The sequence below is a fragment of the Pseudomonadota bacterium genome (assembly GCA_011049115.1).
Lineage (GTDB): Bacteria > Desulfobacterota > Anaeroferrophillalia > Anaeroferrophillales > Tharpellaceae > DSCM01.
The window spans coordinates 1-91,919 of the sequence record DSCM01000096.1; the positions used below are offsets into that span (position 1 = coordinate 1).

The 91,919-nt window shown below is 52.0% G+C and carries 81 protein-coding genes, 2 tRNA genes, 1 other RNA gene, 1 pseudogene and 1 riboswitch; of the genes and pseudogenes, 19 read left to right on the forward strand and 66 right to left on the reverse strand.

Going from position 1 to position 91,919, the window contains the following annotated elements; all coding sequences use genetic code 11:
- Nucleotides 1–241 precede the first annotated feature (241 nt).
- The 6 genes from ENN66_08205 to ENN66_08230 all read right to left on the reverse strand — a co-directional run bounded on the left by ENN66_08205 (nt 242) and on the right by ENN66_08230 (nt 7,953).
- Nucleotides 242–1,690: a hypothetical protein gene (locus ENN66_08205; GenBank protein HDS16569.1), complete on the reverse strand. Its 1,449-nt coding sequence runs from the start codon at nt 1,688–1,690 to the stop codon at nt 242–244.
- Between the two features lie 309 nt (nt 1,691–1,999).
- Nucleotides 2,000–2,749, reverse strand: a complete 750-nt coding sequence (locus ENN66_08210) for an ABC transporter ATP-binding protein (protein ID HDS16570.1) — start codon at nt 2,747–2,749, stop codon at nt 2,000–2,002.
- Nucleotides 2,750–2,758: 9 nt separating this feature from the next.
- Complete coding sequence (locus ENN66_08215; GenBank protein ID HDS16571.1) at nt 2,759–3,865, reverse strand: iron ABC transporter permease; 1,107 nt, start codon at nt 3,863–3,865, stop codon at nt 2,759–2,761.
- Nucleotides 3,820–4,920 (reverse strand): iron ABC transporter substrate-binding protein, encoded by a 1,101-nt coding sequence (locus ENN66_08220; protein HDS16572.1) that lies wholly within the window; start codon nt 4,918–4,920, stop codon nt 3,820–3,822. The genes ENN66_08215 and ENN66_08220 overlap by 46 nt, the downstream gene beginning before the upstream one ends.
- Before the next feature lie 36 nt (nt 4,921–4,956).
- The gene (locus ENN66_08225; protein ID HDS16573.1) at nt 4,957–7,083 is read right to left on the reverse strand and encodes a TonB-dependent receptor; all 2,127 of its coding nucleotides are present in this window, start codon (nt 7,081–7,083) and stop codon (nt 4,957–4,959) included.
- 150 nt (nt 7,084–7,233) lie between these two features.
- A riboswitch (cobalamin riboswitch) is annotated at nt 7,234–7,421 on the reverse strand.
- Between the two features lie 208 nt (nt 7,422–7,629).
- Nucleotides 7,630–7,953, reverse strand: coding sequence for a cupin domain-containing protein (locus ENN66_08230; GenBank protein ID HDS16574.1), 324 nt, complete (start codon nt 7,951–7,953; stop codon nt 7,630–7,632).
- Nucleotides 7,954–8,057: 104 nt separating this feature from the next.
- Here ENN66_08230 and ENN66_08235 point away from each other — a divergent pair, with 104 nt between their 5' ends.
- The 3 genes and pseudogenes from ENN66_08235 to arsB all read left to right on the forward strand — a co-directional run bounded on the left by ENN66_08235 (nt 8,058) and on the right by arsB (nt 10,238).
- On the forward strand, nt 8,058–8,432 hold the full coding sequence (locus ENN66_08235) for an ArsR family transcriptional regulator (GenBank protein ID HDS16575.1): 375 nt from the start codon (nt 8,058–8,060) through the stop codon (nt 8,430–8,432).
- 73 nt (nt 8,433–8,505) lie between these two features.
- Nucleotides 8,506–8,952, forward strand: coding sequence for an arsenate reductase ArsC (locus ENN66_08240; GenBank protein HDS16576.1), 447 nt, complete (start codon nt 8,506–8,508; stop codon nt 8,950–8,952).
- Nucleotides 8,953–9,065: 113 nt separating this feature from the next.
- A pseudogene (arsB, locus tag ENN66_08245) lies at nt 9,066–10,238 on the forward strand (ACR3 family arsenite efflux transporter).
- Nucleotides 10,239–10,418: 180 nt separating this feature from the next.
- On the opposite strand, the gene ENN66_08250 reads toward arsB, so the two are convergent.
- The 20 genes from ENN66_08250 to ENN66_08345 form a co-directional block, all read right to left on the reverse strand.
- Nucleotides 10,419–10,916 (reverse strand): hypothetical protein, encoded by a 498-nt coding sequence (locus ENN66_08250; protein ID HDS16577.1) that lies wholly within the window; start codon nt 10,914–10,916, stop codon nt 10,419–10,421.
- A gap of 367 nt (nt 10,917–11,283) precedes the next feature.
- Nucleotides 11,284–12,156, reverse strand: a complete 873-nt coding sequence (sucD, locus tag ENN66_08255) for a succinate--CoA ligase subunit alpha (GenBank protein ID HDS16578.1) — start codon at nt 12,154–12,156, stop codon at nt 11,284–11,286.
- A gap of 89 nt (nt 12,157–12,245) precedes the next feature.
- Nucleotides 12,246–13,409: an ADP-forming succinate--CoA ligase subunit beta gene (locus tag ENN66_08260; protein HDS16579.1), complete on the reverse strand. Its 1,164-nt coding sequence runs from the start codon at nt 13,407–13,409 to the stop codon at nt 12,246–12,248.
- 97 nt (nt 13,410–13,506) lie between these two features.
- On the reverse strand, nt 13,507–15,186 hold the full coding sequence (locus ENN66_08265; protein ID HDS16580.1) for an FAD-binding protein: 1,680 nt from the start codon (nt 15,184–15,186) through the stop codon (nt 13,507–13,509).
- A 191-nt stretch (nt 15,187–15,377) separates the two neighbouring features.
- On the reverse strand, nt 15,378–16,154 hold the full coding sequence (locus ENN66_08270; protein HDS16581.1) for a 4Fe-4S dicluster domain-containing protein: 777 nt from the start codon (nt 16,152–16,154) through the stop codon (nt 15,378–15,380).
- A 61-nt stretch (nt 16,155–16,215) separates the two neighbouring features.
- Nucleotides 16,216–17,364, reverse strand: a complete 1,149-nt coding sequence (locus tag ENN66_08275) for a formate dehydrogenase (GenBank protein HDS16582.1) — start codon at nt 17,362–17,364, stop codon at nt 16,216–16,218.
- A gap of 112 nt (nt 17,365–17,476) precedes the next feature.
- Nucleotides 17,477–17,905 carry a hydrogenase iron-sulfur subunit gene (locus ENN66_08280; GenBank protein ID HDS16583.1) on the reverse strand — a complete coding sequence of 143 codons (429 nt, stop codon included), beginning with the start codon at nt 17,903–17,905 and terminating at the stop codon, nt 17,477–17,479.
- A 92-nt stretch (nt 17,906–17,997) separates the two neighbouring features.
- On the reverse strand, nt 17,998–21,048 hold the full coding sequence (locus tag ENN66_08285; protein HDS16584.1) for a CoB--CoM heterodisulfide reductase iron-sulfur subunit A family protein: 3,051 nt from the start codon (nt 21,046–21,048) through the stop codon (nt 17,998–18,000).
- Between the two features lie 46 nt (nt 21,049–21,094).
- Entirely contained in the window at nt 21,095–21,925 is an 831-nt protein-coding gene (locus ENN66_08290; protein ID HDS16585.1) for a heterodisulfide reductase subunit B, read from the reverse strand.
- A 106-nt stretch (nt 21,926–22,031) separates the two neighbouring features.
- Complete coding sequence (locus ENN66_08295; protein ID HDS16586.1) at nt 22,032–22,556, reverse strand: heterodisulfide reductase; 525 nt, start codon at nt 22,554–22,556, stop codon at nt 22,032–22,034.
- A 4-nt stretch (nt 22,557–22,560) separates the two neighbouring features.
- On the reverse strand, nt 22,561–24,543 hold the full coding sequence (locus ENN66_08300) for a CoB--CoM heterodisulfide reductase iron-sulfur subunit A family protein (protein ID HDS16587.1): 1,983 nt from the start codon (nt 24,541–24,543) through the stop codon (nt 22,561–22,563).
- The gene (locus ENN66_08305; GenBank protein HDS16588.1) at nt 24,543–25,961 is read right to left on the reverse strand and encodes a CoB--CoM heterodisulfide reductase iron-sulfur subunit A family protein; all 1,419 of its coding nucleotides are present in this window, start codon (nt 25,959–25,961) and stop codon (nt 24,543–24,545) included. Before ENN66_08305 ends, ENN66_08300 begins: the two co-directional genes overlap by 1 nt.
- A gap of 15 nt (nt 25,962–25,976) precedes the next feature.
- Nucleotides 25,977–26,852 carry a disulfide reductase gene (locus ENN66_08310; protein HDS16589.1) on the reverse strand — a complete coding sequence of 292 codons (876 nt, stop codon included), beginning with the start codon at nt 26,850–26,852 and terminating at the stop codon, nt 25,977–25,979.
- Nucleotides 26,853–26,869: 17 nt separating this feature from the next.
- Nucleotides 26,870–27,286 carry a 4Fe-4S dicluster domain-containing protein gene (locus ENN66_08315; GenBank protein HDS16590.1) on the reverse strand — a complete coding sequence of 139 codons (417 nt, stop codon included), beginning with the start codon at nt 27,284–27,286 and terminating at the stop codon, nt 26,870–26,872.
- A gap of 13 nt (nt 27,287–27,299) precedes the next feature.
- Nucleotides 27,300–27,857: a Fe-S-containing hydro-lyase gene (locus ENN66_08320; GenBank protein ID HDS16591.1), complete on the reverse strand. Its 558-nt coding sequence runs from the start codon at nt 27,855–27,857 to the stop codon at nt 27,300–27,302.
- Nucleotides 27,854–28,693, reverse strand: a complete 840-nt coding sequence (locus ENN66_08325; GenBank protein HDS16592.1) for a fumarate hydratase — start codon at nt 28,691–28,693, stop codon at nt 27,854–27,856. The genes ENN66_08320 and ENN66_08325 overlap by 4 nt, the downstream gene beginning before the upstream one ends.
- A gap of 357 nt (nt 28,694–29,050) precedes the next feature.
- Nucleotides 29,051–30,226 carry a pyruvate carboxyltransferase gene (locus tag ENN66_08330; protein ID HDS16593.1) on the reverse strand — a complete coding sequence of 392 codons (1,176 nt, stop codon included), beginning with the start codon at nt 30,224–30,226 and terminating at the stop codon, nt 29,051–29,053.
- A gap of 199 nt (nt 30,227–30,425) precedes the next feature.
- The gene (locus ENN66_08335) at nt 30,426–31,196 is read right to left on the reverse strand and encodes an enoyl-CoA hydratase (protein HDS16594.1); all 771 of its coding nucleotides are present in this window, start codon (nt 31,194–31,196) and stop codon (nt 30,426–30,428) included.
- Between the two features lie 113 nt (nt 31,197–31,309).
- Complete coding sequence (locus ENN66_08340; protein ID HDS16595.1) at nt 31,310–32,227, reverse strand: hydroxymethylglutaryl-CoA lyase; 918 nt, start codon at nt 32,225–32,227, stop codon at nt 31,310–31,312.
- A gap of 148 nt (nt 32,228–32,375) precedes the next feature.
- Complete coding sequence (locus ENN66_08345) at nt 32,376–33,527, reverse strand: acyl-CoA dehydrogenase (GenBank protein ID HDS16596.1); 1,152 nt, start codon at nt 33,525–33,527, stop codon at nt 32,376–32,378.
- A gap of 261 nt (nt 33,528–33,788) precedes the next feature.
- Between ENN66_08345 and ENN66_08350 the strand changes: the two genes are divergently transcribed.
- The 4 genes from ENN66_08350 (at nt 33,789) to ENN66_08365 (ending at nt 37,126) form a co-directional block, all read left to right on the forward strand.
- A tRNA-Met gene (locus ENN66_08350) sits at nt 33,789–33,865 on the forward strand.
- A 205-nt stretch (nt 33,866–34,070) separates the two neighbouring features.
- Nucleotides 34,071–35,378, forward strand: a complete 1,308-nt coding sequence (locus ENN66_08355; protein ID HDS16597.1) for a response regulator — start codon at nt 34,071–34,073, stop codon at nt 35,376–35,378.
- A gap of 310 nt (nt 35,379–35,688) precedes the next feature.
- Nucleotides 35,689–36,681, forward strand: coding sequence for a hypothetical protein (locus tag ENN66_08360; GenBank protein HDS16598.1), 993 nt, complete (start codon nt 35,689–35,691; stop codon nt 36,679–36,681).
- A gap of 19 nt (nt 36,682–36,700) precedes the next feature.
- On the forward strand, nt 36,701–37,126 hold the full coding sequence (locus tag ENN66_08365) for a thioesterase (GenBank protein HDS16599.1): 426 nt from the start codon (nt 36,701–36,703) through the stop codon (nt 37,124–37,126).
- Between the two features lie 7 nt (nt 37,127–37,133).
- On the opposite strand, the gene selB is transcribed toward ENN66_08365, so the two are convergent.
- From selB to ENN66_08465, 20 genes are all read right to left on the reverse strand, one after another.
- Nucleotides 37,134–39,074: a selenocysteine-specific translation elongation factor gene (gene selB / locus ENN66_08370; protein HDS16600.1), complete on the reverse strand. Its 1,941-nt coding sequence runs from the start codon at nt 39,072–39,074 to the stop codon at nt 37,134–37,136.
- Nucleotides 39,075–39,087: 13 nt separating this feature from the next.
- Entirely contained in the window at nt 39,088–39,822 is a 735-nt protein-coding gene (locus tag ENN66_08375; GenBank protein HDS16601.1) for a TlyA family RNA methyltransferase, read from the reverse strand.
- Nucleotides 39,823–39,832: 10 nt separating this feature from the next.
- Nucleotides 39,833–40,030: a DUF1858 domain-containing protein gene (locus ENN66_08380; protein HDS16602.1), complete on the reverse strand. Its 198-nt coding sequence runs from the start codon at nt 40,028–40,030 to the stop codon at nt 39,833–39,835.
- Between the two features lie 103 nt (nt 40,031–40,133).
- The gene (locus ENN66_08385; protein ID HDS16603.1) at nt 40,134–41,660 is read right to left on the reverse strand and encodes an Rne/Rng family ribonuclease; all 1,527 of its coding nucleotides are present in this window, start codon (nt 41,658–41,660) and stop codon (nt 40,134–40,136) included.
- A gap of 5 nt (nt 41,661–41,665) precedes the next feature.
- Nucleotides 41,666–44,227, reverse strand: coding sequence for a TIGR03960 family B12-binding radical SAM protein (locus ENN66_08390; GenBank protein HDS16604.1), 2,562 nt, complete (start codon nt 44,225–44,227; stop codon nt 41,666–41,668).
- 86 nt (nt 44,228–44,313) lie between these two features.
- The gene (locus tag ENN66_08395; GenBank protein ID HDS16605.1) at nt 44,314–45,102 is read right to left on the reverse strand and encodes a sugar phosphate isomerase/epimerase; all 789 of its coding nucleotides are present in this window, start codon (nt 45,100–45,102) and stop codon (nt 44,314–44,316) included.
- Nucleotides 45,103–45,278: 176 nt separating this feature from the next.
- Complete coding sequence (locus ENN66_08400; protein ID HDS16606.1) at nt 45,279–45,836, reverse strand: hypothetical protein; 558 nt, start codon at nt 45,834–45,836, stop codon at nt 45,279–45,281.
- Nucleotides 45,837–45,869: 33 nt separating this feature from the next.
- A complete protein-coding gene (locus ENN66_08405) occupies nt 45,870–46,550 on the reverse strand; it encodes a hypothetical protein (GenBank protein ID HDS16607.1) in 681 nt (226 codons plus the stop codon).
- A 41-nt stretch (nt 46,551–46,591) separates the two neighbouring features.
- Entirely contained in the window at nt 46,592–47,515 is a 924-nt protein-coding gene (rfbD, locus tag ENN66_08410; GenBank protein HDS16608.1) for a dTDP-4-dehydrorhamnose reductase, read from the reverse strand.
- 124 nt (nt 47,516–47,639) lie between these two features.
- Entirely contained in the window at nt 47,640–48,038 is a 399-nt protein-coding gene (locus ENN66_08415; GenBank protein ID HDS16609.1) for a YjbQ family protein, read from the reverse strand.
- 18 nt (nt 48,039–48,056) lie between these two features.
- The gene (locus ENN66_08420; GenBank protein ID HDS16610.1) at nt 48,057–48,488 is read right to left on the reverse strand and encodes a flavodoxin family protein; all 432 of its coding nucleotides are present in this window, start codon (nt 48,486–48,488) and stop codon (nt 48,057–48,059) included.
- A gap of 123 nt (nt 48,489–48,611) precedes the next feature.
- Nucleotides 48,612–48,773 (reverse strand): rubredoxin, encoded by a 162-nt coding sequence (locus tag ENN66_08425; GenBank protein HDS16611.1) that lies wholly within the window; start codon nt 48,771–48,773, stop codon nt 48,612–48,614.
- 132 nt (nt 48,774–48,905) lie between these two features.
- Nucleotides 48,906–49,214, reverse strand: a complete 309-nt coding sequence (locus ENN66_08430) for a hypothetical protein (GenBank protein ID HDS16612.1) — start codon at nt 49,212–49,214, stop codon at nt 48,906–48,908.
- Nucleotides 49,202–49,687, reverse strand: a complete 486-nt coding sequence (locus tag ENN66_08435) for a hypothetical protein (protein HDS16613.1) — start codon at nt 49,685–49,687, stop codon at nt 49,202–49,204. Before ENN66_08435 ends, ENN66_08430 begins: the two co-directional genes overlap by 13 nt.
- A 179-nt stretch (nt 49,688–49,866) precedes the next feature.
- Nucleotides 49,867–50,715 carry a DUF3786 domain-containing protein gene (locus tag ENN66_08440; protein HDS16614.1) on the reverse strand — a complete coding sequence of 283 codons (849 nt, stop codon included), beginning with the start codon at nt 50,713–50,715 and terminating at the stop codon, nt 49,867–49,869.
- On the reverse strand, nt 50,708–51,466 hold the full coding sequence (gene tsaB / locus ENN66_08445; GenBank protein HDS16615.1) for a tRNA (adenosine(37)-N6)-threonylcarbamoyltransferase complex dimerization subunit type 1 TsaB: 759 nt from the start codon (nt 51,464–51,466) through the stop codon (nt 50,708–50,710). The genes ENN66_08440 and tsaB overlap by 8 nt, the downstream gene beginning before the upstream one ends.
- Nucleotides 51,467–51,468: 2 nt before the next feature.
- Nucleotides 51,469–52,539, reverse strand: coding sequence for an RIP metalloprotease RseP (gene rseP, locus ENN66_08450; protein HDS16616.1), 1,071 nt, complete (start codon nt 52,537–52,539; stop codon nt 51,469–51,471).
- A gap of 10 nt (nt 52,540–52,549) precedes the next feature.
- Complete coding sequence (locus ENN66_08455; protein HDS16617.1) at nt 52,550–53,737, reverse strand: 1-deoxy-D-xylulose-5-phosphate reductoisomerase; 1,188 nt, start codon at nt 53,735–53,737, stop codon at nt 52,550–52,552.
- Nucleotides 53,738–53,739: 2 nt separating this feature from the next.
- The gene (locus tag ENN66_08460) at nt 53,740–54,648 is read right to left on the reverse strand and encodes a hypothetical protein (protein HDS16618.1); all 909 of its coding nucleotides are present in this window, start codon (nt 54,646–54,648) and stop codon (nt 53,740–53,742) included.
- Nucleotides 54,596–55,327 carry an isoprenyl transferase gene (locus tag ENN66_08465; protein HDS16619.1) on the reverse strand — a complete coding sequence of 244 codons (732 nt, stop codon included), beginning with the start codon at nt 55,325–55,327 and terminating at the stop codon, nt 54,596–54,598. The genes ENN66_08460 and ENN66_08465 overlap by 53 nt, the downstream gene beginning before the upstream one ends.
- 339 nt (nt 55,328–55,666) lie before the next feature.
- Here ENN66_08465 and dusB point away from each other — a divergent pair, with 339 nt between their 5' ends.
- On the forward strand, nt 55,667–56,605 hold the full coding sequence (gene dusB / locus ENN66_08470) for a tRNA dihydrouridine synthase DusB (protein HDS16620.1): 939 nt from the start codon (nt 55,667–55,669) through the stop codon (nt 56,603–56,605).
- 47 nt (nt 56,606–56,652) lie between these two features.
- Nucleotides 56,653–58,107, forward strand: a complete 1,455-nt coding sequence (locus ENN66_08475) for a hypothetical protein (protein HDS16621.1) — start codon at nt 56,653–56,655, stop codon at nt 58,105–58,107.
- Here ENN66_08475 and ENN66_08480 read toward each other — a convergent pair.
- The 8 genes from ENN66_08480 to aspS all read right to left on the reverse strand — a co-directional run bounded on the left by ENN66_08480 (nt 58,094) and on the right by aspS (nt 68,510).
- Nucleotides 58,094–58,771 (reverse strand): gamma-glutamylcyclotransferase, encoded by a 678-nt coding sequence (locus tag ENN66_08480; protein ID HDS16622.1) that lies wholly within the window; start codon nt 58,769–58,771, stop codon nt 58,094–58,096. The genes ENN66_08475 and ENN66_08480 overlap by 14 nt on opposite strands.
- Nucleotides 58,772–58,844: 73 nt before the next feature.
- Nucleotides 58,845–59,972 (reverse strand): glycosyltransferase, encoded by a 1,128-nt coding sequence (locus ENN66_08485; GenBank protein ID HDS16623.1) that lies wholly within the window; start codon nt 59,970–59,972, stop codon nt 58,845–58,847.
- 135 nt (nt 59,973–60,107) lie between these two features.
- Nucleotides 60,108–61,079: a class I SAM-dependent methyltransferase gene (locus ENN66_08490; GenBank protein HDS16624.1), complete on the reverse strand. Its 972-nt coding sequence runs from the start codon at nt 61,077–61,079 to the stop codon at nt 60,108–60,110.
- Between the two features lie 2 nt (nt 61,080–61,081).
- On the reverse strand, nt 61,082–62,086 hold the full coding sequence (locus ENN66_08495) for a glycosyltransferase (GenBank protein ID HDS16625.1): 1,005 nt from the start codon (nt 62,084–62,086) through the stop codon (nt 61,082–61,084).
- 36 nt (nt 62,087–62,122) lie between these two features.
- The gene (locus ENN66_08500) at nt 62,123–63,739 is read right to left on the reverse strand and encodes a hypothetical protein (GenBank protein ID HDS16626.1); all 1,617 of its coding nucleotides are present in this window, start codon (nt 63,737–63,739) and stop codon (nt 62,123–62,125) included.
- Nucleotides 63,696–65,420, reverse strand: a complete 1,725-nt coding sequence (gene msbA, locus ENN66_08505) for a lipid A export permease/ATP-binding protein MsbA (GenBank protein ID HDS16627.1) — start codon at nt 65,418–65,420, stop codon at nt 63,696–63,698. Before msbA ends, ENN66_08500 begins: the two co-directional genes overlap by 44 nt.
- Before the next feature lie 46 nt (nt 65,421–65,466).
- Nucleotides 65,467–66,702, reverse strand: a complete 1,236-nt coding sequence (icd, locus tag ENN66_08510; protein ID HDS16628.1) for an isocitrate dehydrogenase (NADP(+)) — start codon at nt 66,700–66,702, stop codon at nt 65,467–65,469.
- 20 nt (nt 66,703–66,722) lie between these two features.
- Nucleotides 66,723–68,510, reverse strand: a complete 1,788-nt coding sequence (gene aspS / locus ENN66_08515) for an aspartate--tRNA ligase (GenBank protein ID HDS16629.1) — start codon at nt 68,508–68,510, stop codon at nt 66,723–66,725.
- Nucleotides 68,511–68,698: 188 nt separating this feature from the next.
- On the opposite strand from aspS, the gene ENN66_08520 reads away from it, so the two are divergent.
- Nucleotides 68,699–68,775 (forward strand) — tRNA-Pro (locus ENN66_08520).
- A gap of 71 nt (nt 68,776–68,846) precedes the next feature.
- Here the strand turns inward: ENN66_08520 and ENN66_08525 are convergent.
- The 10 genes from ENN66_08525 to ENN66_08570 all read right to left on the reverse strand — a co-directional run bounded on the left by ENN66_08525 (nt 68,847) and on the right by ENN66_08570 (nt 81,165).
- Nucleotides 68,847–70,271: an adenosylhomocysteinase gene (locus ENN66_08525; protein HDS16630.1), complete on the reverse strand. Its 1,425-nt coding sequence runs from the start codon at nt 70,269–70,271 to the stop codon at nt 68,847–68,849.
- A gap of 128 nt (nt 70,272–70,399) precedes the next feature.
- Complete coding sequence (locus tag ENN66_08530) at nt 70,400–71,056, reverse strand: response regulator transcription factor (GenBank protein HDS16631.1); 657 nt, start codon at nt 71,054–71,056, stop codon at nt 70,400–70,402.
- Between the two features lie 272 nt (nt 71,057–71,328).
- Nucleotides 71,329–72,966, reverse strand: coding sequence for a sensor histidine kinase (locus ENN66_08535; GenBank protein HDS16632.1), 1,638 nt, complete (start codon nt 72,964–72,966; stop codon nt 71,329–71,331).
- Between the two features lie 66 nt (nt 72,967–73,032).
- Nucleotides 73,033–75,660 (reverse strand): helicase, encoded by a 2,628-nt coding sequence (locus ENN66_08540; GenBank protein ID HDS16633.1) that lies wholly within the window; start codon nt 75,658–75,660, stop codon nt 73,033–73,035.
- 154 nt (nt 75,661–75,814) lie between these two features.
- Nucleotides 75,815–76,111 (reverse strand): acylphosphatase, encoded by a 297-nt coding sequence (locus ENN66_08545; GenBank protein HDS16634.1) that lies wholly within the window; start codon nt 76,109–76,111, stop codon nt 75,815–75,817.
- Between the two features lie 238 nt (nt 76,112–76,349).
- Nucleotides 76,350–76,949 (reverse strand): 2,3-bisphosphoglycerate-dependent phosphoglycerate mutase, encoded by a 600-nt coding sequence (locus ENN66_08550; GenBank protein HDS16635.1) that lies wholly within the window; start codon nt 76,947–76,949, stop codon nt 76,350–76,352.
- 156 nt (nt 76,950–77,105) lie between these two features.
- Nucleotides 77,106–77,819, reverse strand: coding sequence for a hypothetical protein (locus tag ENN66_08555; GenBank protein ID HDS16636.1), 714 nt, complete (start codon nt 77,817–77,819; stop codon nt 77,106–77,108).
- Nucleotides 77,819–79,759 carry an NADH-quinone oxidoreductase subunit F gene (locus tag ENN66_08560; protein ID HDS16637.1) on the reverse strand — a complete coding sequence of 647 codons (1,941 nt, stop codon included), beginning with the start codon at nt 79,757–79,759 and terminating at the stop codon, nt 77,819–77,821. Before ENN66_08560 ends, ENN66_08555 begins: the two co-directional genes overlap by 1 nt.
- A complete protein-coding gene (nuoE, locus tag ENN66_08565; protein ID HDS16638.1) occupies nt 79,752–80,294 on the reverse strand; it encodes an NADH-quinone oxidoreductase subunit NuoE in 543 nt (180 codons plus the stop codon). Before nuoE ends, ENN66_08560 begins: the two co-directional genes overlap by 8 nt.
- Before the next feature lie 127 nt (nt 80,295–80,421).
- Complete coding sequence (locus tag ENN66_08570) at nt 80,422–81,165, reverse strand: hypothetical protein (protein ID HDS16639.1); 744 nt, start codon at nt 81,163–81,165, stop codon at nt 80,422–80,424.
- Nucleotides 81,166–81,413: 248 nt separating this feature from the next.
- On the opposite strand from ENN66_08570, the gene ENN66_08575 reads away from it, so the two are divergent.
- The 6 genes from ENN66_08575 (at nt 81,414) to ENN66_08600 (ending at nt 86,194) form a co-directional block, all read left to right on the forward strand.
- Nucleotides 81,414–82,058, forward strand: coding sequence for an XRE family transcriptional regulator (locus ENN66_08575; protein ID HDS16640.1), 645 nt, complete (start codon nt 81,414–81,416; stop codon nt 82,056–82,058).
- A gap of 93 nt (nt 82,059–82,151) precedes the next feature.
- Complete coding sequence (locus ENN66_08580) at nt 82,152–83,036, forward strand: hypothetical protein (GenBank protein ID HDS16641.1); 885 nt, start codon at nt 82,152–82,154, stop codon at nt 83,034–83,036.
- A 101-nt stretch (nt 83,037–83,137) separates the two neighbouring features.
- Nucleotides 83,138–83,530 carry an acyl-CoA thioesterase gene (locus tag ENN66_08585; GenBank protein HDS16642.1) on the forward strand — a complete coding sequence of 131 codons (393 nt, stop codon included), beginning with the start codon at nt 83,138–83,140 and terminating at the stop codon, nt 83,528–83,530.
- Nucleotides 83,531–83,628: 98 nt separating this feature from the next.
- Nucleotides 83,629–84,300: a hypothetical protein gene (locus ENN66_08590; GenBank protein HDS16643.1), complete on the forward strand. Its 672-nt coding sequence runs from the start codon at nt 83,629–83,631 to the stop codon at nt 84,298–84,300.
- Nucleotides 84,301–84,434: 134 nt separating this feature from the next.
- Entirely contained in the window at nt 84,435–85,397 is a 963-nt protein-coding gene (locus ENN66_08595) for a hypothetical protein (GenBank protein ID HDS16644.1), read from the forward strand.
- A 122-nt stretch (nt 85,398–85,519) separates the two neighbouring features.
- Nucleotides 85,520–86,194 (forward strand): hypothetical protein, encoded by a 675-nt coding sequence (locus ENN66_08600; GenBank protein ID HDS16645.1) that lies wholly within the window; start codon nt 85,520–85,522, stop codon nt 86,192–86,194.
- A 10-nt stretch (nt 86,195–86,204) separates the two neighbouring features.
- Here the strand turns inward: ENN66_08600 and ENN66_08605 are convergent, their stop codons facing one another.
- Both ENN66_08605 and ENN66_08610 read right to left on the reverse strand, forming a co-directional pair.
- The gene (locus ENN66_08605; GenBank protein HDS16646.1) at nt 86,205–87,098 is read right to left on the reverse strand and encodes a hypothetical protein; all 894 of its coding nucleotides are present in this window, start codon (nt 87,096–87,098) and stop codon (nt 86,205–86,207) included.
- A 346-nt stretch (nt 87,099–87,444) separates the two neighbouring features.
- Nucleotides 87,445–89,403, reverse strand: a complete 1,959-nt coding sequence (locus ENN66_08610) for a hypothetical protein (GenBank protein ID HDS16647.1) — start codon at nt 89,401–89,403, stop codon at nt 87,445–87,447.
- 305 nt (nt 89,404–89,708) lie between these two features.
- On the opposite strand from ENN66_08610, the gene ENN66_08615 reads away from it, so the two are divergent.
- The 3 genes from ENN66_08615 to ssrA all read left to right on the forward strand — a co-directional run bounded on the left by ENN66_08615 (nt 89,709) and on the right by ssrA (nt 91,915).
- Entirely contained in the window at nt 89,709–90,884 is a 1,176-nt protein-coding gene (locus ENN66_08615) for a TraB/GumN family protein (GenBank protein ID HDS16648.1), read from the forward strand.
- 27 nt (nt 90,885–90,911) lie between these two features.
- Nucleotides 90,912–91,361: an SsrA-binding protein SmpB gene (gene smpB / locus ENN66_08620; protein ID HDS16649.1), complete on the forward strand. Its 450-nt coding sequence runs from the start codon at nt 90,912–90,914 to the stop codon at nt 91,359–91,361.
- Nucleotides 91,362–91,565: 204 nt separating this feature from the next.
- Nucleotides 91,566–91,915: a transfer-messenger RNA gene (ssrA, locus tag ENN66_08625) on the forward strand.
- The last annotated feature ends 4 nt before the right edge of the window (nt 91,916–91,919 follow it).

Here is a 91,919-nt window from a genome sequence, read left to right on the forward strand (position 1 = left end):
ATGAGCCTTCCTCCTTTAAAAAAATTTCTGTTGCGGGTCGGACCGCACCCCGCACCCCCAATAACTTTACGCTCCGCACCTTAAAGGGACTTGGTCGGAAATAAAAACTCGCGTCAGGTTTTTCCCAGCCTTACAAATAAAAAACCACCTATGAAATACAAATCATTACACCCCCGGCGACCCGATGGGCAATTAGTTTGTCGATCAAGCGAAAGCTACCGGCTTCGACCTCGGTCAAGCGCTACAGGCCAGGGGGCGTCGTCATCCACGAGCCGCTTCCCAGATATTCGGTAAGTTCGCGATTGAGATAAAACAGCGCGATCCGCTCGACAGCTTCGATCGCATCGGTCGCCGTCAGCAGATGGGGATACGCTCTGAAACCCACCAGGCTCGAAGTCAATCGCGGCGGCCGCAGAAAGCAGATTACCCGCCCCCGCGGATCCCGTGCTTTTGCCAGATAACGGGCCAGATCGCCGCTCTCGGTAAAAATCAGGACCGGGAAATCTGCGCCGGACGGAAATTCTTCTTCCGGGGTTTGCCAGCAGGGTCGACCGCCGAAATTTTCGATCTGTTCGCTTAAGGCGGCCTGGTTCAACGAGCGGCCGCGACAAAGAACCGCCTTGCCGCTTAACGGCTGGGCCAAGGGAAAAAGAAAAGCCTCAGCCGCCCCTTCTCCCAGCATAACCAGGGCCGGACGACCGCTCAGGGCCTCATGATCAAGTTTACCTTCAATATCATGCAGACAGCCGCAGATCACGCTTTCCCGCCAGGAACCGGCATCGAAGACCAAGGCGATCGGCCAATCGGCGGCAAAACCGTCGGCCCGGTACAAAGCGACCAATTCACTCACCTGGGTGGCGGCCATATAATAAATGGTCGGCAGATTTCGCTTTTCAACAGCGCTCAAAGGGGTGAAGGCATGACTGCCGGCCCGGCGCGGGGTTGCCACGGTGAAGCCCCGATTGAGCTCCCGGCGGGTCGGCAATAGACCGGTAGACGCAGCCGCCACATTGAAAGCGCTGACCCCGGGCAACACCCGAAAAGCCAGGCGGTCACGGCTTAAAGCGGAGATTTCTTCGGCCAGACGGCCGAAGATCGCCGGGTCACCACCTTTTAGCCGCACCACGCGCCGCCCGGAACGGGCCTGCTCGCACAGCAATTCATTGATCCGGGGCTGGGACATGGCATGACAGCCATTGCGCTTGCCGACAAAAAGCCGTTCGCAGTCGGCCGTCAGCAGTTCCAGGACTCCGACCGGAATCAGCGAATCATAGACACAGACCTCGCAGTCCGCCAGGGTACGGGCCGCCGCCCGGGTGAGATTGTCGACGCCGCCGATACCGCTGCCGACAAAAAGCAGAGGCGGCAGCAGGAAATTGCGAATGCGACGGACAATTTCGTCACGCTCCCGAAAAACCAGAAAAATGCGGTCGGCAATTTCATCAGTCAGCGCCTGGACATAAAGCGGCGGCAGATAAAAATAATCGAGTCCCGTTATCAAAGCGGACAGCTTACCCGCCCCGAGATAAATGTCGATTTCCCCCAGTTCCAATGCCGTCTCGGCCGCCAGCCGGGACAGAGGTTCTGAACTCAGCCGCCAGGACAGGGCCGGAAAAGCTCCAACCAGCATTTCATGGAGTTTTGCCGCTCGGCCCAAGTTGCCGCCGGCGGCGATGGTCATGGTTCGCATGATAAATTTCCTTTCAGCAGCGACAGCATGCGATTACAAAAAACTTTGGCGCCGTAACAGTTATATTCTCTGCCTGTCCGTCGCCGACACCGTGGAGTTTTCCGACTGCAAAGTTCACTAATGCGGTCCTTTATTCCGCACCCCATAGTTGTTTTAGGCCCCTGCCCGTCCATAAAAAACAGCAGCAAAAAACAGCTTCGGCTCAGGGTTTCGCGCTGGGGACAGAATTGATTTCAGCCCCACCCTTAAACAAAACGATACTTAAACATCCGATCTATTACGATCGGCGCCGCAGCGATGAACCTGCAATCACACAACTACCGAGAGGTTACCCTCGACATCCTTAAAAACCCTGATGTTTACCTCGTAAAGACGACTGAGATTGTCATCAGTCAGCACCGATCGATCACCTTGAGCCAGAAAACGCTGGTCCTTGAGCAGAAAAAAATGGTCGCCGAAACGTAAGGCCAGGTTGAGATCATGCAGCGTAATGATGGTTACCAGGGAACGTTCCCGGGTCTCCCGCCGAATAATGTCCATCATCGCCAGCTGGTTTTTCAGATCGAGATTACTGGTGGCTTCATCCAGCAGCAGAATCTTCGGCTGCTGGACCAGAGCCCGAGCAATCGCGCATTTCTGCAATTCACCGCCGCTTAAACGCGAAAGTGGACGCAGGGCCAGAGGTTCCAGGGCCAATTCCCGCAGGACCATGAAAACCACCTCTCGATCGGCGGCGCCGACCCGCCAACCGAGATAGGGTTTGCGCCCGAGCAGCAGATAATCGATTACCGTCAATTCGGTCAGCGGTTGGCGCTGGGTTACCAGCGCCAACCGCCGGGCCAGAATTTCCACCGGTAAAGTATGTAGAATATTTTCCGACAGACGGACACAACCCCGGGCCGGTTTCAGACGCCCGGCCAGCAAACCGATCAAAGTCGTCTTGCCGACGCCGTTACCACCCAGCACGACATGCAGGCGGCCCGGGGTGAAAACGGCAGTAAGACCGCTCAGCACCGGCTGTTGCGGATAAGCGAAACTTAAATTATCCAATCTGATCATCGCCGCCCCTCAACCCCGGTCGCCGCCGAACAGCAGCAGCAGAAAAACCGGTGTTCCCAGAAAAGCGGTTACGACCCCGGCTGGCAGTGCTACCGGATCGAGCACTAGGGAACCGAACAGATCAGCCCCCAGCAAAACCAGGCTGCCCATCACCATGGACAGCGGCAGCAGCAGACTGTTGTCGGCTCCGACCAGACGCCGGCTCATGTGCGGCGCCACCAGACCGACAAAACCCAGAATCCCGAAAAAAGCGACAATCATCGCCGTGACCAGAGCGGCCGCCAGCATGCTGATAAGTCGCAGTCTGGTGACATTGACGCCGAGGCTGAAAGCCACCTCGTCGCCGGCCGCCAGGGCGTTGTAACTGAAACGACAACTAAAAAAATAAAGCGCCGCCGGAACAATAACTAACGCCAGGCGAATAAGCTCGGGCCATGAACCCCGACTCAGGTCGCCGAAGGTCCAGTGGACGATCATCGCCAAGCGGGTGTCGTCGGCAAAATACTGGAGAAAGGTAGTGCCCGCCAGGAACAGTGAACTTAACGCGACGCCGGCCAGGATGATAGTTTCCGGCCCCGCGCGCCTGAGGCGGCCCAGAAACACGATCACCAAGGTGGTAAGCAGGGAAAAGACAAAGGCTGAGCCGGCAATCAGATTGGCGTGCCCCCCTAATGCGACCAGGAAACCGGTAAGGGTGTTTAAATCTTCTTCGGCCCTGCCGGCCAGGGTAATCGCCAGGGCGGCGCCAAAGGCGGCCCCCTGGGCAATGCCTAAAGTCGTCGGTGCCGCCAGCGGGTTTTTCAGCACCACCTGGAGAACCAAACCGGCCAGACCCAGCCCACCACCGGCCAACAGGGCTCCGAGCAGTCGCGGCATTCTGATCTGCCAGACGATCAGATGGGGCAGAGCGTCGTTTATCTGCAACTGCCGCCAGAACAAATCCGGATTATCACCGACCAATCCGGAAAAGAGAATCAGGGCGGCCAGCAGCGGCAACAAGGTCAAAAGCAACCAGAGTCGACGGAGCCGGCTGCGGCGATAGCGTTGATAGGCTACGGCAAGCACGTCGGCTACTCCTGTCGGTCGGCTGGGCGGAAGACTGTAAAACCACCGAATAAATCCGCCATTTCCTGATACAGGGGCCGGCCGACGAAAAACCCATAGAGCTGATCGGCCTTGGCGGCGATGTCGATATCATGAAATAACTCCGGATAAAGCACCTTGCCGACATACCAGGCCTCACTCAACACCGTGGCCGGATCGGCGCCGTAGTAATGGGGTAAAAGCAAATGCAGCGGCTGACCTTGTAAAGGGTGGGCCTGTCGATACACAGGTTTACGCAAATCCTCGTTGACCAGATCGAGGCCGCCGCCACAGATGAAAACCACCTCCGGCTCCAGACCGACAAATGTTTCCAGCTTCAGGGAAAAACGTCCGCGCACCAGCTGCCGGTCTACCGGCAGGGCATCAACCACATTGAGCGCGCCTGCCATCTGAAAAGGTGGATAATCACGGCTGGTGCCGAGAATCCCGTGCGCTACTTTGAACTGCAGGCCGCCGATGTAAACCTTTTTGCGGGCCGTCGGCGCGATGGCGGCCACCCGGCCGGCCAACGCGGCCGTTTCCCGGTCGATGCGGTCGATGACGGCCCGGGCCCGGTCTTCCGTCCCGGTCAAACGGCCGAAAAGACGCAGACTCTGATAAAAAAGCTCGCGCTCGCCGCCGAGATCGCCGCTGCCGACCAGCACCACCGGAATCCGGGTCTGACGTTCTAAAGTCTCCGCTTCATGCCGATTGCCGCTGCCGAGCACGATCAGATCGGGCGCGACCGCTAGGATTTTCTCGGGCTGAAGTTGCTGCCGCGAGGCCACCACCGGCAGACCCCCCAGTTCCGGATGGGCCATCCGGTAGGTCCGGCCGCGGGAACCGACCCATCGACTGTCTGCGGTTTCCTGAGATTCGACCCCGACCACCCGATCGCTCAGTTCCAGATAGACGGCCAGGCTCAAAGCGCCGCGCAGGGCCACCAGGCGCACAACCTGGTCCGGCGCCCATACTTGGCGGCCACTGATATCAACCACCTCGAGGGCTAATGATCTGTCCGGCAATGAAAACAGCAGGAGAAAAAAAATCGCGAGGTAAACAGCTTGTGCAGGAATATTTGTGTTCATCTGTGGTTCTTCAGCGAATGATCAAGAGAGTTATTTTCAAAACGAAAATTCCAAACCGGCAATCACATTTAACCCGGGATCGTCATAAAAATCGGCGGCGTTGAGATGATCGCGGTATTTCTTGTCGAAAAGGTTTTCGATGTTCAAGGTCAGGGCGATGTCTTTGAGCGCCGCCAGGTCGAATCTGACGCCCCCGCGCAGATTGAAGAAAGTGTAGCCCGGGGTTTCGCGTTCTCCTGGGGCCGGGTCGTCCTGGCGGTCGAAGAAGTTGCCGCTGCACTCAAGCCAGCAATCGTATCCGCCCGCCATTCGATCCCGCCAGCGCAGACCGGCGATGCCGTTGAGCGGCGGAATATCGTTAAGCCGCTCGTGATTTTTACGGTCGCGGCCCAGGACCCAGGCGAGGTTGCCGAACAGGCAGATTTTTCCCGTCAGGTCGATTTCCAGAGAACCATCGGCTCCGTAGAGCTCGGCGTCATCGACATTGACGTATTCGCGGGTTTCGAGACCGGCGAAAAGTTTACCGTTATTGACCAGATCGATATAATCGGTCACCCGGGTGTAGTAGGTGGCGGCGGTCAGGCGAAAACGGCGATAATTGAGTTTGCAGCCGACTTCGCCATTCCAGGAATATTCGGGTTTAAGCTCGGGATCGCCGATAATAATGTAGCTGCCGCCCCGGGTGGAAAAACGCTCAAAGATATCCGGCGCCCGGAAACCTGAAGCCAGGTTAGCGGTCAGGTGGATCTGTTCGTTAACGGCGTAGAGCAGGCCGAGATTAAAGGTCAGAGCGTCATCGCTGACCGCTTTGAACTTACTGGTTTCACTGGTCGTTTTATTGATCGCGGTGCCGGTCGCATTGTAGGCGTCGGTGGTAAAAGTCGAGTCCTTGGCATCAGCGGTAAAATAATCATAGCGCAGGCCGCAGAATAGACTCAAATCCGGCCGCAGGAAGAATTCGTCCTGGAGATAGACGCCGAAATGGTCGCGGTCGGCATCGGGTACCGGTTCAAAACGAAGAACTTTGGCAATGAGATTGCTGCCGTCTTTTTTCTTGATCTGTCTTTCCTCGCCTTCGCATGCTTCATGCACGACCTCACAGCCGGCCACCAGCTGATGGCGATGGCCAAAAGCGAATTTCGTCTGCAGCGAAGCCCCGAGCGCTGAACTGTCGATGGTATTTTCTTTTAGGGTATACATGGGCTGGGAGTCACTGTGGATATTACCCTCGAATTTCCGGGTCTGATCGACATACCAGGTGCGCAGTTCAAGATCGTCGAACCCGCCCATTTTTTCGGCATGCCAAGCAAGCTTCCAGGAATCGGTGTCGAAACGGGTAAAATGGGAATAGGCCGAGAGCGCCTTCTGCGGTACGCCCATATCACTGATCCGGTTACTGCGGAGGTCAAGGCTTAGGTCCTGATTGTCGGTAAAGAAGTAACGCCCTCGGAAATTCAGACTGGCGCCTTCATACTGGCTGTTGGCGACCTCATTGCCCCCTCCGGCCTCGAAATTATCGGCGTCGCGGGCGCTGACCGTCAACCCGAAATCGAAGCCGTGGCCGCCGCCGCTTAAGCTCGCCCCGCCGGACCACCCCTGATCGACGCTGGCGTAGCGTCCTCCGAGCCGTCCGACCAGAGTCCAGGCCTCGGCTTCGGCATAATCGGGCCGAGAGGTAAGAATATTGACTACCCCGCCCAGGGCGTCGCTGCCGTAGAGCACCGAGGCCGGGCCTTTGACCACCTCAATCCGGCTGACATCAAAAGCATCAAGAAAAGGCGTCAGGGGAGCACGGCCGGCCCAGAGATTGCTCTCGCGGTCACCGTCGATCAGAACCAAGACGCGATTGCCGCCCAGACCCCGGATTACCGGACTGATTTTCCAATAGCCGTCCCGGGCCAGGGAAACTCCAGGCAGTTCCGCTAAAGACTGACCCGCGGTCGGCGAGTTTAGCCGCTGCAGTTGCTCCTGATTGACGACCTCAACCGAGGCCGGCAGGTCGAAACCGGCGGTCGCGGTCCGGGTCGCGGTCACCACCAGATCGTCGATTTCGACCACGGCGGCCGTCGGAGAAACCAGTACAAACCATGAAAAAAGCAGGAAAAACGTGATCAGGGTGGCGGCGCTCAGCCGCTGGGGGTGGGGGTGAAACGTGTCGTTCATAGACTGCTCCTCGTCAGCAAATGACTCCCGAGAGGCAGACAGGCAGAGAGCCGAATAAATAAAAAACCCGGGCCGAAACAAAAAGTTTCGACCCGGGTTTCCCTGATTCAACCTGAAGGATCGCTGTCAGCCGGCCTCTTTCCGCGAGAGTCGACTAAAATTCATTCAGGCAGGTCTTCTGACTTCCGGATCGTCCTACTCGCCGAACCTTCCCGGCCTGTTGGCAGCCAGTGGTTTGTTTCGGCTTTCGTTCCCGGTTACAGCGGCGGGCCCGTCCCCGATTTGCACGGGGTTCCCTGTTCGGCTCGTAAATGAGCACCTGAATGTTATGTCGTTTACAGGCCACTACTTTAAATCATTTTCCCACCCTTGTCAAGCAAAAGGATATCAACTTGCGCCATTCATCTTCTTATCAAAAAATAAAGTAAAATGCACAGCCGAGAAAAAACTCGTATGTGGAAGACATGCAACGGACAAGCCTGTATCCGGCGCGCCCGTCCACCAAACACAAAAAGCCGGCAACCCTCATGCAAAGCTTGCCGTCATTCAGTAATAAATCACCAGCCAGATGGTAACCGCATCAGGCTCAGTCCACTCCACCCGGTGCTTAACGTGCGCGGCCAGGTTGATGTAATCACCGGGTTCAAGCCGAAGCGGTTCTTTTCGTCCTTCTATCCGCAGCAAGGCCCGCCCCTGAATCAGCACGACAAATTCATTATCATCCTGGTCGAACCAGAAACCTTCCGGAGAGGCCTGCCCCCAGGATAAGATTCGCTCGATGCGCAGATTATCACCACGGCAAATGGTCTCGAAAACTTCCTGCGGTAAATAATGCGGGATATTAGTCAGCAAAGAGCTTTGCTCGCTCATGTCTCCTCCAGAAAAGTTATGGTTGCGCGCTATGCTCCCTTGATATCGCTTAGTCGTTTAGCTAAATATGCAATCATACGAAAGGGATAAGAAGTGAGGGGAAAATGAATACTTTGCTGCCGATCTTTAAAGCTCTGGCTGACCGCAACCGACTTCGCATCTTCGGCGCGCTGCTGTTTTTTAGTGAACTCTGCGCCTGCCAGATCACCGAATTATTACAGATCAGCGGCGCCACCGCCTCCCGGCATCTGGGAATCATGATCAATGCCGGATTGATTGAAAGTCGGAAAGACGGACGCTGGATCTATTACAAACTTCACGACACACCTCAGTCCTTTGCCCCCGTGCGCGCCTGGATCAAAACTGAATTTACTACAGCCGCCGAAATTCAAGCCGACAAAAAACAACTTGAGAAAATTCTTTCCTGCGGCCAGGAAGAGATCTTCCGCCGGCAGCGAGATAAAAAACCCCTGCTCTAAAAGGATAAAAGACAAGTAAACTATTCAGCGCCGAATAGTTACCAAGATACCATTTAAAATCAAAGGCTTAAAAATGAACCTCAAACTTAAGATTCTGTTTCTATGCACCGGCAATTCCTGCCGCAGCCAGATGGCCGAAGGCTGGGCTCGTCATCTCAAAAACAAAGAGTTTGAGGCTTTCTCGGCCGGAGTCGAAAACCATGGCTTAAATCCAAATGCCGTTAAAGTCATGGCGGAAGCCGGCGTCGACATCTCCGCTCAGAGATCCAAACTGCTTGATGAATTCAAAGACAGCCCGCTGGATGCCGTCGTGACCGTTTGCGGACACGCCCATGAGACCTGCCCGTTTCTCCCGGGAAACCATAAACTTCTTCATGTCGGCTTCGATGACCCACCTCAACTGGCCCGGGAACTGGCGGCTCAAGGGGCTTCAACGGAAGCTCAGCTCGATATTTATCGCCGGGTACGAGATGAAATCAGGGCCTTCATCGCAACCCTTCCTGCAGCCTTGCAACAGTAAAGGTCGCAACCGGACAAAACAGGTCGCAAAAAGGTTAAATCGGGAATAACCATGGAACACCAGACCACCATGATAAGCAACCCTCTTTGATGACATCTGCTTGGAGTGACAGAATGAGCAAACCTACCGGTTGCGCTGATGAGCGCAAAATGAACAGTCTTTTCGAACGATATCTGACCGTCTGGGTCGGCCTCTGTATTTTTGCCGGAATCATTGTGGGCAAAATCGCACCCGGTCTGACCGCGTCCCTGGACGGCATGGCCATCAAGATCAACGGCGCTCCAGTGGTTTCCATTCCGATCGCCATCTGCCTGTTTTTCATGATGTATCAGATCATGGTAAAGATTGATTTCGCCAGCGTCATCAAGGCCGGGAAAAGCGGCAAACCGGTTTTTCTGACCCTGTTTATCAACTGGGCAATCAAACCCTTTACCATGTATGGCATTGCTCTCCTGTTTCTCGGATTTCTGTTCAGGGGATAGATCGGAACCGAGGCTCTGGATCTGGTCAAAATGCCGTTCGGGCTTGATCTGCCGCTCGGTACCCGACATGGGGCCGGCACGGTGGTTCTGCATGAAGGATTGAAGATGCTGGAGATTCCCCTCTGGCGCAGTTATTTTTGCCGGCTGCATTCTGCTGGGCATCGCTCCCTGTACGGCCATGGTCCTGGTTTGGGGCTATCTTGCCCGGGGTAACGACGGCCTGACCTTGGTTATGGTGGCGATCAATTCTTTGACCATGCTGGTCCTGTACGGGGTTCTCGGCGGTTTTTTACTGGGCGTCGGCAAACTACCGATTCCCTGGTAGGCTTTGCTGCTGTCGGTCGCCATCTATGTGGTCCTGCCTCTCATCGCGGGTTATGGCACCCGTAAATGGATTATCGGACACAAAGGTGAAGACAGTTTCTAAACAGATTTCTTCCGGTTCTGACCCCCATCACGATTAGTGCCCTGCTTTTGACCCTGATCCTGCTTTTCAGTTTCAAGGGCGAAGTCATTCTCGCCAGGTCACTCACTATTCTCTGGATCTCGGTTCCACTTTTTTTGCAGACGATTCTGATTTTTACTCTGGGTTACGGTCTGGCAAGATTACCCAAACTGAAATACGAAGACGCCGCTTCCGCCGCCATGATCTGCGCCTCCAACCACTTTGAAGTCGCAATCGCCACTGCGGTCATGCTCTTCGGGCTGTCCTCCGGAGCCGCTCTGGCCACAGTGGTCGGCGTGCTTATCGAAGTTCCGGTCATGCTCTTGCTGGTCAGCCTCTGTAAACGAACCCAGGACTGATTTTAAAACCAAGCTTCAAGGCTTAAAGAAGTCACCTGAGTGAATCTTTTAAGCCATTGATATTAAAATAAAAATTGTGACATTCTTCAACAAGAATAAGCTTTTTGCCTGATCACCAAACTGACAATACCTGGAGCCAACCCGTATTGACGGCCCGCTGCTCGCCGGCTTGAGGCCGCATCATTTTTGGTGTTCGGGCAGGGAACCGCGTTTTTCAAGGATGCGACCCTTGTTGTAAATGTAATGCACAATGGTCATGACTAAGATAGTGCCGACACTCAGACCGATTTCCAGGGCATAGGCATGGTGGTCGTAGTGACCGATCGACATTTCGGCCTCCACAATCAGAATCCGACGAATGCTGGAAATGATACAGACATAGATGAAGGGGTTCAAGGTGAACGGGTCTTTCTTGAGAAAGGAGAGCACTGGCCAGAGCAACTCCATGACAATCAACACCAGCAATACCATGTTAACCGCTTTAAGCAGGCCGTGGACATTCCTGAAATACAAAAAATAGCTGGCGGTGTGGCCGAGCAGCAGCAGGGCAATGATTACCAGAGTGAGGGCGACCAGAATATGAACCAGTTCGTCGAGGTGAAAAAGCTGGCGGATGACCCGGCAGAAAAATTTTTCCGCTTGGGGAAACGGGCGGTCACAATGCTTGGGTTCGGACATGCTGATCTCCTGAAGTGGTCAAACATTTATAATTTACCAAACATAATGATTTTAGTTCTAAAAAGCAAGTTGATTTTTTTGATCAACCTCCAGAAAAAAGCGCAGATTCTTGACCCTACCGAGATTCTTGTTTCAGTAAGCAACCGAACGGTTTTCAAAACGGTATTCAAATAGAGCTGCTCATGAGTGTCATGGGCTTACAGGCAGTTTGCCCCCACGATAATATTTAAAAGTTCGACTTTTCTCGGGAAGCCTTATCAACAGCAAGCTTTCTTGCCGGACAGCAAGTGCGCTCAAATAAAAAACCCGGCTTAAAAGCCGGGTTTTTTATTTGAGCCATGACATAAATAATTTAAGGACGCAACTTTCAGCGGCCCAGGGCCTTGAGGATGGTGGCACCGATATCCGCCGGACTATTGACGACATGAATTCCGGCTTTGGTCATGGCAGCCATCTTTTCAGCCGCGGTACCCTTGCCGCCGGCGATAATGGCTCCGGCATGCCCCATGCGCCGGCCCGGAGGAGCGGTCTGGCCGGCAATGAAACCGATTACCGGTTTGGTCATGTTGTCGCTGACGAACCGGGCCGCTTCCTCTTCCGCGCTGCCGCCGATCTCACCGATCATGACAACCGCTTCCGTCTCGGGATCGTCCTCAAAAAGAGCGAGAAGATCAATAAATTGACTGCCGATAATCGGATCACCGCCGATACCGATACAGGTTGACTGTCCCAGACCCCGTTCAGTCAGTTGTTTTACCGCTTCGTAGGTCAGGGTACCGCTGCGGGAAATAACCCCGATACTGCCCTGCCGGTGAATGAATCCCGGCATAATTCCGACCTTGGCCTGATCCGGGGTAATGATGCCCGGGCAGTTGGGACCGATCATCCGGGTCTTCTTACCTTTCATAAAGGCTTTAACCTCAAGCATGTCGAGTGTCGGGATACCCTCAGTGATACAAACCACCAGAGCGACTCCGGCATCGGTGGCTTCCATGATCGCATCGGCGGCAAACGCCGGCGGCACAAAGATCAGCGAAACATCGGCGCCGGTCGCCTTGACGGCTTCATCGACGGTATTGAAAACCGGAATTTCATCCATTTTCTGACCGCCCTTGCCCGGAGTCACGCCGGCAACCACTTGCGTACCGTAGACAACGCACTGACGGGCATGAAACATTCCCTCATTGCCGGTGATCCCCTGGACCACTATTTTACTTTGCTTATTAACTAAGATGGACATGACAATCTATCTCCTTAAAATTGCGGCTCAAAAAAACCCGGGCAGGCCCGCCTCCAAAGCTTCTCTGAGGCCACGCGCATCAGCTCAAATTATTTGAAGGCAGCGACAACCTTCTGCGCGGCATCGGCAAGACCGCGGGCGACGGTCATGTTAATCCCAGACTCCTCGAGAATTCTCGAGGCTTCTTCCGCATTGGTGCCTTCAAGACGAACCACCAGGGGAACCTTGACCTCAACCATTTTGGTAGCTTCGATAATCCCGCTGGCGATTCGGTCGCAACGAACAATGCCACCGAAAATATTGACGAGTACCGCTTTGACATTGGGATCGGATAAAATAATGCGAAAAGCGTTGGCCACCGATTCGGCATTGGCGCCGCCGCCAACATCCAGGAAGTTGGCGGGCTCAGCTCCAGCCAGCTTGATAATATCCATGGTCGCCATCGCCAGCCCGGCACCGTTGACCATGCAGCCGACCTCACCGTCGAGTTTGATGTAATTGAGCCCATATTTTGAGGCTTCAATTTCCAAAGGCTCCTCCTCGGCGAGATCCCTTAATCCGGGCCAGAGATCCTGATGCCGATAAAGCGCATTATCATCAAAATTGACCTTGGCGTCAAGAGCCAGGACCCGACCATCTCCGGTTTCAACCAGCGGGTTGATTTCAACCATGGAACAGTCCTGGGCTTCAAAAAATTTATAGAGATGCATGAAAAAAGAGCTGGCCTGACGCACGGCCTTGCCGCTAAAACCCAAAGCATAGGCAATTTTGGTCGCCTGAAAAGGCCGCAGTCCCAAAGCCGGGTCGACATACTCCTTGATAATCTTTTCCGGTGTCTCAGCCGCGACCTTTTCGATTTCCATGCCGCCCTCGGTGCTGGCCATGATCACCGGACATTCATGGGCCCGGTCCACGACAATCCCGAAATAAAACTCCTTCTTGATATCCATGCCCTCTTCAATCAGCAGGCGCTGAACCTTCTTGCCTTCCGGGCCGGTCTGATGGGTGACCAGCTGCATGCCCAGAATTTCACCGCCGGCCTGTTGCGCCTCGGCCAAGCCCTTTACCACCTTAACGCCGCCGCCCTTGCCCCGGCCGCCGGCATGAATCTGAGCCTTGACCACAACCGTCCCTCCGCCCAGATCATTGACCGCGGCTTCAACCTCTTCGAGCTTGAAAACCGGAATGCCCCTGGGAACCTGGACTCCGGCTTCCTTGAGCAGAGCTTTGGCCTGATATTCGTGAATTTTCATCACTCCTCCTGATTTTTACTTGCTTGCAGTTTACTTTATTACAGGAAAGGCGGGAACCAGCCCCGCCTTTCCTGTAATAAAACATCGAGTAAGTTCTTTAAACCCTCATACCGCCTTGATAACTGGTCGTCAATTGTTTTTCCATTACCTCTTCCCGCGTGTAGTTGGGAAGAATCAAGGGCGCAACCCGATCGGTTTCGACTCCGGCGGCCTCGAGTTCCTTGTGATAGGCCAGCACGTGATCCATATTGATCCCGCTGACGGCTCCGCTGAAACCTTTAGCGTAGGCGGCGGCATTGATACCGGCCCGGCGGCCGAAGACCGTGATGTCAAGTAGCGAATTACCCATCAGACGGTTTTCACCGTGCACTCCCCCGGTGGTTTCGCCGGCGGCAAACAGTCCTTCGACATTAGTGGCGCTGTTGTCTTTGATGGTCAGGCCGCCATTCTGATAATGCAAAGTCGGATAGACCAGCATCGGCACCTTGCTGATATCAATACCGTAACGCATAAACTGAATGTATTTGGCCGGCAATTCCCGTTTAACCGCGCCCTCGCCTTCAAGCACCTCGATCATCGGTGAATCAAGCCAGACCCCGATTCGCCCGGTCGGAGTAATGATACCCTTCCCCCGTTCCAGGCATTCGCGGATAATGCAGGCTGACTCCACATCGCGGGGTTCGCGCTCGAAAACAAACTGCTCGCCTTCGATATTAAGAAGGTTGGCCCCCAAGCCCCGAACCTTCTCGGTGATCAAAAGACCGATATTTTGTTCCGGAAAAGCCACGCCGGTGGGATGATATTGAGTCGAGTGCATAAAAGCCAAGGGGACACCGGCCCGGTAACCCATGACCAGTCCATCAGCGGTCGCTCCGTAATGGTTGGTAGTTGCAAAACCCTGAATATGGAGACGACCGTAGCCGCCGGTGGCGATCACCGTGGCTTTGGCCTTGATCACAAAATATTCTTCGGTTTCCATGTTGAAAAAGAGGGCGCCCGCTGCCCGTCCCTGACTGTCCTTAAGAATTTCAACCGCCGAGGAGAACTCGAGCACAGTAATGTCGGCGGCCCGGTTACGCGACTCGTCGCGCAAGACCCGCATAATCGCCGAACCCGTCATATCCCCGGAAGAATGCATCCGTTTACGGCAGGTTCCGCCGCCGTGACGCACCCGCAAGCGGCCGTCTGGATGTTTATCAAACATCAGCCCCAGCCGCTCAAGCCATGCGATCACCAGAGGAGCGTCATTGGTCAGCGCCGCCACCAGCTCCGGGGTGTTGGTGAAATGACCGCCGCCGATAACATCCAGGTAATGATAGTAAGGCGAATCGACTTCCTGAGTGGCGCCCTGAATACCGCCTTCGGCCATGACGGTATTGGCGTCACCATGGCGCAGCTTGGTCGCGAGAATAACCTTACAGCCGTTTTCCTGGGCCATCAGTGCCGCAGAAGTCCCGCCGCCACCACCACCGATTACCAGAACCTCGGTTTCATAAGCCGTTAATTTCTCAAGTTCGGCGCCGGACACGAGGAGCCGGGCTTTGGCTTCGAGAACGTCAACAAATTCATCGGGATAGTTTTCTCCCTTGCTCGGGCCGATTTTGACATCGCGACGACCGGCGGCCTTGTAATCAGGATGAAATCTGTTCAGAACATCTTCCCGGCCGGCCAGGGTCAGAGCTTCAAAATCGATCCCTTTCTGGCTGCGCTCCAGCCTTTCGGGACGACTGGCTTCGACCTTTTTGATCAAATCCAGCATTTCACGTGTGTAACCCATGATCATAAACCTCGTTTATAACTGTCAGTTAATTAGTGCCTTATAGGTTATTTTCTTGTTTTTTTTCACCATTTTTTTCAACCGCAAAAACAAGAAAAGGTTCTGACAAGAGCACTTATTTGCGGGCCGCAAGACCCCTTTGGGTTGCGGGGCTCGCTTCCGCTAGTTTTATGAGAATCACCGCCGCAGAATTAGAGAAACCTCGTTTCATCCGGTTGCCAATTGGCACTGTCCTGGGGTTCCATCTGTCGCGCGACATACAGGGTCCGGAGGCTCGCTTCGTCACTGGCGACCAGATCTTTAAGTATATCGACGAACTTGCCGGCATTGATATCTGCAACCCGGGGTTTGAGATGTTGGGCCTGAGGCACCTGGTACTTGGCGTGGAGCCGGCGGCAAAGCTGGGCCAGATGATAATGCTGAATCTGCGCCGGGCACCGGGAAGAACAAAGCCCGCACTGAATACAATCAAAGGAAAGCCGGGCCGCTTTGGCGATATCACCGCGCATCGCCGCATTGACATATTCCATGACATTGATTTCCATGGGACAAGCTTTGGTGCAGGTATTACAGGCCACACACTTCATGACCTCGGGATAAAGCTGCATGATGGTTTCGGCCGAGGCATCGACTTTTTCAATGTCATAGGGGGTCCGATTGGCCGGGAAAAAAGGCAGCTGGGTCAGAAACATGTTTTCCTGGACCACAGTCTGACAGGCCAGGCAAAAATGCAGATGGTAGTCGCCCAGAATGCGATAAACCGTCGGACAGGCGCCACAGATGCCGCCGCGACAACCACAGGAACGGATAAACTGGTAACCGGCATACTCAACCGCTTTCTGAATGGTCATGGTTTCAGGAACCTGGTAGCGTTTACCCATAATATAGATCGGCACCAGCTTGGTGCCTTCCGGCAGAATAGCCCGGTCACCGGTCGCTACTCTGATCTCTTTCTTCGCCTCACTCATGGCAAGCTTCCTCCTGCGGAAAAAACGTTTTTATATCTATAAAATCCGGATTATTAAAAAATCAATGGCCGCTGCCGGACTCAATTCCCAGTTCATGATCCCGGAAAGTGGTCGCCGGAGCAGCTTCCTCATAGCTGCGGCCGGGCTCGTAGCCCATCAGTTTCTGCGCCTTGTCTCCGACACTGCGAAACAACGACATCACCGGAATATCATTGGGACAGGCGGTATCGCACATGCCGCATCCGACACAGGACATGACCATGTGATTAAGCCGGGTCAGATGAAACATCACTGTGTTTGCCGGCATGCGAATCGCGCCCTTATCGCAGGCCCATCCCAGATATTGATCCGGGGTATGTTCGAATGTCGGCGACCGGAATACACATTCCCGGCAATAGCAGATCGGACAGTTGATCATGCAGTTATGGCAGCGCATACAAGTTGAAAACATCTCCTGAATGCCCTTGATTGAATTAACCCGCCCCCGAAATTCACTAAAAACCCGATCCCTGACTATGCTCCTCTCGGCCTTGACCGCCGCGATTATCTCCTGACGCCGGCTGTTTCCCAAACCGTTGAAAGTCAGAATATTCTCTTCCTCCAGAGCTGCGGCAACTTCATCAGACGCTTCAAAATAGAGCTGTTTACTGCTGTCCACCCCCCAGAGGCCAACCACCAGATCCACCACTGAGACCTCGGGAGCCGGATATTCGCAGATTGCGCAAGCCGACCGGAAAACCGCGTTGTCGTCAGGCTTACAGACGCCGCTGGTGGCCTGGCGGCGCAAATCAAGAGCCGGACTTTTGCCGGCTTTAACCAATTGGGAAAAAACCTTTGGCTCATAGGTGCCGAGACAATCAACCGCGATGATCAGCAGAGCCTCACGAGTAAGCTGTTTGAACTTGGCCAGCTCAACCAGGGCCCGGGCCTCGCAAGGTCGAACCACTACTCCAATCCTTTCGCCGGGATCGCGAAAGGTCAGATTGGAAATAATTCGCGCCGCCTGCACCGGCATTACCGGGGCATTGATATCGGTATCGGCGAGCAAGTCCGGATTTTTGATCAGAGCATGTACATAATTATCTCCGCCGGTGGTTTTTTTGGGCACCAGCAGGCTGCCGACCAGGTCACTTTCCAACAGCCTGGTTAAAAACGCTTGAATCTCGCCATTAAAGGAGTCAGCAGACAGATCAATGACTGTCGTTTTCATTATCAATTTTCTCCAGATTTAATCATTTTTTGTAATCTACAGCCGCCTAACCCATCGCTTTTCCGCAAGGAAAACTCCGCGTCGACAACCAGCCTGAAATTTTGCAAAAGAACTACAGATCCCATTCGGAAGCCAGCGGATTGGCTCCCTGATCCTGCAGGGCGGCATCGTATTGCCGAATCGTCTCCGCAAAAAGGCGGCCCTCGCTGGCGCTGATCCAGCGCAGCCAGACCCGTTCCGGATCAAGGCCGACACTTTCCATAATCGTTCGCAGCAAGGCAATCCGGCGCCTGGCCTTAAGATTACCGGTCTGGTAATGACAGTCACCGGGATGACAACCACCGATCAGAACCCCGTCGGCCCCGTCAAGCAGCGCTTTCAAAACATAAACAACATCAATCGCGCCGGAACACATCAGATGAATAATACGGATTCCGGCCGGATACTGCTGTCTGGTAGTGCCGGCCAGATCAGCCCCGGTATAGGTACACCAGTGACAGAGAAAACCGACGATTCTTGGCTCAAAGTTAGGGTCTGCCATACTTTATTCCTGTATATTTACATTAAAATCAACTACTTAAAAGAAATACCTACAGTGAAACATGACTGTACGAAAGCATTCACTTCTAAATCTCAGCGCATCAGCTCGCGGCTGACGGCCATCACCTGCCCCTTGTCAAAACCAAGCTGCTGGGTTGCGCCGTTGGGACAGACTGCGGCGCAGGCGCCGCAACCGTGACAAAGGTCGTAATAAACTTCAGCGATCATGGAGCTGAGGTTTATTTGCCGGGCCCCATAAGGGCAGGCTTCGACACAAAGGCCGCAGCCGCTACATAATCTATTACTGACCTGCACTGCATTTTTAGCGGGGCTCCTTTGCCTGCGGGCCAGAACTGTCGCCGCCCGGGAAGCCGCCGCCCGGGAACGAATCAGGGTCTCCTTGATATGCAGCGGGGCCGAGGCCAGGCCGCAATGATAACGCCCCTCGCCGACAAAATCAACCAGCGCGGCCTTGCTGTTGGCTTCGGCAAAAAAACCGTACTCATCACGCGGCAATGAAAAGATCTGAGCCAGATCAGCAAAATCCGAGGGCACGATACCGGTACTCAAAATCAGCAGATCAGGCCGCAAAGTGACCTTATTTTTCAGAATAAGATCATTGTAACTCAGTTGCAGGGCTGAGCCGACCAGCTCGACCCGAGGTTTATCCAAAACTTCATAAGGGGTAAACAACACCCCTTGTTCCCGAGCCAGGCGATAATAATCCTCATACAGGCCGTAGGCCCTCAGGTCACGATAAAGAACCGTAATCTCGATGGCGAAATCAAGTTCCTTGAGCTTTAAGGCATTTTTTAAAGCCTGTGTACAACAAACCCGGCTGCAATATTCAAGTTTCCCGGCTTCCCTGGAACCGACGCACTGAATCATAACAATCCGGCGGCTGGAGGCCAGGGTATCAGGCCTGGTCGCAATCCGTTCTTCCAGTTCACTCTGGGTCAAAACCCGCTCGTCCTGACCTCTAAGGTACTCGTCAGTTACAGCTTCATGGCCTCCGGGCGCCATAATCATGATTCCGTGTTTAATCAGGCGTTCACTTTCCTGGCATTCAACCCGAGTGACATAACTCCCAACCCGCCCCTGATGCGCCAGCAAACGTGTATTAAGCAGCACTTCAATACGCGGTTCGGACTCAACCCGAGCTCTCATGATAGCCAGTAGCTGCGACGGTTGGGAACCCTCAAGGGTGTAATAAGATTTACGCAAGCGCCCGCCCAGCTCCCCGGTTTTTTCCACCAGGGTCACCTGATAGCCGCGACCGGCCAGGGAAAGGGCGCTATTCATCCCGGCAGCTCCACCTCCGACAACCAAGGCCCGTGCTTCCATCACCAGATTTTGCGTCGGAGCCGGCAAGGTCCGGTAAACCGTCGTGAGAGCGGCAGCAAGCAAGGCCCTGGATTTTTCAAATATAATTTCAGGGCTGCCGGCGTGAACAAAAAGATTTTGTTCACGCAAATTGGCCACGGCGAAAGCGTTGCGGTTAAAACCGATATCCTCGGCAAAGGCATCAAGTGAACGTTCCAGTTCACGCCCCGTGCAACCGCCGATGATGATCCGGTTCAAACCATGGGCTCCGATAAAACGGCGCAGACCAAGCAGACCTTCCGGGGCGCATAGATTATCAACTACTTCAACGCAGGCCACGGCCGGACGTTTGACAAACTCTTCGGCAAGCGAAGACAGATTGAGCTCCTCCGTCATGGCGCCGTCACAGGCGCAGAGAAAAATTCCGATCTTCGGTTCTTCCAACCAGACTCCGGTAGGGCTCAAATTAAAGCCATCAAGCTCGGTCTCATTTTCCTCGCTTTCAGGTTCGGCCAGATCCACTGCCACCGCATCCGCCGCCGCCGCCGCCTCCATCACGGTTTCCGGAATATCCTTAGGACCACAAAAAGCTCCGGCGGCGTAAAGCCCCGGAATTGAGGTCTGCGTCGGAACGAACTCACCGGTTCGACAGAAACCGTAGTCATCCAGTTCAATTCCGGTCGCCGCGGCAAAATCAAGTTTGGGCGCATCAAAACCCAGGGAAAGAACCACCAGGTCAACCTGATCTTCAGCAAAACCGCGACCATCATCGTAGACCAGACTTAAGCCGCCGGTGCGCGGATCTTCCTTGACTGTCGAGACTATCGAACGTCGATATTCAATCGCCAATTCATCCTTGGCGCGGTTGAAATAACGCTCGTAATCCTTGCCCATGCCGCGCAGATCCATGTAGTAAACGACAACTTCGGTTTCAGGACTTCTTTCACGAACAAACATCGCCTGTTTGGTCGCATACATGCAACAAACTGCGGAACAATAGCCCCGGCCACAGGAAACATCGCGGGAACCGACACATTGAATAAATGCGATGCGCTTGGGGATCGAACCATCCCGGGGAGAAATCGGGGTTCCCCGACTCGGACCGGAATAACTGATCATACGCTCAAACTGACGGCTGCTGACCACGTTCTGATAACGTCCGAAACCATACTCTTCTTTTAAAGCCCCATCGACCAGAGAAAAACCGGGGGTCAGAAGAACGGCATCGGCCTCAAGATCTTCTTCATAAGGGGTTACGGCTTCAAGGTCAATTGCCTGAGTCGGACAGATATTGACACAGGCTCCGCATTTAGTGCAGTTTTCCAGATCAATCCTATAGCCCGCTTTGACCATCTTTGGATATTGTTTGTAAATCGCCTTGCGTTCTTCCAACCCGCCGCTGAATTCAAAGGGCACGCTAACCGGACAAACCTCAACACAGCGACCGCAATCGATACAGTCTTCCTGGGAAACACCGTACGGCGTAACCGCCAAGCGCAGGACGAAATTGCCGGGCTCCCCCTGTAGGGCCACAGGCCGGCTGCCGATCCGAATCTCCAGATTTTCATGCAGACGGCACTCGACGAAAGGGCAGTAAGCCGGTTGCTTCGGAGAAAGAAAGCAGACTCCGCAAGAATTGGTGGGAAACGTATTGTCCAAAAGCGAAAAAAAACCACCAATCGCCGCCTCTTTTTCCACCAGGGTAACCGCAAACCCCTGTTCAGCCAGCTGCAGGGCTGCCGTCATACCGGCGAAACCGGCCCCGATCACCGCCACCTTTTTGCGTTTATCATTAATCTTTTTGCTATGTTCAGAGGCCATTTTCAACCCTTAGTTGTTCGCTGAAAGCCGTCGTCTTTTTCAGTCATTACGCGAAAAGTTGCGCCGGATCGTTAAAATGTTTTTTCCACCAGCGTGCCCGGTCCCCGATTTGAAAGGCCTCGGCCATCAGTTCAGTGAAATAGAGAATCGGCAGACGCTGTTGTCGAATATCGACATTGGCCTGACACAGAGCGCAGGAAGTCACCAGACAGTCAGCCTTGGCGGCCACAGCGTAATCGGCTATCTTATTGACCAGTGCAGTGGTTTTATGGGCATCAATCAGCCCCAGATCGCCACCACAGCAGTCAACCTTGCAGGACCAGTCAAGAACCTCGGCTCCGAGATCCGCCATCATGCGGTCTATCCGCCTGGGATTTTCACAGCTGTCGACTCCGGTTACCGCCGCCGGCCGGACAATGGCGCAACCATAATAACAAACCACCCTCAACCCTTTTAAAGGCTTTCGCACCAATTTTTTAACCGCGGGGCGCAGCTCCTCGCGGGCCAGCAAATCAACCAGGGAAAGCATGGTTACGCGCTCATCATATTTAAATCCGAATTTTTCTTCAAAAAGAGCTCGCTGGGCTAAATCATGCCGCAGAACATAGTCGGCCTGCGCCAGGTTACCATAGCAGCCGGCGCAAGGAATGACCAGGTCGCGCCCGCTTTTCTGCGCTTCGCCGACGTTGAAGGCGGAGAGCCCGAGAGCCAAGGACGACGAAAGGTTATGGGCCGAAGCGGCGCCGCAGCAGCACCAGTCATCCAGCTCCCGCAGTTCAATGCCGAGCGCCTTGATTACCGCCAGACTGGCTTCAATATACTCCATCGCGGTCGAATGCGAGGTGCATCCGGGATAATATGAATAGGTTTCACCCATCGTTTAACTGTGTCCTGATCCGAGATTACCGGAGAGATAAAAGTTTATGATATCAATGTCTTACCCAGCAAGATCTACAAATCGTCTTGATTTAAAGAACTCCGCCCTATTTGCCGGCCTCATTGAAAATCTTTTTTACGGTTGCGAGATTCTTGCTCTTTTTCGGCAAGATCGGAATTTTACCTCTGAGGAAAAGTTTCAGACCGACATCCAGATCCGAGGTCAGGTTTTTACTTCTCAGTTTATAGCTCATCAACATGGTCGCCTCATGCACCCGACCGAATCTTTTGATGCTGTCAATAAACGAGGTGTGCAGGGCCACGGTTGCCGGCTCAGCCGGAGCAATCCCCTCGGCCAGGCACAAGGCCCGCAGGGAATCCATAACCGGGGCGAGTCTGATTTCATTGGGACAGCGACTGCCGCAAGTCTCACAGGAGACACACATCCAGATCGACTTGCTGTTCAAAAGCTCGTCCTTCATGCCGAGCTGAATCATGCGAACCACCACGTTGGGAGCAAAATCAAACTCCTTGACCATGGGACAGCCAACGCTGCATTTACGGCATTGGTAACAGAGATTCAGCGGCTGACCGCTTTCAGTCATCACTTTTTGCAGAAGGGTTTCAGACATCTTTTTACACCGCCTCGGCTTTGCCGGCAAAATCGCCGATCATCCGGATAAATTGACGGGAAGTCGAATTAATCAACTCACAGGCCTTGTTGGGACAGGCGGCAATGCAGGCGCCGCAACCCTGGCATACCGCCTGGTTGACCTCGGAAATCCGAGTAAAATTGTTCATCAGGCGAGCTCCGTAAGGGCAGATCTCGATACAGATGCCACAGCCGCTGCAGACATCATTTTTAACTTCGGCAATCAGGGGATCGGCAATCAGGGTTTTATTGGAAAACATAGTCTGGATCTTGCCGGCTGTAGCCAGGGCTTGCGAGACCGTGTCAGTGATATCCTTGGGAGATTGCCCGCACCCGGCGAGATAGACTCCTTTGGTCGAACTTTCCACCGGATAGAGCTTAATATGGGTTTCCGAGAGAAAGGCATCGCCGTCAATCGTGACGTTCATCTTTTTGGCAAGATCGCGAATCCCGGTCTTAGGTTCCATGGCCATGGCCAGAACCACCAAATCCGCCTCAATCTCCAGCTGGCGGCTACTTAACGTATCACTGGCAAACACCTTGAGCATCCCGTCTTCCGGAATCACCCTGGCAACCCGACCGCGCACATAAACCAGTTTTTCATCCTCCATGCCCCGCTGAACGAATTCTTCAAAATCACGGCTGTCGGAACGAATATCCATGTAAGAGATATAGGCCGTACCGGTTTTAACCTGGCGGCGGTAAAGCCGCGCCTGTTTTGCCGTATACATGCAGCAGGCGCGGGAACAGTACGCTTTATGACGTTCCGGATCACGAGAACCGGCACACTGAATAAAGACCACGCTTTCAGGAACCTTACCATTCGAAGGACACACAACCCTGCCGCCGGTAGGACCTTTGGGATCAAGCAGACGTTCAAAAGTCAAGGCGTCGATGACATCAGGTATGTCACCACCTCCGTATTCGGGGAGATTGGCCGGGTTGTAAAGGTCATAGCCGGTAGCCATGACGATCGCTCCGACAAATTCTTTCTGCAAGGCGGGAATCGCCCCAAGATCTATCGCTTTCTCGAGGCAGGCATCACTACATAAAGTACAGGGCTCGACCTCATGGGAAGGGGCAAAATGTAAACAATCTACCTGGCGCAAAACCGGAATACGGGAAGATTCAAACTGGTTGTAACGAAAGATAGCCCCACGCCGGCTGAGTCCGCGATTAAATTCATCGGGATTCGATACCGGACAAACTTCAATGCATTTGCCGCAGGCCGAGCAACGGGCGATGTCGACAAAAGCCGGCTGACTGCGAATGGTAACATTGAAATTACCAACGTAACCTTCCAGGTTCTCGACCTCTGAACTAGTATAAACTTTTATTTTATGATGGGCGACGACCTCGGCAATCTTCTGTTCCAACATTTCGGGAACGTTTTGGAAATAGGGAAAAGTCTGACTGATCTGAGCCATGTGGCCGCCGATGGCCGGTTCCTTTTCGATAATCACCACTTCATAGCCGGCATTGGCCAGGTCAAGCGCCGACATGATCCCGGCGATACCGCCACCGACGACACAAACGCGCTTGGTAAGATCAATCGTGATTGTCTCCAACGGCAGATTTTCTTTAACCTTGTCAAGCGTCCCGGCAATAATATTGACCGCCTTGGCCGTGGCCAAGGGTTTGTCATTCTGATGAACCCAGCTGCATTGCTCCCGAATATTGGCGATTTCCAGCAAATAAGAGTTCAAACCAACCAAACCCGCCGCCTTGCGAAAGGTATTTTCATGCATGCGGGGCGAACAACAGGCCACCACCACACCATCCAACCCCTTTTCCACGATCGTATCCTTGACCTTCTGCTGACCGGGATCGGAGCACATATACATGTAGTTTTCGGCATGCACCACGCCGTCCATTTTCAAGGTCTCAGCCACGGCCTTGTCCACATCGACACTGCTGGCGATGTTGGAACCGCACCAGCAGACAAAAACACCTAGTTTCTTTTCCATTAAACCGCTTCCTGCTGCTTATTACGTCGTACAGAAGAAAGAAAAACCTGAGCTTTGCTGGATGCGGCGCTGCCCTGAGCCGCTGAATCGGCAATATCCTTGGCTCCCAGACAGCAACCCGCCAGATAAATCCCAGGCCGGCCGCTCTCGACCGGCGAGAGCTTATAGTTTTCCTCGATGAAAAAACCGTCTTTATTGGACTGCAGACCCAGGATTTCAGCCAGCTCCTGCGCTCCCTCATTGGGAACCATGGCCGCCGCCAGCACCACCAGGTCGGCTGCAATCTCTATTTTTCTACCACTCAGGGTATCGGCTCCCTGCACTATAACCTTATCTCCTTCGCGGTAAAGACGGGCGGCCCGGCCGCGAATATAGATGAGCTCTTCTTCCGCTACCGACTGCTGGATAAACTGCTCATAACCCTTTCCGGTTGACCGAATATCAATATAAAAAATATAGACCTGGCCGTCATGAACCTTATGTTTGTAAAGGCGGGCGTGCTTGGCGGTATACATACAGCAGACCCGGGAACAATAGGATTTATGAAACTCAGGATTCCGTGAACCGACACACTGGATAAAAACAATCTCTTTCGGAGTTTTCCCGTCGGAAGGGCGAACCATGGCTCCGGCCGACGGCCCCGAGGCGGAAAGATAGCGCTCAAAGGTCAGACCGTCGATGACATCGGGAATCTCGCCACCTCCGAATTCAGGCATCTTCTTTTTCCAGTCGTAAATATCGAAACCAGTGGCCACGATAATGGCTCCAACCTGAACCTCGAAGAAACTTTCCTGCTGCTCGTAATCAATCGCCCCGACCGGACAGACCTTGGCGCAAACCCCACATTTACCCCTGGTTAGGTAGCGGCAGCGTTCAGCATCGATCACCGGCTTGTTTGGCACCGCCTGCGGCGACAGCGTATAAATCGCGGTCATTTTACCGGCATCCCGTTCAAACATGGCGATCCCATTGCTCGGACACTTCTGAATACAGGTACCGCACCCGGTGCATTTATTCCAGTCAACATAAGTTTTTTTCTGTCTGACCCGAATCGTGAAATTACCCGGTTCGCCTGTCAGGGCCTCTACCTCGCAACTGGTTTTCAGGGTAACCTTGGGATGCTGCCCCGACTCAACCGTTCGTGGGGTCAAAGTACACTGGGCGCAATCAAGCGTCGGAAAAGTCTCGGAAAGTTGCAGCATCCGACCACCGACCGACGGTAGCCTCTCAACCAAAAGTACCTGATAACCGGCATTCCCGAGGTCGATAGCAGAGGTAATACCGGTGATTCCGCCTCCGATAACCATTACCCGACGATCAACCGGAACGCTTTCAAAGTCGCTCATACCCCCGAATACGCAGGCGCAGGAAAGCTGTTCGCCTTTTTGTTCGCCGCTCAGTTCAATTATTTCAGCCATCAATCAAACCTTATCTCAGGAAACCAGACCCTTGTCCCGCAACAGCGGAAGCGGATCAATCAGATTACGCTCAAAGCCCAGATCTTCAGCGGGCAGATCGAGGGCAATCGCCAGCAACTGGGTAAAATAGACTACCGGAATGGTTTTAAAGGCCGCATCGCTTTGCACAATCTCAGCTTGCCGGTCATCAAGATTAAACTGACATAAAGGACAAGTGGTGATCACCAGATCGGCTCCGTTGCCGGAAGCATTCCGGAGAATGTCACGCGAGCAGCGAGTTGCCGTTGTCATCGAGTGAACCGTCTGAAAAGCACCGCAGCATTCGATCCGGTAAGGAAAGGGCACCGGTTCACCGCCTAGAGCCCGAACAAAATCTTCAAAAATAGTCGGGTTTTCCATGGCATCAAGAGCGATCTCCTTGACCGGACGCAGCAGCAGGCATCCATAATAACAGGCCACCTTGAGACCGGCCAGAGGTTTAACCACCGTATCCTGCAAGACTTTAAAACCGATTTCATCGCGCAATACCTGGAGATAATGCAGAACATCAACCTCTCCATGGTATTGACGTTCAATAAAATCGGTAATCTTGCTCCGCCGCTCCTCGTCGTTGCGCATGACGTTGTTGGTGCGCTTAAGCACATTGAAACAGACCGAACAAAGCGTTACCAGCTTATTATCGCCCCGATCTTTGGTATCGGCCAGAATCCTGGTCGGCCCCGACATCGCGATATGATAATCGTTGGTCAACGGAAAGGTTGCACCGCAACAGGTCCAGTCGGGCAGTTCGTCAAGCTCAAAACCCAGCTTCCGGCTGCATTCGCGACCGGCGTCATCAAGTTTCTTGGCCTTGGTATAAAGGGTACATCCGGGAAAGTATGAATACTTCATCTTTTACTCTTGAGAATTTAGAGTGGAAGGAACTTCCGATAGCCGCTGATCATCGCGATCTGCGGGGCCCGGGCCAGATATTCTTTGGAAAAATCAGTAACATCAATATGTGCCGTTCCGCCCACTTCGCGCAGACGCAAAACCCGCAGGGCCTCCATGATTTTAGAGATATCCACTCCCTTGGGACAGCGAGCCTGACACATCATGCAGGCGGCGCAGACCCACATTGACTTACAGTCTTTAACTTCATTTTCCAGTCCAAGTTGCAGATAGCGCACCACCTGACTGGGCAGAAGGTCCATTTCATCAACTGCGGGACAACCTGCCGAACAATTGCCGCATTGATAACAATTAAAGAAATTTTCGCCGCTGATCTCGGCGACCTTGTTGATGAAATCACTTTTTACCTGGGAGCGGTAAATCCTGGTTTTCATGGGTTATTATCCTTTATCTGATATAGGGCTTAACGCCCTGTTCATACAAATCGTTACCGTAGATGTCATTGATCACAACCACCGGAAAATCCTCGACCTCAATCCGACGAATGGCTTCCGGACCCAGATCTTCATAGGCGACAACTTCAGCCTTTTTTATACGCTGGGCGAGTAGTGCCCCAGCCCCGCCGGTCGCAGCGAAATAAACCGCATGATATTTTTCGATCGCATCACGCACTTCCCGGCTGCGACCGCCCTTGCCGATCATGCCCTTTAGACCTTCAGCCAGCAGTCGGGAAGAATAGGAATCCATGCGATAACTAGTAGTCGGACCGGCGGAACCGATAACCTTGCCGGGTTTAGCCGGAGTCGGCCCAACAAAATAAATAATCTCACCCTGCAAGGGTATCGGCAACGATTCTCCCTTAGCCAGGAGATCGACAAGCCGCTTATGCGCGGCATCGCGGCCGGTATAAATCGTACCACTGAGCAACACCCGATCGCCCGCTTTCAGATCAGCCACCACTCCTTCACTCAGCGGCGGCGTCAGACGAATAACCCGATCCATCATAAAATCGCCTCCTGGTGCCGGGCTGCATGACATTGAATATTAATCGCCAACGGCAAACTGGCAATATGACAGGGTTGCATTTTGACATGAACGGCAAAACTGGTGATGCGACCGCCGAGCCCCTGGGGTCCGACTCCTAAATTATTGATCGCGGTCAAAAGTTCGTCCTCAAGATTTTGCAGAGCCGGATCGGGATTGGGGCTGCCGACTTCACGCAAAAGCGCTTCTTTCGCCAACATGGCCGACCGCTCGAAATTACCACCGATACCAACGCCGACAATTGTCGGCGGACAGGGATTCCCCCCCGCCTGGCGCACCCAGGCAACAACCTGCTCCTTAATCCCGGCAACGCCATCGGCCGGTTTGAGCATGACCACCTTCGACATATTTTCACTGCCACCCCCTTTGGGGGCCACAATGATGCTTAATTGCTCTCCGGGCACAAGGTTGTAATGTATAATTGCCGGAGTATTATCGCCGGTATTGGCCCTGGTAAAGGGATGACAGGCTGATTTCCGCAGGAACCCGTCCTGGTATCCCCGTCGGACGCCGGCATTGATTGCGCCCTCAAGACTGCCGCCGACAATTCTGACGTCCTGTCCCAAAGTAACAAAAACCACGGCCAGACCGGTATCCTGGCAGATCGGCACTTGCTCTTTTGCCGCGATTGCCGCATTTTCCTGAAGCTGCCTGATAATATCCCCGCCGGCCGGAGACTCTTCCCTGGCGGCTGCCAGGTCCAAGGCCCGTTTCATATCCGACCCGAGATTACAATTAGCCTCTATACATAAACGAGCTACCGTTTTTTCGACCAGCGAAACATCAATTTCACGCATTTTAAGCACCACTTTTTAAATAGCAGCTTTAACCAAAGCCGGCTGTTTGTATACTGTATACCCCATTGTTTGTCAACTGCAATATAAAAAAAATTTATTTTTTTTTAACAGATCGTTTCATCTATAATTTCATAACGTTAACCTTTTGCAAGAGCAACCTGAGCTCAATTTTCGGACCATTTCACTCTCATCCAAACATAAATTCTTCATCGACGGGGGCACATCAAACAAATAGATTCTTTTCATCGACCGACAAGATCAAAATGATGCCCGAGCATAGCGCACAATAATGACCATAGCACAAAACGAAAAAAGCCCCGACAAACAAGGCTGTCGGGGCTGAATAAACAATCAAAATTAATTTTTAGACTGCAGTACCTCCGCTGGGACCACAGCTTCTACAGACCACTCCTCGGGAATAATCTGGCCAGGTTTTTCGCCATTTTTCTCCTTGATCTTAGACAATTCAGGACGTTTAAAATCCTCCCGAACATGCTTTGGAATGCGGCCATTAAGAATCGATTCCGAACGCAGGCGACGACCAACCGTGCGTTCCATCATGGTGCCCAGCTGGAGAATCCGGTCAATGTCAATTCCGGTTTCGATTCCCATCTCGTCCATCATTACCAACATGTCTTCAAGAACGGAAAGACCAACCACATTAGGATCCTTGTAGTAGTAGTCTCCGGTCCCCAAACCCGGGACTCCGTCAACAAAATTAGCCGGCTGGCCACCAGTACCGCCGATGGTTGCTTCAAAGTTAGTGATTCCCGCCTGTAATGCCGCCAAAACATTGGCGTTGCCCCATCCCCGGGTGACATGAAAATGAGCGACATGAAGATCTGGATTGGGAAGAGCGTCCAGAATCATCGAGAAATAGCGATAGACTTTGTTCGGCGGAGCCGATCCATCATGGTCAGCATGCTCGATATCATCAGCCCCGATACTGAGCCAGCGACGAGTAAACTCAACCGCGTCCTCAAATTTAGTCGGCCCGGAAATCGGACTACCCCAAATCGTACTGACAGTTCCGCACATTTTGATTCCGACATCATGGCACTTTTTAATGCAGCGTTCGGCTTCACGCCAGTACTGCGGCAAGGTTGAACGGGAATTGGCGAAATGATGCTGTTCGTCAGTCGAAACCATCATCAGAATACGATCCGGGCCATAACCGCGCTTTTTCATCTCGATGGCCCGATCAACCGCACTTTCCCGAATGGTAATACAAGTCCATTCGATATCTTCATGTTTAATTCCACGCTTGGCCAAACGTTTCTTAAAAAGATCGTCATGCACGCTCTTCATTAACTCTTCGGCGTCTTCAAACTGAGGCATATTCCTGGGGTCGCCCAGATTGGTAACCTCCATCCGTTTAATACCGGCAAATGCCATTTCCTGCAGATAAAAAATTTTGGCCCGGGTGGGAATAAAGTGTTCCTCATGCTGGAATCCGTCACGGACAGTAATATCACCAATATTGACTTTTTTCGGCATTCTTTTAAAAACATCAAAAAGATCGTGGCTTGACATATTTTCCTCCACACAATTATTCTTCTGATTAATTTCCGGAAATCTTACCTACCCCCGCTGCTGATCTTTGGTATCTACCGATCAAGACCAACAAGAATACGGAACGGGCGCCTGCCACCCAAATCTTTCCGGATTAAAAGAACTCTGGCTCCGCCTGATCGATGTAATTCAGTCAATCTTAAGATAGGCGGGGCGTAAACTATTCGCCAGTATAAACCGGCTCTCTTTTTTCCCTGAAAGCGGTCAGACCTTCAATGCGATCTTTAGTCGGGATGGTCACGGCATAGCAATTTGATTCGATAGCCAGGCCGCTACCTAAATCAACTTCACTGCCGTAGTTTATCGCGTACTTGGCCATTTCTAAGGCCACCGGGGCATTCTTCTTAATCTTTGCCGCCATATTCAAGGCGGCATCGAGAAGTTCACCTTGTGGCGCCACCTGATTAACAAGACCGATAGCCAGAGCTTCATCTGCCTTGGCCCGATGGGCGGTGAAAATCAACTCCTTAGCTTTGCCTTTACCGAGAAGACGAGCCAGCCGCTGAGTTCCGCCGGCACCGGGAATAATTCCCAGGCTGGTTTCAGTCAGACCCATGGTCGCACTGGAGACCGCTATCCTGATATCACAAGCCAGGGCCAGCTCCGTTCCTCCTCCGAAAGCAAAACCATTGACCGCGGCGATCACAGGCTGGGGAAGATTTTCGACCATCGTGAAGGTGTTGCGAATCATCTGAATATACTGTTTAACCTCGATCGGGGTCATGGTCGCCCGTTCTTTGAGATCAGCGCCGGAGCAAAAAGATTTCTCCCCGGCACCGGTGATGATCACTACCCTTACGGAACGATCAACACTGATCCCACTTACCAGTCTATTCAGGGCAGCGAGAAGCTCACGATTCAAAGAGTTCATGCTTTCGGGGCGATTTAAAGTTACAATCAAAACCCCGTCACGGTTTTCGCTTAAGATCACTTCAGACATCCGTTCCCCCCAAAAAAAATCTTAATAACCCGACTAAAAGTTTAAGAACATATAAATGTTTTTTTTCTTCTTTCGCAAACAAAAAAGATGATAAAAGTATTGTATCATCTTTTTACACAGGCTCCGATAAATGATTGCATATGGCTATGCCCCCCATAGGTCAGCTGAGTTTGCCGAATTGCGACCTCTAAAAGAGCATGACTGTCAATTCCTGTCTCTATCCTCATCCCCTCAAGACAATAAAGCAGATCTTCGGTAGCCAGATTTCCAGCCGCACCGGGAGCATATGGGCAACCGCCCAGACCACTGGCGGCACTATCATAACGATCTATACCGGCCTGTAAACCGGCGACCACGCAAGCCAAGGCCCGACCGCAACTATCGTGCAAATGAAGACCAAAATCCACTTCGGGCAGTTCTTCCTGCAGGCGAGAACAATGAGAATAAACCTGATCCGGAGTAGCCACCCCGAGGGTATCGCACAGGGTTATTTCGTTAAAGCCAAGCGCGAACAAAGAGCCTACCAGAGAGCTGACCGCCGCATAGTCAACTTTCCCCTCATAGGGGCAGCCGAAGACATTGGAAAGAGACACCCTGCGAGCTCTGTCAAGCGGCATCATCTTAATCATCGCTTCAATCTCAGCCAGGGTTTCAGCTTGGGAACAACCCAGGTTTTTCTTATTATGCGTGTCGCTGGCCGAGATAAAAAAAACTATTTTCCCGGCCCCGGAAGCCAGCGCCGCCGTCAACCCCCGACGATTTGGCACCAGCACAGAAGTAACAAGGTCAGGGAATGAGTCAATGGCTTGCAATACCTCGGCCGCATCCCGCAGCTGAGGTATCGATTTAGGATTGACAAAAGAAGTTACTTCGATTTCTTTAAATCCACAGGCCGCCAAACGATTAATAAGCTCGACCTTATTTTCAGTCGGGATAAAAATTTCCTGATTCTGCCAGCCGTCACGAGGGGACACCTCTACCAACCGGACCTTCTTCGGCATCAGGGAAAAACAGTCATCCATTTTTTTTAAACTCGTCTCCACTATGGAACGAAATTAAAAACCCAACTTGCGAAAAATAGCCCCTCCCCTTGGACTAGAAGTCCCGGGAAAGTGCGAACCTCATTCCCAGGACTTCAAAAAAAATATCAGGCTACCTCAGGCAAAAAGCCTACATTAGAGATCTGGCAATCACCAGACGCTGCACTTCCGAGGTTCCTTCGCCGATTTCCAGCAATTTCTGATCCCGGTAAAAACGCTCTACATCATATTCCTGCATCAAACCATAACCACCATGGATCTGGACCGCATGGTCTACCACCCGACTCATTACTTCCGAACAGTAAAGCTTACCCATAGCCGCTTCTTTGGAAAAAGGACGATTGTTTGAACGCAGCCAGCAAGCCTTATACAGAAGGTTGCGGGCTAATTCAATTTCCATCGCCATGTCGGCCAATTTAAACTGCGTGACCTGAAAATCAAACAAAGGACGGCTGAACTGGATTCTTTCCTGAGAATAACGCAAAGCCTTTTCAAAAGCCCCCTGGGCGCCTCCAAGTCCCATGGCTCCGATACTCAGACGACCACCATCAAGAGTGGCCAACATCTGATGAAACCCTTCACCACGTTTACCCAGAAGATTTTTGGCTGGAACCCGACAATTGTCAAAATAGATTTCAGTCGTGTTGGATGCACGCCACATCATTTTGCCGTGCATCGGTCTGCACTCCATGCCATCCGTTCCCGACGGCACCAGAATACAGCTCATTTCCGGACGACCATCAGCTCTTTTGCCGGTAACAGCCTGAACGATTACAACCCCGGTATTGGGGGCGGAAGCATTGGTGATAAAAATTTTGGACCCATTAATCACCCACTCGTCGCCATCCAGAATGGCGTTAGTCTTGGAGTTGCCGGCATCTGAGCCGGCATTAGGTTCGGTCAGGCCAAATCCGGCCAGGATCTCGCCTGTGCAAAGTCTCGGCAACCATTCCTGCTTTTGTTCTTCACTTCCGTAATAATAGATCGGTCCGATCCCCAGGGAATTGCCCGCCGCGACGGTAGCTGCCTGAGAACCATCAACCCGGGCAATTTCTTCAACCGCAATAATATATGAAATATAATCCAGTCCGGATCCCCCGTACTCAGGGGAGACAAACATCCCGAATAGTCCGAGATCACCCATTTTACGAGTCAGATCGAGAGAAAATTCTTCCTTCCGATCAAGCTCCTGGGCCACCGGGGCGATCTCTTTTTCAGCAAAACCGCGAACACTTTTACGTAGGATTTCCTGTTCTTCCGTCATATCAAAACTGAGTGCCATAGGTCTACCCTTCCTTAAAATTCCCACCTTACGTTAACTGTTAAACCAATCACCAAAAAAAAGGAACCCGACTTTATCTTTCCTTCGAGAGGGGTTGTAAATTATATTATTTCCGTAGGCTTGTCAACGAAAATCCCCAAACATAATTATGTTTTCATTGTAAGCAGCATAATCCTGCGCGAAAGTCACAATAAAGATTGACAAAGGGTGAAAAAAACATTAAAAAGCGCCTCGTATTAAGTTTGACAGTTGGAAAACCAAGGCGGTGTAGCTCAGATGGTTAGAGCATACGGCTCATATCCGTAGTGTCCGGGGTTCAATTCCCTGCACCGCCACCATTTCTCTTCATCCCATCTCAGCTATTCATTCAGCTTGTTCCATTTCAGTATCCGCCGGTCGTTCACACCTATTCTGTTTTTTCATCCGCGGTGGTAAAACGGTTGCAATCGCAAAGAGCAGCATGCTATTAGCTCGAAAACAAAAACAACCAACTTCAAATACGTTAGAGAGCACACTTACGCGCTTAGAACAGGAACTCCATCCATGCTGGCTTTTATTTTTGATCCTAACCTTGAATCGGCTGAGGAAATCGCCCGGGTTATTAGTCAAACAGGTCTCAAAACCCGCATAATAAAATCATTGGCGGAATTCATCAGCTCTCTACAAGCGGAAATTCCCAAGCTTATCATCTGCGAAGCCATCGTCAGGGGCTACGATGACTTTATTCTGCTTGAGCATATCAAGAAGGATAGGCAGCTACACCAAATTCCGGTAATCATCACTACCAGCCAGGCCACGCGGGAGAATATTCTCCGCGCTCGCAAGCTGGGCGCAGACGGTTTCATCACCAAACCTTTCGACAAAGCTAACCTGATCAAACAAATCAAATTGGCCCTTAATATCCGCGACCTTAATAATACAGAATTTACTTCCGTCCAGATTGGCAAAAAGCTCGGAACCCAGCACAAGCTGTCCTTGAAAACCATCAACGATGAACGCCTGAAAAGCCAGCTTATGCAGAAAATCGAAGAGATTCCTTCCCTTCCGGCGATCGTCTACAAGATTATTGCGCTGGTTAACAGCGATAAATCAAACGCTTCCGACTTCGAAGCGATTCTCGCCCGGGACCAGGCCTTGACGGCGCGGATGCTGCGCATGGCCAACTCATCTTTTTACAGCTTGTCACGCAAGGTTTCCAGCATCAGCGAAGCCGTGGTATACCTGGGACACAACACCATCCGCAGCCTGGTTCTCGGGGTATCAACTTCATCTATTTTTAAACACAGCCTGCCCGTCTACGACTACCAACGTGACGGCCTTTGGCAGCATGCCAACATCGTGGCCTCACTCTCAAAAAAAATCGCGGCGGCGGCCCATTTAACCTCGGAAGGAATCGAGAACTGCTATGTCTCCGGGCTTATGCACGATATCGGCAAGCTCATTCTGGGGCCCTTTATTCAGAAAGAAAGTAAAAATCTGACCTTACTTCTCGAACAGGGGAAAACCCTAAGCGAAGCCGAACGTGAGCTTTTGGGCTTTTCACACGGTGAAATCGGACGTATTCTGCTGGACAAATGGAAACTGCCGAGAAATCTGGTCGAAACCGTCCATTACCATCACCAGCCGGAAGCCAGTACTTATTCACCGAGAGAAACGTTGACCGTCTATTTGGCCGATTCGATCAGCAACCAGTTCGGTTTTTCTCTGGAACGGGAAAAACCGAACGATGATCCTGCCGCTTTCAGCCGCCGCCTGCAACGACTCGGCCTGGATCCGCAGTGGCCGGAACAACAAAGAGATGAAATTGTCGCCTTGGCTGAAAACGTGAATGCCATACTGACTGAGCTCTAACGCGGGAATAATCCCACAACCCAAATGATTTTTCACGCCCCGTACCTAAAGGTATTTCCTTTGGTCACAAATAAGTACTCTTATCAGACCCAGCAGAGCTGGATAAGTTTCTTGTTTTTTATACTTGAAAAAAAGTTGAAAAAAAAACAAGAAAATAACCTGTAAGGCACTAATGCGGGGCGAGCCCGGCGACCCCAATTTGTTTGCGAATGCCCGCAATGTTAAGCGATCTCATCAGAATTTTTCTGTTTTTTTAAACGAAAACAATCTGTGAGATTTAAAGCTTTAATTTAGCTATCAAGGAAACCCCATGATTCCGTTGCCGTCGAATCTGGTTAAGGCTATACTAGCCGTGCATCTGGCCATGGAAACGGAAGAATTATTCGCCGCCTTCGGCGAATACATGAGCAAACTCTTTGACATTCACAGATTCTCATATTTTCTGTTCAATAACGAAACTCGCTGTTACAGCTTGGGCTATTCCACCAACATTGATGCCGCCTACTGGGATGAAATTGTTTTTTCGGAAAATGAGGCACCGTTCACGATTCTTTTTGATCAGGATCCGCTTCTTTTTCCGACCCCGATGATATGGTTCGGCGTGCGTTTCGATATGTACTGGGCCCAGAGGCTGACCTATCACGACGAAACCGCGGCCGCGCTGGTTGTCCATGAGTTCCCCGAAAATTTTGAAGAGCATTTACTTTCAATACGTTTCCTCCTCCACCATGTCACAGCTGCCATGGTTCGCGCGACTATTTATAGTGAAATGAGAACCAACAAAGAGCAACAAGCTGCGCGGTTGGAACTAATCAACGAAATTGGGGTTATGATCGGCAGTGAAAGCCTGGAACCATTATTGGCAACCATGATGGGCATGGCTCTTAAAATAATGCATGCCGAAGTCGGATCGATTATGATCTATGATGCCGACGGGAGACTCAAGACCGAGATTGAATGGGGACTTAATGAAAAAGGCCTGCGCTCTCTGTATTTCATGGATGAAACCAACACTCCATACATAGAGAAAATCAGCGCCGGCAAGAAGATTTTTCTGGAAACCGACCTGCATCAAAACCAGGAAATCATGATGGCAAATAGTAGATACCGAATCAACTCAATCGCTTCTTTCCCCCTTTATACCCCTTATCAGCATTATGGTCTTCTGACCATTGTCAATCTTGATTGCAGCCGGGAGATTGAAGAGCAGAAGCTGGAAACCCTGCGGACCATTTCCCAGCTCGCCGCAATCAAGATTGAAAATCATCAATTCAGAATGAAACTTGCCGACACCTTAAAATAAACCAATTTCCAAGGCCGCCATGGAACGGATAAAAATCGAGCTTCCGGAACCGAATAAATTTATTTTCACAACCACTATCATGCCGCGGATCAGTGATATCAATTATGGCAACCACCTGGGCCATGATCACCTGGTAAGCTTGCTGCATGAGGTCCGTCTGCGTTTTTTGACGAAACATGGTTTCAGCGAAAAAGATACCGGAGGTTGCGGCATAATTCTCGCTGATCTGGCAGTCATCTACAAGGCCGAGGTCTGCTACGGCGAAACCCTGACCGTCGATCTTGCCCTGCTCGACCCCTCACGCGTCGGCTGCACATTCATGTACTGGGTAAAAAGAAAGGGAGATGAAAAGGAAGTGGCCAGAGCCACTACCGGAATCGTTTTTTTTAATTACACCACCCGCAAAGTATGCGGCCTTCCGGAAGTTTTCAGACGGCTGTTTTAAACCCACGTCAGTTCTGGAGAAGGATTCTGGCTTCCCCCTTACGGGCCGTGACCTTGCGCTGGTCAAGATATTCAAAAAGAGGAATAATATATTTTCGGCTGAGATCAATCTGAGATTTAAATTCCTGCGTGGTCATACCGCCATGTGTATTGATAAAATTCACGACTAGGGAACGCATTTTTTCGTAAGACTCCGGTGTAATGAAAATGCCATCCCGAACCTTCAGCAGCCCGCCCTCTTTAATCAGCATGTTCAAGAGTGGTTTAATTTCAGATTCTTCCGCTCCGAGCACAACAGGCAATGAAGCATAGTCGGGAAAAGCCAAGCCGGCCCGCCGGTAGAGGTCCAGGAGACGGGCTTTCAATTTGTCAGTATCAACCTCCAACCTGACGCGATGACCCGGGGTGCGTAAAAGATCCTTATCGACTACCAGGCGATCGTTTTTAGTCAGACGCAACAACAAGGCATGAAACAAGGGGGCCGATAACTCCAGCCGGGATCTGACTTCTTCCTTGGCCATCCCATCACGTAAAGCTTCACGCCGATGATAATCCGCCACCAGAGAAACAATTTGCTCCTCCAGCCCAGTAAAATTTTCACCACCGATAAACAGCTGCTTTTCATTGTCGAAACGCACCAACTCACGACGGGCAAGAAGCTCGTCGAGAACCTTGGTCAAAGCTTTTGCGGAAAGATTGAGACAAGCCTTGAGCCGGGCCAGGGGCAAACCTACAACCCCAGCCTGCCTGACCAGCGTAGCCACCACGTCCGCGGGTTGCGCCGCCCGCAGACGTTCAAGATCGGGCAACAGCTGTAAATATTCCTTGAGCCGATGTTTCGCCGGGCAGGGATTGATGATTATCCCCCCTCCCACCGTTTCCCGGCGGGCAAAACTGCGCAAGACCATGCGATCGCCGTAAACCACAACCGCCGGCGTTTCCAGACGCACCTGCACATAACCGGAGGCTCCCGGCTCAATCTCGCGACCGTCCAGAACGACCACGGTTCCCATCAAGGCCGCAGTTCCGCAATGAACCAGCATTTTAGTCCGGGCTGGCAGCGCGGCCGAAGCCCCGTCTAGATGACTATAATAAAGATCAACCATCGATGTCGACAGCACGGTTTGTGGTCGAGCCAAGACTTCGCCGCGTTCAATTTCTGATTTTTCCAAGCCCTGCAGGTTGATTGCCGCCCGTTCACCAGCAAAAACCTGTTCTCTCTCCTCGCCGTAAGCCTGAAGGCTGCGGACTCTGCTGTTTAAGCCGGCAGGTACAATTGTCACCATTTCTCCCAGGCCCAGAGACCCTGAAGCAACCGTTCCGGTGACAACGGTGCCAAATCCTTTGATCACAAAAGCCCGATCAACCGACAGACGAAAGGTTCCGGAATCAGGTTTTTCAATCACCGTGGCCGCAATCTCGTCAAGGGCCGCCAATAAATCTCCAAGACCGGCCCCGGTTAGCGCCGAGACCGGAATCACGGGAGCCTCTGCCAAAAAACTACCTGCCGTAAGCTCCGAAATCTCCTCCTTGACCAGATCAAGCAGCTCTTCCTCCACGGTATCACACTTGCTGATCACCACGAGGCCTCTGCTGATGCCAAGCAAGCGGCAGACATCAAAATGTTCACGGGTTTGCGGCATGACTCCTTCGTCGGCCGCCACCAACAACATAACCAGATCAATGCCACAGGCTCCGGCCACCATATTCTTGATAAAACGCTCATGCCCGGGAACATCTATCACACCCAGAAGCTGACCGCTGGGCAGGCGTAAATGAGCAAAACCCAGTTCGATGGTGATCCCGCGTTTTTTTTCCTCGGCAAGCCGATCGGTATCGGTCCCGGTCAAAGCTTTGACCAGGGTGGTTTTACCATGGTCAACATGACCCGCAGTTCCCAGAACAATATGCTTTTCTGCCATTTTATACCCTGATTTACCCCCGTCCATCAAATGCCATGGCTTAACATTTGGTCAGAAAAAGCAGATATTCGACGTTACCCTTCTGCCCGAGAATCGGCGAGGCAATCTTTTGCCGCAGCACAAAACCATGGTTTTCGGCAAAATCGACGACCCTATCCAGTGCCGCCAGGCGTTTTTTCTCATGCCGAACAATTCCACCCTTGCCGATCTCGCCCTTACCTACTTCAAACTGAGGTTTTAACAGGGCTACGACCGGAGCGGCGGCCGGCAACAACAAAGCGACCGTCGGCAAAACCTTGGTCAGGGAAATAAAGGAAAGATCCAGTACCGCCAAGTCTAGAGACTCGGGAAAATCAGTCTTGACGCTGTGGCGGATATTGGTTCGCTCCATCACCACCACCCGCTCATCACGGCGCAGCGACCAGTCAAGCTGTCCATAACCGACATCGACGGCATATACTCGCCGCGCTCCATGTTTCAGGAGGCAGTCGGTAAAGCCCCCCGTGGAAGCGCCGATATCGACCGCCGTCCTTCCGGCGACCTGTACGGGAAAGGCCTTCAGCGCCGCCTCCAGCTTCAATCCTCCGCGACCAACGAAAGGCAAGTCCTCGCCCTTAAGTCTGAGCTCGGCATCAAGCGCCACTCGCGTGCCGGCCTTATCAATCAGGCGCTCGTTGCAAACCACTTTACCGGCAAGAATCAAAGCCCGGGCCCGCTCCCGGCTGACGGTCAGACCGCGCTGAACCAACAGGGTATCGATACGTTCTTTAATCACAAATTAAGGTTTATTGGCCGATGGCCTGATTCATCTCGACCAATAAGGCTTCGACCTCAATTCCATGCGCCGCCGCGCCCTCGGCTACGGTTTCAAACATCGAGGCCGCGCAGCCTAGGCAGACCATTCCTTTGGCGGCGAACACTTCCGCTGCTTTCGGATATTTAGTTAATAAATCACGAATAGGTGTTTCAGCCGTAATACTCATCCTGTCACTCCATAACTAGCAGGGACTTATTTCCCCGGCCCCAAATTATCAATCAGCAACCTTCCCCAGCCGGTCCGGAGAAAACCTAAAACGAAAATATCCTTTATATCCGGGCGATAATCTCATATTCTTCCCACTGAAAATGATCAACCTTTTTCAAGGTAATTTTTTTGCGCATGGCATATTCCAGATTGTCCAGGGAAAGGCTCTCATTATCATAGATATAGTCCGCCAGTTCAGAATTAACCATAACTATCAGTTCTTTGACATCAAGGTCATAACCATAACTTTTGAGCTCGCGCACAATCTCATAGGTAACCGTCGATTTGGATTTGACGATGCCGCGCCCCTCACAATAGGGACAGGGGTCGCAGAGCATTCGTGAGATACTGTTCCTGACCCGCTCTCTGGTCATTTCCACCAGACCAAGCTCAGAAATCTTAAGGACATTGGATTTGGCCTTGTCCCGCTTCAAAGCTTCTTCCAAGGCGGCATTGACTCGTTCACGATGACTGCGATTCTCCATGTCAATGAAATCGATGATAATAATGCCGCCGATATTACGCAGGCGCAACTGAAAAGCAATTTCCTTGGCCGCTTCAAGATTGGTCTTGAGAATCGTATCCTCAAGATTTTTCTTGCCGACAAAGCGACCGGTGTTAACATCGATTGCGGTCAGAGCCTCGGTTGACTCAATGACAATGTAGCCCCCTGATTTCAACCAGACTTTTTGTTCAAGCGATTTATTAACCTCTATTTCAATATCGTAGGCCTGAAAAATCGGCTGGATACCGGTGTAACGTTCAATTTCACAATGCAGATCAGGGAAATACACTGAGATAAACTCTTTAAGGTCATGATAGCATTCATCCGAATCAACCACCAGCCGGTCGATTTCGTCGGAATAAAGATCACGGATAATCCGTTGTACCAAACGCAGATCCTGATACACCAGATTAAGGGATTTGGTCTTTTCTTTTTTATGCTTGATATTGTCCCAGAGTCTGAGGAGAAAATTAAGATCATGCTGCAGGGCGGTTTCATCCTTGCCTTCGCTGACGGTTCTGACAATCAGCCCCATGCCTGCGGGTTTGATCCCAGCAACCAAATCCTTAAGCCGTTGCCGCTCGACATCATCCTCAATTTTCCTGGAGATACCGACATGGTCGACGGTCGGTAACAAGACCAGATAGCGACCCGGCAGCGAATTGTAGGTGGTGATCCGGGCCCCCTTGCTTCCCATGGGCTCTCGCGAAACCTGCACCAGGATGTCCTGCCCCTCCTGCAGCAAATCCTCAATCTGCGGCGCCGGCAAAGCTTCATCCAATTCACCATCTCCCAGGGCGAATTCCTCGTCGACGACCACATTTTCATCTGCGGGAAGAAAGGTCGCGATATCCTCTTCACTGCGCACATCGGCAATATAGAGAAAAGCGGCCTTGTCAAGACCGATATCGACAAACGCAGCATCCATCCCCGGCAGGACTTTGACGACTCGACCGTTATAGATATTCCCCACGATTCCCAGACCACGATCGCGTTCATAAAAGAGTTCGGCCAGAGTCCCGTTTTCCAGCAAAGCGACCCTAACCTCTCCTTCGGTTACATTGACAATCAGTTCTGCCGACATGGTAATCAACCATCCTCTTTCATCATACTGTTGACTTTTACAACCGCCAGACCACTTTCAGGCCGCTGATCAAACGCCGCAAGGCACTTCAGTATATCAAAAATATTAGGATTACGTCCACCTAAAACAGCGATCTCGAGCTGTAAGCAATCATTCGCCCCGAATTTCACGGCAACCAGATGCGGTGCCAGGTCGACAACCTGAACCTTGCCTTTCTTCGACCGTTCCAGAAGCAAGGCTTCGGAACCAGCGATAACCGCCGTGGCTTTCAGCGCCATCGTTGACAGTCGGGCCCGCCATAAATCATCCTGGGCCCCGACTTCATAAACACAGCCCTGCAATCGACGATCAACCGCCTCCTGACGTAAATCAAGGCTGGCGGCCGAAATAAACCCAAGCTCCGCCGGAAAAGCCGAATTCCAGGCTGGGCCCAAATTTTCATAATCAATGGGAGAAATGGTGCGAAATTCCATAACTTCATGCCGACTGGGCAGCCCCAGAGGCAGAGCATGGGCAAAAGAAAGCTTGGGATGAGGATGAAAACCATGCGAACAGGCCAAAGGCAAACCCAGACGCCGAAAACCACGGATAATCAAGGCCACCATTTCAAGGTGGGAAAGATAGGCGAGACGCACGGACCGGGCAAAATCAACTTGGTAACGCCATTCCTGACGTTGCCCGTCCGGAAACAGGATTTCCGGCAAAGGCTTGACCGGCGGCAATGCTGCGTTGACAATTTCACAAATCCCATTCTGCACCAGACTGGGACCCGGAACCGAACGGCAAACGCCACAACCCTGACAGCCGTCATAGCGACAATCACCGGTTGCTTCCTGACGAAAAGCCCTCTCCCGCTCCTTCTCCAGAAACTTTTCACTGACCCGGCAGTCAATATGGCTCCAGGGTAGATAGTCACCCGGCTGATACCGGAATGCGGCCAGTTCTTCAAGATCAAAACCTTCCGCACGAAAAGCTTCATTCCAGAGTGCGAAATCAAATTTATCACTCCAGGCATCGAAGGCACAGCCAAGTTGACGGGCCTTTTGCAGAACCGGCCAGAGCCTACGATCTCCGCGGCTGAAAACCCCTTCCAGCAAACTTACACGGCTGTCGTGCCATTTGAAATTTAGCCTGCTGCCCGGAGCAATCCGTTTTAATCCCTGACGAATAATTTCCTGCCGCCGCCTGGTCTCGGCCAATCCGATCTGAGCTTCCCACTGAAAAGGGGTATGGGGTTTGGGAATAAAGGTTGAAACCGAGACGTTGAGGCGCTGACGTTTATTTTTAGATCGGGCCAGAGCCTGACGACAAAGCTCAATGATACCCTCGAGATCGTCATCGGTTTCGGTGGGCAGGCCGATCATGAAATAAAGTTTGATCAGATCCCAGCCTCGGGCAAAAAGCAGGCTGACGGTCTCCAGAATCTGCGCTTCACTCAACCCCTTATTGATAACGTCACGAAGTCTCTGGGTTCCAGCCTCCGGAGCAATCGTAAACCCTCCCTGACGGTTTTTCCGCAACGCCTCCAGTAGAGATTCATTCAGAACTCCGGCCCTGACCGAAGGCAGGGAAAGATCCAGACCGGGACAGTAAAGGGGTAAGTTCTCGACCAGCTCCTTGAGTCTGGAGTAATCCCCGACACTTAAAGAAAGCAGAGACAGTTCTTCCATGCCGGTGGCGGCGGATCCAGCCTTGGCCGCCGCAAACAAGCCGGCCGGAGGCTGTTCCCGCACCGGACGATAGGTCATCCCGGCCTGACAAAAACGACAGCCCCGGCTGCAACCCCGGGATATTTCCAGGGCCAGTCGATCATGGACAACCTGAATCAGAGGGACCGGTGGCGTATGCGGCGGAGGCTGCTGCGTAAAACCACTGAATACCCGGCGCCTGACCACCGGGCAAGTCTTGTTTTCAGGCTGCAAAAAATAACCATCGGGCCCATTCTTGGCCTGAAAGCAGGTCGGCACGTAAACCCCCTCAAGTTTCGCCAGGGAAGAAAGCAGTTCGGCTTTGCCCCAGGCTTCGGTTTTTGCCTTCAGCGCAAGCTCGCCGATCTCGACAAAGGCTTCTTCCCCGTCACCGACCAGAACCGCGTCAAACAAAGGGGCCACCGGTTCCGGATTGACCATACTCGGTCCGCCGGCAATCAGCAGGGGAAACTTCTCATTCCGGTCCAGCGCGGCCCAGGGAATCCGCGCCAGCTCAAGCATCAACAGAACGTTACTGTAAGCCATCTCATACGAAAGTGAAAACCCCAGGACATCAAAAGCGGAAAGCGGGGTTGAACTCTCCAGAGAAAAAAGGACGGTCTCCCGCCGGCGCAGATTATCGGCAAAATCAGCCGCCGGCGCAAAAACCCGCTCACAGTAAAAATCCTGACGACGGTTCAGAAGCTGATAAAGAAGAAGAAAACCGTAATTGGACATTCCCAGCTCATAAAGATCGGGAAAGGCCAGGCAGATATGCAGAAGTCCCGGTTTGAGCTCTCTGTGGACGGCATTGAACTCATGGTTAAGATAGCGGCCCGGTTTTTCTACCCCGGTCAGAAGCTGGTAGTCAAATTCCATAATTTTTCGATTCCGAAAATCCCCTTAAAGATTGGCCCCGTCCCAACAAACAACAGGACCGAGAATTTTTGTGCTCCCAGCCGACTTCAGCCGACCAGGAAACCGTTATCTTTAAACCATTTGAGCCCACGTTCAAGCTCACCGCGCTGATGCAGTTCAAAGGTGTGAACCAGGGCTTTGATACCATGGCTTGCAGCCAGGGCTTTGAGGGCCATGAAATTGATCAAGCCATCCCCGGGAGCCAGGTGATCATCATAACGGCCCCGGTTATCGTGAAGATGAAAAGCCAGAATATGTTTTTTCAGCAATCCCAGCCACTCACTCAGATCCATTTTGCCAAACAGATGCCAGTGACCGACATCAAAGCAACCCCCGAAGGCCGCTGAATCAATCTCGTCAAAAAGCATCCGCAGGCCGCCGGGAGTGGTCTCAAAAATATTTTCGAGAGTCAGCAGCAGGCCTTGGCTCTCGGCCTGCCGCACCAGCGGCCGCCAAAAGGCAAGACTCTGTTCCAGCCAAAAATTGACATTCAAGCTGAAACGCCAACGCTCGTAACCGGAATGAAGCACAATAACCCTGGGCCGAAAAATCCGGGCCAGCTCAAAAAGCTCCAGAAAGCGCGCCCGGGTCAGAGCCGCGATCCCGGGATCGGAAGCCGCCGGGGAAAGATCAAGAAAAGGACCATGGAAAGAACAGGGTAAATCATAATTTTGCAACCGGCCCGCTAAGTGCTCCAGGGTTTTCCGCTCGCCTCTGATGCTTTCCAGATGCTGGGCAGTAAAGTAGATTTCCGGAGCCAGCCGAAGCCTGCCTAAATTATCAATCGACTCATCAAGATAAGGGAAAGGGGTGTGGACAAAAAGCTGATCAAACATGGCAATTCACCTTGACTGAAATAATAAATTTACCCCTCAATTCAACAAACCGGCCCGACCGTTTACGGTCCAGCGTCTGCCCTCCCCCCCCCGGACCAATAACAAAACCCGCAGCCGAGCGCAAGCGTTTGCGTATCGGTCGCGGGCTTATTTTTTCTTTTCTAATTCGCCTTTCCCTAATCGGCAAGCAGGGCGGCAATATCAGGGGTTTTCCTGAGCTGACAGTCGTAGGAGGCCAGAATAGCTCGTTCATGAAAATCAACCAGGCGGGTATTGAGCAGGATGTGGTCCCGAGCCTCGAGATAGGTCCCCAAAAGAACCATCCGGGCATCAAGTTCCTCGGCAACCCGGGAAAATTCCCGGCTTAAAACAAACTCTCCGGAAGGGCTCTGATAAAAGATATTTTTCATCCTGGTTTCCCGCAGAACAAAACCATTACCGGCCAGTCGGCTCAATAGTTGTTCCGCCAGCAGCAAACCAAAGCGACTGGTTTTAGAAAAATCGTCAAGGCGCACAAAACTGGTCACCACGATTACCGCCGGCCGTTTGATTTGGGGAGAAACCTTCTCGAGCAGACGCTCACTTATCAAACCAACCTTATAATCGCGCTCATACTCGTAATCATAATCGGCGGCAGGAGGTGCCGAACTGCATGCAAATCCGAAAAGAACACAGATAAGAAGCAACAGACAACCTGACGGTACAAGCTTGCCCTGAATCACAGCCCGGCTCATGGAACCCAAAATCCTCCGCTTTAAGAGACCCGATTAATCAGCCGCGACCACCTTGACCGTCGGTTGCCGAAAATTCAGTAAATAATTGACCATCGGCGAACGCGGCAACCAGATGCCACTGGAGGCATAAATAACCTGTGAGGTATTGCCGATAACCCTGGCCATGACATAGACATGATGCGGAGTAATCGTATATGAACCGGTAATCATAAAGGTCGCCTGATGTTCATCGAAGAGTTTCAGCATATCCTGACTCATGGCCAGCATGCCGAATTTTTTATGAATCCGCATTGAACGACTAAGGCGCACTTCAATCACCTGGAGCCCGATATTCTGCATTCGGCTGGCCAGGGTATCACCGATCATCCGCCCGAAAGCCGTGGTCTGATCAAAATCATCCTCACCGACGAAAGCCGAAAAGAGAAATTTTGTTTCCGCCCTACGTTTACTGTCCCGAAGAAGTTCCTGGTCAAGGAAATTAGCCTGCAGATCACTCATCAAACGATTCATAAATTCTTCAAAAACTGCGGCCTCGTCGTGGTCAGCCATCTCGCGGTCATGACAAACAGGGGCATTTTCTGAGAGCGGTTCGGCCACCGCTTCGGTTTCAACCTCAGAGGCGACTTTACTTGTCGAACGGTTCCCGGCGCAGGCCGCCAGTAAAAACAGGGATATCCCCAGGAACAGAAAGATACATTTGTTTTTGCTATCCATAACCATCTCCACCAAAAATCAGACCAGGTTGACCAACTTGCTTAAAAACTGCTGGCCTCGGCCAGCAGTCGCTCACGATTGCGCGCAACAAAAAGCTTGAGATCCCTCCGCCAGGGAAGCATCAGTAACAGGCCATCATGCTCGAGACGATGATTAAGCAAAAGTGAGTTCTCCGGCCTTCGGGCCGGAGTCGGATACTGGGCACTTAGGCAGGGAACAATGCGATGTTCCACCTCCATCATATCGAGAAAAGTACAGGCCACTTCATACCAGCTCGCCGAGCCTTCGGCAACGGCATGATAGAGACCCCTTTTCCCGGCCCTGACTAACGACAGCAATTGTTGTGCCAGCCTCCAGCTCCAAGTCAGACAACCAAACTGGTCCGCCACCACCTGTCTTTCCCTTCGCGGCTCTGACAATACCAGGCGTAAAATGGTTTTGAGAAAATTATGCCCGTACCGGCCATAAAGCCAGGCCGTACGCACGACAAGGAAATCACAACCAGCACCGGCCACAGCCTTCTCACCGGCCAGCTTACTGCGCCCATAAACCGAAACCGGGCCGACCGGGTCATCCTCGCGATAGCCCAAGGGCAGTGGCCGATCTCCAGCAAAAACATAGTCGGTCGAGATCTGAACCAGTAAAGCTCCCAGCTCCTTTGCCGCCAGCGCCAGACAAGCCGGAGCCTCGACATTAATCAGGCGAGCCGATTCCGGTTCATGCTCACAAGCATCAACCCGGGTATGGGCGGCGGCGTTGATAATCAGCTGCGGACGACAATGTAGTACCGCCTGCCCGATCTTTTCGGGATGAAGAAGATTGAGATCCGCAGAAGTAAAACCACAGACCTCATATTCGGAGGAAAAAACTTCCCGGCAATCTGAGCCTAGTTGTCCTCTGGCCCCCAGTAACATCAAGCGCGGTCGGTTTTTAGTTTTTGCAGAAATGAGCTTTTCCCGTGCCATCCTCTGCTCGCAAAATGTCATTTTTTTGACAAAAAAATGTCGGAGCGTCAACCCCAGAGCTGCCGCTCCGACCTGAATTGTTTGATAACGGTGGAGCCTTGCCAAAACCCGTTTTGGGAAACCTTTATCCCGCCAATAGCTTTACCACGTAGGAACGCTGTCTGGGACCGTCGAGCTCGACGAAAAAAATTCCCTGCCAGCCCCCCAGGACCAGCTTTCCCTGATCGACTGGCAACACCAGCGAGGTTCCGATTAACACGCTCAGAATATGGGCATCGGAATTTCCCTCAAGATGCCGGTAAGCATCACGTTCCGGCACTAGTTGCGCCAATCTCGTGAACAGATCCAGCGGCACGTCGGCGTCAGCGTTTTCATTAACCGTCACCGCCGCCGTCGTATGTTGAACAAAAACCATACAAATCCCGTTTCGGCAAGCGACCGCATCAAGGTCAGCCTGCAGCTTTGCGGTAATGTCAATCATCTGCCGCCGATGGCGGCTGCGTAATTGGTGCGTGAAAAGCATCAAAAGGTCTGGTGAAGCTTAAATAGCGGCCAGAATTTTATCAACAAAGGACCCGACCTCCTGTTTGACCTTGGCCGCAACCGGAGTCTGTTTAACCTTGATCCCGTCTGCCAGCAGCCTCATCTCGTACAGGTTTTTCATGGTGTCCTCGACAATCGCAAGCGACTCCCCGCTCCAGCCAAATGAAGCAAAAGCGGCCCCTGGCTTACCCTTCAGATCAGCCTTTTCAAGTTTAAAGAGGACCTGTTTCATAGTATTTATCAGATCCTTATGGTAGGTCGGCCCACCCAGCAAGAGAACATCCGCCGCCCGCACATCCACAAGCTCCATTTCTTTGGGCTTGAACGCCTTGACCTGGTGACCGGCGGCCTGAAAAAGCTCGCCCATAACCTCAACCACCCGCTGTGTGTTTCCCCGCAAGGAATCATAGACAATAACTACCTTCGCCATGATATCAATACTCCTCAATTCAGCCCGGCGATTATTAAATCGCTTCGCAGACCACCACAAAAACCAAGGTATATTAAAACGCGATTGAATTTTTTTCCAGATAATACCGTCCCACCGAGGTCCTCAATCGAACCTGCTGAAGCTTTCCTTATCGGCTCCGCACATCGGACAGACCCAGTCTTCGGGCAGGTCGGCAAACGCAGTTCCAGGAGCGATGCCCCCATCAGGGTCACCAACCTCGGGGTCATAGACATAGCCGCACACATCACATACAAATTTATCCATCTCAACCTCCTATTCTAAATGCGGGAGCATTCTCCCGTAACCCAAAAACGGCTTTTATGAACAGCCAAGCCAGGATTCAGCTCATTTTCCTGTTTTTTTTCAAACGGATAAGGAATTATAAGATCATAACGACTACTGATCCTGTGCCGGGTCTGCTTTTCTGCCGCCGGGTCCGTCAAGAGCGAGGTTTTCTTTAATATATTTGAGTACCAACAAGCTATCGACCGCTGTAAACTGACTGCGGTCGTAAGCCACCATCCGCGCCACAATGTTTTCCCATTCTGACTGATAGGCTTTCTTTTCCGTCACCAGATCATAATCATGACAAAGCGTACATTTTTTTTCCATCACGGCCGCCAGCGCTGACTGGGCAAAAACGCTCAAAGGGATGACGGCTACCAAAAGCATGAAAAGCAAACTGAAGAATATCAATCTCCCCATACGATTTCTCCCTTATTTTTAACATCATAAAGCTGATCCGAAAGAATCCGCGCATGCTGATCTTCCTCCCGGGCCATCTGTTCGAACATCGCAATCCCGTTCGGATCTTCGATCTCAGCCGCCAGATCACGATAAGCCTGGGCCGCGTTCTTCTCATTCTTGATCCCGTAATTTAGGATCTCAAGCAGATCTTTCCGCACCGCGTCATCAAGCTTGCTGCTGCCCTCGACTCCGACCGGCTCCAAGAGAGAACTTTCGTAGGTAATATAACATTGCTCACCTTCAAGAGAAGTTTTCAGGGCCTGCAAAGCTGCAAGGTGAGCGGCTTCAAACTCAGCCAACTGTGTAAAAAGAGCTTTCGCCGGCCCTGCACCGACCTTAAGCGCGGCCTCGGCATAGAACTCACTGGCTTGCCTCTCCGCTTCCATGCCCAGATCAATTGCGTCCAGAACGGTTTTGCTGCACTCAAACATTTCAGTTCTCCTTCCCACCCTGTTCTCAAGAGGAAACCCGAGAAATCAAAGATATAAAACCAAATCACAAACAATACTAATTTAGTGTTGTCTTACAACATAATCTGCCTGTTTGCAATCAATTTTTTCTTTGCTCGGGATCAGAAACGACGGCCATTGATAATTCCGACCGCCCTTGATCACGGCCCTGACCCAATGGGGGCGTCCGCGACGATCAGCTTTTCGGCGCATTTCTGACCCAGAAAAACCAGCGACTCAATATCCAGATAGTCAAGCACGGTCTCATCAAAAAGGATCTTGACCTGGGGTGTAAAACCTTCCACCTGATCGCCATCCCAAAAAAACAGCCGAAAAGGAATGCGGGGTAGAGGATAAAAAAGGGCGACGACCTCGGCATTGCTGTCGAAGGCGGAAAAATCGGCCTTCAGAAAACGTAAAGCGGCCACCAGGGCCTGCGGTCGGCCGTTGAAAGATGAGGCGATTTTTTCCTCGCAACCGGCGAAAAAAGCCTTGCGCTTAGCCAGACTGCCGGGAAGACTCTCCATGGGAACCCAGTTGCCGCTTAAAGGACGCCCACCGGCTTCAGCGACATAGTTATACAACAGAACATGTTCCCAAAGATCATGCTCTCCCTGATCCAGAGGTTCCACCTGTTTTTTATCCACCCGATACAGGCGCCCCAAAAGGTTAATTTCTAAGGCCTGGCCCGACTCATCCTCAAGTAAACGGGCGCCGATTTTATCCGCCACCCGCGCAAAATCACAATCCTTGATTTTTCCCTGAACAAATTTCCGGGCCGAAAAAAGATGATCTGGAAAAGCCGTTTCAGCCCCCTGATCACGCAGGGCCTGTTTGACAAAAACCAGATCTTCCGGTTTCCAGTAAGGGCATTTAGCGGGGTTTTCCCCCTCTCTGAGCACTTGCATGGCAAAAGCCATGCAGGTGGCATAACCACAAGCCCCGCAGTTGGTCCGAGGCAGTTTTTTTAATAAATCCAAAATTTTCAGCAAAGTTTTTTTTTCAGCCATCTGCGCCGCCGGTCTGCTTTACGGAATCGGAGAACTGCCGTTGCTGCCGATTGATTTCGGCATCGGAAGGCCGGATATAAAGTGGCTCTAAGTTCCGGCTGACGGCTCGCAAACCGATCCGCCGTTCGCCGGGTGAAAAAACCGCATCCCTGGAGAACCAAGGCATTTCCAGCAATAAAGCCGGCTCCGGCAAAGCCCGGCGACCTTCATAAAATTCGCCTCCGGTCAAGTTCTCAGCTATTTTCCCCTTGTAAAGATCAACCCCGGAACCAGCCAACAGCAGCCCTTCGGCCGGCAACGCTGCGGCCATAACCTCCGGATCATCAACTCGATAGTGGGAGGATCTTTTCAACGTTTTTCCGTCACTGTAATATAAAGCCCAATAAACCTGACCGCGCCGGGCGTCAGTCAAAACCGCCACCTGTCCCTTGCGTCGAATAAATCTCCAGGCGATCAGATCATGTTCGACAAAGGTAAAAAGCGGGCACCCCAGAGCCTGGGAAAGACCCTGCATACTTGTCATGCCGATACGCAGCCCGCTGAAGGACCCCGGTCCACAACTGACCGCCAGCCGTCTCAAAGCACAGAGTTCAAAGCCGCTCAAGGTCAGCAGCTCATCCACCGCTGTCAGCAGGGTCTGCGAGTGAGACCGGGACGAATCCAGACGCAGGGCCGCCAGAACCCTGCCGTCCCGCAGCAGGGCAATCCGCAAATCCGTTGTACAGCTGTCCAGAACCAGGGTCAGAGGCATGATTATTTACTGAAAATTCGAGCAAGATCGTTGTAAAAAACAAAAATCATCAGGGAGACTAAAAGACAGAGCCCGATCTGCTGCGCAATCTCCATTTTTCGCATGCTTACCGGTCGGCCGAGAATGATCTCCATCGTGATGAAGAGGAGATGACCGCCGTCCAGAACCGGTATCGGCAGCAGATTAAGGATACCAAGATTGACGCTGATAATACCCATAAAATAAAGCAGGCTCAGAATTCCGGCCTTGGCATGCTGACCCGCCATCTGTGCGATCATGATCGGCCCGCCTAGTTCTTTGGCGGGAATCACCCGTTCGATCATCTTAACAAATCCGACGATGGTCAGATAAGCCACTTTCCAGGTTTCGTTCAAGCCCTGAAGCAGAGCCTGCGCGGGTTGATAATGACGAATTTCGGTTTCCCCGGAAGCCGTGATGCCGACAACATAATTGACCACATTCTCACCGAACATGTTTCGGGTCTCAATTCTCTGAGGCACAATCCGGGTTTCATCAAGAAGTTCACCACGCTGATAAACTATCCGCAATTCGCGGCCGCCACTGGCGCGGATCGTCGTTGAAAGCTGATCCCAGTCATCAATTTTTTGTTCATCAATGGAAATAATCCTGTCCCCCGGCCTGAGACCGGCGGCGTAAGCCGGCATTTCATGGTTTACCTCGCCGACCACGGGGCTAAGTAAAGGTACGCCAAAAAGATAGACTACAGAAAATACAAGACCCGCAAAAAGAATATTGGCCCCCGGTCCCGCGATAATAATCGCCAGGCGCTGCCAGGGGCTTTTATATTCATAGGAAAAAGGCTTTTCTTCGGCGCTTAACTCGCCAGTCTCGCTGCCCTTGCCTTCGCCCAGCATTTTGACGTAGCCACCGAGCGGAACCGCCGAAAGCAGATATTCAGTGTCCCCGTAACGCAGACCCAGAAGACGGGGACCAAACCCCATAGAAAAGGTTAAAACCCTGACTCCACAGAGCTTGGCCACCAGAAAATGGCCAAGTTCATGGACAAAGATAAGAATGCCGAGAACGACAATCGCCGAAACGATACTGTACATAAAAACCAACCTAGATTATTGAATTACGCCCCTGAACATCCGCTCCAACCAGCGTTTCACGGACCTGGGCGTCATACGCCAGAACTTCGGCAAGAGTGGAAAAATTTTGCTGCACCACCTTGTCAAGAACCTTGGCGACCGTTGCCACGATCTCCAGAAAACCAATCTTCCGCTGCCGGAAAAGTTCAACCGCAACTTCGTTGGCGGCATTAAAAGCGATGGCGCCACTATCGCCGGAGGCCAAGGCCTCACGGACCAACCGCAAAGCCGGAAAACGATCACTGTCGGCCGGATGAAAATCAAGCTGTCCCAATCCGGCCAAATCAAGTTTAGGTAAGGCCAGAGGCAATCTCTCAGGATAACCCAGAGCATAGGCGATCGGCAGACGCATATCAGGCAAACCCAGCTGCGCGATTACCGAACCATCCACATACTCAACCAGTGAATGAACGATACTTTGGGGGTGAACCAGCACCTCGATCCGGTCCGGATCAATCTCAAAAAGCCAGCGGGCCTCGATAATTTCCAGAGCCTTATTCATCATCGTCGCCGAGTCGATGCTGATCTTCGGCCCCATCTCCCAACGAGGATGGCACAGGGCCTGTTCCAGGGTCACCGTCGCCATCGCGGAGCTGGAAAATTCGCGAAAGGGACCTCCCGATGCCGTAAGAATCAGTTTGGCCACCCCTTTTGGGGGAGCGCCTTGCAGAGCCTGCCAGATAGCGGAATGTTCGCTGTCCAAAGGCAGGATTCTGGCGCCGTGGGCGGCGGCGGTCTGGTTCAGAAGACGACCGGCCATAACCATCGACTCCTTATTGGCCAGGGCGACATCCTTACCGGCCGTCAGGGCGGCATGAACCGGTTCCAGACCAATCGCCCCCACCATCGCCGCCACCAGAAGATCTGATTCAGCCTGCCTGGCCACCGCCAAAGCCCCGTCCCGACCGACCAAAACCGGAATCGTGAGTCGCTTTTCCCGCAATTTTCGCTCTAAAAAAGCGGCCCCGGCCTTATCCTGAACCGCCAGAAGCCGGGGTTTGAAACGTTGCGCCTGAGAAAATAATTCAGCGACATTTTTCCCGCCGCCCAAAGCCACCACCTCAAAGTATTCAGGAAAACGACTTATGACATCAAGGGCGCTGCGACCGATTGAACCGGTGGCTCCGAGTAACGCAATCTTCTTTTCCGGCCTGGACATTTTTACAGAATCCACAGGCTGTATCCGTAAAAGATAACCGGTGCGGCAAACAGCACACTGTCCAAACGATCCAGAATGCCACCGTGCCCGGGAATCAGAGAACCAGAGTCCTTAATCCCGCGGCTGCGTTTGAGAAACGATTCAAAAAGATCACCCATCTGTCCGACAAAGTTAGCGGCCAGGCCGAGAACTATAATTTCATTCCAGGCAATCGAAACAAAACCGAGGCCTTTAAAGAACAGCGCAAAGAATACGGCCCCGAAAAGCCCGGCCAGAAAGCCCTCAACCGTCTTGTTCGGGCTGATCAGCGGCGAAAGTTTACGTTTTCCCCAATAGGTTCCACAGTAAAAGGAAAAGGCGTCCCCTCCCCAGGTTACCATCAGAATAAAGGCCACCAGACTGCGACCTTCAGGAAGATCCCAGATCAGGAGAAAATGGGCGAAAAAGAACGGCAGATAGATAATAAAAAGTAACACCATCGCCAAACGGGGCAAGGCCTCAGCTTCAAGCCCAGCCTCAAAAAGAAGCAGAACCAAGGTAAAAAAAGCGATGGCCAAGGCTCCGGAAAGACCGCTCACTCCCCGGAAATAGGCGGCAAAGAAAAGTAAAAAAACCAGAGCCCAGACCGGGCCTCGCAGGCGAAAGCCGCTGCGCTCACCCAAAAAAAGCGGCCAACTCTCTTGGATCAGCGCCCCCAGAACCGCTAAAAGAACCAGAAAGAAAAACCATTTTGGAGCAACCGCCAGAAAAAAAACGATCACCGGCAGAGTCACGGCTGCGGTTTTCACCCGGCGGCTGCCCAAAATTTCTCTCACGGTTTCATTCATAAAAAAACCCCGTTGTCTGATTATAGCGGACCTACTTGTTTTCCGGAACGCGCCCAAAGCGGCGCTCCCGACACTTAAAATCATCAATGATCCGCCCCAACTCTTCCGCTGAAAAATCCGGCCACAAGGTCTCCGTAAAATAAAGTTCGGTGTAGGCTGACTGCCAGAGAAGGAAATTACTGACTCTAAACTCACCCCCGGTACGAATCATCATATCGGGATCCGGCAGACCGGCCGTATACAGATGACGGGACAGCAGCTCATCATTAATTTCATCACAGCGCAACTCGCCATTTTGCACTTGACGACAGAGCTCCGCCGCCGCATCACAAAGTTCGTCCCGGCCACCGTAACTGATCGCCAGATTCAGGATCATACCGTTTCCGGATGACGTATCGAGGATGACACGCTCCAGTTCCCGGCGCAACCCCGGCTCCAGACGCTGGAGTCGACCAATCGCCCGAAGACGGATGTTATTTTTTTTGAGCCTTTTGTCTTCACGCCGCAGATAATGTCGTAAAAGGCTCATCAGCGCGCTGACTTCAAAGACCGGCCGTTGCCAGTTTTCCGAAGAAAAAGCGTAGAGTGTAAGGACCTCGAGGCCGATTCCGGAACAGTAACTAACCATACGATCAACCGTTTTGGCTCCGGCTTCATGCCCTTTTACCCGGGGACGACCATGTTTCTCAGCCCAGCGACCGTTCCCATCCATAATCATGGCGATATGACGCAGGGTCGAAGGAAGAAGATTGCCTACATTCATTCCCAGATCTATTTTCTCTGTTGCGGGAACAGCCTTTGAAAACGACGCCGTCCACTGGGCTTGAGATAATTTGCAGAAATAATCAAGAAAAACATCGTTGTCCCCTTCGCCGCAACTTCAAACTAACCCTTTAAAATCATAAAATAATTACTGGATTTACGTCATAAGGACTCGCCCGAGGGGCGGGGCTCGCTTTTTTAAAAAAGACGACCATCAGGATAAAGCGGAGACCGCTTCAGAGACTGCGTCAGCAACACTCTTTTGGCAGAAATACCTTGCCGCGTGAAACTAAGTCAAGGAAAAGTTGAACCTTCAAACATAAAAGGTTAGAATAGAAAGATGTTCATGGATAAAAAAATCATTCTGGCACCAATGGCCGGCTTAAGCGACCAACCCTTTCGCCGACTCTGCCGTTCTTTCGGTGCCGACCTTGCGGTCAGCGAAATGATCAGCGCTAAAGGTTTGCTTTATGGTGACCATAAAAGCCGGGAATTACTGATTCCCGGCCTCAGCGACCAACCGCACTGGGTTCAGCTTTTCGGCTCGGATCCGGAAATTATTCGGGCGGCGGCGGAACTTGCTATTGACGCGGGAGCCGACCTGATAGACATTAATATGGGCTGTCCGGTCAGAAAGGTAATCAAAACCGGAGCCGGGGCCGCGCTGTTACTGGCCCCGGATAAAGCCGAAGCCATTATGCGGGCACTTAACCGTCCGCCGGCCATCCCCTATACCGTCAAAGTCAGAAGCGGCTGGGACAGTCGCGGGATCAACCTTGACCTTTTCATTGAACTGGCCGCCAAACACGGGGCCCGGGCTCTGACCTGTCACCCACGGACAGCGGTCATGATGTTTTCCGGTCTGGCCGATTGGCAGCTGCTGCTGAAAGCTGCTAAAAAAAGCCCGCTGCCGATCATCGGCTCAGGCGACTTATTTGAACCGGAAACCGCAATTGCCGCCCTGCAACAAAACAACCTCAGCGGCATCATGCTGGGTCGGGGAACCCTGGGACGCCCCTGGCTTTTTCGTGAGATCAAGGAAACTCTGAAAAACAACCCCCTTGCAAAACCTGGAGCTGAGGAAAAACGTCTGACGATTCTGACTCACAGCCGACTATTGCAGGAGGTTTACGGGGAGAGGACCGGCCTGCTCCTCTATCGTAAACACCTGGCCTGGTATTCCCGCGGGATTTGCGGCGCGGCCGCCTTTCGCAAGGAACTGTTCAGCCTGACAAGCATGACCGAGCTCAACCAAAAGGTCGAAAGCCTTTTTATCTGAAGGTAAAGCCCCGACCAAGATATCTCTTACGCAGAAAAAGGACAATTATGCCTCTGTTCTTTCCCGAAGAGTATCGGCAAACCTCCTATCGAACCCTCTATGAAAGCCTCAGCCCGACAATCCGGCTTATGGTTCAACGGGAATTTGTCGGAGTCAGCTATCTGAGGCGTTTTCATCTCCTGAAAAAACAGCAGCAAGACGGAGGCTTCAGGAGAGAGCAGAAAAAAGCCGGTGCTTTTATCCATCGCAAGCTGACCATCAATCGCCTGCTCTGGCGCCGCCAGGAGCTGGTCAGAAGCCATCTCAAAATCATTTTCAGACATTATCTGTTCGGCTTTCTGGTGCAGCTTGCCGGTCGTAAGCGGGAACTCAGCCCGCCACCACATGATCCGGCTTGCCATAAAGACACTCCGATCAACCTGACCGTTCTCCGTTGGATGAACCGCCACCGAAATACCTGGGAACCCGCCCTGGCGCCGTTTCTGGAACAGGTAATCAACGAAAAAATCCGCCATCATTTCATCTACTGCCTGTTGGCGGGAACCCTGGCCGCCAGAATCTATAATCGGGACGAGATGGCTTCAGAGTGCTCCGCCGTCAAAGCCGGGCAAGTACCCGGTCGCACGCCAATCGGCCTGGAAATGGAATTCAGCAATCTCGGCCATCTGGCCATCTCCAGAAACTTAAGCACCGAAGAACTCTCCGAGGACCCTTTTCACAACATGGAATATTACAGCGCTTTTCAGCTTGAGGATGTCACCTGGCGACTGGGAGGCTACCTTGACTCGCACGAACACGGCCGTCGCCTTTTTTCACTTTCGCGCTACGGCGGATTCTTCGAATACTCTCTGGTCCGGGTCGACTATCCACGCCACTACTCACTACCTTTAACCACCGACCCCGGAATCGCCGGCCAGATGATCGACGAAACCGTCGACTTTATTCCGGAGATCAAACCACACAGTCTGCACGTCAATCTTGAATTTCATGGTTGCGGCCAAATCGAACCCGACCTTGATGATTTTCTCTGTCTACTGCTGCTGGGTGGAGATCTGGTTTGCGATAATTACGGCCAACTTCGGGAAAAACGCTTCGCAGACCAGGAACTGCATCGGTTCATCAAACGCCGACGCCATCTGTCCCTGCGCAGCGAGAGCAAAAAGGAGGTCATGGAATACGCCTTCCTTCGGCTCTGGCGGACAGGCCAGCGAAACTACAATTATCTGCCGGTGATCTTAGCTCTCAAAGGTTTTCAGACCGCCTATCGGTTAGCGGAAAACTGCCTAAAGTATCAGCCTCAACTTTTGGCTTGGGCAAACAAACCCTATCCCTTGCCCGATTCTTCCCTGCGTAGATTCATGGTCAACCTGGAAAATGGCCTGAGAAGCGAAGGGGTCTATGGAGAAAGATTTTTAACCGATTACGGCTCTCATCTCGTGCGCATCCTCGAAAGTCGCCGGCTGATGATCAACCGCCACTGCGGAAACACTATCCCAATGTAAAGTTATCCCAGCGCTTACGACGATTACGACGACACTGTTCGGGATTTTTACAGAATCTGGCGCAAGCGGAAGAGGCTGACCAGCGGGCATAGAGCTCTTCATTCAGGCACAACACCGGGTCGATATGGACATGTTGCGGTTGCGGCCGTTCTCTTAACCTTTTAAAAAGATTACGCAAAAAGCCGCTTTTTTTAACTGGAGGCTGCTCACTGAGAAGCTTCCAGTTACCGCAGGAGACAAAGAATTGTTTTTTATTTTCCGGAGCCAGATGTTCCAGTGGATAAGTGTAAACCCAGGCTTCGTGCTCGATAAACACCTTGTTGCCTGAGTCATCCAGCCCCTCGGCAATAACCGGCAGCTTTCGCCGCAAATAAACACTTCGCCGCGAGTCATCCGGATAATAGTTTTCAAGCAGGTCGAGAACCCGCATGATTCTGGCGGGATGGCTGAACGTCATGAGCTCACCGACAACCAGATCCTGGCACCCATCCAAAGTTATCAGGCCAGGGAAACCGATAGGCAGCTGATAAAGAAAACCCTGGCAATAGGCCGGTTGAATAGTTTTAACCTTTCGCAAAAGAAAACGGTTAAAATTTTTATAGCGCTCCATGAGGCTGCCGTAAAAGAAGAAATATGGGGTTTCCAGCGCGGCTTCCCGACGCATTTGCAGCAATTTCCCCCATCGACTATTTTTAACTATAACCGTTCTCCCGACAAGCAGCACCGGCTGCTCCGCACTAAGGTTTTTGGCGCCGAGCCACCTTGATTATTATTTCGGCCGCCTTTTCCGGCATACTGAAAACATCTTCCCGTTCGACATAGCGCAAAGCATTCCGGGACCAGGCATTTCGGTGGCGGGACAACAGCATTCGCGCCAGAAGAAGATTTAATCTTTCCTGCACAAACGGTGAGGTTAAAACCAACCCAGCCTGGGCTTGACGAATATGCCCGCTGTAACCGCAGACATCGGTGGCCAGGACCGGCAACCCGGCGGCCAAGGCTTCAATCAACACGGTACCGGTATTCTCTTTATAAGCCGGATGAATCAGAAGATCCGCCGCCACCAGAAAACGAGTAATATCGTCACGCCCGGGAAAGAAAATCACTCTGCCGGCAATTCCAAGACTTTTCGCCAAGCGTGCAAAAGGTGAAAAATTATCCTTACCGATCACGACCAGAAAACAATTTTCCCGAATTTCTTCCGGTAAAGAGGCCACGGCCAGCAAGGCGCGATCAACTCCTTTGGTCTTGAATCCGGAGCCCACCAGCAAAACCAGATAGCTGTCAGCCCCAACCCCGAGCTCGGCTCTCAATCCGGCGCCGAGGGCGGCGGCGTCAAGCGGGCGCAAACGATCTCGGGAAATTCCCGGTGGCAAAAGAAATAAGCGTTCTTCCGGAGTCTGATAATAATGCTGATAAAGATGTTTTTCTGCCTCCGACAGCATCAGCACTACACTTGGCGAAGCTGCGGAGAAAACCGCTTTTTCCAGAAAGGAATAGACCCGATAGCGGCCGCTGAGACGGTAGAAAATATTTCGTTTTTCATTTTTTGCGGCATAACAGCTGTCCGCCGCGAAATAAACATCCAGACCCGGCATCTTGCTGAAACCGACGGTTGCGGCATACTCTCCAGTGGAGGTCATGCGGGACAGTTCCAGCGCAAGCGCCAGACGGCGCGCATGATTGGTTACGCACCGGACGCGAACCAGCCGCAAGGTCAACCACTCGGGAACCGGACCGACCCAGTCAAGAGTAATAACCTCGATCCGGTACCCGGAACGATGACAGATCTCGGCAATCCTAAGAAAGTCCCTCTGCAATCCCCCGTAAGGGAAATATTTGATCAGACAGAATGCCAGCTTCAAACTCACGTTTTTTACCGTACCCCGTAATCCTGAAAAGCAAGACTTTTACCTGGACGAATTATCCCTGTCATCAAGGGCAATGTCGAAGCTTCGGTTTTTACCCTTATTGCCATTGCCGCCCAAGCCACCGCCTCTTCATTGTTTTTCAGGTTTGACAAAAATGATATTTATTTCATCACCACGCCCGGAATCAAGCCCGGCCGCGACAACGTAAACCCGGGCCAGCAGCCGCCGCAGCCGGCGTTTACGCGAAGGTTTTCCCCGATTGCCGGAAACATAATCCCAACTGTTAAGGATAGCCTTAGGTGATGATTCGGTAAACCACCGTTTCGGAATAAAACCCTGCTCCTGCGCCAGGCGGCGCAGATTCGCCGGAGAATAAAGCATCAGATGACGCGGAGCGTCATTAGGATACCATTTCGGTCCAAACCAGTTGCGCGCCAGGGCCCGGCTGTTCGGGGTTTTTAAAACCAGCCAACCGCCGGGCTGTAAAATACGAAAAATCTCCGCGACGAAGGCTTTAGGTTCGGCAATATGCTCCAAAACATGACGGGCCGTGACGACAGCAAAAGTTTCATCGGCAAAACCCGCCTGGGCCAGTTCCCCGGCAAAAACCCGCAGACCCGCTTGACGACAAGTCTGTGCGGCACCGTCATTAAATTCAACCCCGTCAACCTCCCAGCCCAAGTTACGCATGCTCTGCAGATAGCGTCCTGAACCGCAACCAACATCCAGGAGACGGTGATTGCCCAAAAAGTGGACCGCATCCCGCAGCACCAAGGGGGCCAGACACCATGAAAGCCACCCAGGGACGGAACTGTCAAGATGCCGATAACCGTATTTATCCCTGAGCACCGCTTTTTCGAACCGATTTTTATTTTTTAACGAAGTCGGCCGATAGGGATCGTACTGCTCCGGATAAAACGAGGCAATTTTTTCCGGACTCGGCAATGGCATCTGATAAATCAACCCACAAATCCGACATTCAACATACTCATAACGGCCTGGTAATCCATGGAGAAGATCGGTGCCGACAAAAGCAGGTCGCCGCTGGGATGAAGCGCATAAAGGACACAAATCATTTTCAGATAAGAAAGATTTATTCATAATCAGCTTTGCTCAGGACTAAAATCGCTTTCCAGAGAACCCATAATTTTCGCAAAGACCACCGGCCCGCTGTAATTTTTCAAAAAAATTTCCCGGCCGGCCTCTCCCATTGCACGACGCATTTTCCGGTTCCGAGCCAAACGTACAATCGCCGCCTGCCACTGTTCAGGATTATGCGCCAAAAAACCACTGACACCATCTGCGACTACCTCGCGATTGACACCGGAGGCGGACGATACCACCGGCAGCCCGGCAGCCATGTACTGAATTATCTTTAAAGCGCATTTTCCTCTGGTAAAAGGATTATCCGGCAACGGGGCGAGCCCGATATCGGCCGAAACCAGATCGTAAGCCTCGTGCGCTTTCGACCAGGGCACGGCTAAAACATCAAGGTGCTGCGCCGACAGACTGAAATCGGCGATAATCTTCAAGCGCAAACCGGGAACCGCCAAAGCCGTTTCTTCAAGTACCGGCATGATGGTCAGAAGGTGTTTACGGGTGGAACGACTGCCGATCCAGACCAGATCGACAAAAGAGTCTGACCGGTCAACCTTTATTTTTTCATAGGCTTCAGGGAAAACCGAGGTCGGAATCACCCTGACCCGGCGCTGGTAGGGCTCGGCGGCGGCGGCCAGATAACGGTTGCCGGCCCAGATCTGATCGCAGCACGAAACCATCCGCGCAAAACCTTTCTGCCGGCGTCTGGAGACGGCGCCTGAACTCTTGCAGAAAATCGCGTCATCGAAATCAAAAATCAGATACCCGGCAAAATAGCGCAACAGCCACAAGAAAGGATAACTGTAGGTTCTGCGGGAAACCACCAGCACCTCGGCGGTTTTAGCGGCCTTCAGCACCGCCAGCCGCTCGAACCAGGAACCGCGTTCAGCCAGACAACTGATTTGCCAGCCGTGACGTATAAAAAGAGCTTCATACTGCAGAATCCGATAACGGGTTGCCGGATCTTCCAGCCCCTTACAGACAAAAACGATTCGGCGCGGCCTCACCACGGCGAAAACTCCTTTTGCAAAACCACATCTCCTAACCTAGCCGGCGTCATAGATTATAACCCGATCGTGTCGACGATTGCTGAAAACTTTAACCGGTTCCCGCTCAAGTTCGCGGGAGATCTCAGCCGTACTCCCAGGAAAATGGCGGCTCACCCACAGGGCAATGTAAGCTTTGTCCGGCCAGGGTTTTTCCTGTAAAAGAGCGGCCGAGAACTTAAGCCGCAAAGGTCTTTTTTCCCAATAACCATCCATGCGACCGCTGTAGTAATAAAGTTTGGGGTTGTTGCTGTACAGTGATTCATGGGGCGGAAGATTGTCCTTCAGCCATAAACCGGCTTCTTTGATAAAATAGTCCGAGTTTCCAGGCCAGCTCAGAAAACCACCCAGGGACTGAATCACCAGAAAAACCGCGGCCGGATAAAGAAGCCAGCGTTTAAGCGGTAAAATTCTTTTACCGCTCCGCCATAACAAAAAATACGCATCAAAAATAAAAGGCAATAAGAGCAAAAGAGTGATCCCCAGAGGATAAGCAAACCGCCTCTGCAGGTAATACTCGGCAAAAACAAAAACCAGGAGAATAGCAGCATTGAGGAGCATCGTCCAGATCAGGACAATTAACAGATCATGGTTAAGACGACGCAGGTAACGCCAGGGGCGACAACCGAGCACCCCGACATAAACCGGGGTCAGGGTGGCCAACAGTTTATGTAGAAAAATTACCAGCGGAATCAGTATCAGAACGGCCCCCGCGTAGTTCTGAGAATACGGATAAAGAACCTTTTCGAGCATCTCGCTTCTTTGCGCCAGCCCGCCGTTCAGAGCTCTATAAAATTTTTCCCCGAGCGCCAGAGCATCCCCCAAACGACCCCACTCCAACAATTTGGCTCCGGGATTTTTTGTCGACTGCAAAAAAATCATCGCGCTTACAAAAAAGATCAGGTTGATCAGTTGCGTTTTGGCAAAAAAATACCATCGCTGAGGGCTGGGTCTTCTCTGCCAGAGCATCGACAGCGGCAGCAAAAGCATAAACAACAAACCTTCGACACGAAACATGGTGGCCAGGAGCATGCTCCCCCACCAACCCAGAACCTCGCGCCAACGACCACTATGAGAAAAGCGCAGGATAAAAAAAAGCGCCAGAAGATAAAATCCCCAATAGCCATGATCACGAATGATTTCGCAGCGGTCCTCCATTAAAACCGGATGAAAGACAATGATCAGAGCCGCCCATAAAAGTACTCGCTCTGAATTTTCGAAGAGACGGACACACGCCAGAAAAGCGTAGGTTAGCAGGGCTGAAAAAAAAGCCGTCAGCAGAAAGGCCGCAGTTTCCAGAGCAAACCCGGTAAGCTGGCTGATTCCGGCGATGCAGAGAGGATAGAAAAACCAGTTATAAAGTTCCGCCGCTGACCCGAAATTCCCCTGCTGCAGGCGCTCGGCCACGCTGATATAAAGAATACCGTCAAGGTTGATCGTGCCGCCGGTAAAAGAGGTCCATAAAGACAGTATAACACTGATCGAAACCGCTATTAAAACGATAGAATCGGCAGCTGGAAACTTGGTTTTTATCTGTCTGCGGACACCACGGTCAGGGTTGCTTGCGATTTTCTCACTCCTCCTGAAACTGCATATTGTACAATTTGGTATATTCACCAGCGGCTGCCAGCAGCTCCTTATGGGTGCCTTCCTCGACAATCTCCCCTTTATCCAGAACTACAATCCGATCGGCGTTGACTATCGTCGACAGACGATGGGCCACCACCAGCGAAGTTCGGCTCTCCATCAAACGATCAATGGCTTCCTGAACCGCTCTTTCCGACTCGGTGTCCAGGGAAGAAGTCGCCTCATCAAGCAGAAGAATCGGGGAATTTTTCAGTAAAGCCCGGGCAATTGAAAGCCGCTGTTGTTGCCCGCCGGAAAGCCTGACCCCGTTTTCCCCGATGATCGTATCGTATTGCTCCGGCAGTTCTTCGATAAAGGTATGGGCATTGGCGGAACGGGCGGCATTTATAATATCGTCAAGACTTAGATCGGTTCGACCATAGGCAATGTTATTACGAACTGTATCATTAAAAAGGACGGTCTGCTGCGAGACAATCGCTATCGCCGCCCGCAGAGACTGCTGGGTCAGGTCTCGAATATCCAGATCGTCGATCATGATCCGCCCGCTTTTAACGTCATAAAAACGAGGCAGCAGATTAAGGATGGTGCTTTTGCCTCCACCGCTGCGGCCGACCAGGGCCACGGTTTCACCCTTGCGCAGTGACAAAGAGACCCCGCGCAGCACGTCGTTTTCGTTATCGTAGGCGAAAACGACATGCTCAAAACGAATCCCGTTTCTAATCGGAGGCAGTTCGACCGCTCCGGGACGATCAATGATTTCAGGCTCCAGGTCAAGAATTTCAAAAACCCGTTTGCCGGCGGCCAGGGCTTCCTGAATCTGGTTGTTGCTGCGGTTAAGGCTGCGAATCGGCCCATAGAGCATAAAAAGAGCCGTCATGAAGGAAAAGAAATTACCCGGAGTGGAATGTCCCTGCACCACCTGACTGCCACCGTACCAGATCACAGCAGCGGCCGCCAGACCGCCGGCGGTCTCGGAAATCGGCACCGTCAGAGATTTGATTTTCAGCTGACGCAGAACCAGACCCAGCAGTTTTTCATTGATCGTCCGAAATTCCCTCTGATTATAGGACTCCATCTGAAAGGCCTTGATAATCCTGATACCGGTAAAACTCTCTTGCAGAAAAGATGTGATTCCCGCAACCTGAACCTGACTTTTTTTACTGAAGCGCCGCATTTTGCGACTGTATTTGAAAATCGGGAAAAAGAATAAAGGAAAAACCACCAGGACAATCAGGGACAGCTGCCAGTCCCGATAAATGATAACGCCGACCAGCCCCAAAGCCGTGACCATATCCTTGAGTAGACCGGAGATAACATTGGAAACCGCCCGCTGGATCATGGACACATCATAGATAATACGCGAAGTCAGAACCCCGCTGGCGGTCGCGGTAAAAAAGGAGAGGGAGAGCTTCTGAATATGAAAATAAACCTCTTCCCTGATCGTCGTGACGATCCGACTCCCGACATACCCGGTGTAGTAGGTCTGGAAATAATTGGCGACCCCTTTCAAAGCGAAAAGCAGAATCAGGACCAAGGGCAGAGACTTGAGCTTGACAGCATCCTTATTGATAAAGATATCGTCAAGCGCGGGCTTCACGAGAAAAGCGACTGCCGAGGTCAGCAGTGAGAACGCCACCATACAAAAAATTGATAGCAGCAACGGCCACCACAGGGGGCGGAGATAATTTAGCAGGCGACGATAATTCTGCATTACAGATCGATACGGAAAGTTTTATGAATACCATAAGGGAAAATCATCACCGGGCCATGGCCTCAACAATCAACTGCGCGAAAGTACTGCAAGTGACCTCCTCGCCGCCCTCCATCTGCCGAGCCAGATCATAGGTTACCCGCCGCCCCAGAATTGCTTTCCGCAAAGCCGTTTCGACTAGGCTGCCGGCCTCTTTCCAACCCATAAAATCAAGCATCATCTTACCCGAAAGAATCAGCGATCCGGGGTTGACCTTGTCCTGGCCGGCATACTTGGGAGCCGTGCCATGGGTGGCCTCAAAGATAGCGATTCCGTCGCCGACATTGGCTCCTGGAGCAATCCCAAGTCCACCGACCTGGGCGGCACAGGCATCGGAAAGATAATCTCCGTTAAGATTGGGAGTGGCCAGCACGTCATATTCGGCCGGACGCAGCAGCAACTGCTGAAACATCGCATCCGCGATCCGATCATTGAGCAGGATCTTTTCCGCCGGCAGTTCGCCCTGATAATGAGTCAAAAGTTCATTTTCCGTAACGACCCGATCAGAGAATTCAGCCCGGGCTATTTCATATCCCCACTGACAAAAAGCACCTTCGGTAAATTTCATAATATTACCCTTGTGCACCATGGTCACTACCCGGCGCTGATTTTCAAGGGCAAAGATAATCGCCTTACGGATCAGACGTTTGCTGCCCGCAGGACTCATCGGTTTGATTCCCAGGGCCGATCCTTGAGGGACTTTGGCTCCCAGTTTATCCCGTAGATAGGCCCCCAGCTCTTCGGCTTCAACCGAGCCCGAGGGCCATTCCAGCCCAGCATAGACATCCTCCGTGTTTTCGCGAAAAATAACCACATCAAGATCCCCCGGCCGCTTCATCGGATTGGGCACCCCATCATAATAACGCACCGGTCGAATACAGGCATAAAGATCAAAATAATGGCGCAACGCAACATTCAGACTACGAATGCCCCCTCCGGTCGGGGTTGAAAGCGGACCTTTAATGGCGATCCGCTGTTTGCGGATGGCATCCAGGGTTGTTTGCGGCAAATATGAACCGGTTTCAGCAAAAGCCGTTTCTCCGGCGGCCAGGGGCTGCCAGCAGACCAGCCTGCGCCCGGCGTAAGCCTTATCGATGGCCGCGTCAAGAACCTTTCGCGTGGCCTCCCAGATATCTGGTCCGATGCCGTCTCCGGCCAGAGCTCCGATAATCGGGTTATCCGGAACCCGATAGACCCCGTTTTCAAAATCAATATACTGACCCGGTTGCCGTGTCGCTGTCATGCGCTCCTCCTGTAAATCAATTATGCAATTTTTATCGCCAGATCCCGCAGTTGCCGTGGGCTGACAGTATTCGGCGCCCCGCTCAACAGACAGGTCGCTTTCTGGGTTTTGGGAAAAGCGATCACTTCGCGAATCGACTGACGCCCCAACAGAAGCATCATCAGGCGATCAAGCCCAAAAGCGATACCACCATGTGGAGGAGCGCCGAAACTCAAAGCATCCAGGAGGAAACCAAACTTTTCCCGAGCCTCCTCATCGGTGATCTTGAGAAGCCGAAAAACCTTGGCCTGAGTTTCACTGTCATGAATTCTGATACTGCCGCCGCCAACCTCGACCCCATTCAGAACCAGATCATAAGCCTTGGCTTTGACCTGTAACGGATTACTCTCAAGCCTGGCGAGGTCCTCATCCAGCGGAGCCGTAAAGGGATGATGAATCGCCACATAGCGTTTTTCCGACTCATCCCAGGCGAACATGGGAAAATCGACAACCCAGCAAAAAGCCAGTTTGGTTTGATCAATCAGGCCCATTTTCTCACCTAAGTGCAAACGCAAACGACCGAGAGCCTCATTGGCGACTTCAGCCCGATCGGCCACAAACAACAGCAAGTCGCCGGTTTCCGCCTCCATACGCTGACCCAGTGCGGTTTTTTCAGGTTCACTGAAAAATTTCACGATCGGCGACTGCCAGCCATCGTCATTAACCTTGATCCAAGCCAGCCCCTTGGCCCCATAAATCTGAACTACGGCCAGCAAATCATCGATTTCCTTTCGCGAAAGCGCCGCCCCACCTTTTAGATTAATCCCTTTTATCAGTCCCTTACCATCCAGAACCGAACGAAAAACCTTAAATTCAGTCCCCGCGAAAACCCCGCAGAGATCGACCAGATGCATGTCAAAACGCAGATCCGGGGCATCCAGACCATACATATCCAAGGCTGCGCTATAAGTCAGCCGCGGGTAAGGTGGACAGCTGTCAAAGCCTTTCACAGTTTTAAAAATCATGGCTATCATGCCTTCAACCAGCCCCATCACGTCATCCCGCTCGACGAAGGAGAGTTCCATATCAATCTGAGTAAATTCCGGCTGCCGGTCGGCTCGCAGATCTTCATCCCGAAAACACTTGACAATCTGGAAGTAACGATCGAAGCCGGCGACCATGAGAAGCTGCTTGAAAAGTTGCGGCGACTGCGGCAAGGCAAAAAATGACCCCGGATTGGTGCGGCTCGGAACCAGATAATCACGGGCTCCTTCAGGAGTACTTTTTGTCAGGACCGGCGTCTCGATTTCCAGAAAATCATGTTCATCGAGATAATCCCTGACGATTTTACTTACCTTGTGACGAGTAATTAGGGCCTCCTGTAAAGCTTGCCGGCGCAAATCCAGATAACGATATTGAAGCCGTACATTCTCGCCGATTTCACTGGTTTCATCAATCATGAAAGGCGGGGTTTGAGATTTATTTAAGATTCTGACCTGATCAGCCAGAATTTCAATTTCCCCGGTTGCCATATTGGCATTGATCGTACCCTTCGGACGACAAACCACCCCGCCTTCAACCTGCAGGACAAATTCTCCCCGCAGAAGATGAGCCTGAGCATGAGCCTCGGGTGCATTTTCAGGATTAAAAACCACCTGGGTCAAGCCATAACGATCCCGCAAATCGATAAAAATCACGCCTCCGTGATCGCGCCAGTTCTGCACCCAACCCGACAGTTTGACTCTTTTACCGATATCCGCAGCCCGTAATTCTCCACAAACATGACTCCGGTAAGCGACGGCTCTTGTCTTAATACTGCTCTGTTCCATATTGATATCCCATCAGATTTTAAAAAGACCACCCTCGGTCGTTGCCTAAAGACCAGTGAACCTGCGCCTTTTGCCATCTTTAACCAACCTAGTCAAGCCCTTTCTGGCGAACTTCAATTGACCCTTCCCGGCATTTTCCTCTTGACTTTAGAGAGTCAATCCATTAGAAGCCTCGCAACAATTTCAGGCGGGATGTGGCTCAGCCCGGTAGAGCACTGCGTTCGGGACGCAGGGGTCGGAGGTTCAAATCCTCTCATCCCGACCATGAAAAAATCAAAAAAGGGACAGCTCGCAGCTGTCCCTTTTTTAGTTTTAACGGTTGCGGAAGCTTTCGTCCTAATAGCGATAATGCTCGGGTTTATAGGGGCCGTTAATCGATATGCCCAGATAATCCGCCTGCACCTGATTAAGAACCGTCAATTTAGCCCCGAGTTTCTCAATATGATAACGGGCGACCTCTTCATCCAGAATCTTAGGCAACCGATAAACCCCGATTTCATAACGGTTTTTCCACAAATCAAGCTGAGCCAGGGTCTGATTGGCAAACGAGGCCGACATCACAAACGAAGGATGTCCGGTAGCACATCCCAGATTTACCAGACGACCCTCCGCCAGGACAAAAACCTGGTGCTTATCCGGAAAAGTGTAACGATCAACCTGGGGTTTAATCTTTTCCCTGACAATACCGGGCCATTTATTGAGGCGCGCGATCTGAATTTCACTGTCAAAATGACCGATATTACAAACGATCGCCTGGTTTTTCATTCCCGCAATATGTTCGGCCGTGATAACATCACGATTTCCGGTCGTGGTCACGTAAATATCACCCTCGACCAACGCCTCTTCCATTGTCGTCACCTCAAACCCTTCCATCAGGGCCTGCAAGGCACAAATCGGATCGATCTCGGTAACTATCACTCGAGCGCCGAAACCGCGCATGGACTGAGCGCAGCCTTTCCCAACATCACCATAACCACAGATCACCACATTTTTACCGGCGACCATAACGTCGGTCGCCCGCTTGATCCCATCCGCCAACGACTCGCGACAACCATAGAGATTGTCAAACTTTGACTTGGTCACGGAATCATTGACATTAAATGCCGGGAACTTGAGCTCGCCCTTTTCCATCATCTGATAGAGACGATGAACTCCGGTCGTTGTCTCCTCCGAGACTCCGCGGCAATTATCAACCCAGTCTTGAAAGTTACTCACTTTACGACGCTGGATTTCCCGCAGCAGGGCAACCAGTTCGATTTCGTCTTCCGATTGAAAGTCTCCCTCAAGCAATGAAGGGTCCTTTTCGGATCGCGCTCCCAGATGCATCATCAGCGTGGCATCCCCTCCATCATCGACGATCAGATCCGGACCGCCCCCCCCAGGAAAAGAGAGCGCCTGGTAGGTGCAGGCCCAATAGTCGGCCAAGGTCTCACCTTTCCAGGCAAAAACAGGAATCCCTGCGGCCGCGATCGCAGCCGCGGCATGATCCTGGGTAGAAAAAATATTACAGGAAGCCCAGCGCACCTCTGCGCCTAAAGCGACCAGGGTTTCAATCAGGACCGCCGTCTGAATCGTCATATGCAATGAACCGGTGATCCTGGCCCCCTTCAGAGGCTGATCGGCCAGATACTTTTCCCGGATCGCCATCAAGCCCGGCATTTCGTGTTCAGCAACCTCAATTTCTTTACGCCCCCATGCAGCCAGACCGGAATCAGCGATCAAACAGGTCAGCTCGGCAAAAGGATCAATTTTTGTACTCATCCGTAAATTTCCTATTCGTTAAGTTACACAATAAGCCCATCCCGACAAGGCGAGCTGAACTATAAACAACAGAGGGCACCTCAAAAAGAGTGCCCTCAAATAAAACAACGTCACAACCCAGGCCAGACCTAAACGTAACCTTTATCGAGCGCGTATTTAATCAGATCGGCAACCGAGCGGAATTTCATTTTGCGCATGATGTTAGCTCGATGATGTTCAACCGTACGCAAGCTGATATACAAAAGATCGCCAATTTCACGGCTGGTATTGCCTTCCGCCACCATTTTCAAGATTTCACGTTCACGATTGGTCAGGTGCTCAAAAGGAAGTTTCTTGTTTTTGCGATAAAACTTCATCAAGTCTTCAGAAAAATCCGCCGCCAAGGTTGGTGAAATATAGGTCTCCCCATGCATGACCTGGTCAATAGCGGCTAAAAGTTCGTCATCGCTGTTTTCTTTAAGCAGATAACCATCAGCTCCGGCGGAAATTGCGGCATACAGATACTCTTTATTATTGTGCATGGTCAGCATCAAAACCTTGACCCCCGGCTGAGCCCGCCGGACTTCGGTAATCGCTTCGATTCCACGCACATTGGGCATCGAAATATCAAGCAGCACGAGATTGACACGATTTTTATTTAAAAACTCAATCAGTTCAAGACCATCACTAACCTCGCCGACAACTTCAAGATTATTTTCTTCCTCGATTATCTTCTTGATACCCTGACGCAACATCGCATGATCATCAGCCAGAACGATCTTACATTTGCCATCATCTCTAAACATCAGACAACTCCTTGATTTTACGTATCTTATAACTTTATATCACAACGACGCTATCAGCCGAACGAATATCTCTCACAAACCTAACCGTCGCAATATATCAGATAGATAAACTATTTACAAGCAAATCAGCTTGAAGTGGCAATAAAAGCTGACTTTTTTACAAACAACCTTACGCAATGACTTCCTTTTCAGAAACCAAACAGAAAACGCCTCCCTCCTCTTAGCGCAAAAAAATGCCTTTCATCGATAAACTTATCGGCAAAACATCATCTCTACCGTTTTTTAGGAATCAGAAACTTCACCTCAGTGCCCTTGCCTGGCTGGCTCAGAATCTGAAGGGTCCCCTCCAACAACCGAACCCGCTGGGCCATACTGGCCAGACCCAACCCGGCCCGCGAGGGAGTTTTGCTGACCTGATCCACAACAAAACCGATGCCGTCATCCTTGATTGAAAAGGAGACCTCATCATCCATAACCTTAACTTCAAACAACACTAGTGACGCATTCGCGTGTTTTTCTACGTTATTTAGGGTTTCCTGCACGATCCGGTAAATATGACGAGACGCATCCCGGGGAAAAAACTCATCTAGGTCAGGAATTGAAATGGACACTTTCATGCCTTTAAGGGCAGCGAAGTTATTGATCATCTGTGCCAGGGCGTCGCCCAGACCAAGATCATCCAGAACCACCGGACTCAAATCGTGGGACAAACGTCTTGTATCTTCAATAATCTGCGCTATGAATTGCCGTATTTTAAGGCATTCACCTTTAAGGTCAGGAAGTTCAAGACGCTTTTCAACTCTGGCGACCTGCATCTTGAGGGCGGCCAGGGATTGACAGAGACCATCATGCAATTCATTCGCCAACAACCTTCTTTCGTTATCCTGAACCCGGAAAAGCTCACTGGACAGCTCTCTCAGCTGCTCCTGAACCTGTATTGGGTTAAGGGTTTGCGATTGGTTTCGACAAGACGCTTCCACTACCCCCCAAAAATAACCCTTGCCGGCAATAAAAGCATGAAACCAGATAACCGAAAGTAAGGTTTGCCGAGACTCATCACCATACCAGGCAAACTCGCTGGGCTCGGCAAACATTTGGTCGAAAATATCGGATGAAACTTCCGGCATGGCGGACGAGAAAGAACGCAACTCTTTGATCAAGGCTGGATCTCGACAATATCGCTCAAATTTACCGGATAACACCTGATCATGATCCAACCCTAAAAGCCTTTTACCGGCTCGATTAATTAGTTTTATATCAAGGTTTTCATCCAACAGCACACCGGCTCCGGGCAGTGCGGCCAGCAAGCCTTGAAAGAAAAGCGATCTTTCCCGTTCTCGGTGGGATTGCTTTTTCATCTCTAAAAAGAGAACCCCGATACCGGCGCTCACCAGAGCAAGAAAAAAAACCAGTCCGACCGTCCCCCAAAAAGCCGCGCGGATTTTATTGCGGGCGACCACTTCTCGAAACACCATGGTCTGGACCAGACTTTCCGCTTTCTTTTCAAAAATCGTCCCTAATGAGATATCAGACGAGGTTCCCGGAACGGCATTTCCCCGGGCCTGTTTCAAGCTGATCATAGATTCTATCAGGAAAACGATTTCTTTATTATTCATCGCGGAAAGCTTTACTCCGGCAAACATCCCTCCCCGGCGCAGAAGGCCAAGGGCGGCTACCGCGTTCCATTCCTGAGGCAGACCGGCTTCATCCGCATTCAGGCCTCCAAGCGACTCTCGCCTGGAGAGCCCTTCTGAACAATCCAGAATTTTTCGCGCCAACAACGCCTGACAGGCAGCCTGTTCGTTCTGCCGGACCTGCCAGGCAAGAAAAGCCAGACTCAACAGAAGCAGAATATAAACCGTCAAAAAGCCGCCGAACAGAAGCGATGGTCTTGTGGGTCGGAAAAACATAATTTTGCTCCTGGCTGATAGCACCCCAATGTCGCCGCCGAAAACATCCGGCTGAATTACTCGGCCTTAATCCTGAGAAATAAAAGCTGCAGCGCGACTGACAAGCTCACCGCCGCTCATAATCTGAAACTCAGCCTCCGGAAGAACTGCAAGCAGGCGTGATCCGTAACTTTTTTCAACCAGCCGTCGATCACAAATCACGATAACGCCGCGATCCTTGCGACTGCGAATCAGGCGGCCGACCCCCTGCTTCAATTTGAGGGCGGTCTGCGGCAAGGTATAATCGTAAAAAGGATTCCCTCCACAAGCCGCCACATATTCCAGACGGGCGGCCAGGACCGGTTCAGTAGGGACCTTGAACGGTAAACGCACCACCACCAGGCACTCTAGAGCCCGTCCTTTGACGTCAACCCCCTCCCAAAAACTGTCCGTGGCAAACAGAACCGTACCTGAATTGTTTTTCAATTCATTGAGCAGCCATTGCCGCTGCCCTTCTCCTTGAAGCAACATCCTGACCCCGCGCCGAAGCAAGGAATCCCGGCAACCATAAGCAACCTCGCGCATGGTCCGATATGAAGTAAAAAGAACCATCGTCCGTCCCCCGAGACGGGCAATCAAGGTGTCAAGAAAGAGTGACAAGGCCGGCACATAAGACTTTTCATTAGGCAGCGGCAGATCATTGGGCACCGCGATCAGGGCGTGACGCCGATAGTCAAACGGGCTGGCCAGAATCATTGTCTGTAAAAAACCCTTTCGCGAGCGCTCGGCAAGCCCGACCCGACCGGTAAAAAAGGCAAAGGAACGATCCACCGCCAAGGTCGCCGAGACCATGATCATGCAGTTTAAGCGCTGATAAAGCAGCTTCTCGAGCAAGGAACCAACTTCCAGTGGAGCCAGAACGAGACGGCAATTACGGCGCCGCCCGGAACTCACCTCAACCCAGGCGATAGTCCCGGCCTCAACCTCTGTTTTTAGAAAAAATCCACTGATAAAATCAACCTGGCTACGAAAACGATTCAGGGCCACGAGAAATTCCTGATACCAGGCAGCAAAAAAATCTTCCGGCAAAAACTTGTCCTGCAAACCATATTCGATCTTGCGCCCGAGCCGCAACAAAGTCTTCACAACACTTGCGGCCTCATCAAGAAAGGCGGTGACGCTTGCGGCCAGATCCGTCCGCCAGAAAACATGGTTCCGTTCCCGAGCGGTAATCCGCAACTTAAACGATCCTTCTAAATCTCCCCCTTCTATGGCCTCGAAAGCCTCTTTCAGAAGATCGCGCCAGGTTGCAAAATAATCGTGCAAATCATGACTGAACATCAAGACGGCGGGCTCGGCCTCAGTTTCGAGCAAGGCGGTCAAGGCAGCATACAACTCAAGCTCCAGTTCCATCCGGCGCCGGTCCGCAAGCCTTTTCCCGGAAGACGACAGCCCCTGACCAAGATGGCGGCGCAGGCGCCGCAGCAAACCCAGTTCGCGCCGCTGCCGATGAGCCAGGCGGTTAAGCTGCATCAGCAGCCCGATTTCAGAGATATTTTCTCCCAGATAACCGGTGGCCGCGTCCTCAAGATGATGGGCCTCGTCCATGATCAAAGCCTCGTAACGCGGCAGGATTCCTACCCCCTCCGGCAGTTGCAGATCGGCCATCAAAAGATGGTGATTGACCACGAGAAGCTGAGCCTGGGCCGCCTGCCGCCTGGCATTGTAAAAAAAACAGTTGGGAAACTCGGGACAGCGTGAAACGGGACAGGCATCCGCCTCGCTGGCAACCAGCTCCCAGGCCTCCGCACTGGGCAAACCAGGAAAATCGGCCCGGCTGCCACCTATGGTAGTCTGCCCCCACCTCACCAGGGCTTTGAGCTCATCATCCTGCGGTTCTTTCAGCTCCGCGATTTCCCGCGCCAGTTCCTGAAGCCGTCGCCGGCAAAGATAATTCGCCCGGCCTTTGACCAGGACGGCTTTGACCGGTAGGGCAAGGTCCCGAATCAACACCGGCAAATCCTTATCCAGCAGTTGTTCCTGAAGATTGATTGTATTGGTCGAAATAACGACTCGCTGCTGCCTGCGAATAGCCCAGAGCGCCGCCGGAATCAGATAGGCCAGGCTTTTTCCAACTCCGGTTCCCGCTTCCGCAAGCAAAAAACCGTGATCGTTAAATACCTGCAGAACTTCTCGGGCCAATTCGGCCTGCTCCGCCCGAAATTCATAACCGGGCAGATTGACGGCCAGTTCCCCCGCGGGGGAAAAATACCTTTCCACCAAGTCAGGCGACAGCGCTTCTCCTGCGGAGTTGACCATCGGTTCGACGACCCCGTAAATCAGACTTACCGTATTATCAACGATCAGGAATGCAATATCATCTGCCGCCAGAAGTGACGCCACGCGAAGGTCGGCGTCCGAAGGAGAGAGATTACCGGAAGGATGGTTGTGAATGACGGCCTCACCGGGCCGCAGACTGCGGGACAAAGCCGGAGTCATATCCTGATTGCCGCGCGCCAAGACTCTTGCTTCAACTACTTTCGCGGAAATCAGGCGTGCCTGAAAAAAAACCTCATTGCCCCCAGCCAACTCGATCTCACGACGCATGAAAGTGATAACTTCTGGCTGCAGACAGGAGGCCGCGTCGCGACCGCTTGGTCGTGATAACCGAGCTGACTGAGTCCCCGCCGAGAAAGGCTGCCTTAAATATACCATCGGCCGCCCCCTAACGCTGCCCGAAAATCGGGTTGTCTCATTTCCAGGTAAATCGGCCGCAGACGACTACATTTCGACAAGGATGAATTTTTCAGATATAAATCAGCGCGAATTAAATTAAAAACCGCCTTCGTAACGATCCCGGTTTACGGGTTTACGATACCTCATAAGATACTCGAAAATCATCAAAACCAGCATCAGGTTCAGACCAGTAGCTTTCCAGCCCCACCACGCGAGCCCCAGGCGGGCCCTGAGCGCACCAGATCAAAAAGCCCTGCAATGCGGACCCCGAGCCCTCAGCCACGATCTCAACCTTGCCGTCCACACGGTTCCAGACCCGGCCGGAAAGACCCAGTTGCTGAGCCCGGCTGCAGGCCGAAGCCCGATACCAGACGCCCTGAACCTGACCGCTGACCACAACCCGCAGCTGTTTCCTTTTAACGTCAGACATGCCTACGAATCACGTTTGCAAAAGCCAAACCGGCTCAAAAAATCCCGGCCCGAGGTTTGCTGGTTTTATTCCCCTTCAACCTTCACGGCCCAGGCCGGACGCGTGTCTCTGCGAGACACTTCTATGTCCACCACAGCCCCCAGGTTTCGGGTGGCTTACATTCGAAGCCGTTTTCGAAGCCGTTGCGGTGTCATCCGGTTTTTTGCGAGGTTCAAGAGTGGTTACAAGTTTATCAGATTTAAACTTTTTTGCTGAGCAAAGCAAAATCCTGATCAAGTTCATAAAGTAGGGGCTGAGCGGTGCCCACTTCAACCTGCTCGATTTTATCCGCATCAAGCTTTTCAATCATCATGACCAAGGAACGCAGAACATTTCCATGCGCCACCAGCAGAACATTCCCGCCCAGGCGCAGATCCTCGCCCACCACCTGGCGCACGAAAGGCTGCACCCGCAAACCTAAAGCTTCAAGACTTTCTCCACCCGGTGGGGCAATGTTATAACTGCGATGCCAGAGATTATAAATCCCCGTTCCATACAATTCCTTGACCCGTTCCTTACTCAACCCCTGAAGAATACCATAATTTCTTTCCACCAGGCAAGGCTCGGGAATCAGCGGTGCCGCAGAACCCAGGGCCTTCAGGAAAAGTTCGGCGGTTTCCCGGGCCCGGGTCAGAGGCGAACAATAAGCCGCCGCAAATTCGAAACCGGCAAAGGATGCCGCCGCCGCCACCGCCGCCGAGCGCCCGGCATCAGTCAAAGGCACATCCACCGAACCGGCGAAACGATCATCCCGATTCCAGATTGATTCACCATGTCTCATTAAAACCAATACCGCCATTAACCCATCCTGCTTCCTGTAAATTATCCTTACCCCTGCCGTTTGCTCCGGCTTTTCGTCGTTAATCAGGCCGACGGGGTGTCGTTATTGAGCAATCATGAATCGCGCAAGTTGTTACGAGCCCAGCAAACAAAGCCGCTGAGAGATATCCCTGATTTAAAGTTTACCCTGAAGCTTCAGCTCCTCAGTAAAATCCTGCCATACCCTCTTGCTGTTCAGGGCTCCAACCGGACAGACCGCTGCGCAGGCCAGACAATCCTGGCAAGCGCTCGTTGCCGGATCGATATCACTGCCGAAAAAAGAGACCACCGTATCAATCCCCCGCTTAGCAAAATCCAGCTTATATCCTTTTTCCAGTTTTCCGCAGACATAAACACAGCGACCACAGAGCACACACTTTTTGGACTCATAGACCAGGTAAGGGTGTTCCGTGATAAGTTCTGGGTAATTGCGCTCTATATGCCGCAGGCGTTTGGTTCGTAGTGGTTGGTGCAGGAACTTGGCAATCCGCTGAAGCTCGCAGCTATGATTAGCCAGACAGAGATGACAACGCCCATCGTTGGTCGAGACCAGCAGGCGAAACGCGGTTTGCCGCAGTTGCAATAATGCCTCACTATCGGTACGGACCACCATCCCATCCTTGACCAGATAGCGACAGGAGGCAACGGGGAAATTTTCGCCCACCACCTCAACCAAACAGAGGCGACAGGAGGCCGGGGGGTCCTCCATCCCTTCGAGAAAGCAGAGGTGGGGAATATAGATATTATTTTCAAGACAAACCGAAAGCAGGTTGCGGCCTGCACAAGCTTCAATCTTTCGCTCGTCTACGGTTATAGTTACGGTTACCGGAATATCTTCAACGGCTTGCATCACTTTTCCTCTTTTTCTTCCTCGATCAAGGGCTTTACTCCCTGATCGGGAATCAGACTGGGCGGTGAAATTCGCCGTACCGCGTCATATTCCGGCGGGCAGGCATAAACACATTCGCCGCATTTGACACACTTTTCCTGATCAATCGCCTTTTTACGGTTACTGGTCGTAAAAATCGCCTCGGTCGGACAGCAGGCAACGCAGGCATCACAACCCCGGGCACAAGCTTCCAGATCGATATAGAAAGCGATCAGGCTCCGGCACATGCGCGCCGGGCAACGTCTTTCCGCAAAATGAGCCTCATATTCGCCCCGAAAAAAACGCAGGGTCGTCAGCACCGGATTAGGAGCCGTTTTACCCAGACTACAGAGCGAGCCTTTAACAATCATCTCGCTGAGTTCCTGCAGGGTCTGAAGATCTTCCGCAGACCCTACACCCTTTGTCAGATCCTCAAGAATATCGCGTAAATGACGGGTGCCAAGCCGACAAAAGGTACACTTACCACAGGATTCACCCTGAGTAAAATCCGTAAAATAACGCGCCAGTTCAACCATGCAGGTATCTTCGTTCATAACGACCAAGCCGCCCGACCCCATCATCGCCCCGGATTCCTTCAGGGAGTCGAAATCGATTTTGGTCTGCAGCAGGGACGCCGGCAGACAGCCGCCGGAAGGACCGCCGATCTGAACGGCTTTCAGGGTTTTGCCGTTTTTCACTCCGCCGCAAACATCCACCACCAGATGTTCGAGCGTAACCCCCATCGGCACCTCGACCAGCCCGGGATATTCGACCTCTCCGACCACGGAGAAAATTGCCGTCCCGGGGCTGCCCGGGGTCCCAATCGCCGTAAACCAGGAAGCGCCGTTACGGATGATAGAGGGCACGGTCGACAAGGTTTTGACATTGTTGATTATCGTCGGTTTCCCCTGAAACCCGGATACGGCCGGGTATGGCGGCCGCGGTTGGGGCATACCCCGGCGGCCGGCCAAAGACTCGATCAGAGCGGTTTCTTCTCCGCAGACAAAAGCTCCGGAACCTTGAAAAACCGAGACCTCCAGAGAAAAATCACTACCTAGGATTTTAGAACCCAGAAGGTTTTTCTGCCGCGCCTGAGCAATCGCCCGTTCAACAATTTCAACCGCCAGGGGATATTCGGTCCGAATATAAAGCAGCGCCCGCCCGGCGCCCACCGCCAGAGCCGCCAAAGCCAGCCCTTCGAGCACCTGATGCGGATTACTCTCCAGCAGGGTTCGATCCATGTAGGCCCCGGGATCACCCTCATCCCCATTGCAGATCACCAGTTTCTCGAAAACTTTGACATTGCGGGCAATTTCCCATTTCCGCCCGGCCGGAAAGCCGGCGCCCCCCCGACCCCGCAGATTGGCGGCCTTGATCTCTTCCAGAACCCGGACCCCGCCTTCTTCCAGCCCCTGGGCCAAAGCCGAATAGCCACCAACCGCGAGATAATGATCCACATCCTCAGGATCAATCAGGCCGCAGTGTTCCATAATTACCCGGTTTTCAAAAAGATAACGCGGATAATCCATCAGGGTCGGAAAATTATCATCCGCCTCCAGAGCCCCGAGCAAGTATTCATAACAGGGATCGCTGCCATCCTTAAGGAAGGAACGAACCAGAATTCCAGCTTCACCCACTCCGATTTTCTGATAGAGCAGCGGAGGAAATCCGGGATTCTGAATAATCACCAGAGGCTCGGCATAACAGTGTCCGAGACAACCGACTTTTCGAATAATCGCCTCGATTCCGTTGGCAACCAGAGCCTCGTTAAATCCGGCAATCGTGTCCATGGCTCCAGCAGCCCGGCCGCAGGTGGCGCAACCGACATAAATCACCGGCACCGAAGCGTTTTTAAGTTCCGCAAGTTTGGCAGCGGCCGCCGTGACCAGCTCGGCCAAAAAAGCTCTCGGACTATTATTCATTGGTGGATGCTGCGGTTTCATTTCTCTGCTGCTCCCGGGCTGCCATCTCTTTGCGAACCTCAATTTCAGTAATAATCCCCTCGACCTTGCTGGGAGTGACGTAAGCTTCAACCTTCTCGCCAATCACCACTGCCGGGGCCAGGGCGCAACAACCAATGCAGGCCACCCGTTCGAGGCTGTATTCGCGATCGGCGCTGGTTTCACCCTCCCTGATCTGCAGACGACGCTCAAAATTTTCCAGAATTATTTCGCCACCCTTGACATGACAGGCGGTTCCCAGACAAACCTTGATCGGATTACGACCGGGAGGATTAAAACGAAACTGGTTATAGAATGTGGCGACGCCATAGATTCTGGCGATGGTTACCTGAAGATGGTCTGCCACCAGTCGCAAAACAAGTTTCGGCAGATAACCGTGTTTTTTCTGAATTGACTGCAGGACCGGGATCAATTGAGAAGGTGTTCGGGAAAACTCCGGAAGTTCATCTGCAACCGCCTTCAGAACCGCCAGTTCCTCCTTGTCAAGCACCGCCATTTCTTCATCGCTCAAAGCACCCGAAAAATGGTCAAGCATCTTTTACTTCTCCTTGCCGTAGAGCCGGAACTAACTGGATTATCGATTTCCCAAAACTCTCCCCCAAAATGAACGGCTCCAACTTTTATCAAAAGATTTCAGGAACAGCGCCCTGAACTTGAGTTTGTCGCTGAAAATATTCGTAGAGTGACACGGCCGCGTGACGGTCGATAAACCGCCGACACAAGCGCGCCAGAGTCAAAATATTTCGTTTTACGCCGACCATGGTTTCCGCCACGGCTTTGGGCTGATCATAACTGATTACCGCCATGCTTCGGTAGATAAACAAGAAATCGTGCTCTGGACCGATCAGATTTTCCCTACCGGCCGCGACTTTCAGCAGATCCTCTCGAATCGGAGGACAGATGAAATTGAGACAAAGCGGGCCTTTGAGTTCTCCCAGCCCACAGCCATCGGCCGCAAAATAACGGCAGTGCGCCCCACTTAACCAGGCTCCATCGCGCTGCCGTCGATAACGATAAAAACCACCGGTTGCCGCCTCAAACTGAGCCAACCTGACCCGCCGCCGCTTCTGCAGTTCGGTTATTATTTCCGGAGCCAGCCGGGAACGTTCGCAAGGTTCCCCTTCAAGACGAAAGATATCCCCGGCACCACGATGACAACAACCTGGATAAACCCCTTCAACGATGTCGATGGTCTCCGCGTCTGCCTCCGGTAAACGAGCTGTGACCTTTTGACAATTGCGACAATACGCGCTGATAAATTCAGCAAAAAAAGGTTTCAGTGCGAGGCTCAGATCTCGATAGGCGACAAAACGCATGCCGCCTGCGGCTGCCGTTTTACAAGATTCCACGGTCATGCTATAATTCATATTTGCCGATACCTGCTAACCGACCAAAATCAGTTTGTCAAGATCTTTATCTCAGACCCGATCCGATTCTCAAGCTCACGGATCTACGTAAACCACTGTTTTCAGCAACCGATCACGCGAAGATAAAATTATTTCTTGCCCTTTACAGCAAGAACAATATATGATAGTCGCAATTATATATAATCCATTTAACGTAAGCTGGCAAGTCCGCCCTGTAAGAGACATTACATTATTGGAGTGAATTAGCTATGATCAATATCGAAAAGCACAATGAATACTACGAGAAGTACCTGACCGATCTGGCCGAGCACATGGACAAACCTCAGGAACAGACCGATCCTATCCATGTCGGAGAAAAAATCAAGCATATGCGCGAAACCCAGGGTCTTTCCCTAGCCGAGCTCGCCCAGAAAACGGGCTTCGACATCGCCATGTTGGAAAATATCGAACTGGAAAAAATCACCCCGCCGCTGGGCACCATGATCCGTCTTTCACGGGCTTTGAACACCGTCATGAGCAACCTTTTTTCCGACCGTGAAGTCCAGGAAAATTACAGCGTTCTGCGGGTCAGCGACCAGAAAAGCGCCCCGCTGCCTTCCGGCCGGGCCAGTTATCATAGCTATATCCCCCTGGCCGCCGACCTCAAGGGTCGCCATATGGACGCTTTCATCGTCAAGCTTAATCCGGAAAAGGCCAAAGATGTCGTGCCTTCGGTTCACGACGGCGAAGAATTTATCTACGTTATCGACGGAGAAGTGAAGGTCATCGTGGAAAACAAAGTGGAAATCCTGTCCTTGGGCGACGCCCTTTATCTTAAATCAACAACTCCGCATGTCGTTGTCACCAACACCGACGAGCCGGCTCTGATTCTGGCTATCATGTATTGCGGTTGATATCTGCTTCGACTCCGCACAGCCAACTATTTATAGCTATCAGTTACAAAGGAGGCGGGAAAATCTCTCGCCTCCTTTGGCTGGCCTTTGCCTATGCTCAAGCTTGCTTCGCTTTGCTTTCCGGATCAGGAAAAAAGCTGTTTTTTCTGTTGTCCGCCGATTCGAGACCCGGAAGCCGACCCGCTCGACGACATTCCGAGAACGAAAACCATCCTGCGTTGCAATCGTCTGGAACTGGAAAAGAGACTGGCCGCCCCCACCGAAAGCCCAGGGGATTTCTGCTGGGGGCTCGGTTTCCTTGACGACGACGAGAAACAGGCGGGTTGTTTGTTACATCCGGCTCGTCATCACGGCCGTGATCTTCGCGATTTAACAGGTTACCAGTTTAAATGCGCCAATGCCCTCTGTCGTGAAGCCCAGGTTTTCGCCAAGCTCTCACTGAATGAACAACAGTTTTGCCTGAGCCTTTGCCAAGGCATGGATTCTCTGCATTACTCAAGCCGACGCAATCCTCTGATGCGCCTGCTGCTCTGGGGGGAAGAAATTGTCGGGATTCTGATCGCGGAGCAAGACCGCGCCCATTCCGACTCAGGACAGTCCGGGCCTGGCCGAAAACCCTATCCCTCCTTGCCCTTCCACTCGAAAGTTTTTCTCAATAATATAAGCTTTCTCTGGAAAAAACTTGATGCCCGTCTGGACGCCTATCTGGCCCTGATTGTCATCAACCGTTTTGGACTGGATTTTTTCCGGAAGCATGTTGACCGGTTTATCGAGTTCAGAAACCATCTCGCCGCCAGCGTGAGAAAAGATTACGCTGGCCGTAGGGTTTCAACCCGGCGGCCTTCTCATGAGCTGAAAATCCCCTTAAGCTTTTCCCGTTTTCTGAAATTTGCCGCCGAGCTCTGGGAGCTGCCGCCCGGTTGTGAAAGCGATTTAAATCTGAAAGTTGAAAATAATATCCGCTTATTTTTTGGTTAGACATCTCAGCTGAGCCTGCGGCCGAATCAGAACGCTGACTGACAATCCGACCGGGAGAAAGCCCTCTCTCCGGCAGTAAAATTATCGTGGAGTTTATTAAAATGCTTGAAATCACAGTGCGCTCCACCCATGTAGATGTCATGGGACATGTTAACAACGCCAAATACGTCGAATATCTTGAATGGGGACGCTGTGACGAGGTTGAAAAGGCCGGCGTTGATCTCTGGCAGATGGTCCGGGAAGGACTGGGTTTTGCCGTTGTCAACCTCAACATTCATTATCGCCGCGAAGCTGTGGTTGGCGAGGTTCTTGTTATCGAGACTATCTTTCGGGAGTTACGCAACCACAAGCTTGGGATAGTCGACCAAGTAATACGTAAAAAAAACAATGGTGAAATTGTCTGCGAAGCTGAAGTCAGCTTCTTGATTTTCGACCTGCAGCGGCGCAAAAGCATTCCGATGCCGGAAAACATTCAGGCTCTGATCAAAAAATAATCAATCCCGGCAACCAAGACCAGATTCTGCCTTGGTTGCCGGATATGTCAAGAAACACGCCACTTATCTTTCGGTCATTTAAATAGGGATGATTTCTGATGATAAAAGCTACCTCCCGCCTGCTTGCCGACTACGGCCGCCGCCTGCTGAAAGACCGTCTGACCACTGGAACCGGTGGCAATCTGAGCCTGGCCCTGAGAACCAAAAATCTAATCGCGATCTCACCCTCCGACGTCGATTACGAACAAATAAGTCCCAAGGACATCTCCCTGATGAACTTTAACGGTGTGCACCTCGAAGGCCTTCCTCCTTCAAGTGAATGGTATTTACACCTGGAAATTTATAAAACAAGGCCTGAAATCAATGCGGTGGTTCACACCCATTCCCGCTTTGCCACCACCTTTGCCGTGCTGCGGCAGCCGATTCCGGCCTGTCACTATCTGATCGGCATCGCCGAAGCCAGAGAAATCAGGCTCGCGCCTTATGCGACCTTCGGGACGCCCGAACTCGCCCGCCAGACCGCGGCAGCTCTGGGTCGGGAGAATTGCATTCTGATGGCAAACCATGGTTTACTGGCCGTCGGCGAGAATCTGAAAAGAGCCTATGAGACCGCGCTTTATATTGAGGAAGTCGCGGAAATATATTACCGGGCATGCAGCTTGGGAAGCCCGTTCCTGCTCAATAAAGAAGAAATGGACGAGGCGCTGCTCCGCTTTCAAAGCTACAAGAAGCCGGACGCCGCATCCCCCGGCTCCAAGATTAATCCATGAACCCTGCGAAAGCATCACTTAAAAAGAGCCGCGCCAGGTTCAGAACTTACAGCATTATTATTTTTTGCCGCCAGGTTGCGTCCCCATCGATCAACAACTGATTTTCGATTAATAATTTAAGGAAACAGCACCCTATGAATTTCATCAACTACCTTTCCCATCCCCGAATGCAAGAGGCCGGAAACATAGCCTTCCTGTTGGCCCTGGGACTGATTCTGGGCGGGGTCGTCATCGCTTTGAGCCATGAGCTTTTTGACAAAAGCAAGACCGGCGTGGAGGGTTCTCGGCTCAGCCCAAAACTAACCGGATCGGTTTTACCCTGGGCCATGATCTTTTACATCGTCGGCGCCGGCATAGTTTTTCTACCGTTGCGCGAACAACTCTGCCAAAACTCCTTTCTGCTCCGAAGTCTGGTCTTAGCCGGCGCGGCGCTCATTTTATTTCTGCTCTATCATTTCAGTCTGACCTTGATAAAGAACCGTTTCTTACATCTGCCTTCAGCTCTGCCGGCGGTCGCCGGAGCCCTGGGAGCGGCTTTCTTCTGGTATCTGCCGGAGACCGGAAAAGCCTGGTCACGAATACAAGGTGAGCTGACTTCCAACCGGGAAATCTTCTTTTGGTGGCTGGGACGCATAGAAATTGCCTGTTTTATCCATTTCGTTCTCAACTCCCTCAGCCTGACGGCCTTGATCTTTATGCTGGCCAACTCCGGTGAAAAAGAGCAAACCAGAAAACAGTCCCGAGAATACTATTTCCGGGCGGCCGCTTATGCCGGTAAATGGCTGCTGGTCGCGATATTTTTGCAAATTTTACCCTTGAGCTGGCAGCTTGCCGGCGGTAAGCCCGAGCGCATTCTGGCAAGCCCCTCGATTTACTGGTTTGCGGGTTTTGTTTTCTGCGCGCTCTGCGGCTGGTTGCTGCTTATCAAGATCACTAAGGACGGTCTCGTCAATCGTCGGGCCACGCTGATCATCACCATCTTTTTCTTGTTAAGCCTTATCTTTTACCACTTCAGTCCGCTGCATCAAGTCATTACACCTCAATCAGGTCCGGCGTGGGTGTCAACCGGCCGGAAAATTCCAGGGAAAAGCAATTGACAAAACCAGGAAGCCGACGCTAAACTTACATATGGAAGCTGTCTCACCAACGATGTTGGAACGAACCAGGGTTTTCCGCAAAACGGCAACCGCAAAGGCTGACAAGACTGAGAGGGAAGGGCATGCAGATTGGAAACAGCCAATGGCGCCCCGGCTTTTACCCGGATTTCAGACTAAGCGACAAATCTCCTGCCACCGCTGTTCAAACAAAGCCAGCCGCCGGCGTAACTCCGGCCGAGCTTAAAAAACAAGCCCCCGCCATAAGCTTTCCGACTGACAGCCCGCGGGAACTCAGCGAAGCAGAACAAAATCAAATCAATGAACTGAAAAAAAGGGACGCCGAAGTCAAGGCCCATGAACAGGCACACCTGGCCGCCGGAGGACCATATGTCAGCGGCGGCGCTCACTACGAATACCAGAAAGGCCCCGATAACCGAAATTATGCCGTCGGAGGGGAAGTAAAGATTGACGTTTCGGAGGGAAATACCCCGGAAGCCACTATTCAGAAAATGCAGGTTGTCAAAAGGGCAGCGCTGGCCCCCAAAGATCCATCGGGACAGGATCGCGCCATCGCCGCCCGCGCCGCTCAGATTGAGGCTCAGGCCCGTATAAAATTACAGCAGGAGCGCTCCCCCACAACAGCGGCGGCCGACGACAAGCAGTCTCCGGCCAATAACCCTTCCGCACAGCCTTCAACCCGATACAACCCGACACGTCGCAGTTACGAGCAGACCGCCGCAATGACCAGCCTGTTACCAACCAACCCGCCCACAACATCTATTAACACCAGAGCCTGAAGAAATCATCTCAACGAGGCTCGATCAGATCACCCGTCCGCGCCTGTCCGGCAAGCAATTCCGCCTCGGCCAGATCATAGCCGAAACCTCTCAGAAGACGTATTCTGCCACAGGGAATCCCCGGAACCATGCCTGCCGCCAGACCGGTTCTCGGATCGTAAATGGTCCTCGGCTGAGACAGAACTTCCAACTCCTGGCCGGCGACCAAGCCGCTCAGTAAGCCAACATTAAGATAGAGGCGCGGCCCCTGAACGAGAAAAATCTTTCCTTGAAAGCCGCCGCCCGCAACCAGGTTTTGCAAAGCCCCCAAATACTGCTGCAGCGCCCGCGCCAAAGCAGTTTCCACCTGACCTGGCGCATTAGCGTTCTCACGGGCCGTCCGCAAAGAATAACGCTGCCCGGCATAACCGTCGACCACAAAACCATCGAGTTCAACCACTCCGGGAAAACCTGCGGGCAGTCTGAGCTTCTGAATGAAAAGCAGATAACGACAACCGGGGTATTCACTCAGAAAGGAAGCTATCGCCTCCGGATTCTGCAAAGCCTGTCGATAGCGAAAATTATTCAGCACCGGCTGTAATTGCGAGGGTTCGAAATAGATAAAACCCTGAGCCAGCATCAGCTCGGGAGCTTTGCTCAGCAGGGTTGCTGCCGCCGGCGAATTTAATCCGGGAGCGAATAGCATTCCGACTTTACCGCGCCGCAAGGCCCTGTTTACCTCTAAACTTCGCTCATGATTAAGCCCCCGTTGTTCCAAGCGCCGTAATCTTTTTTCATACTCATGCCGTTGCCGCAAAGACAGTTCGCCGCCTTCCCCTCCTCGAAAAATCTCATTCAGATTAATGGTCCGTTGTTCGACCTGGCCTTGACGATAGTCATCCGCCGAGGTCAGCGAGGGATACATGATCTGTCTTTCCTGGCTCTCGGACAAATTATTAAAATCAAATTTCTCCTCGGCTGAGACCGAAGTGCTTCCAGGCCCTGAAAGAATTAAACCGATCAGGGATAAGACCAGAACAGACCGCAACCTCGGCAAACAAGCCCTTAAACAATTATCCATAGAACAACCCACTCTTTAAAAAAAAATTTTCCAACAAACCAGTCCTGGATATCTGTCGAAGACGCACACTGGGTTCCCAAATCAAACCAGAGCATAAAAAAAGCATGTGAACCGTCGTCATGCGACGATTCACATGCTTGCTGTTAACATAAACGCTTCCTTTTAGCAAACAAGCGTTTTCATTCAGCCGTTAGAAGTTCCAGATTAACTCCAGGGCCAGACGACTGGCGACATCATCACATTTTTTACCGGAATAAGCCTCGGTGATATCTTCAACCACTTCTCCAGGAAAGAAGAAAGAAAACTGTCCCTTAATAAACATGTTTTTGCTTAAAGCCAGAATGATTTCGTTATCCCATTCGGTACCCACGTAACCGCTGTCGATCTGATGCACGGAACCATCATAGGAAAGCATCCGGAAATCTTCATTATAGTTGAAGATGTTGATATTGGTATTGTAGATAAGAAAACGTTTCGGCGCCAGGTTTAAACCGATGCTGTACATCAACAGACCAGGATTGTCGCCGCGACCGCCGCCGTTGCCAGAGAAGTTTTCCAGGCCACCGGTTGAAACCGGCGTACCACTACCGTAAAATTCCGGCAGGTACCCATAAAGAACTGTACCTAGCACCAGGTTGGTATCGCCGGCAATCGTATTTTCGCCGCCCCAATGAGAAGAGAAGCGCTGCAGGTTGACAACCCCGGTGTAGCCCTTGAGTTTGCCATCGGTCGGATCGTCATCACCGGAAGTATACATGATTCCGATATGAGGCTCAAATTTAAAACCAACCAGCTCCTTCAGGTCAAAAGCCACGTCCGCGGCCAAGGCATACGCGCTAATGTCATAATTTTCCTTGAAATTTTTCCCCGTCTGGTAATCGCGATAGGCGCTCAAACCAGTGTTGTCCGCCGAGCCGAACTGATAAACCGCCTCGAAAAACGGTTTTATAATGCCAAAACCGCCCTGGTAATAAAAACCAATATGGTGCGAATCGGTATCCGGCGCGTCCAGACCGTCATTGAAATAATTGTTGGCCAGGCTGAAATTCGCCTGATCGATTTTGGCCTGACTGCCCAGCAGTGTGGCCGAGGTTCCGGCGCCGGCAACGAAGTCAATGGCCGCCGCTGAGGCTGCGACTTTAGCGGTATCAATTCGACCACCGCTGATCGCGGTGGAACTTGAACCATCCGTACCGGTTGAGTTAATCACCTGGCCACCAACCACGATACCGGGCACCAGGGGATTCAGAGCATAAGCGCTGGTATTCAACTTATCCTGAGATTCAGACAATTTACCGGCCACGGTATCACCGAAAAGATAGTTCTGAATGGTGTTGGTGTGGATGTTGCGGATCCGGTCAAAGGCATACATGAAGCGAATCCGGTTGTTCTGGTTCAGATTGTAATCCACCGCCACCGTGTAAAGATCGCGATCATCGTCATGACTGCCGCGTTTGATGTTGCTGATCTGCCAGTCGTTTTCCTGTAGTTTATGAAAACCGAACTGAAACTTTACAGCTTCACCGGAATTTCCGGTTACCCAGAAACCCGGATTATCATCACCATAAACCAGACCGCCTCCCTGAAAGGCATCCATTTCGTAGATGTCCCAGCCGGCATGCAGTCTCAGATTAAGACTTTTGGCAAAAGGCAAGAGCACGGTACCATGCAGCCTTTCCAGACCATAGTTGCTGTTGCTGCTACCAGCATCAAACAGCCCGGGATCATTATTGCCGCGATCATCGACCACGCGATTGTCAAGGATTCCGTCAAATTCCAGCGCGGCGTAAAAACTCCATACCTTGTCGTTAGGCATGGCGTTGAAATAGATTTTGTTTTCCGTCCGGATATGGCCGTCAGCCACCCAGCCCGCCTCGTTGACATGGTTTCTGAAAAGATCACCGGGAGCAAAACCTTCAACATCCCCTAGCCCGAAATCGTAATTATCCTCAAAAGTCGGGATAATCCGCACCGTGGCCCCAAAGCTCATCTGAATATCACCGGACCGATGCACGTTGATACTGCCGGGGCCGACAATTCCGGCCCTGGTTATATCCTCGGCTTTTTCCGTCAAGTCTTCACCCGCCCACGACACCGCCGCGCAGCACACCACCAACCCGGCAATCAGGGCAACTAAAACTCTTTTCATAGCCAACCTCCTCAACAAAAATGGTTAAAACACTTTATAACAAAGTTTTTAAAGCTGCTAAATTAGAATATCCTCATATATTAGACAGAAACTTATGTCAAGCAGAATTCCCTTTCTTTCGCATTGTTTATTGGCAGTTGCATTCAGCCCGGGCTTTGTGATAGAGGCTCAAGTATTTTCTCCCGACCCGCCGAGCAGTATTCATTACAGAACAGAAAGCCGGAGAGACACGTCAACAGGACATTCAATCCCTATACATAAGGCTGATATACCACATGACATCCTTGACCTCGTTACCTTCCGACCTGGAAAAGATTCAGGAATTACCCGACTCGGTACGCCATATCAGCGTGGCCGGCAAGGATATCTATCTGGTCGGTACGGCCCACGTCTCAGCCAAAAGCGTGACCGAGGTCGAGACCACCATTCGCACCGTGGCGCCCGATACCGTCGCCGTCGAACTCTGCCCGCCCCGCCATCAGGCCATGACCCGCAAGGAACACTGGCAACAGATGAACATCATCAAGGTTATCAAAGAGAAAAAAGCTCTGCTGCTTCTGGCTCAGCTGATCCTCAGCGCCTTCTACCGCCGCCTGGGAAAACAGCTCGGCGTCCAGCCCGGAGCCGAAATGATAGCCGGAATTCACGAGGCCGAAGCCATCGGGGCCGAACTGGTGCTTGCCGACCGTCCCATCGACATCACCCTGAAAAGGGTCTGGGGTTATCTTGGTTGGCGGCAGAAAGCAAAGATGATTTTTCATCTCTTGAGCGGGGTCATCTTCAGTGAAGAGATCGACAGTGAAATGATCGAGGAAATGCTTAACCAGGACCAATTGGAAAACCTGTTAAGCGAATTTACCATCGGTTTCCCTGAAGTCAAACGCCGTCTGATCGATGAACGAGACATCTTTCTGGCACAGAAACTGCGCCAGGCGCCGGGTCGCACCCTCGTGGCCGTGGTCGGAGCCGGCCACCTGGAGGGTATTATCCGGGAAATCGAGCACGAGACCCCTTTAGCGCCGATCATGGAAATACCGCCGACGACGGCCGGGCTGAAATTTCTCAAATGGGGGTTGCCGGTCCTGATCGTGGCTTTAATCATCGCCGGTTTTTTTCGCGGCGGCAGCCAGCATTCCCTGGAATCCATCTATATCTGGGTTTTTGTCAACGGCCTGCTCGCAGCCTTGGGCGCGGGGGTCGCGGGCGGACACCCGCTGACTATCATAGCGGCTTTCTTCGCGGCTCCGATCACCAGTCTCAACCCCCTGATCGCCGCCGGATTCGTCTCCGGTCTGGTACAGGCCTCGGTCAAGAAACCAACCGTCGCTGATTTCGAAAACCTACCCCAGGAGATATCGACAATCAAGGGCTTCTGGCGAAATCCGGTAAGCCGTATCTTACTGGTGGTCGCACTTTCCAATCTGGGCAGCGCGACCGGCACCTTTGTTTCCGGCAGCTGGATCGCAGTCCGGCTTTTTTAAGGATCGCCTTCGAACCAGGTCCAGACCATGACGCAAAAAATCATCTGCAACAACCGGAAAGCCCAGTATAATTTTTCCCTGATCGAGAAATTTGAGGCCGGAATTGCTCTGAGGGGCACCGAAGTCAAAGCCCTGCGCGAAGGTCGGGGCAATATGAATGATTGCTACGCCCGCATCCATGGCAACGAGATTTTCCTGGAAAATTTCCATATCAGCCCCTACTCCCACGGCAACATTCACAATCATGAACCCCTGCGCCCCCGCAAACTCCTGCTCCATAAACATGAGATCAGAAGCCTGATCGGCAAGGTGACCATCAAAGGCCTGACCCTGGTGCCAACCAAAGCCTATTTTTCACACGGCAAGGTCAAAGTTGAAATTGCTCTGGCTCAAGGTAAAAAACTGCATGACAAACGCGAGGACCTGAAACAAAAAGCCGTCAGACGTGACACCGAGCGCGAATTTCGCGACCGCTAAACCACCAGACGCCTTGTTCGAGGCGAAGGCTAAGACCGTGATCGCGCCGCGCGCGGCCGGCAGCCTTTTTTTTTAAGGTTAAACCCTTGCTAAAAGAGCTTCCTCTTGCTATATTGTCAGCTATAGAGAGCATGAGTTGACCGGTCTTAAACGGTCGGCTGGAGATAATATCAACAGCACGGATTAAACAATCAAGCTTAACAAGGGGGTGTCCTGGGTTCGACGGGAATGCTGAGCGTGGGGTTGCATGTGGAGTTTCAGTTAACTCCTTAAACTGACTGAATCTTAAATAGACGCCGATAATAGCGACTACGCTCTGGCTGCTTAGCCAGTGTCCGGCCGGCTGACTTCCACTAAGTTGGACCCGGGCATCATCGCAGTGGGATAGAATGGTAGAAGGTTTCCGGTTACCGTTCGAATTCAAAGGGAAAATCGCCGACTTCAGATCCCGAGCGGAGGAGCTGGAATTCGGTTAAATTAAAATCCGTCTAAACATGTAGAGACTTCGACGTAAAGGTTTTCGGACGCGAGTTCGATTCTCGCCACCTCCACCATTTA

What these genes read in the sequence shown, in the direction of transcription:
- ENN66_08205 (HDS16569.1), bottom strand. Translation starts at nt 1,690, where the DNA reads ATGCGAACCATGACCATCGCCGCCGGCGGCAACTTGGGCCGAGCGGCA.
- ENN66_08210 (HDS16570.1), bottom strand. Translation starts at nt 2,749, where the DNA reads ATGATCAGATTGGATAATTTAAGTTTCGCTTATCCGCAACAGCCGGTG.
- ENN66_08220 (HDS16572.1), bottom strand. Translation starts at nt 4,920, where the DNA reads ATGAACACAAATATTCCTGCACAAGCTGTTTACCTCGCGATTTTTTTT.
- ENN66_08225 (HDS16573.1), bottom strand. Translation starts at nt 7,083, where the DNA reads ATGAACGACACGTTTCACCCCCACCCCCAGCGGCTGAGCGCCGCCACC.
- ENN66_08230 (HDS16574.1), bottom strand. Translation starts at nt 7,953, where the DNA reads ATGAGCGAGCAAAGCTCTTTGCTGACTAATATCCCGCATTATTTACCG.
- ENN66_08235 (HDS16575.1), top strand. Translation starts at nt 8,058, where the DNA reads ATGAATACTTTGCTGCCGATCTTTAAAGCTCTGGCTGACCGCAACCGA.
- ENN66_08240 (HDS16576.1), top strand. Translation starts at nt 8,506, where the DNA reads ATGAACCTCAAACTTAAGATTCTGTTTCTATGCACCGGCAATTCCTGC.
- ENN66_08250 (HDS16577.1), bottom strand. Translation starts at nt 10,916, where the DNA reads ATGTCCGAACCCAAGCATTGTGACCGCCCGTTTCCCCAAGCGGAAAAA.
- sucD (HDS16578.1), bottom strand. Translation starts at nt 12,156, where the DNA reads ATGTCCATCTTAGTTAATAAGCAAAGTAAAATAGTGGTCCAGGGGATC.
- ENN66_08260 (HDS16579.1), bottom strand. Translation starts at nt 13,409, where the DNA reads ATGAAAATTCACGAATATCAGGCCAAAGCTCTGCTCAAGGAAGCCGGA.
- ENN66_08265 (HDS16580.1), bottom strand. Translation starts at nt 15,186, where the DNA reads ATGGGTTACACACGTGAAATGCTGGATTTGATCAAAAAGGTCGAAGCC.
- ENN66_08270 (HDS16581.1), bottom strand. Translation starts at nt 16,154, where the DNA reads ATGAGTGAGGCGAAGAAAGAGATCAGAGTAGCGACCGGTGACCGGGCT.
- ENN66_08275 (HDS16582.1), bottom strand. Translation starts at nt 17,364, where the DNA reads ATGAAAACGACAGTCATTGATCTGTCTGCTGACTCCTTTAATGGCGAG.
- ENN66_08280 (HDS16583.1), bottom strand. Translation starts at nt 17,905, where the DNA reads ATGGCAGACCCTAACTTTGAGCCAAGAATCGTCGGTTTTCTCTGTCAC.
- ENN66_08285 (HDS16584.1), bottom strand. Translation starts at nt 21,048, where the DNA reads ATGGCCTCTGAACATAGCAAAAAGATTAATGATAAACGCAAAAAGGTG.
- ENN66_08290 (HDS16585.1), bottom strand. Translation starts at nt 21,925, where the DNA reads ATGGGTGAAACCTATTCATATTATCCCGGATGCACCTCGCATTCGACC.
- ENN66_08295 (HDS16586.1), bottom strand. Translation starts at nt 22,556, where the DNA reads ATGTCTGAAACCCTTCTGCAAAAAGTGATGACTGAAAGCGGTCAGCCG.
- ENN66_08300 (HDS16587.1), bottom strand. Translation starts at nt 24,543, where the DNA reads ATGGAAAAGAAACTAGGTGTTTTTGTCTGCTGGTGCGGTTCCAACATC.
- ENN66_08305 (HDS16588.1), bottom strand. Translation starts at nt 25,961, where the DNA reads ATGGCTGAAATAATTGAACTGAGCGGCGAACAAAAAGGCGAACAGCTT.
- ENN66_08310 (HDS16589.1), bottom strand. Translation starts at nt 26,852, where the DNA reads ATGAAGTATTCATACTTTCCCGGATGTACCCTTTATACCAAGGCCAAG.
- ENN66_08315 (HDS16590.1), bottom strand. Translation starts at nt 27,286, where the DNA reads ATGAAAACCAGGATTTACCGCTCCCAGGTAAAAAGTGATTTCATCAAC.
- ENN66_08320 (HDS16591.1), bottom strand. Translation starts at nt 27,857, where the DNA reads ATGATGGATCGGGTTATTCGTCTGACGCCGCCGCTGAGTGAAGGAGTG.
- ENN66_08325 (HDS16592.1), bottom strand. Translation starts at nt 28,693, where the DNA reads ATGCGTGAAATTGATGTTTCGCTGGTCGAAAAAACGGTAGCTCGTTTA.
- ENN66_08330 (HDS16593.1), bottom strand. Translation starts at nt 30,226, where the DNA reads ATGTCAAGCCACGATCTTTTTGATGTTTTTAAAAGAATGCCGAAAAAA.
- ENN66_08340 (HDS16595.1), bottom strand. Translation starts at nt 32,227, where the DNA reads ATGGATGACTGTTTTTCCCTGATGCCGAAGAAGGTCCGGTTGGTAGAG.
- ENN66_08345 (HDS16596.1), bottom strand. Translation starts at nt 33,527, where the DNA reads ATGGCACTCAGTTTTGATATGACGGAAGAACAGGAAATCCTACGTAAA.
- ENN66_08355 (HDS16597.1), top strand. Translation starts at nt 34,071, where the DNA reads ATGCTGGCTTTTATTTTTGATCCTAACCTTGAATCGGCTGAGGAAATC.
- ENN66_08360 (HDS16598.1), top strand. Translation starts at nt 35,689, where the DNA reads ATGATTCCGTTGCCGTCGAATCTGGTTAAGGCTATACTAGCCGTGCAT.
- ENN66_08365 (HDS16599.1), top strand. Translation starts at nt 36,701, where the DNA reads ATGGAACGGATAAAAATCGAGCTTCCGGAACCGAATAAATTTATTTTC.
- selB (HDS16600.1), bottom strand. Translation starts at nt 39,074, where the DNA reads ATGGACGGGGGTAAATCAGGGTATAAAATGGCAGAAAAGCATATTGTT.
- ENN66_08380 (HDS16602.1), bottom strand. Translation starts at nt 40,030, where the DNA reads ATGAGTATTACGGCTGAAACACCTATTCGTGATTTATTAACTAAATAT.
- ENN66_08385 (HDS16603.1), bottom strand. Translation starts at nt 41,660, where the DNA reads ATGTCGGCAGAACTGATTGTCAATGTAACCGAAGGAGAGGTTAGGGTC.
- ENN66_08390 (HDS16604.1), bottom strand. Translation starts at nt 44,227, where the DNA reads ATGGAATTTGACTACCAGCTTCTGACCGGGGTAGAAAAACCGGGCCGC.
- ENN66_08395 (HDS16605.1), bottom strand. Translation starts at nt 45,102, where the DNA reads ATGTTTGATCAGCTTTTTGTCCACACCCCTTTCCCTTATCTTGATGAG.
- ENN66_08400 (HDS16606.1), bottom strand. Translation starts at nt 45,836, where the DNA reads ATGAGCCGGGCTGTGATTCAGGGCAAGCTTGTACCGTCAGGTTGTCTG.
- ENN66_08405 (HDS16607.1), bottom strand. Translation starts at nt 46,550, where the DNA reads ATGGATAGCAAAAACAAATGTATCTTTCTGTTCCTGGGGATATCCCTG.
- rfbD (HDS16608.1), bottom strand. Translation starts at nt 47,515, where the DNA reads ATGGCACGGGAAAAGCTCATTTCTGCAAAAACTAAAAACCGACCGCGC.
- ENN66_08415 (HDS16609.1), bottom strand. Translation starts at nt 48,038, where the DNA reads ATGCTTTTCACGCACCAATTACGCAGCCGCCATCGGCGGCAGATGATT.
- ENN66_08420 (HDS16610.1), bottom strand. Translation starts at nt 48,488, where the DNA reads ATGGCGAAGGTAGTTATTGTCTATGATTCCTTGCGGGGAAACACACAG.
- ENN66_08425 (HDS16611.1), bottom strand. Translation starts at nt 48,773, where the DNA reads ATGGATAAATTTGTATGTGATGTGTGCGGCTATGTCTATGACCCCGAG.
- ENN66_08430 (HDS16612.1), bottom strand. Translation starts at nt 49,214, where the DNA reads ATGGGGAGATTGATATTCTTCAGTTTGCTTTTCATGCTTTTGGTAGCC.
- ENN66_08435 (HDS16613.1), bottom strand. Translation starts at nt 49,687, where the DNA reads ATGTTTGAGTGCAGCAAAACCGTTCTGGACGCAATTGATCTGGGCATG.
- ENN66_08440 (HDS16614.1), bottom strand. Translation starts at nt 50,715, where the DNA reads ATGGCTGAAAAAAAAACTTTGCTGAAAATTTTGGATTTATTAAAAAAA.
- tsaB (HDS16615.1), bottom strand. Translation starts at nt 51,466, where the DNA reads ATGCCTCTGACCCTGGTTCTGGACAGCTGTACAACGGATTTGCGGATT.
- rseP (HDS16616.1), bottom strand. Translation starts at nt 52,539, where the DNA reads ATGTACAGTATCGTTTCGGCGATTGTCGTTCTCGGCATTCTTATCTTT.
- ENN66_08455 (HDS16617.1), bottom strand. Translation starts at nt 53,737, where the DNA reads ATGTCCAGGCCGGAAAAGAAGATTGCGTTACTCGGAGCCACCGGTTCA.
- ENN66_08460 (HDS16618.1), bottom strand. Translation starts at nt 54,648, where the DNA reads ATGATTTTAAGTGTCGGGAGCGCCGCTTTGGGCGCGTTCCGGAAAACA.
- ENN66_08465 (HDS16619.1), bottom strand. Translation starts at nt 55,327, where the DNA reads ATGAATGTAGGCAATCTTCTTCCTTCGACCCTGCGTCATATCGCCATG.
- dusB (HDS16620.1), top strand. Translation starts at nt 55,667, where the DNA reads ATGTTCATGGATAAAAAAATCATTCTGGCACCAATGGCCGGCTTAAGC.
- ENN66_08475 (HDS16621.1), top strand. Translation starts at nt 56,653, where the DNA reads ATGCCTCTGTTCTTTCCCGAAGAGTATCGGCAAACCTCCTATCGAACC.
- ENN66_08480 (HDS16622.1), bottom strand. Translation starts at nt 58,771, where the DNA reads ATGCGTCGGGAAGCCGCGCTGGAAACCCCATATTTCTTCTTTTACGGC.
- ENN66_08490 (HDS16624.1), bottom strand. Translation starts at nt 61,079, where the DNA reads ATGAATAAATCTTTCTTATCTGAAAATGATTTGTGTCCTTTATGCGCT.
- msbA (HDS16627.1), bottom strand. Translation starts at nt 65,420, where the DNA reads ATGCAGAATTATCGTCGCCTGCTAAATTATCTCCGCCCCCTGTGGTGG.
- icd (HDS16628.1), bottom strand. Translation starts at nt 66,702, where the DNA reads ATGACAGCGACACGGCAACCGGGTCAGTATATTGATTTTGAAAACGGG.
- aspS (HDS16629.1), bottom strand. Translation starts at nt 68,510, where the DNA reads ATGGAACAGAGCAGTATTAAGACAAGAGCCGTCGCTTACCGGAGTCAT.
- ENN66_08525 (HDS16630.1), bottom strand. Translation starts at nt 70,271, where the DNA reads ATGAGTACAAAAATTGATCCTTTTGCCGAGCTGACCTGTTTGATCGCT.
- ENN66_08530 (HDS16631.1), bottom strand. Translation starts at nt 71,056, where the DNA reads ATGTTTAGAGATGATGGCAAATGTAAGATCGTTCTGGCTGATGATCAT.
- ENN66_08535 (HDS16632.1), bottom strand. Translation starts at nt 72,966, where the DNA reads ATGTTTTTCCGACCCACAAGACCATCGCTTCTGTTCGGCGGCTTTTTG.
- ENN66_08540 (HDS16633.1), bottom strand. Translation starts at nt 75,660, where the DNA reads ATGGTATATTTAAGGCAGCCTTTCTCGGCGGGGACTCAGTCAGCTCGG.
- ENN66_08545 (HDS16634.1), bottom strand. Translation starts at nt 76,111, where the DNA reads ATGTCTGACGTTAAAAGGAAACAGCTGCGGGTTGTGGTCAGCGGTCAG.
- ENN66_08550 (HDS16635.1), bottom strand. Translation starts at nt 76,949, where the DNA reads ATGGCGGTATTGGTTTTAATGAGACATGGTGAATCAATCTGGAATCGG.
- ENN66_08555 (HDS16636.1), bottom strand. Translation starts at nt 77,819, where the DNA reads ATGCAAGCCGTTGAAGATATTCCGGTAACCGTAACTATAACCGTAGAC.
- ENN66_08560 (HDS16637.1), bottom strand. Translation starts at nt 79,759, where the DNA reads ATGAATAATAGTCCGAGAGCTTTTTTGGCCGAGCTGGTCACGGCGGCC.
- nuoE (HDS16638.1), bottom strand. Translation starts at nt 80,294, where the DNA reads ATGGCGGTGCTTGACAAGGAGGAACTGGCGGTTCTGAAGGCGGTTGCA.
- ENN66_08570 (HDS16639.1), bottom strand. Translation starts at nt 81,165, where the DNA reads ATGAATTATAGCATGACCGTGGAATCTTGTAAAACGGCAGCCGCAGGC.
- ENN66_08575 (HDS16640.1), top strand. Translation starts at nt 81,414, where the DNA reads ATGATCAATATCGAAAAGCACAATGAATACTACGAGAAGTACCTGACC.
- ENN66_08580 (HDS16641.1), top strand. Translation starts at nt 82,152, where the DNA reads ATGCTCAAGCTTGCTTCGCTTTGCTTTCCGGATCAGGAAAAAAGCTGT.
- ENN66_08585 (HDS16642.1), top strand. Translation starts at nt 83,138, where the DNA reads ATGCTTGAAATCACAGTGCGCTCCACCCATGTAGATGTCATGGGACAT.
- ENN66_08590 (HDS16643.1), top strand. Translation starts at nt 83,629, where the DNA reads ATGATAAAAGCTACCTCCCGCCTGCTTGCCGACTACGGCCGCCGCCTG.
- ENN66_08595 (HDS16644.1), top strand. Translation starts at nt 84,435, where the DNA reads ATGAATTTCATCAACTACCTTTCCCATCCCCGAATGCAAGAGGCCGGA.
- ENN66_08600 (HDS16645.1), top strand. Translation starts at nt 85,520, where the DNA reads ATGCAGATTGGAAACAGCCAATGGCGCCCCGGCTTTTACCCGGATTTC.
- ENN66_08605 (HDS16646.1), bottom strand. Translation starts at nt 87,098, where the DNA reads ATGTATCCCTCGCTGACCTCGGCGGATGACTATCGTCAAGGCCAGGTC.
- ENN66_08610 (HDS16647.1), bottom strand. Translation starts at nt 89,403, where the DNA reads ATGAAAAGAGTTTTAGTTGCCCTGATTGCCGGGTTGGTGGTGTGCTGC.
- smpB (HDS16649.1), top strand. Translation starts at nt 90,912, where the DNA reads ATGACGCAAAAAATCATCTGCAACAACCGGAAAGCCCAGTATAATTTT.